The organism is Microcoleus sp. A006_D1 (assembly GCF_036702805.1).
GTDB lineage: Bacteria > Cyanobacteriota > Cyanobacteriia > Cyanobacteriales > Microcoleaceae > Microcoleus.
Genome location: NZ_JAUBVZ010000006.1, coordinates 1 through 114,321, shown reverse-complemented (window position 1 = coordinate 114,321; position 114,321 = coordinate 1). Strand labels below are relative to the sequence as shown.

Genomic DNA, 114,321 nt, shown 5'->3' with positions numbered 1-114,321 from the left:
AGACAAGCGTAACAGAAACCAGCCGGATTCGCTAGCTGAGGTGCAGGAAATTCGCACGCCTTCGTAGTTATTGGGAACGATTTCCCAGTCGGCTGCGGTTGAGACAAATTTTTGCAGTTGCTCAATCACGCGATCGCCCTGAGCTTTGAAATCATCCACATTAATTTTAATCCGAAATTCCGCACTTTCTTCAGGTTCAGGTAAATTCGCAATTAAATCGGGCAAAGATTGATTGGCTAGCTTTGATTTAGCCAACTCAATCAATAATTTACTGACCAAGTAAGCGCCATCATCCAGAAAGTAATTTTCTTTCAAAGCTCCATGTCCAGAGGTTTCAATTGCCAGCCACGATTCCTGTCCGGCTTGATTGAGGCGAATTGACTCATCAATCACATTTTTGTAGCCGCGTTTAAAGCGATGGTGAATCCCTTTCAAATCCTGTTCGATGAATTGCGTTAAGCCGTCCGAGGTGATAGAATCGGTGACGATGGTAGAGCCTGGGTGTTCTTGTAGGACGATCGCCGAAATCAAGGCAATTAAGCGATTGCGATTGAGTTCCTTGCCAAATCCATCGACGGCCGCACTGCGATCGACATCCGTATCAAAAATAATCCCAAAATCAGCTTGATGTGCAATTACCGCTTGACAAATTGACTGCATTGCCTGTTTATCTTCGGGATTTGGCACATGATTGGGGAATGTGCCATCGGGTTCTAAAAACTGACTGCCGGTGGTGTCTGCACCTAAAGGTTTTAAGACTTTATCAACATAAAAACCGCCCGCACCATTCCCCGCATCCACAACAATTTTTAACCCAGTTAGCGGCTGCTCAAAATTATCGGGATGATTGACTGATTCCCGGATTTTTTCGACAAATTGGTTGGCATAAACGGAGATAAAATCATGCTTTGTAATCTTACCGGGCGCTGCGGCTAGCTGAAAGTTATTGCTTTGGGCTAGAGTTAAGATATCGGTAATATCTTTTTTTTGTAATCCACCGTTGGCGGTGAAAAACTTTAAGCCGTTGCGATTAAATGGCAAATGGCTAGCAGTGAGCATAATCGCGCCGTCGCACTCAAAACCGGGGGTAATGGTACTCATAAACATGGCGGGAGTTGAGGCCATTTCAAAGTCGTACACTGTGGCGCCAACTGAGGCGATTCCGTAGGTGACTGCTGGCATTAAGGTGGGCCCTGATAGGCGACTGTCTCGCCCGATCGCAATTGTTAATTTTTCTGCGGGTTTGTTGACTTTTTGCGCCAGCCAACTGACAAAGGATTGACCTAAAATTGTGGCAACTTTGGGGGTGAGGTTGACTTTTTCATTGGGAACCCCTTCGAGGGCGATACCGCGAATGTCTGAGCCATTTTGCAGTTTTGTCCAGTTGAAGTTTTGCATGATTCCTTAGTCGCGTTCAACGCTGTAAATTGCCTGCAAGCGGAACTCACCATGAGCGGGGACTTCCACAATATCTGTGGCCGCATTGGTCGTTTCTACGCAGATTAAGCGCTGATAATCTGTATCTTCGAGGTCTGCCATGTTTGTAGAGATTGTCACCCAGGGATTCCACACTACGACGGATTTACTGCCAGAGGATTTAATGCGAATCCGACGGTTGAGGGCGGCATCTTCTATAACTAATTCGTTGGTAATATCGACATAAATGCGATCGACTTCACCTGCAACCGCCACTGCACCCACTTGAGTTTTTTCGACACCACCATCAACTTTATCAAGATACTGGCTGTTTTCTAAGCCCAAAACCTGCACGCGGTTGATATCGCCGACTAGAAAATAGGTGTGGAAAGCTTGGGTGAGGGGAAATGCTTTGTCACCTAGATTGCGGGTAATTAATTCTACAGTGAGGCTGGTACCGACAGTAATCACGATCGCCAGTTCAAAAGCTTGAGGCCAAATTGCTCTAGTTTCCTCAGTATCCTGGAGCCCTAGAGTGACTTGCGTGGCGCCCTCTGGCGTAGTGGCGGTGCTGACAACATTCCAGAGGCGATTGCGCACAAACCCGTGAGCGGGACGCCCCAGCCCTTCGGGATCTGGGCCAAACCACGGCCAACAAATGGGTACACCGCCCTTGATGGCTTTTCCTTCAGCGTAATAGGCTTTGTCGCTGACAAACATCAAGTCAGCGGTTTCGGTGGCTGGTTGGAAGGAGAGCACTTGACCCGAATACACAGAAATCAAGGCTTTAGCTTGACCGTTGTCGATGTGAACCATCGGGAAACCACCGTTTCCGGTGGCGAAGGTGAGCTGGCCGGGAATGCCGTAGCCTGCGTTTAATTGGTCAATACTCATGCTGTAGGCCTGGTTATTTGCTACCCAATTATCCGATATTATGGTGGCTAGATTTTTTGTATTGTTGAGTTCGACCGGGGATAGTGCCCACATTGCGTTAAACTACTTATGCCGTTCAAATCAGCAACGGCGATTTTTTGACAGCAACAACGCGGAGGCGGCGATAATCAGCAGTCCAACCAGCATCCCGGTAAAGCGTCGGTCGCAAACGCTCTGCAACTGCAACAACTGCGCGCGATTCCCTACGGGATAGCTTCGCCGCGCGTACTTCCGGCGACAAACCCGACAAAAAGTCGCCTGCAAACATCTCAATCCAATTTACCATGCCAGCGCTGCCGCCCTCTAGAAGAGTCGGGCGATCGAACAAAACCGCATAACTCACCTCAAAACCGTGATTTTCCAGCAGCAGAGCATACTCGCCAATACTCGGGAAATACCAAGGATTAAGCGATTCAGGCTCCGATAAACCAATTTCTGACAAAACGCTCAAAAGCGCCCGGACGATCGCCCCCACATTCCCCTTACCGCCAAACTCAGCGACAAAACGCCCTCCCGGCCTCAGCGCTTTTTCCACGCAATCGATCGCAGCATCCGGCTGTTTAACCCAGTGCAAAACAGCATTAGAAAACACAGCATCTAACGGCTCTTCCACTAGAAAATCCCTCGCATCTGCAACCGCAAAACTAATGTGAGGATAATTTGCTTTAGCAGTGGAAACCATAGACAAAGACGAATCAATACCTTGCACAAAAGCACCACTTTGAGCAATCTTTTCAGTTAACTGTCCCGTACCGCAGCCCAAATCTAGAATCCGTTCTCCAGCCTTCGGAGCGAGTAACTCCAAAAGTGATTCGCCGTACTGCCAAACAAAAGCATGATTTTTCTCGTAAAGAGCAGAATTCCAAGAATCTTGTGACATTTTAACTCCCTCAAATTGTAAATCAGCAGGACTAAAACCCAGAAATCTAGTTCTTCCGTACTACTTCTTTTCTTTTCTTTTCTTTTCTCTTCGTGTCCTTAGCGCCTTCGCGGTTCGTTAAAATTAATAAAACTGACGCATGGGTAGCTAGAAACCCGGTTTCTACCTATATTTCTCGTTACCAAACCGATCTCTCGTAGAAACCGGGTTTCTGAGACGAGCGCGGTTCGTTCTTAAATCATTTCCCTGCAAGTAGACCAATCCCATCCCCATCCATACGACAAACCCTAATATTTTCCAAAATCCGCGCTCCCTGCTTTTCATAAAAAGCAATTCCCGGCGCATTCTTAGCATTAACAGTCCATTCAATCCGCCCGCAATTTGTGGACTCAGCAATTTGTGCCAAATGTTTCAACAAAGCTGTACCGACTCCCATACCGCGCATGGGAGCTTGCACAAATAAATCATCAAGCCACAGACAAGGCTGCGTCAACAAACTTGAATATGTAGCATAAAACATAGCAAATCCTACCGCAGTGCCTTCAATTTCTGCCAACAATACCCGCACTAGCGGAGGTTGACTAAATAAAGCTTGCTGCAATTGATCTGCGGTTGCTGCTAACAAAGTTTTCGCTCCATCGAACTCGCTTTTTTGCGCGATAAAAGTCAGAATTGTTTCCAAGTCAGCAAGTTCTGCTTCTCTAATTTTGACATCCAAATTAGCCATTGTTTGATTCTCAATCTCACCTAATAATCACTGTATTAAATGCCATGATTAATGTCCAATATTTTTTTAACTAACAACTTATACTTTTAAAGTATTAATGATTGGGGAGCTATGGAACTGCGACATTTACGTTACTTTATTGCCGTTGCAGAGGAACTGAATTTCACTCGCGCAGCGGAAAGATTGCACATGGCTCAACCTCCACTAAGTCAACAAATTCAGCAGTTGGAGACAGAGTTGGGCTTTCAACTTTTTCGCCGCACGAAGCGGACGGTGCAGCTAACCGCAGCGGGAGAGGTTTTTTTTGAGGAAGCGCGGAAAATTCTGCTACAAGTCGATCGCGCAATTCAACTCGGCAAACAAACAAGCCGCGGCGAACTCGGCCAACTGACTGTAGGCTTTGTGAGCTCGGCCGCGCACAATGTAGTTCCAGCTATTTTGCAGGCGTTTCGCACTCGATGTCCCGCCGTCAAACTCGAACTGCACGAACTCACCACTAACGAACAGTTGCAGCGGTTGCGGTTCGGGCAAATTGATATCGGCTTCGTGCGTCCTCCGATCGAGGAAGATGGCATAAATTCCGAAATCGTTTTCCGAGAACCTCTGATAGTGGCACTGCCAGAAACGCATCCTAAGGCCGATTCACGCGCTGTTGTGGCATTGCGCGAACTTTCTGCCGAACCTTTCATTTTATTTCCGCGTTCCCAGGCTCCGGGACTGTACGATGCGATCGTCAGTCTTTGTTTGCAAGCAGGTTTTAGCCCGATCGCGGGTCAAGAAGCAATTCAAATGCAGACAATTATCAGTTTGGTAGCAGCCTCCATGGGGGTGGCGATCGTTCCCGCATCGATGCAAAATTTCCAGCGCAAGGGCGTTGTTTACAAATCTTTGCCAGAATCAACCTGCATAGTGGCGATCGCCCTAATTTGGCGCAGTGAACCCACCCAGGCGGTGCAGCGGTTTTTGGAAGTCGCCAGACAAAGCGGGCGATTAGAGATTGACTGGTAATTTGACAAAGTTATCAAAACTCAAAGATTTTCTGTGCAACAACACCCGTAGAATAATTAATTGATGCTCAGACTTCGGGCAACCACCGCCGGAAAAGTCGGCGCGATCCGACCCGAACAACTCAAAGTATCCCCAGTCACATTAAGTACAAGAGAGCAAGGGATGGTATTTGCAGCAACAGAAATGGATTCGTCCCAACCGGAATCCGCTTTCGACTTATCTACTTACTTAGTCGAGCAAAAAAAGGCGATCGAGGTAGCTCTCGACAGTGCACTACCGGTCATCTACCCAGAGAAAATTTACGAAGCAATGCGCTACTCGCTGCTAGCGGGGGGCAAGCGCCTGCGTCCGATCCTGTGTCTGGCTAGCTGCGAACTGATTGGCGGCACTGCATCTATGGCAATTCCGACAGCTTGCGCTTTGGAAATGATCCATACAATGTCGCTAATTCACGACGATTTGCCGGCAATGGACAATGACGACTACCGCCGCGGCAAACTGACGAACCACAAAGTCTACGGCGAGGATATTGCTATTTTGGCTGGGGATGGTTTGTTGACGTATGCTTTTGAATTTATCGCTACTCAAACTCAGAACGTACCCCCCCAACAGGTGTTGCAGACGATCGCCCATTTGGCACGCGCATCCGGCGCTGCTGGACTTGTAGGCGGGCAGGTGGTTGACTTGGAATCGGAAGGATTGACAGATGTTTCTCTGGAAACTTTGAATTACATTCACGCTCATAAAACCGGTGCGCTGTTAGAGGCTTGCGTAGTTTGTGGGGGAATTTTGGCTGGGGCGTCTGATGCGGATTTGCAGCGGCTGTCTCGTTTTGCTAAGAATATTGGGCTGGCTTTCCAGATAATTGATGACATTCTGGATATTACTGCTACTCAAGAAGAATTGGGCAAAACTGCTGGCAAAGATGTTCAAGCCGGGAAAGTGACTTATCCTAGTTTGTGGGGAATTGAAGAGTCTCGGCGCCAAGCTTCGCAGCTTGTTGCTGATGCTAAGTCTCAACTAGCAGTGTTTGGGAGCAAAGCTCTACCGCTGCTAGGAATCGCCGATTTTATTACCAGCCGCAGTAACTAGAAATACTAAAGAATATGCAGGAAATTTGCAGCGGCATCTTAAACAATCATGTACTGATAGTTGCTTTGATCGCTTGTCTGTCGGCTCAAATCATTAAATTGCCGATCGAATTAATCAAAAATCGCAAGTTTAATCTGCGGTATTTGGTAACAACGGGGGGAATGCCGAGTTCTCATTCGGCTTTTGTGGGCGCTTTGGCTGCGGGAGTCGGACAAACGATGGGATGGGAAAGTCCGGAGTTTGCGATCGCAGCGATCTTTGCGATTATTGTCATGTACGATGCTGCTGGAGTCCGCCAAGCTGCGGGAAAGCAAGCTCGCATTCTCAACCAAATTATTGACGAGTTTTTTGAGGAAGACCACAACTTTAACGAAGCTCGCCTCAAGGAGTTGCTGGGACACACTCCTTTTCAAGTGATTGTCGGTTTGGGGCTGGGAATTGCTATTTCTTGGCTCGCAGGGCCTGCATATTAGTCATTAGTTAACTGTTAACTTAAGGACTAATGACTAATGACTAATGACTAATGACTAATGACTAATGACCGAATTCTGCTTGCAGCACGTCGTCGTTGTCATCGGCTATGGTGGCGACAATAGTAATCACCCGCGACATTTCGCCGATCGAGATTTCGGCCATTGTCCGAGTCGATACTACCGCAACTTGGTTGTCAACAATCGCAAAATGAGATTCTAAAGTAGACAGCCAATTCATTTCTAGAAGTTTCCGCATTAATTCAGCTTCATTCTTGGCCGGCAACGGCAGCACAAAAGCCCAAACAGTCAAAGTGTCATTTTCGGTTTCGCCCGTGAGCTGCACGAACACTTCGACGCTGCCATACTTAAATTTCCAAAGATGCCCGCCAGCTTCATTTTGACCGACCATCACTTTTTGGTCTACAGCCATGCTGGCGATTACAGTTTCAATTTCTTGTGCATAGCTGACTGCTGTGGCTTTTTCGACCTGCTCGGAGGCGATCGCGCTTTCACTCAAGAGGCTTTCTGTGGAAACTGTTTGTGGGTTCGGCTCGCTATTAGTCATGGTTCTGATTAGACGGACACTGTTCCACTAATCAGTGTACTTCCTACAGGTTGAGATTGTAGATTTAAAATCTGGGATTTGTCCAAAATCTCAACTCTACAATCCCGGGCAAACTCCTCGCTGAGAACCAGTAGAACCAGGGAGGCTCTGCCTCCGGATCTACGTTACCAGGCAGAGCCTGGTAACAAGTAGAATCCCATTACTGGTTCCCAGGCTCTGCCTGGTAACTCATGTCCAGAGGCAGAGCCTCGTTAGTGCTTAAACCTTAGACTTAGCTGGGGCCTGCTTCTTCTCAATAGTTTTCATGCCGTTGAGGAACATCGGCACAAATTTCTCTACAAATGCCTGCGGGTCGCGGTTCCAGGCGCGTTGAGCTACATCGACTCTGGTCATTTGCAGGTCGGGGGCGAGCAGAGTTGCCGGCAAGCGTTCCATCAAATATTGCGGGCGTTCCCACATCGGCATCGTGTTGGCGATGTCTACCAAGCGGGTGACGCGACGCAGTTCTGCCCCCAGCATGATATCCATTCCCGACTCAAATGCTGCTTGTTCGATCGCCACATACTTGCGTTTTGCCTGTTCCACCTTCTGGCGGTGTGCGGGGCTCTTAGCAGCAATTGCGCCCAGCCAGCGATTCCCCCAGCGGACGTGACCAGCTTCTTCGGGAAAAATCTTTTCGATGGTTTCGCGGATTTTGACGTTTTCGTCGGTTTGGGGAGCCTGTTTCAGGGCGTGGATGTGGGCTGAGAAATACTCGCATCCCCGCTTTTCGGTGACGTTAATCGCCGCTAGGGAAGAAATTACAAAATCTTCGCGGTCTTTGGTAGGGTCTTTTTGATCGCTGTCGAGCAATCTTTCAAATTCGTCAATATAGGAAACTCCCGGCGGTGTCCCCACATTTTGACCGATGTCTACCAGCAAGTCGGTGAGCCACATAGCGTGTCGCGCTTCGTCGGAGATATGCCGGGAAAGGTCGCGCACGAGTTCGGGCGGTTCACCGTCAAGCCGTTCGATCAAGTCGGTGAGGTCTTTGCAACTGCGCTGTTCGCTGTAGCGGTAGCGGTTGAGGGTGATCAGGTGGATTTCGCGATCGCGCACTACTTGATCTAAAATTTGGCGTGCTCCCATTGCGTTGCGGAGCTTCCGAGGATAGGCAACTGTCATGGTTTTATGTTGTTTTGTAAAGATAGCTATATAAGTGTAACGTAGTTTTTGGGACAACTAATTACCTCCGAAGGCAGAAAGTTGTTGGGTAACAGGGAGATTAGACTTGAATTGCCTAAATTCTTCATTAATACAGAAACCGCAGATGTCAGGCAGATCAACGCAGATCAACGCAGATAATTTCCAGAGAATTTGGGAATGAGTGTCAGAGGTCTATTAAATTTTATACAAACAATTTTTGTCCTCGCAAATCGCGATCGACTAAAATAGTTTTGAGTTGCCAGTAACGCAACCGCTGTGTTCAGTTCCCAAAGCAATTTTACGCACTCAAAACTTTTCAGGTTCCGTCGAGTCTGAAGCCTCAATACTAGCAGGCTCTTGTTGAAATTTTCGGGCCTCTTCTACTTCCAATCTAGCCAGAGTTGTCGCCACATCGGCTAACTGCAAAGCCAGATTCATCCGACAAACCGGGTTTTTTTCCCTCCAGAGGTCTTTTGCCAAGAAATGTACTCGATAGCGAAACATTTTAATTGAATTTGGCGGAGTAACTTTTACTGTCATAGTCTTTCTTCGGTTGAAGTTTGAATGCGGAGCAGCACTCGTTCTAGCTCCAGGTAAACAAATGTCAGCATGATGACCCGATCTTCATCGGTGATTGTAACATTACAGCTTGCCGATCGGGGTTCGACGCTTTCATGCCTGACAACTACAGTATATTTGCCCTGCTTCAGTTCATCAAAATTCACATCTGCCTCAAATAGATCAACTTTCTCCTCAGCTATTATCCGTCCCTCCCGACTCAGTAAAGTGACAAATGCAATGCCCTCAACTGAAGTCATGGCGACGTTAGTCTGATTGCGAATCATCACAAAAATATCGGACATCGTTTGGTCATTGGTAATTGCTAATTGCTACTTTATACTGAGAGCAGCACTTAACAAACACAGAAGTATGAAAACTGTGCATTATTTCCAGCCTTTGCTAATTTTGACGGCTTTTGCAGCGGTTCTCGGTTTGGGAAAAACTGGGGCGCTAGCTGCTGTCTCGAATACCTCTGAGACTGAGCCTTCTTTGCAGCTTCACGGCGTGCGGGTTGCTCAAAGGGAATATCGCAATTTAAGTAACTCGAAAGGTAAATTAAAAGAAGGCAGTGCCATCTCTGTCGATCCAGATGAAGTTAGGGGCATACCAAAAGCTGACGCGCGGCGGCGTTTCATCCTCAATAAAATATATCGAGTTCAAGAAGGCACTACCGCTGACGATTTGTTTATTGTTGATGAGAAAGCAAATAAATGGGCTGTAGAGGATGTCTCTGAGGCTACAATGGGCCCTACTACTAACAGCGTTGCCCAGATAGTGTCGGGTAACGGGAGAGTCTGGGCGCTGATCCAGAAGTTCTAAACTCGAAAAAAAACGCCGCTTTTAAGGGCGGCGTTCTTATTAATTAAAAATTAAAAATGGGAATTATGCCATTTTTAATTCTTAATTTTCTAACAGTCGTAGTAGAGAGCAAACTCGTAGGGGTGAGGACGCAGCCGCATCGGGTTGACTTCATTGTCAAGTTTGTAGGAAATCCAGGTTTGGATGAAGTCTTCGGTAAATACGCCGGTTTCTGTTAAGAAACTGTGGTCTTTTTCCAAAGCTTCTAAAGCGCCTTCCAAGGAACCGGGAGTCGAAGGAATTTTGCTCAATTCTTCCGGGGAAAGGTCGTAGATATCCACGTCCAAAGGTTCGCCCGGATCGATTTGATTCTTGATGCCGTCTATGCCGGCGCACAGCATGGCTGCAAAGGCTAAATAAGGGTTGGATGTGGCATCGGGACAGCGGAATTCTAACCGCTTGGCTTTGGGGTTGGTTCCTGACAACGGAATTCGCACTGATGCCGATCGATTTCCTTGAGAATAAGCTAAGTTTACAGGTGCTTCAAAGCCCGGAACTAAACGCTTGTAGGAATTGGTCGTCGGGTTGGTGAGTGCCAAAAGTGCCGGGGCGTGCTTGAGAATGCCGCCGATGTAATGCAGTCCCATTTGACTGAAACCAGCATATTGATCGCCTGCGAATAACGGTTGGCCGTCTTTCCAAATCGACTGGTGAACGTGCATCCCGGAACCGTTGTCGTTAAACAGCGGTTTGGGCATGAAGGTGATGGTTTTGCCGTATTTTTTGCCGACGTTTTTGATGACGTATTTGTATGTCATCAAGTAGTCGGCGGCTTGGACTAATGTGGCAAAGCGGAAACCGAGTTCGCATTGACCGCCGGTGGCGACTTCGTGGTGGTGCTTTTCGATTGGTACGCCACACTTGGCCATTGTTAGCAGCATTTCCGTTCTCATGTCTTGAGAGGTATCGGTTGGTGCTACTGGGAAATAACCTTCTTTGTAACGTGGTTTGTAGCCAAGGTTGCCGCCTGGTTCTTCTTTGCCGGAATTCCAGCGACCTTCGATCGAGTCTACGTAATAGTAGCCGGAATTTTGGGTTTGGTCGAAGCGAACGTCGTCAAAAATGAAGAATTCTGCTTCTGGGCCAAAGAATGCTGTATCGCCGAGTCCGGTGGTATTTAAGTAGTCTATGGCTTTTTGGGCGATCGTGCGGGGACAGCGGCTGTATGGTTCGCCGGTGCGGGGCTCTTTGATGCTACAGATGAAGCTGATGGTGGGTTCTGCCATGAACGGATCGATCCACGCGGTGGTAGGATCGATGACCATTGTCATGTCTGATTCGTTGATGGCTTTCCAGCCCCGAATGCTGGAACCGTCGAAGGGTACGCCTTCTGTGAATGCGGTTTCGTCGATTTGGTCGTGGTACAGGGAAAGGTGTTGCCAGATCCCCGGCATATCGATGAATTTTAGGTCAATGATCTGGATCTTATTTTCTTTTATGTAGTTTAAGGCTTCTTGGGGTGTCTGGAACATGACTTACTCCTGATGTTTGTTGTGTCTTGGCGATCCTCTTAGAGGGCTTCGCTAACGGCAGATTTTAGACTGTTTGGGCGATCGTAGGCTGTCAGTAACCACAGCTTTGTAGCAAAATATACAATACTTTGCTAGTGAACCCAGCGCTGTCAGACAGTTCGTGATTGTTGCCTTGTCTATGTTTCGGCTGTTGATACCAGGCAAACTGCTGAACTTTACGGTCGTTTGTCGGGGAGGGACTACCCTCTGTGCAAATCCTATCTCAAATCTTAATCAAAGGCCGATTTGTAGTAGTCTACAATAGGCGGTCTATCTCAGATAGAAAAGTATTGATAAAGATTTTTGGGAGAGAAACTTATGCGCGATGCAGTGACGAGCTTGATTGAAAATTATGATGTTGCTGGTAGGTATTTAGACCGAGATGGTATCGATCGGTTGAGATCTTATTTTGCAACGGGCACGGCACGGGTACAAGCAGCAGCAGCAATTAACAGCAATGCTGCTGCAATTGTCAAGCAAGCTGGTATTCAGCTATTTGCTGAACAGCCGGAACTGATCCGCCCTGGTGGAAATGCTTACACGACTCGCCGTTACGCGGCTTGTCTGCGGGATATGGATTATTACTTGCGCTATGCTACTTACGCTCTGGTGGCTGGAAGTACGGATGTGCTGGACGAGCGCGTGCTGCAAGGTTTGCGGGAAACTTACAATTCTCTGGGCGTTCCCATTGGCCCGACGGTGATGGGGATCAGCATTATGAAGGAGATGGTTAAGGCTCAAGTTGAAGCTGCTGGTTTGTCTGTTGGGTCTTTTTTGGAGCAGCCTTTTGATTACATGATTCGCGAATTGAGCGAACAAGATATTTAAGTCAATCAAGCTGGTTCTTTTAGCAGCAAATAGCATTTGTGGCTTGCACGTAGCAGGCTCTCGATCGCTTTTTATGGCATCACAGCCTCTAAGCGATCTTTTTTATGGCTTAAAAATCGCCAACACATCCCCAGACGAGGCATTTGTCGAGGGGATTTTTGGTTTGGCGGCGATCGATTTGCTCGGTGGTTGTTGCTTCTACTTCGCCGTTGGGGTAAACAATGTGAATCAGCTTACCGCTGACAAAGGCTAAGGGATGTTCTTGACAAATGCCCGGATTTCTGATCGGAAAGTTAGTTGTTTTCATGCTCGATCGCCCTGATGGTATTTGTAGTGATTTTACCTGCATCTACATCATCTGCTAATCGCCAAAATTTTTGTGTGATTCTACGAATGTTAATCTGTGATCAAACTACACACCCAAAGCGATCTCAGTCACATAATAGACGAGCAATTGCCTCAGTCCTTTTAATCAAATTTTCGGACGGGCGGGACGCCCATCCCACAAGAAAAAAAAATTGTGGGCGGGACGCCCATCCCACAAGAAAAAAAAATTGTGGGCGGGACGCCCATCCCACAAGAAAAAAAAATTGTGGGATGGGCGTCCCGCCCGTCCTATGTATTTTTGCAATTAAAGTCTAATGTAAGACCAGTTTCACAAAAAAATCTAACTGTAGCCAAGATTTAAACCCTTATGTCATCAATCATTCTCAATGGAAAATCGAAAATCGAAAATCGAAAATGGCATAAGTGGTAATCTGGTACTGTCCTAAACCCGATCCGTACAGATTAAAAACCTTGGCTAAACAACGAATAGACACTTTATTGGTAGACCTAGATTTGTGCACTTCCCGACAGCAAGCTCAGGCCTTGATTCGGACTGGGAAAGTATCGATCGACCAGCAGGTAATTGACAAACCGGGGACTGAGGTTGACATTGCATCAAACATTCAGATTAAAGAGCGATCGCGCTACGTTTCCAGAGGCGGGCACAAATTAGCCAAAGCTTTAGAAGTTTTTGCGATTCCCGTTGCAGGCAGAATTTGTCTCGACGGCGGCATTTCCACAGGCGGTTTTACCGACTGTCTGCTGCAAGCCGATGCAGCCCTAGTCTACGGCGTAGATGTGGGCTATGGTCAAGCAGATTGGCGCTTACGCAACGATCCGAGGGTAATTTTGAAAGAACGCACCAATTTGCGGTACATGACGGCTACGGAGCTTTATGGGGAGTCTCCGCGAGCAGATTTGGCGGTAGTAGATGTGTCGTTTATTTCCCTGGATAAGGTTTTACCGGCGCTGTGGGAATTGTTGGCACCGCCGCGAGAAGCGGTATTGTTGGTAAAGCCGCAGTTTGAGGTAGGGCGCGAGAGAGTCGGCAAAAAAGGCGTAGTGCGAGACTCAGCAACTCAAGCTGATGCGATTTTTCAAGTGTGGAAGGCAGCTACAGCTTTAGGATGGCAGGAACGGGGCTTAACGTGGTCGCCTTTACTTGGCCCGGCTGGTAATATCGAGTATCTTTTATGGTTGGGGATCGATCGCGAACCGGAACCAGACGAAAGTGCGATCCTCTTCGAGGGCTGCGCTAACGAAGATGGTGTTGTGAAGGAACGGATCTCAGAAGTCGCCAAAGCGGCCGCGCGGGAACTTGTCAATCGATTGTAGATTGTAGATTTTAGATTGACTTCAAAATGTCAAACTAATAAATTTTAAAAGTCAAATTGGGAGTTCCAGATTGATATAAAATTTCAAGTTATTTTGTCAATCAGACTCCTAAACTTTCACTTAGTGAATAATTCCATGCAGTCATTAAAACAAGTCGGTTCGATTTTCCTGTACATCCTAGGTGGCATCGGGTATCTGGCGATTGCAGCTACTATTGTAGGCGTTTCAATTCTGATCAAGTTCGCAGCTCTGCTACTGGCAGACAAAGCATTATATACAATTCTGATTATCGGCGATTTGCTGAGGGGCATCGAAATTATTGAACTGTTAAATATATTAGTATTTGCTTTTATCGGCATGGGATTCGGTGTGGCTACAAAACTTTTGATTCCTCAATACGGTCGCCAAATTAGTGCAGCTTTGTTGATACCTATAGTGCCGTTAGTTTTTATGAGTACGCCAGCCATCAGATACAATTATTGGCTGCAAAAAGTAGGAGAATCGGATCGCTTATCGCCGCAGGAAACTGCAACATTAACTAACTCATTTTTGAATCGAAAGGTAGGAGTGCAGGGTTTTCTAGGTTATTACGTATATACCGGTCAGTTCCCGGTGATTCCGACAAAACAATCTGAGATGAAAGACCTCGATAGCTTTGAAAAAAAAGTTAATTCCAAATTTGTGCAGTTAACAGGTATTGCTCCGACGATTGTTTCTTGGTCGATGCGGGTTTGTTTTTGGCTGATTAGACTATTTTACTTTTGTATAGCGGTAATTGCGACAATCGTTCATTTTAGGGAAGGTGTGAGAATCGCCGGACGGTAAGAATATAAAATAAGACTCGGCGGTTGAAACCAGGACTATACAAACGAAGTCTGCCTCGGCAGACTGAAGATAAGACTCGGCGGTTTCAACCGCCGAGTCTTCTGCAATCTTTAGGACTGAGTAATCAGTTGACCAATTTTTATTAAGACTTGAAGCACTGTATAAAGTTCATTGATTAGAGGAACAGGTGAAAATATTCTTGATAAGTCATATTGAGGTGGATTCTGAAAGTCTAGCTTGACGAATACAATTTCACTGCCATTTGTCATCGCAGCAAAACTCGGTCTATCCTGACGGGGATTGGCTGTCATGTAGAAGAGTGTTTGGGGAAGTGCAGACATTACTGAAATCGTGGTGCGCTTTGACTCTAAGAGTGTCACCCAAAACTGATTTTGCATCACTAAAACATCAATCCGTCCTTTGAGAGTTTCTATTTCTTCATCCTCCTCATCTAAAACAATTCTTACAGATTTTTCAGCAGTCATTTTAAAAGGTGGATCGTAAAAACCCGCTCGTTCCAATAGAGGCGAACCCATGATTAGGGTGACGGTTCCTTCTGTAAGACTTCCATCATTTAGATGATAAAGATATCGGCGCCGAATCAAATTGAGAGCGACTTTATCTGCTTCTGTAATTTCGGGTAAATCTTCATGCCATTCGGGGAAAAATCCCTCGGATTCAGTTCGAGTAATATTGAATCGAGATTCAACATCTGCTAAAGTTGCAATAATTTCAGTAATGGCTGTTGTTTGTGTCATATTTTGAATTCTTGCTGCAAGCGATCGATAATTGTATTACGCTCTATGGTGGCGAGAATCTCTTGAATGACGGTATTTTGTCCCAGGGGGCCCCAAGTGCAGCCTTTTTCTAAATAAACTTGGGCGGCGCGACCGACAGCGTAGGTTCCGTAAGCTGCTAAACTAGCTTGAGTGACAGCAACTCCGGCAAAAGTTGAAAAGCCGATTTGGGGAGCCACAGCCGCCGCACTTTTGCCGAATCCCAAGAGAAAACTGCTACCCAATTCTCCCAAAAGTACGCCACCAGCACTGGAGAAAATAGTTTGCCAAAGTTTCCCGGCTTCGTAACCAGTCATCGGTAAACCGTAAAGTCTGGATAAGGAGCGAATTAAGGCTAAATCGGCGACTGTTGCTCCCATTACATCGAGGAAAGCAACGGGATTTAAGCCCACCGCCAAAGCTTTATATTTTGCAAATTGCCAAATTAAATCGTCGGCTTCTGTTTGTCGCAATTTGAGAACTTGACGGGCAATATTTGCTTCGGCATCTCTAGCTTCTACTAAAGCATTGAGTGCGAGGAGCGATCGCCCTTCTCTGTTAAGAATTGTCAAAATCTTGTGTTTTAGTTGGTCTATCTGCGCGGGCGGCGACTCCCATTCGTGAGTGACACTTCCATCTGACCATTCTACGCGCACTTGCACTGGTGCGGGTTCGGCGGCTACCATGACGATTTCTAGGGATTTGGCAGTTTTAGCGGGTGATTTTGGTGTAGATTGGTCGGATGAGTTGTTTTGGCGATCGCCCAAATCTTCGCTATCTGTTGCATCTGCTAACTGTTCGGAATTTCCCAGGGCTTGCAAACTTTGATAAATAGCTTTTCTGTCTAATTCTGGATACAGGTCAATTTTATTAAAAACTAAAATCAGCGGTTTTTGAGCTGCTTGCAATTCGCACAAAGCTTGATATTCAGTGCGCGTGATATCCCCAGCAACCACAAACAGAATTAAGTCAGATTGGCGAGTTACTTGTTTCGCCATGTCGCCGCGCACTTCGCCGCCAACTTCATCAATTCCGGGAGTATCAATTAATTCTACTTGGATTTTTTCTGTACCTTCGGCGGTGGGAATAGAAGGAATTGTCCAGCGCACGGAACGCGGCCACTTAGTGACGCCGTTGAGGGGGCCTGTTTGCAGGACTTTTTGACCTAACAGCGCGTTTAATACGGCTGATTTGCCGCGGCTGACCATGCCGAAAGCCGCAATCCGAATCACATTGCGATCGAGTTTTTCTGAGGTGGAAGTTAAGATATCTAATTGATATTGCAGCGCCGCTTCTAATTCTGTGTTGTTCGAGTTTTTTGTGCCTTGGCGCAGGTGGGAATAGCGCGCGAGGGCTTCGCGCAAACTGGCGCGGGCTAGGGACAAGCGATTTTCTTGGAGGGAATTGTCAGCCATTGGCGATCGGCTTTTTTAAGCAATGTAATTGAGCGTCGAATTCTAACATTCTATTTCTTATTTTAATACAAATTTTCCGAAATTTATAGTTTTTAGTTTGTATTTGACAAAAAAATATTGAACAGGCAAGATGCCTGTTCCACAATAAACAAAAAATATTGAACAGGCAAGATGCCTGTTCCACAATAAACAAAAAATTCTTGTGGAACAGGCATCTTGCCTGTTGCGGGTATCTTGCCTGTTGCTTTATTTTAACTTAATTAACCCCCGAATTAACAGCCTGCGGCCCGGATGTTTGAGGCGAAAGGCGACTCGCGACTTCGTTGACGAAAGATTGCAAGAAGGAAACTTGCTGATTTTGCATAAATACTGCTTGCAAAGTTTTCGTCAATTGGTCGATATTGAAAATGCCTTGGGCAGAATTTTCTATTTCTTGACTTTGGAAATGTTCAATCAAACTCAGTCCCGCTATTCTGGTAAAATAGGCTGCACTAATTCCCTGCACCGCGCCTCCGGCTGCATAGGTGACGGCATTGCTTTTCAGCAGTCCAGTAATAGTTTGAGTAGACAGTTCTACTAATCCCAGTTTGAACATTTGGCTTGCCAAAGTTGCCGCTACTGTCTTAGCTTGGTCTAAGGAAAATTTTTGCTGGTAGATAGCACCGAGGTCGATTACGAGTTGGGTGCTGATGGCGGTTGTTGCTAGCAAGTCTAAGGCGGGAACTGGGTTAGCAAACACGGCGGCAGCGGCGATGTACTGATATTGTTCGATAATGGGAATCGATCGATCGCGCCTGACGCCATTTAATAAAGTTTTTGCCTCTAATTTTATACTTGCAGCCTCACGCACAGCACTTGCCCAGACCAACTGTTGCCGTTCTTGAGTTAAAATTTGAGTGAATCTTGCTGTCAGCGGTTCGAGTTGAGAAACTTGATTTTCGATGCGTTCTTGAACAGTGCCGTCGGCTTGGTGCTGGCGTACTTTAATCGAATTCGGGGAAGCTGCGATCGCAATTATATCTTCTGCCCCCAATATTCCCTGCATTCTTTGGTGCAACTGCTGCAAAACTTGCGACTGCTGCGCTGGTAAATATTGGTCTAGTTTGTTCCAGACTAGCAGTACGCGCTGAAGAGCGGACGCTAGCTGAGATAATGTTTTAAATTCGGAATCAGTGATATCGCCCGCTGTGACAAACAGCACTAAATCACCGCCGATTTTAGCATCGGCATTTGTATTGCTAAACAGCGGTGCTGTTTCTGAGAAAATCAGCTTTGACGGCTGTTGAGATGCCCAATTAGAATTTAAAACTTGAATTAAGGCAGTTTTACCGACAGCTTTGCCGCCAGTTACGGTAATCCGCAAGTCTTGTCTGTCTAATTCGGCTCTGAGCCGATCGAGCTTTGCTGTTAGATGAGCCGGATCTGCGGAGTTTTGAGCTTCCAAGGCCAGCAAATTAATTGCTGCTTCCGAAGTCGCGATCGCTTTTTCGGCTGCTTCCCTGTTGGCCAGGGGTTGCGGGAGTGCGAGTTCGAGTGTGGGGGATTGTTGGCGCCACCACCAATACCCCGCACCGGCAGCCGCCAAGCCGATGAGTGCCGTTTCGCTCATTTCTGAGCCCGAATGCTGTAGAGTTTCCAACAGCCACAGCGCTGCTGAAAGCCCTATTCCGCCTATCAAAATCGGTCGCCGCGAGTTAAGTGTCATTTTTCCCTTCCTGTGGGTATTGTCGCCAAGCTTAACCTTACCCGGCTTGGTCTCTCTCCCTATATTCCATCGTACCTCTGCGACATCACAACTGGCAGGAGGGCGATCCGAACTTTTTTCGATTCACGCTCGGGATAGCTACGCTTCACGGGATTTGCGGCCCGCTGTACAACTTTTTGCACTTCTACCAACGGGAATTAGAGGACTGAAGTCCTTACTACAAAAGCAGAGGTTTTTCCATTAATCGAAAATAAAAAAATACTTGGTTTTTTCTAGGTTAATAATGCTTGAAATTGCGCTTCAAAAATATCAATTATTGGTTTGGGAATTGCTCGCGGTCGCATGGTGGCAACTTCAACCCACACCCAAAGTGCCTCGGCTTTTAACAATATTTCGTCACTTCCAGCTAAGCGAATTTCGTAGCGTCGGACAGCGCGCGGGCCGCGCAGTTGTTCGATCCAAGTTGATATTTCCAGCCGATCGCCCGCGGCGGCCGATCGCAAATAATCAATTTCTATCCGCCGCATTACAAACACGCCGCCTAATTCTCGGTAGCGGTCGAGTGTAAATCCCAAGTGTTCTAAATGTTCGATCGCAGCGTGTTCTAAATAATGCTGGTAAACGGCATTATTGACGTGACCGAGAGCATCCATTTCGTAATGGCGCACTCTGAGTTGTGTAGTAAATGGTGGCAATTTCTAAGTTTGGTAATTGTGACTGTATTTGGCAGTTATCAGTGCCAGCGCCTGAGGGCAGTTACTGGCTCGGAACTGATTTCAAGTTACCCTAAATAGTTGAAACACCACTTCTACCTGTAGATTGATTTTACTTAGGATTGAGGCGTTTAGAAACTTGGTTAACTATACCGCTGACAATTGCACCGCCCATGAGAATGCCGAGGGCGGGATTAAATACGGGTTGCCACAGACTGTACCACAAATCGAAACCGAGATTCACGCCAGTCGATCGACCCGCTACGGCGATCGCAAACCACGCAAAACTGGCAAAGACGAAAAATACATCAGCTACTAGAATAAAGTTGAGCAAGTTGAGAAATTTATCTTTCATGGTTGAGCGTTCCTTGTGAGTGCATATGTGTCAACTTTTGGCAAGCGGTTGGTAGTGGGGCGGATTGATAGCGGCAACTGGCGATCGAATCAAGATAAAATATCATTCAATTGTTGTCGCACACTTGTGGTCAAAATATGGTTCGCTATACACTTCCTCAAAGCCCCGAAATTATTTTAACTGTCAAAGGGAAAGATTCAGCGAAAGCCCGCGAAGAAGCGATGGATAAGCTGATGCTGCTGATGGATGAAGGCAAGCTACCTACAGAGCTCGCAGAAGGATTCGGGCCCAAGCAGTTTGTTGAAGTTAAGGAAATCGAAGATGCCGCCTCGGAAGGCGAGGACGCGATTACTGAAGCCGTGCAGATTTTGAGCAATTTGGCAAGTCTGAAATTGAAAGTAATGGAATCTCGGGAAGAAGCACTAAAAATCCGGGAGGCGATCGACATTTTGTTTACAGATGAGCCTGTGACTGCTGAAGAAATTGGTCGTCTCAAAGACGGTTTCAAGGTACTCAAAAACTTCGCTCAAGCTAACGTCCGCTATCGAGAAGCTAGGGGTAAAGCCGAAGAAGCGCGGGCAATTCTCGACGAAGCTTTACAATCTGTCGAACCGGAAAACAAGGTGCAGAAGTCGGCGAAATAATAGCAGGTTCGGTTTAGAAATAAACCCTACGGTTCGCCCAACCTCTAACACATTTCATTTGTTGTATCGCAGCTTCATGCGTCATTGCGAGGAACGAAGCAATCGCAATCATCTGCGATTGCTTCGTTCCTCGCAATGACATATAATAATTTTGCTTCCAGACGTAATATTAACTTAGTCCATCTCATTAAAATCAGGATAAAAATTATGAGCGAACAACAAACAGGAATTCTCAGAAACACAATGACAGGCAGCTTGCTGCTGGCAAAAAACTTAGGTTTTGAACCAAAAACTGTGATTGATGTCGGCGCGGCATTGGGAACTTTCAACCTTTACGAAACATTCCCCAATGCGCGGCATTTGCTAATTGAACCCATCGCCGAAAATGAACCTTACCTCGCCAAAATTTGCCGCAAACTTAAAAGTGCAGAATACATTATTGCTGCGGCCTCCAAAGAATCGGGAGTTTGCACTCTCAGCGTCAGTCCCGGGATGTTGCATTCTTCGATTTCGGAAAATCCTATTACTGACAGCAGCAATCCTGATTTGAGAAATATCCCAGCAATTACGCTGGATAAAATATGCAGGGAAAGAAACTTGCCAGGGCCGTATTTAATCAAAGTTGACGTAGACGGAAAAGAATTAGATGTTTTAGCCGGAGCAACTGAGATTTTGCAGCAGACTGAATATGTAATTGTAGAAGTTACTTTGTTCGGTCAGATGTATGAGGTAATGAGTTTTATGAAGTCCCAAGGATTCGCAGCTTACGATATTGTTGATTTAGCATATCGCCCGGTTGATTCAGCTTTGTGGCAAGTTGATATGGCTTTTGTGAAAGAATCAGGTCAATTTAGAATAGATAGCAGTTACGCGACAGGAGAGCAGGATATCGCAGCACTTAACTCGCATCTCAAAGCTTATAGGGAAAATTTAATAGCACATATTGACACTCATTTTAGCGACCCTGTAGATCCCAAAGCGCAGGTCAGTCAAGCTGTTTTGGGCGATGGATATGTAATTATTTAGGGATATTTTAAAACCGGATTTAACGCCAAATCCGGCTTAAATATCCCTTGATTTTTGAGTCGGTGAATGACTGAATAATCCGATAGGTGACAACTGGATTATCTCGAATTACTTGGCTCAATCTGTCGCTTTTTCTACTGCTTTCGGTGCAGTTGTCACTGCTTCCTCCAGGTTAGTTTTTACAGATTTTATAAATTTTTTGGTACTGGGGGCAATCGGTTGATCGAGGTTCAGCTTTTCTCGAATATTGTCAACTGCATCCCTCGCCTCCTTCTCTATCTCGCTTGTGGGCTGCCGATCTGGAAGGGGAATTTCGTAAGACTTAGTTTCAGGGGTAGCTGTAGCGAGCGCTTGCATTTTGTTGCCCGACAATTCTAATTCTGAGCTAAACAGGAGCGCTGTACATACAGCAAAGATTATTCCTACTCGCAGGCAAATTGTAACTAAGCGCAATTTGAACTTTTTCATTGAAAAACTCTGTTTGTTTTGTGACTGTAATACAGAATAATTGCTGTTGTTTGTTGGCAAATCTATCTAAAGATAGGACTTTGTGTCAAATTATTGTGTTAGCATCGTTCCCAAATTAACCTCAACAAAAAAGTTTTTGGCGCAGCGCCAACAGGCAACCGAGCGCAACTACGAACTTAAAAAAGCCACGTTTACTACTTCCCCAGCAATTTCTCCTACTTGCACTTTCAGTCCTTCGCCGCCCGCTTTTGTGCGGATGTAAGCCAGACCAAAAAAGCCGGATTCTGTTTCGGTAAAACTGGTGAGTTTTCCGACTTTTTCTTCTCCGATTGTGATGACTGTTCCGGGTTCAACGGCGCCACTTAACTGCACTCCCCAAAGTTGCTGTTTGACTCCTTGGTAGGTGTTCAACCGGGCAATTGTTTCTTGGCCTATGTAGCAGCCTTTGTCGTAGGAAATGGTGTTTAACAGGCGCGCTTCTAGGGGGTTGTAATCGTCTGTGAGTTCAAAATCGGGGGCGGGGCGGCCTTGTTCTATTCGCAGTTGTTCCCAAATACGATCGCCCATCGGTACGGCCCCAGCCTTGACTAACTCATTCCACAGGCGGGCTGCATCGCTGGCTGGTGCAATTAATGTATATCCGGGAGTTGCTAAACCGCTACCAACAGCAACTCGAACTTCCATACCTGCAAAATTTATCAATTTATGAGTAGCGTAGGGTTGATTTTCGAGTTCGCTAACTCCGAGTTTTTCTAGTAGTTGAGTGCTGTCCGGGCCGAGGAGACTGAAAGCAACAGTTGTATCGGTTAAATCTGTTAATTCTACGCGATCCATTGGGAAAATGTAGCGATCGAGCAATTCGAGCAATTGGCGGCGGCGGTTGGCTGAAACTAGCAGTATGACAGCATCTTCTGTAGCATAAGCGGTGGCGAGGTCGATCGTCCGGGCGGTAGATGTGACAAAAACGGTGTCGCAACCTTGACCGGGTTTGAGTATGTTAAAGTTATTGGTACTTTGATTGTGCAAGAACCGCAGGCGATCGCTATCCGAGATTTGAATGCGTCCCCAGTGAGTGCGATCGCACAAAGCCGCACCTTGTTTCGTTGCTGCGATCGCTGCTGCGTCGTTACCAAAACTGATAGGGACTGTTTCTGTGGTTGTTAACTCTGCAAAATTTGCGCCGGCTGCGGCTTGAATGTCGTGCAATTCTTGAATCAGCATAGGATTTTAGATTTAAGATCTTAGCGTGTACTGAACCATTTATGCTTAGTTTGAGTTGGCGATCGCACTCACAGGCCCAGAAACCGGGTTTTTCACAGAATCTTCGGACTGTAACCAAGTATTGTCGTGAAAAAACCCGGTTTCTGACCACCCATCACAACTGTCAACTGTCAACTGTCAACTGTCAACTGACTCAAATTAGCAAATACTTCTTGTATTAATTGACTTGCTTTAGAATCAAGGCGATTCCAATCTACATCGCCAGTGTCCTCGTCTATCAAAAAAGTGTCAATTACGACTTCCTGGCTTTGCATTTGAGTGTGGGCGGGCTGGTAGTTGACAAAGCAAACTCGATAGCAAAGTTCCCAAATATCGACCGCTCTTTGTTCGCCTTGATGCTCTAAAATTAGTTGATAGCCTGGAATGGGAACCTGCACTTCTTGATAAGTGCCCGTCCAGACTGATTCCTCTAATTGTTTGCGAATGTTGTCGATCACTCGGATCATGGCCGGCTGCATAAGCAGTTCAGCTTGTTTCCAGGCGATCGGGCTAGTTATCTTAGGCTTCATATACAAGGTTCTAAAAAGGAAAATCAATAAATTAATTTTCCAGCATTGGGTGCCTACTTGTGAGACATCCGCCGCAAAATGTTAAATTTAGCCGATCGCACATCTTGCACCGTTGCCAATAAGTTTTTTTAGAACAGGCAAGATGCCTGTTCCACTAGACATTAAATTTCTGCTTGTGGAACAGGCATCTTGCCTGTTCCCAAGCAAAGGCAGATAGCGAATGGTTTAAAACTTCAAGTCCTTGCAAACAAGATTTAAATTGGGTATGGGCGATGTAGGATTTGAACCTACGGCATCCTGCGTGTAAAGCAGGCGCTCTACCACTGAGCTAATCGCCCAATTGCGCTTACAGGGATTTATCATATCACAGTATCCCAGAAAGATCAACTAAAAAAATCATAAAATTTCAATGCCCTCTGGCCGCACGCACGATCGAATAACCCTATGGAGTTTGCCCTTGGTGGCAGGCGTCACGTTTGGCCATACTCAAAGCAGCAACCTGACTTTGCTGGTTTCCGGCAGCTTCTTAGTCGGCGGGCTGATGTTTGGCCCGGATTTAGATATCTACTCCTGCCAGTATCAGCGCTGGGGATGGTTCAAATTTATTTGGCTCCCCTACCAAAAAAGCCTGCGCCATCGCTCTGTCTGGTCTCACGGCCCTCTGATTGGCACTGCTTTGCGTATCTTGTACCTTGCTACCTGGATCGCGGTTGTGGGAGTGTTGGGATTGACGATCGCCGAAAAAATTGGCAACTTAGCCGGGAATTGGCAGGAAGCGGTTTTGGGTTGCGGTCGATCGATCTTGGCACACTATATCGAATTTATAGCCATCTACATCGGCCTTGAATTGGGCGCGATGAGCCACTATCTGAGCGATTGGGGCGGGTCGGCTTACAAACAGTTCAAAAAGAAAGGATTCAGCGGGTTGCGCCCTCCTAAGACAATTAAGAGGCGCAAAATCAAAGCTCCCCGCCGCACGTCTAGCAAATCTAATAGGTAGGTCATTGCGAAAAAACAATAGTATTTTGTAGGGGCGGGTTTAGCTAAGAATCTATGATACCAGCCAGTTTTTGAAGGCAAAACCCGCCCTCCCCATCTACTGTTTATTTGTACCCACCTACTTAGGTAAATTCCGATGTCTAATTCCCACAGTCGATCGCTCGTAGCACTCGAAAATCTGATAGAAGTTGTAGCTAAATTGCGATCGCCCGACGGCGGATGTCCTTGGGATTTAGCCCAAACTCCCCAAACTCTAATTCCTTACATCATCGAAGAAGCCTATGAAACCGCCGACGCGATTCGCAAAGGAGATAAAGATGCGATCGTCGAAGAATTGGGCGACTTACTTTTACAGGTAATTTTGCAAGCTCAAATTGCCAGCGAATCCCATCAGTTTACCTTGGCAGAAATCGCTGCGGGCCTTACAGAAAAACTGATTCGGCGGCATCCCCACGTCTTCGGGGATGTGGAAGTCAACAGCGTCGATGAAGTCAGGGAAAACTGGGGAAAAATCAAAGCAGCAGAAAAAGGCATAACTGCGGAAAAGCCAGCAACTTTAGCATCAAAAATGAGCCGTTACGCCAGCACTTTGCCGCCAATCGCCGCAGCAGTGAAAATCTCTCAAAAAGCTGCGGAAGTTAATTTTGATTGGGACAGTGTAGATGGCGTTTGGGATAAGTTTCATGAGGAAATGGCAGAATTTGAACACGCTCTCAAACATGAGGACAAGGCGGCGCAGGAGTCGGAATTGGGGGATATTATGTTTGTGTTGGTTCAATTAGCTCGCTGGTACGATTTAGATGCGTCGGCTGCTTTGCAGGGAACGAACGATCGCTTTGTACAGCGGTTTGCTAAAGTTGAGGCTGCGTGCGATCAACCTTTGTCGGATTATCCGCCCGAAGAGTTAGATGCTTTGTGGCAAAAAGCTAAGGCTTTACTGGCTCAGCAAAAGGGCGCGCCGTAATTTAGTCGTAAAGCTTCGCGTCGTTGTACGGCGGATGTTCGCAGGCGATGTATAGAGCGTTTGTCGGTTCTAGGGCTTGATGTGTTATGGGATCGATCGGCTTTAGCACAAAGCACAATAGAGATAATGAGCGCCAGTCTAGATTATCCAACTTCCCGCGTTCATAACGGTTGACTGTGGCGGCGCTGATACCGACATCTTTGGGTACGGGTTGATTCATAGCCATAAACAGCGCTTCTTCATAACCCTTGGTTTTAAACTCTGTTTCGCTAACAGACCAACCTGTTGTCTGTCTTGCAGCCTTTAATATCTTGCCCAAACGCATCCGCCCCGTCTCAGTGAAGCGAACGGGACGCAATTCTTGCAGATTGTCTACCACAGCTTTGTTATAAAGTCCTGACATTTTTTCTACCTAGCTTAACCCTCAAACTATCACAGCATCAACGATTGAGGGTTGCTCGTGCAACATCTGAGCTTAAATTTAAGTTTAAATTAAATGCACTTGCACTTGTGCAATGAGACTGTTATACAATAATATGTAATTGAGTCTAAACAGAACTTGCATCTCAAGCCCTGAGTATACAGCCATGACAGCACTATTTCGCCGCATCCAACCCTCGAAAAAGCTCCGCATCAATGTTCGATCGATCGCCCAATTCCTGAAAATCCGCCAAAATCTGATTAAGCGCGTGGAGTGCTGGGCTGGCGTAGTGTTTGTGCACCATCACAAAGGCGGACAATTTCTCAGCTACCGCAGGCTGGAAGAATGGCAAAATGCGGTCGCCTACCAAATTCAAACTTGCCCCACCCTGAGAGAACTCTCGCAGCTCAAAACATCAATTCAGCGCGACACCCGCAAATTCAAAAAACAATATCTCCCAAAAACCCTTGACTTTTTAATTCAAATGTGCATTGAAAGACAAGACATTCTCGAAATCTGGGAAAGCTCAAACTGCATTGCTTCCTAGCAGAAACTCAGCAGATTTCCTAACTTTAACAACCGCGCCCGACAGTGAGGACGCTGTTAATTGCTGAAACCCTTGCGTTCGATGCTTTCTTCCTTCTGTCAACTGTCAACTGCCAACTACCAACTGCCAACTGCCAACTACCAACTGTCAACTGTCAATTGTCAACAGAAGCGAAACATTTACGAGCAATTGCGAGACAAAATCGCCCCAAAACTGCCCGCGAATGCTCCGCCACATCCACAAAAGCGATCGCCTCTTCAATTAAGACATTGCTTGAGCGATATAATCAAAATAAGGAGCAGCTTCCTTAGCGTCATCCTGATTGAGCAAAGCCAAAGAAGCTTCCTTCAAACAGCGGATAGCTTCGGCCATGCCAGGAACAGGAACGCCAAGAGAATTGTACATTTCCCGAACGCCAATCAAACCGATGCTTTCGATCGGCTCCTTGTCACCGGCCAAGATACCGTAGGTAATCAGGCGCAAGTACCAGCCGTAGTCGCGCAGGCACAAAGCCCGTTCGCGCTGGCCGTAAGCATTGCCGCCAGGGGAGATAAAATCAGGTCGTTTTTTCCAGAGTTTTTTACTAGCTTGTTCAACAATTTTTTTCTCACTGTCAGACAGCGCAGTAGCAATACGCACCCGCTGTTCTCCCGTCTTAAAAAAATCCTTGATGCTTTGGAGTTCGCCGGTACTGGGATAACGAAGTTCGTCATCGGCTTGGAGAATAAATTGGCTAACTACGCTCATTGTTATTCAAATTTGAGGATATTTGAGGAAAAGATTCATTGACATTCCCATCTCTTAAAGATGAGATTCCTGGTTCGGCGACTTACCTTGCTGCTAACATTAATCAATCTTAGAAGTAGAGAGTAAATCTCCGCAAGCGTTATGCTTAGTGACTAAGCCTGTTTCCTTGTGTCCCAAGGTACTCTGGAGAAAATTCAAAAACTGCGATTGAGAGTTTGAATGTCGGCAGACATTGAGACTATTTGACGAGTTTTGGCTGCTTCGCCCCAATAGCATATCGCACAGGCTCGATCGAGTACAATCTCCCCGGTTGAAGCTTGGCTGTAGCAGCAAGACGTTCAGCGGCAGGAAGACAGCCTGCACTTGAGCTTAAGTGCGATCTACTTATCTCTCGAAAGAGAGAGCGATATTGCACTACCATATTAAATCCTACCACGACTACTTGTGACCAAATCTAAATTCCCCACCCCAAACTCGACGAAATTGGCAAACCCTTGCCAGCAAGGTCAACTGATTGAGCTAGAGATTACCGACTTGACAGACACCGGCGACGGAGTTGGTCGTTTTGAGCAGGTTGTAGTGTTTGTGTCCGATACCGTTCCGGGCGATCGCATCCTGGCCCGCCTCGTGCAAGTCAAACCAGGCTATGCTACAGGCAAGCTGGACACACTTCTTTCAGCATCAGAACACCGCATCCGAGCCAACTGCATTGTCGCCGACAAGTGCGGCGGCTGTCAGTGGCAGCACGTAGATTATGAATATCAGCTTACAGCCAAGCAAAATCAGATCGTTCAAGCCTTAGAACGGATTGGCGGATTTAGCGATGTGCAAATCGATGAAATCTTAACGGGAAAAATCGAAGGATTTCCCCAATTTTTGGGATACCGCAACAAAGCGACTTATCCCGTAGCAATTTCTGCCACAGGTCAAGTCCAAGCCGGTTACTATCAAAAAAGCACCCACAAATTAGTCAATCTGAATCAATGTCCGGTGCAAGATCCGCGCCTCAATCCTTTGTTAAAAGAAATCAAAGAAGACATCCACTGGAGAGATTGGCCAGTCTACGACGAAAAGAAACATACAGGAGAATTGCGTCACTTGTCCTTGCGAATCGGACGGCGCACTGGCGAGATGCTGCTAACTTTAATAGTCCGCACTGGAGACTTGCTGGGAATTGAAGAACAAGCTGCTGAGTGGCTGAAACACTATCCTCAACTTGTCGGTGTTTGTTTGAATGTGAATTCAGCTCAAACTAATGTAATTTTTGGTGCGGAAACTCGCTGCATTGCTGGGCAGTCTTATCTGCGAGAAAGGTTTGCGGGTTTAAATTTTCAGTTAAGGGCAGATACTTTTTTCCAGGTAAATACAGAGGCCGCTGAAGCTTTGTTGGAGGTGATTGTCGGGGAGTTAAATTTGCAGGGAAGCGAGATTTTGGTTGACGCTTACTGCGGCATTGGGACTTTTACTTTGCCGCTGGCAAAGCAAGTTAAAATAGCGATCGGTTTAGAAGTGCAACCTGTGGCGATCGAGCAAGCTAAGCTAAATGCTGAATTAAATGATTTGAGAAATGTCGATTTTCAGGTGGGAACTGTAGAGGAGTTGCTGCCTACTTTGGGATTGATACCGGATATTGTGTTGCTAGATCCGCCGAGGAAAGGGTGCGATCGCGCGGTGCTGGAAGCTATCAAGGAAATCAAGCCAAATCGGATTGTTTATGTTAGCTGCAAGCCTGCGACATTGGCTCGCGACCTGAAGATTTTGTGCGAAAATGGGGATTATAAGTTGGCGCGGGTGCAGCCGGCGGATTTCTTTCCTCAGACTTCTCATGTTGAGTGTGTGGCGTTTTTGGTGAAGCTAGATGCTTGATGATTCGGCGATTGAAATCGCTGTCGCGAGTCAAAGGAAGTCCGCGCAACGCGAGACTAAACCTTGACTTTCTGTGGGTGCGCAGCTTACTGCGGCGATCGCTTTTTGCGCATAAAAGGGCGATCGGCTTGTTTAATTCTTTTCATTGTGGTTGAGTGTTATAATAATCTTGATGCTAAGCTCCTGTAGAGATAGATCCAAAAAGCCATGACATCAGCTTTAATTTATCCTCATATCGAGAAAGTAGCGGGTCAACCCGCACGGTTGCAGCGGATACCGCGCGTGCGGGTTGCTCAGATTGTGATGGATTATCTAGCTTACGGTTGGTCTGTGGAGGAAATATGCCGCCAGCATCCTTATTTGATGCAGTCGGAGGCTCATGCAGCGATGGCTTATTACTTCGACTTTCAAGCAGAAATCGATCGGGAAATTCGGATGGAATGGGAGCAGGTACAACAGGAAAAATCTCTGCTTTCGCCTTCACCATTTTTCGTGAGAATGCGAGCTAAGGGGTTGTTATAAGTGGCAATTTATCTGTACATGGACGTTCACATTCCGCAAGCAATTACCGAACAATTGCGCCGTCGCGGTGTGGATGTTTTGAGTGCAATCGAAGATGGTGCGACAGAATTGCCGGATGACGAACTTTTGGAACGTGCCACTGTGCTAGGGAGAGTATTGTTTACTCAAGATATCGGTTTTAGGGCAATGGCTCACGATTGGCAGCGCCAGAAAAAACTGTTTGCTGGTTTGATATTTGGACATCAGCTAGGCGGTACGATCGGACAATTTGTTAAGGATTTGGAACTCATTGCTTTAGCTTCGGAATCTGATGAATGGATGAATACTGTTGAGTATATTCCTTTTTAGGGTGCCCTTCAGTTAGATTAGTTTGTATAGGCGCTCTCCGATCGTTCGGGTTAAATAGAATTAATTATTTCGCAGTCCAGTTTCTTGTAAAAGTTGGCTTGCCCAAACCAGATTTTGTTCTGACACAGACGGTATTGGATCTCGATCGTAATCAATTCGATAATCGTAGCCCGCGCGATCGTAAACTACCGCTCCCCTTCATTCAACTCACTTAAAACTTTTGCCACTGCTGATGCTTGCTCTGGATACAGCCGCGCTAAATATCCACACATTTGATAGGCAGTATCTAAGTAGTATGCACAGGGAATTAATAACCGTTTAAAATTCACTCTATCACCTGTTTCAGCGAACAATAAGGCTATGTCACGTAAGTGCGTGTTACGGTCGTTTAGCATCGCCTCTAATGTTCTTATAGCCTCCTCACCTTTTCCTGCAATTGCTTGTATTTGAGCAATGCTCTTGAGCGCTTCCAAGCGTTTTTGTGCATCCTCAATTTTTTCTTTAGCTGCAAGGGCAATATCAAGAGTTGTAACTTGTTGTCCTTTTTTGAACTGCTCGCAGGCAATTGCCAAAAATATGCTTATTTTCTGCTCTCCATCTTCAATATCTTTGCTAATTTTAATAGCAGTGAAAAATTCGCCTACTTCTGCATATCCTATGGCTATTATAGAGAAATCTTTATCACGTTCCAGTTGTTCTTTTGTTTTTGCAGCTTCAAGAAGGTCGGCAAACGTGGCTAAGGCTGCTTCGGTTTCTCCTATAGTTAATCGTGCCACTGCTATAATAGTCAAAAGCTGAACCTTGTTTGCCAAAATTAGAGAGATAGAATCTGCATTTTTATAGTATTCATCAGCTTTATTCAGAACTATCTTGTATTTCTCTATTTGCTGTGGCTTTGCCTCTATATGCAACTGTACTATACTTCTGAGTGCATTAACGTGAGAGTATGGCATACGGATTGTTTCCAAAGTTCTAAGAGCAACGTCAAACTCTCCTAACCTTGCCTGTGCTTCTGCTACGAATCCAAAAGTTTTCGAGCGTTGGTATTCTTGGTTATCACTAATCTGTTGTGCAATTTGATAAGCGCGATCGCAGATAATTTTTGCTTCTTGTATTTTTTGTGCTTCAATTAGTATTTGTACTAATATTCCTGCTAGTACGTTTGCTGTTTCCATCGGATTCTCCATACTTTGTGCGATTTCGCAGGCAATACTAGCGGTAGTCACTCCTACTTCTTTTTGAGCATTTTTTACCTGTACTTCTGCTACCCTTGCTAGGGCTAATAACCTGATAAAGGAGATTGAAGCTTCAAGGGGTTTTTCAATTTTAAGGACATTAGCAAAAGTAGCTCGTGCTGCTTCTGTTTGTCCAGTTTGTACCTGTATTTCTCCTATTAATCCTAGAGTTTTCGCTCGCATTAATTGAATATCTATTTCTGTAGCTATCTCTAAAGCGGTAGTAAAGTCTTCTGCTTTTGCGTATGCCTCTGCTATTCTCATTAAGGCATCTGGTCTGTCTGAACAGTCAATTTTTTTAGCCGTTTCACGGGCATCGGCAAACTCTCTTGCTTCAGCTTGTTCTATTACAACTTTTTGTAAAAAATCAGTTTGTTTCTCTTCATTCGCAATACCATTTGCTCTTGATAAATGTTTGGCAGAAATGGCTTTAACCTTGGCTTTCTTCCCTATGTATAACCCCCCTTTAGCTATACCTATACTTATAAAAAAATTTTCAATTCCTGGTCGATCGTTAATTTTTTGTAGAGTAGCGCTCGCTTCTTCAACCATTCCTACCTCTGCCTGAACATTTGCTAGATAAACAAACGCATTTACTTGATGCAATGGGTTGTCTATCTTATTATCTGCTGTTTCAAGAGCTTCAGTCAAAGTGACTTTTGCTGATGCCCTGTCGCCAACTTCTATTTGGGCTTTTGCTATCTCCTCTATCAATCTTTTCCAGTTTAAGGTTGAAACAAGTGTGTTTACAATCTCAAGAGCGTTAGTAAAGGTAGCAGAATATTCTATATCTCCTTTCTGCGCCTGCGCTTTTGCTATATTTATTAGATGTAATACTTGCGTTGACTCCGGTCTAATACTCTCCACAGTTTTCAGGGCAGCAATAAAGTTACCAGAATTCCTAAGATGCGCGCACAAAATACAGCGGTAGCGATCATCTAAAAGCTTTTGCTCTAAAGAAGTACAGATATTCTCACTCACTTCAAAAACATGGGCGAGTAGGTAAGTAGCATACTGGCTGTGCCAATTTATATCTGGATAAGTTGATAAACGAGGTAATTCCTGCTGCTGCAATTGCTTCAGTGTTTCCTCTGCTTCCTCAAATCTGCCTGTATCTTTCAACTCCCACGCCAGCAATAAATACCACAATATACGCCGCTCAATTTCATATAAATCTGTCAGTCTCCAAGCCCGTTGTAAACTACCCGATCGCAGTGCATCCAGTGGTGAATCTTGCTCAGTTGTCTGCGCCAGCCGCCGTGCGTGTACCAGCATAAACTCTGCCATTCCAGTCACATTATCTGTTTCAGCAGCACCCAGCAATGCTGTCTGCACAGTCTTCAGGGATAAATTAGGCTCATCAGGTAAGTGTTTTTGTTGAGTAGCGGCAAAGGTTTTATTACGTGCTAACTCATACAACTCATCCCACTTCTTTGTCTGGCTTAAATGTTCTGCATAATGCCGCAACGCATAATGGCTCTGATATTCCTCCCACTGGGCGCAATATTGAATCAGTTCCTTCTGAGATTTTTTGGTATTCGCTTTGATTTCAGGCAGGATGGCAAATTGTTCGGCTAACGTCGAATGAGCAAAGGAGTATACGAGACAGTCCTCTAACTGACGAATTTTGAACCATCGACTCACCCGCCACGGCAGTTCACCTGGACTTTCTTCCATGAGTTCTACTAAATCGTATGAAGATAGCTCTCCTTTGGCAATAGTCAGAAAATAGAATATTTTTCGCAGAGATTGGCGTTCTCGCCAATCTTCTAATCGATCTAAAGCTTGGTACTGCTGACGAATGTACTCAGGAAAACCTTTGGGTGTTGCTTCAAGTGTTTTGCGGATTGCACTTTCCTCACCCTGTTGTGCTACTTCTACCAACTCATCGATCAAGTATTTGAGGAAAAGTGGTATTCCTTCAGTGCGATTCCACACCTGCTCCACAAAATTTTCGTCCTGTGCCAGACTTACTAACTCACACTTACCCCTTTCTCGTAACCAGTCTGCGATCGCTTCTTTTGTCAAGTGATTGAGGCAGATCGGTTTCTCATTATTTGTCCAATCGGACAAGTAATTTGGCTCTTCCTCTTCAAACTTTCTCGCTGAGGCAATGACAAATACATTCGGTGGCAAAGGAGTAGAAAAAGGTGGCGAAAAAAGATGTTCGGCTTCATCTAAGCCATCTATGATAATCACTAAAGGTTTGCTTTTCCAGGCTTTAACAATATCATAAAGATCCTGCCGCAACTGATTTTCATCAGAGGGCAACGCTTTAGTCGCTTCGCAGTAATTGTAAATTTGTTCGAGCAAATTACGATAGGCATTAGCGACAGAACAGGTAATTTCATCGCGCTGGCGGAAGAAGTGACAGGCAATAAAATAATCGTTTCCCTGCCGTGATTTTACCCAGTTTGCTAGCAGTGCTGTTTTACCCAATCCAGCAGGAGCGGTAATCGTCAGATATCTTTTATCAGTTTGGGCAAGAAACTTATCTAATTCTGACAGGACATCCTCGCGCCCGACAAATAGCTGGGTGTATTCCTCGACGAGTGCCGAGGTGCGATCGCTCACTTCCGAGCCTCTACAAGATTGCGTATCAGTCTCAATAGGCTTTCTGCGATCGGACTGTGGTAAATCTTCCTTAATGTCTTTCCAATTCAGTCCTAAGACTTCGCAGTAAGCCTTAAATGCTTTTGTGTTTATAGCACGTTTTCTATATAAAAAGCTATTCCAAGTTCCAGAGGAAATTCCCTTTGCTGTTAATTCTCCACATTGGATGTCCGATTCAATTTTTGTATAAGTCGTAACTTGATAAACAGAAAATATTTTATCGAGAGATTCTTTTGTAAAAAGCTGTGAGCTTTTTAGTTTTTGGCGATCTAATGGTTTCTCGCCCGTCCAGTTTTTTTCATGAAGGTATGGCAGCACGAGCAAGAGACTCGCTGCTGGAATAGCTGCACTAAGCGCCCCTGTAATCAATCCCTTGTCTCTTAAGGCTGTGTGAATTTCTGTTTTTCCTTTTTCAGAAGCTTTGAGTGTCGGAGCCATACACATAATTTATAAGATGTCAAGATCAATTTTAGATCATCTGATCTCCGATCTAAATGCGATCGTGCGAAACTTTTGCTAACTCACGATTATGGATGTGTGAGAAGCACGTTGGCCAACGAACTTCTCCTTTGTTCACAAAACCACAGAGGAGAAATCAAATGAAACCTTGCGAAATTACTGGCTACATCAAGCGGATTGAACAGCTATCACGTAGCTTGTCAGGTATCCCAGAAGAGCATTGGTGCGTCCTTTCCGAATCAAGTCACCTGCTCATTCATGTACAATCAGTGCTAAAAATGCCTGTAGGTGAAACCGACTTGCTGGACGGGAGTGTGGGACGGTGTTGGTCTGAATACCGCAAAAACCAGCCTTGGGCCACCCATGATGCGGGAAAATGCACGTACAAATTCCCGGATGGGCGCTACTGCAACCCCAAAACTTATCACTTTGACGAGCTCGGAAAATATCGCAAATGGGAAAAGGATATCTATATCCAGACCATCATGCCACATTACTTAAAGCGGAAGTACGGCAAGATGGAAGATTAGACTGCCACATGATGGGCGGGCAAGGTTGTTTTAGTTAAATACGATCGCCCTTATTTTCCGAAAGTGCGATCGCTCTTCCCTAATTTACGGCACGTTTGAGAATTTGACTGACAACTCCGTATTTATCGCCAACCAATCCATCGAGTTCGTGCTCAATATCTTCCAACCAGCCAAGTTTACTTGTCCACTTACCATTAGGTAATTGTCTTGCTGCATGAGTTGGGATACAGCTAGAGTCAATATATAGTGCTATTTTTTCATATCCAGCTTCTAATGTGTCGCCATTACAAATTTCATATCCCAGCGTTTTATAAGCCAGAATATATGCTTCTAGCGTCTCCTCTTGTGGCACGCCTTCTGGCAAATAAAATTGCTCTCCCGGTATGGGTTGCCACCATCGATCATCTTCGCCAGCAGCCCAAGCAAAACAGTTATATTCCTCTGACTTTAGGCTGTTAACTTGATAATCAGTGTGAGACAAATTCGGCCATTTAATTTCAAGTTCAGGTCTTCTATACATTCTCTTCAATCGCGTAGCCTTGATTTTTACCCCACTCTATCCAAGCTGATGCCATTTGTTTGACTCTTCCTTTTTGTTCTGCTTTGATGGGATTTGTACCTGTAATTGCACTCAATGCTGCGAACCAGTAAAGGGGATTTGTTTTCAGTTCTGATAGCAGTAGCGGTATAATTGGATTTCCCATATTAATAATTTCCTGATATGCAGGATGCTGAGACATTCGGTTTGTCGAAGACATTCCAGCAACTTCACTTTGCCACTGCTCGGCAAGGTGATAAAATTTGTTAACTACCACAGAGTTTAATTCAGCATTTTTATTTAGGATATCTGTGGCAGTATGTGGAGAGGAAAATTCTCGTTTTGCAAGCACGTTTTCCAAACCCATTAAGACTAACTCTTCTATTGATACATTCAGATTGGCAGCGACTTTTTGTAGTTTCAGCAGGCGCTCATCTGAAATGGCGATCGTGATGGTGTTCATCTCGCTTACAAACTAGGATGATTTCTTAAGTGTAGCAAATAAATTATAGTTGCTATAAGAATCAAATTTTGAGCGATAACTTCGTAAAGTGCAACCAATAAAGTCTCGATCCAAACTAGATCCAGTACGTGCTGAATCGGGACTCGTGGAGGCGTAAAGTATAGAAGTTGCGGAACCGGCACACCGATCGCCCGATCGCCCCCCAGCAATTTGTTACCCTAAAAGTAGAATCGAACCTCCCTCAACTGCATCCCATGAACAACGCCTCTCCCCTGATTCAAACCGTCACACCAGAACGCTGGGCCGGGTTTAGCATGGACTTTATCGGGGCGGGTTACACAGGTTTGTTGGTCAAAAACGGCCGCGCCGTGCGTACCCTGAAATCCGGGCGGCATTTCAGCTTCGCCCTTCCCCTGCTGGAACAGTGTCAAATTGTCCTCGTAGATACCAAACTTCGCAACTTGGACGTGCAGTCCCACGGAGATTTTTTGTCTAAGGATCGATTTTTAATTGATGCGACTCTGACGGTTATTTATCAAGTTATAGATCCGAAACGGGTAGCTTTGGAATTGTCTGATCCGATCGCAGCTTTAGCAAGTGCAGTTAAAGATTGTATGGGAATGGCGATCGGGCAATTTTCCTTACAACAGCTTATCACCCAAGGCCGGCTGCTGCTGCGCCAAAATTTGCTCGATCGCGTCCAAGACTTTTATACACTCGGTTTTAACTTAGAAGACGTGCGAATTGGCGATGTCAGCTTCCCCGAAACCAACGGAGTTATTCGCCAAGTTGAAGGAATGAGTGCCCGACAGGAAGCAGAAAATTCGGCAGCCCTGCAAATGAGAATTGCCGAAGCAGGCCGCCCGATCGCGCCTCAAGCCCCCATCCAGCAGTTAAACTTAATTTCAGGTCATTCTCCGGCGAGTCTTCCAGCTTCCGAAACAGCAGCATCATTCGATCGCGATTTGCAACAACTGACAGAACAACTCGCCCAAAATAGTCTCCCACCTGCGAGAAATTCACCTTCACTTGCACCGACGGTACTCGCCAGCAGTGATCGCAAAACAACCGCATTTTTAATCTACAAGTTTTCTGGACAGGCGATCGGTATAACGGCAAATCCTTTTACAATTGGACGGGAACCCACCAACAGTTTAGTGTTACAAGATCCGCAAAGTTCGCGCTACCACGCCCAAATCCGCCGGGCCACTGACGAAGTTGGCAAACAGCGATATCAACTTGTCGATAGCGGCAGTTCCAACGGTACTTTTGTCGGAGGCCAGAGACTGGCGGCTAACGAGCCTTTTTGGTTGGCGAATGGTTGTGAAATTGCGATCGGCGACCAAAAATGGGTGTTTCAAGACGGGTGAAAAGTATCCTTTTTTCGATTGAACCTAACGCTCTGTCCAAATTCGGACTACGGGTATTTTATGAGACTATTTTTTTGCTTGTGTACTTAGGTTTAGTGTAGGGCGATCGGTGGAAACAATCGCTTTTAAAATTGGAGACCGACACCCGCATCAAGATAGCTCAAAACCTGAAACCTTTAAGTATCAAGGATTTGAGCAAGAAAAGCACATGAGTGATGTTACTTTTAACTGACTTTCGATCGTAAAAATGTCAGTAATTAGGGCCATCAACCGTATCATGAATCTTGCAAAATTTAGGTGTAAATTTATACTAAAAAACTGTTCCTTACAGAACAGTTTTGTTTTTTCAAATACGGCAGTTCCTAACCAAAGATACCTAGAATTTTGACAACTTTTTTAGTTTGATACCCGCTCAATTAGCGGGACTTAAACAAAAACTGAAATAAAAAAGGCTTCAAACCCAGACAGACAAAGAGTTTCATCTCTAATTTGCCTGAAGCGAGTATTCACTCATGTTTCAGGAATTTTGCGGTCATAGACCTCGCGAGCCTTGTCCCGAAAGGTTTTCAGCCACTTTTGGGGCAAGAAAATGTTTAAGTCCCGTTAGCTACAATAAAATTAAGTCGCCTGTCAAATTATTTAGGCGAGCGAAACCTCAATTATTGTAAACATTCTTTAAAATTACCATCACCAGCCGTGAGGTCAGATAATATGTAGGCGGACATAAAAATTTTATTAAAATATGAACCACAGCCGCAAAATTTACGAAGATCCCAAACTATTATTACTGCTAGGTATACTAGGAGCGATAATTTTTTATTTATCTTGGGATACAGTTACTGCAAGCAAACTCTTTGACCGCTACGACATAGACCAATACTTTATGCGCAGCCGCTGGGCGATAGGTGAAGGAGTTTTATTCAAAGAAGTGTGGTCAGATTACTTGCTCCTGCCTAATTTGTTATTTGGATTGTTTCGTTTCTTGTCAGAAAACTTACATCCTTTATCTACAAGCTTCCAAAGTTTTTCCTGGTTGTGGGTGACAGTATCGTGGTTTCTTTATCTGTGGGCTACTTATATAATAGCTACCAAAGTTGCGACTCAATCGCTGTGGATTTGGTTGGCTCCAGCCCCGATATTTTTTACTCTCGTCAGATACGATATTTATTTAGTAATTGCTACTCTTTTTGCACTGCTTGCAGTGCGAAATGAAAAATATATAGAGGGAGCGCTGTGGTTGGGGCTAATGGTTGCCCTCAAAGGTTATGCCCTGTTTGCAGTTCCTGCGTACTGCGTATTTGTGTTTTACAGAAAAGGACTGCTGACGGCTATTAAAGTTGCCGTACTGTGTGTAGGGCCCTTCATTCTCGGCAACCTGATAGTGCTAGGATATGCTGGAATGGAAGGTCTGAGAATGCCTTACGCTGCCCAAGGAGATAGACCGAACATTGGCGACAGTACCTATGATGCGGTATTCTTTTTGCTGTCACCTTTATCCTTAGCAGTATCACCGGTAAGTGAAGTACCTTTAGTTCCAACTAAAATAGCCCAATTCCTGCAAATTTCTATTGCCTTCCTCGCTGCTGGCCTCAAACCCAAGACATTTGACGAGTTGATTGATGCCTTTCTGATCGCCATTTTAGGATTTATCTCATTTTCCAAATTTTACTCTCCCCAATTTTGCCTTTGGGTTGCGCCTATTGCGTGTTTTTCGGGTTCGCGCAACATTAGGTTGCTGGCAGTGGCTTTTAACTGGGTTTCTTTCATTTGGTATCCTGTAGTTCAATTCTTTGCTGGTTCTCGAATTGTACAGTCAAAGATATTGTATTTAGGTGGGGTATCAATTGCTCTAAAACCTTTATCACTAATCCTGTACAAAGTTACTGTGGTCGTCATGTCATCTGTGCGAGTGGCAATGATATGGGTAAGTTTTTGGCAGCTAAAAAATCGCCATTATTCTGTAAAAAGTAGGGAAACTTAATTGGTTGCCCAAAAAATACGATAGTTGGGCAATTTACTTGTGAATAATCTGAGGAAAATTAGCCAGATGTTTTAGATGAATAAATTGTCAAAAAATTAAGCGATAATTGCTAGATTATCGAAGAGATTAAGGCGTTATGCGAGCAAGGATTCAAGTGGCTGCGCGATCGAGATTTTGAGGAGGCGATCGCCCTGTTCGACCAAGTGCTGCAACTCGCTCCCAACTACACCCACGCTGGGAACTGTCGTGGTTTGGCTTTCGGACACCTGAAGCAGTCCCCAGATTCCATCGAAAGCTGCGATCGCGCGATCATCGCCATCAACCCCAACCACGCCTCATCCTGGGTAAACCGCGGCAATATCCTGGCTAAATTGGGCAGACAAAAAGAGTGTTTGGAGGTCACAGAAACAGCTGTAGAAATCAATTCCAAATTTAGCCAAGCTGGGAACAAGCGCGCCCTAGCAATGCGGCGTTTGGGACGAGTGAAACAGGCGATCGCATCTGATGAAAAATCCCTGGTTTGCGACTCCAAAAACTACGAATCTTGGGATAATCGGGGCGACGCTTTGGCTAAAATGGGCAAATACAAAGAAGCTCACAAAAGCATCGATATATCCCTGGAAGTAAAGCCAGACTACGCCAACGGCATTTACAACAAAGGCTATTGCTATGCCTGCGAAGGTAAAACAACTTTAGGAGTAGATTGGATTGCCGGGGCGATCGAACTCAACCGAACCAAATAGCTCAGCCTAGCTCAAACCCACCCAGAGTTAAAGCCTTTGCACAAAAACCAGCGCTGGCAAAAGTTGGTAGGAAAAACCTTTTGAGTTCCAGTATTAAATCACCGCATATCGCCCGTACCCAATTCCAAATATCCCGGAGTAGAATTCTCTTCCCAACCCTAGGGGGGATATCTCGACAAGCGTTTCGAGCGAGAATTTGTAAAGATTGAAAATATAACGAGAGGACAACCCCATGAACTTTTCTATACAATCTGTTTACAACTGGTACCGCGAAACGCTCCGCAACCCCAAGTACCGCTGGTGGATTATTCTAGGAACCCTGGCATATCTGGTAAGCCCGATCGACATTGCGCCGGATTTTCTGCCCGTAGTCGGACAAATTGACGATGTGGCGATCGCAGTATTGCTGATTTCCGAAGTGTCCCAAATGGCGATCGACCATTTTAAATCCCGTCAAACAGAGAAAGATTCAGCATCCGAAGCAACCAACACCTATTCAGAAGGTACAGCCCGCACCGTAGATGTAGAAGCCTCTTCTGTGCAATAGTTGCCAAAAATAACTCAATACCGTGCAGCTTGTTGAGAATGAGTGGGAGCAGAAGACGATCGGCTCCCTTTTCCATTGATACTGCTAAACTCATGCGTGGGCGATCGACCCCATAAATTTTAACAAATACTTGCCTCCAAGCTTCCACAGCGCGTCTGTTCAGACTGCCGAGTAGGGTTGGGGGCTTTGGAATGCGGAAAAACCAGGTTCGCAGTCAGGACTTCAGTCCTTCTTCCGGTTCGTAGTCAGGACTTGAGTCCTTCTTCCGGTTCGTAGTCAGGACTTGAGTCCTCATAATTTTAGGCAATAAAGACTGAGGACTAAAGTCCTGACTACAAACAATCGAACATGATATGATTTTCACCTTGAGGAATAGGTGTTAACAGCAAATTTTTATTTATGCAGTTTAGCGACATAGTAGAGAAACTTAACTTAGCCAACAGCCACAGCCTCAAAGCCTCCAGCGCTGACGATCGAGAAATTACAGGCCCCGCCCCAGTCGATGAAGCCGAATCAGGTACGATCAGTTACATAGAAGGAGCTAAATTTGCCACTCATGCAGCCACTACAAACGCTTCAGCCTTAATTTTACCCTTAGACGAAGGGCTTCAAGCTCAATGCAGCGATCGCCACATTGCTTGGATAGCCGCAGCCGATCCGCGATTGCTATTTGCTCAAACCATCGCCCTTTTCTACCAACCCTTTCGCCCAGCATCCGAAATTCATCCCTCCGCCACCGTTCATCCTTCAGCAGAAATCGGTGAAAATGTCAGTATCGGCCCCCACGCGGTGATTCAAGCAAAAGTCAAAATCGGCAATAACGTTTGCATTCATCCAAATGTCGTAATTTACCCAGATGCAGTAATTGGCGAAAATACAGTTTTACACGCTAACTGTGTGATTCACGAACGTGCTCGCATCGGGGCAAATTGCGTCATTCACAGCGGTGCGGCGATCGGTTCCGAAGGTTTTGGGTTCGTGCCGACAGCCTCAGGATGGGTGAAAATGGAGCAGTCTGGCTGCACGGTATTGGAAGAGGGCGTTGAGGTGGGCTGCAACAGTACGATCGACAGGCCAGCCGTCGGAGAAACCCGCATCGGGCAGAATACAAAAATCGATAATTTAGTACACGTAGGTCACGGCTGTCAAGTAGGAAAAAATTGCGCTTTTGCCGCCCACGTCGGCTTAGCGGGCGGCGTACAAATTGGCAACAATGTAATTTTGGCGGGTCAAGTAGGCATTGCCAATCAAGCTAAAATCGGAGATGGGGCGATCGCCACAGCCAAAGCCGGAATTCACAGCGATGTGGCCGCAGGTGCGATCGTGACTGGAGTTCCAGCAATTCCCCACAAACTATTTCTCAAAGCCGCTGCTGTTTACAATCGCTTACCCGAAATGTACCAGTCCCTGAGACAAATTCAGCGCCGGATCGATCGCTTTTGAAGGAAGTTCGGCAACGGATTTAACGGATTTAACGGATTAACGGATTAACGGATTAACGGATTTAACGGATGTTCACAGCAGAGGTTCCAGGGAAGTTGGGCAACGATCGCGCGATCGGGATTTAACGGATGTTGAGGGAAGATGGAAGAAGTCCGGGGAAGCGGCTAGAAAGCGCCAGCCAGAAGGCAGAATTATCAATAGTTTTATGTTTTTATAGTTGGGATAAAATTTTTTCGATCAAATGTATAATTTCAAGTATATCATTTTGATAATGCTACAAATCGGCACCCCAGCCTATTTCCAAATCGCAGGTATTCCCAGATAACTTATCAAGATAATGATTGAAACTGCCACAGATGCACTTACAGGAAAAGCCCTGCTTCAAAAACTCAAAGAACTCGCTCACTTGCCCCGGCGAGAAACCGCCAAGCAATGCGGCTACTACTCCACCACAAAACAAGATCGCACCCGCGTTAATCTGACAGGTTTTTACAACGCTGTGCTGGCCGCCAAGGGGATACCCTTAAGTTCAGAAGACAAAAAAGACGGGCGGGGTAGAGAAGCGGCTTATCAGGTAAGCGTCCACAAAAACGGTCAAATTGTGATCGGTACAAGTTACACTGAATCGATGGGGTTAACACCCGGAGATCGGTTTGAAATCAAGTTAGGCTACAAGCACATTCACCTGATTCAGCTAGAGGGCGATCGCAGTCGGGATCAGAATAAGAGCTTCGTAGAGGAAGATGAAGCAGGTAATTCCGACGAATAATCCTTTAACAGCCCAAAAGTGAAGATCAATTAAAAATCGATCTCAAATTCGGTTAATTGTGCATATTGCACCGCTCCCACTGCGGTATAATTCCGCTGTAACCGGATTTGACATTATTAATAAATATTCGATCGCCAAACCAAACATATTCGGCAAAAATCGGGTTTAACAGCGTCAGCCCTATTACCCATAAATCGCCACACTCTCTTTTAGTTGTGAGACAATCGCTTAAATGTGGAACAGCCTAAATAACCTGCGACTGCTGTCGCCCTCAATACCGGCAATTGTCAAAGTAATTGTTTTTTTCTCAACTTGGGTTTGTTTGTGGCTACCCATAGCAACTATAGTGGCGATCGCCCTAAAATGGCATCCGCCCCAACCTTTAGGCAACAAAAAACTGCCTTTACTCGCTTCCCTCTACTTAATTGTGCCCTTAATTTTGTGGGCGACAAACTGGATCGAAAGCGCATCTTTTGCCGACTGGGGTTGGGATTGGCAACCCGCAAATTTGATATCCTCGCTGCTAGGATTAACCTTAGCCGCAGTCAGCTTAGCCATTTTGTTCGGCGTGCAATTAACTGCTGGTTGGATCGAACTGCAAAGCAGCAAAATTCAAACCGAAACAGGCGAAACAATCATTAATCCTTGGGCTTCCATCCTGAAACCTTCCACTCTAATGACTCTGTTATTAGCAGCGTGGATTAGCGGCACAGAAGAGTTAATCTTTCGCGGTTGTTTGCAAAATCTACTCCAGCAAGATTACTCAATATTAACCGCCGGTGCGATCGCCAGTTTGATTTTTGCGATCGCCCACCTCATGTGGGCAGCCAAAGAAACTCTACCGCAACTACCGGGATTGTGGCTGATGGGCATGGTTTTAACCTTAGCCCGCATCGCCGACAATGGCAGTTTAGGATTGGCGATCGGACTCCATGCCGGGTGGATTTGGGGTATAACTATCGTAGATACAGAAAGCCTAATTAATCCCACAGGCCGCATACCCGAATGGATTACAGGAATAGCAGCAAAACCCCTAGCAGGTGCAGCCGGAATCCTGTTATTGCTAGCAACAGCAACCGTACTTTTATTAATTTAAAATTAAACAATACCGGGCGGTTTCAACCGCCATCTGCATCTGCGTTCATCTGCGTTAATCAGCCTTAATCTGCGGTTAAAAGTCTAAAATTAATTCAAATGTCGATCGATCGTCACAATCGAAACTGGATTCAGCGCATCAAAACGAGTCAAACTGCCCCCAGACAAAGAACGCGATAACTGCACCTGCACAATGCGGTAACTCCAGTGCGGTTCCCGGCGCACCCGATCGCCAATCCAGCTCAAAACAGTAGCAATATCCTCAAAAACATCCAAAGCCAGCACGATCGACCCTCCAGCGAGCAGCCGCAGGGCGCAAACACCCAAAATTTTAGTCAACCCTCCACCGCTACCGCCGATAAAAATCCGGTGCGGCGGACGCAAGCGGTGCAAAATTTCCGGGGCGGTTCCGTGAATCGAAAACACATTTTGCAACTCAAAACGGCGACAATTGAGTTCGATCGCAGAAGTACCAGAAACCGTTTGTTCGATCGCGTATACCTCAGACTGCGGGAATAAACGCGCAATCTCGATCGACACAGAACCATTACCAGCACCCACATCCCAGACAACTTGTTCTGGTTGCAGAGCCAATTGTGCCAGCACCAACACCCGCACTTCCCGTTCCACCGTCAAACCAGGCCTGTCGCCGCAACCAATAAAAGCTGCATCTGGAATGCCCAACAAAGGCAACTTTCCCAAATCCAAAGCTTCTGTCCCCGGCGGGGACAATCGCAGCATCACCACCACGCTCAGCGGTGAAAAAGACTCTCCCAGCAAAGCTGACAGAGACCTGCAACCCACGCGCTCTTCGGCAGATCCCAAATTTTCGCAAACCCAAAACTCGTAGCGCGTGGGCAAATCTAGAGCTTTCACCAAACTTGCTATAGTCGCCGGAGTGCGAGTTTCGTCCGCGAGTACCGCAATCTTCTCAACACCGAGCTTGAGTTTCGCCGTCAGTTCCTCAAAAAAACGTCCCTCGGAGCCTACAATATGCGCATCCTGCCAAGGGATGTGCAGGCGGCTAAAGGCCAACTGCACGGAGCTGACATGGGGGTGAAATGTCAATTTATCGGGCGGGATTTGGGCAATTAGCAGCTTTCCCCAGCCGTGGAACAGCGGGTCGCCGGCTACTAAAATGACGATCGACCCTCGCCCCCTTTCCACCGTCCCCGCATCCGGCTCTAACTCAGGTTGAGTCGCCAACCACCGCCGAATTTCCAGAATTGCTTCTGTCAAATTTGCCACCGCCCAGCGCTCTCCGCTGTGCTGCGGAAAATAGCTCAAATGCCGATCGCTCCCGATGAGCAGAGCGGCCATTTCTACAACCTGCCGCGCTGAGGATCTCAGCCCAGCAGCTCCATCTAAACCAATACCAACAACGTGTACAGTCACTTTTTCATCAAAAAGTAAAAAACCAGAATTACTGATTTTTCCTGGTTTCTCATAAATTTTTTGCTTGATTTTGTTACCAAGCCAGAATAATTAAAGCATTTAATCGGCAATATCCTGACTCTTGAAACAGAGGAAAGGGGAAGAGTGGGAGAGGGAAGAGTGGGAGAGTGGGAGAGTGGGAAAATATGCTCTCTTGCTTCTTCCGTCTTCCGTCTTCCGTCTTCCGTCTTCCTTCTTCCTGAAATCCGTTACATCCGTTACATCCGTTACAAAATCCGTTGCTAATACATCCGTTACATCCGTTACAGAATCCGCTGCCGAACTTCCTTCGTTGTCAAAACTCAAAAACAGGCCAATCCGGTTGTCGCACGTAGCTGGTCATGTCCTCAAACTTCCGCAGTTCGGCTCGCTGCACGCACAGTTCCTGGGGCGTGTCGAGCCATTGGTCGTTTAACTCAGACATCAGGCCGCACAAATGAGCGCGGTCTAGATTCGGCCCGGTGTCCCCAAAATAAGCCAGAGTAATGTGTGCCGTAAAATGATATTGCTGTTCAATTCCCAAAGCCATTAAATCGGGATTTTGATAAATCGATCGGCGAAACTCCAGAATTTGCTTGTAAGAGTTTTCGTCCGTCGGCGCCAAACACACACCCACAGCTCTAGTCATCACCATCAACCCCAGCACAGTCCAGCGTATGGGAGGGCCGCCCGCTAGGGGTTTGCAGGCGGCAAAACGCTCTTTCATGCGATCGCGGAGTTGCCCCTCAAATTCGGGATTTTTATCAGAGGCATCTCGGAAAGCGCTGCTCCAAATCACATCAGCCACGGTTAAATGGAAGCTATCAGGAGGCAGTGCCACGAGCGCACCGTCCGCGATTTCCTGCAATAGCCGTTGTTGGACTGAGTGTAAATTACTATAAAGTGCAGTATTTTCTGCATCTTCCCCCGCAGGTGGCGTAATCACCGAATAACCTGGAAAAGGTACAGGAGTTCTCTGACCGGCTTCGTCGGGCTTAAATTTTGGAGATTCCTGAATGTGTTCCACCTGGGACTTGTAGGAGTCCAGCAGCGTCATTCGCGCTACCCGATTTACGTAAGCTTGATAAGTATCATCCAATCTTGATTTCCTCGCGGTGAAATACTCCCACACCAAATTTTATATTATGGTGCGGGCTTCCAACAGCCCAATTCAGGATATCTTGGACTGGCGGAGCATCTCAATCTGATTTTTTTGGCTACTGAGCGTTTTTCATGCAAATTTATCTGTTTTGGGGGGAAGACGACTTTGCGATCGCGCAAGCAGTCACAAGTTTGCGCCAAACAGTCCTCGACCCCAACTGGGCTAGTTTTAACTATGACAAGATTATTGCCGATCGAGCTGACGCTGTGGTCGAAGGACTCGATCGAGCCTTAACGCCCCCCTTCGGTGCCGGCAGCCGTTTTGTCTGGCTGGCAAATACAACTGTCACCCAGCAGTGCTCTGCGGAACTGTTGGCCGAACTTGAACGGACGCTGCCGGTGATTCCCCCTACCACGGTGTTGCTGCTGACATCCGTCAAAAAACCCGACAGTCGGCTCAAATCTACTAAGTTACTCGCCAAGTCCGCCGAATTTCGAGAATTTTCACCGATTCCGCCTTGGAATGACAAGGAATTAGCCCAGCGGGTGCGCCAAGTCGCCGCCGAAATGAATGTCAAATTGACCGCCACGGCGATCGAACTTTTGGCCGCATCCATCGGCAGCGATACCCGTCAGCTATACAGCGAATTGGAAAAATTGCTGCTGTTTGCCGGCAACCGCAGCCAACCTCTCAACCCGGAAGAAGTCGCCGCACTGGTGCACTGTCACGCCCAGAATACCTTCCAGCTAGCCGATGCGATTCGCGAGGGCAATACCTCCTCGGCTTTGGAGTTATTGGCGGGCTTAACGGCACGCAGCGAGCCTGGTTTGAGGATTGTCGCTGGCTTGACTGGTAAGTTTCGGATTTGGCTGTGGGTCAAGGCGATGATCCAAGCGGGCGATCGCGATGATAAAATTGCTCAAGCTCTCGACCTCGGAAATCCGAAACGAGTATACTATTTTCGCCAAGAAGTCAAGAACGCCAGCTTAGAAAAACTGCAAAAAAGTTTGCCCTTGCTACTAGAGTTAGAAGCTTCTTTAAAGCGGGGCAGAGAAGAAGTTTTAACCCTGCAAACCAAAGTTATAGAACTTTCTAGCTTGTTTCGCTGACCAGAGACACCACAGCAGCAGTGAGCCGTCACTGTGAATTTTTACAACAAATTGCGATCGGATATATCCTTGATGTCCGATCGCGCCCAAAAAGCTCAATAGCTACAATAAATACTTTCAGAATGCCACAGTAGAAGTTAATCTGTTGACATACTCCCCACCCTAAAGGCATGGAATTCTGGATTAAAACAGCTTTCTTCAAGCACAGCTTGTCTGATCTTGCCGACCATCGTCGGTAGATGCCCCAACCTATTTGAGATTTTTTGGACTATAAAGTTGAGACCGGATTTTTACATCTCGGGAATCAACAATATATGATTCTATCATGAAAGCCGTCCTATAAGGACGGGGCTTGAGACCCAGTTTTTCGGTAAATAAATATTGTCCGCCGCCGAACGCCGATCGATTAATATTATTTGCCGGCTCTCCACCCCCCCCCCAAAAAAAAAGAGCGCTACCCATGACACAACAGAACCTGCGGGAACTTCTGAAGCAGGGCGATCCAAAAGCGATCGCATCTAGCATCAACCGTACACTCAAACCCCAAGGCATCAACGCCGACGTGACGCGGGACAACGGCTGCCTCCACATAATTCTGGAGTCAGACAAAGTACCGAGTCAAATGGCATTGGTCGATTTCATCCGCAGCGGGATGACGAAGTTGGGAGTCGAATCAATTCACACAGTCAAGGTTTACGGGCGTCGCACAGGTGACGGCTCGGCTGCGTGGGAAGATGAAGTCGATCTGATGCCCGCCGAGCCAGTGCTTTACGCCTCGGATACTGGAATGCCTGACGACTCTGTAGGTTTAGATGATGTCGAGCCCGAAGGCGGAGACTATTATCAAGAGGGAGAATTCGATCGAGATGACGAAGACGAAGACGAAGACGAAGACGAAGATATCGCCCCGCCTCCGAAAAAACAATTCCCTAAATGGGCAATACCTGTGGGTATCTTAGTGCCTCTCGGGGCGATCGCAGCGCTTTACTTGACTGGAAATTTCCCCTTCGGCGGCGGCTCAAACCCAGAACCCATTGCCCCCGTAACCTCTTCCCCCTCCCCCAAAGCCTCCAACGGCGCGTCTAAACCCGCCGCATCTGCATCTCCCGGCGCATCTGGGGGGGCCCCACAGGCAGCATCTCCTGCACCAAAAGCCGCGAGCACTGCTGCTGTACCCGCCAGCCCATCCCCGACATCTGGGGCGCCCAAAGCTGCACCAACATCTCCAGCACCCAAAGCTGCACCCGCATCTCCTGCGCCCAAGGCAGCTTCTCCTGCACCCAAAGCCGCTGCCCCCAAGCCAGACTCTTGGCGGGAAGCCGTTAACAACGCTCAGAAGGCAGCAATTTTAGCCCAGACGGCTCAGTCTCAAAATGAGTGGATTGCAGTAGCAAGCGAGTGGCAGAAAGCGGTTCAGCTTTTGAGAGCAGTGCCGTCAACTAGCCCGAACCATCAAAAGGCTCAGCAAAAAGTGGCAGAGTATCAGGCCAATCTGATTGTTGCCAACCGCAGGGCGGCGGCAGCGCCTTAAGAGTTTTGAGTTGAATACTCGATGTGCTAAAAAGTCAAAAGTAATCAAGTAAAAAGTAAAAAATCTTGTTTTTACTGAAAGCTTTCTTACTTTTGACTTTTTTTCAATTCTACTAAAAAATCCGCGCTTCATCGGAATTATAAATTGGAACTCTAGCCGAGTCTCAAAAAGATTCGCAGACGAATTTTGACAGGGAAAGCTGGCTCCTACAGGATTTCATCGTACATCCAGAAACCGGAGAATTGCTAGATGACTTTTATGACTTAAATTGGTGAATTTTATGAACTCAATTAATGACTTTATGAATAGACTTAAACACCGGCCTATTGAATAATGTTAGGTAAGATATCTCGCCCGCAGCCACGGCGCGACCCAACTTATGATACCAAAGCTAGATTGATAACTTATTAAATATTCCCTCAACCAATACCAGAAAGCTTTATGAATCGCCCAAATACTAAATTAATTCTCAGCATTAGCGCCACTCTCACACTCTTGTTTATCGGTGCTTTTGGCGTTAACACAGACGACAGCGCTAACACTTCCAAGACTCAGCAGAACTTTCAAGGATTGACAGTTAAACTTCTAGTTGGCAGCGCTTTGGGAGACTTTTGCCAACAAGCAGCCCAAAAATTCAATCAACAGCAACCCAAACTCGATAGCGGCACTGCTTACCAAATGAGCTGCTCGGAAAAAGGCAGCGGAGATGTAGTATAGCAGTTGACCTGGGACAGTGGACAGTTGACAGTTGCATAACCCGAATCAAATCATTGATGCAGTACGGGTATCGCCTCTATTCATGAAGTTATTTATGTCCTCACCGATGTGGCGGTTGCTATATCAAGCTCAGTTGATTTACAAAATGAATCAACTATTCCCAGGGCAAAAATATATTACCGGGTGGAAACAGTGGAATAGCACTCAAGGAAAAAATGAATCAACTATTCCCAGGGCAAAAATATATTACCGGGTGGAAACAGTGGAATAGCACTCAAGGAAAACCCGATCAAATTTATTACTTAAATCCGACGATTGAAACTGTTTCAACTGCTGCAATTGTCCGCCGTGGTGTGGATGGAGGGAAAGCACAAGCTGCGCGAAAATTTCTGGATTTTCTGGCTCAAAAACAGCAGCAAGAAATATTTGTCAAGTATGGATTTAGACCAATTATTAATAGCTGGGATTGAAAGTCTGTAGCATCCAGTCCTTGCAGTGAAAACATTCCTGGAGCAGAAGTAAGTCCCGCAGGACGATCGCGAGCAAGTCCCGATTCACAAATACTAGAGGAAGTCAAGCGCTTGTGGGTGAGGGCAAATTAGTATTGGGGCGGGGAAAGTCAACCGGGCGCACGGGAGGGGCTGTGCCGTTGGTCTTGGCTGTGGCAGAGTCTGCCTGGTAAACTTGGATACGATCGCGCCCCAGTCCTTTGGCTTGGTACAGCGCTCGATCGGCTGCGGCAATCAAAATCGAGGCGGCAGATTCCGCTGTAGGAACCATACTCGCTACGCCCAGACTCACAGTGACGTACTGGCTCACCTGAGAACCTGCGTGAGGAAGCTGCAAAGCTGCGATTTTGATCTGTATGTGTTCTGCTACCAGCACGGCGCATTGGATCGCGGTATTCGGCAAAATCACGGCAAATTCTTCGCCTCCGTAGCGAGCTACTAAATCGGCGGGGCGATCGACAGAAGAGCCGATCGCCCCGGCGACTTGCCGCAAACATTCGTCTCCGCCCGGATGTCCGTAGGTATCGTTATAACTTTTAAAAGAATCAATATCGCACAGAATTAGGGACATAGGCGTTTGTTCCCGCGTTTGTCTGCGCCACTCCATTTCTAAATACTGATCGAAGCGGCGGCGGTTTGCTAGCTGCGTGAGTTCGTCTAAAGTTGCCAACCGCTCTAACTTGAGGTTGGCTGCTTGCAACTGCTGGTAGAGTTCTGCTTGCTTGATGGCGATCGCCAACTGGGCGGCCAGATTCGACAGCAACTCGACTTCCAACTGCATCCACTGTCGGGGACTGCACTGGTGAGCCATCAACAGCCCCCACAACTCCTCCCCTTGCACTAAAGGCACTACTAAATAAGCTTTCACCTCAAATTGTGCGAGCAAGTCAATTTGATATTGCGGCAAATCGGCGGCCGAGACATCGGCGATCGGTCGGATCGCCCGATGTTGGTACGCTTCGATATAGAACTCGTCAAAACAAAAATTTTCCAGGGTTTCTCCCAGCATCGGCCGGCAGTTGGGTGCTACAGATTCCACTGTCACCGCCCCCGTCGCTGGTGCGGCGCAGAGACTGCCCGTACAGGGGTTGAAGCGGACGATCATCACTCGATCGGCCTGAAGAAACTGGCGTACTTCGTTGACAGTCGTGTTGAGCACTTCGCCCAAATCCAAAGACTGGCGGATGTGCTGAGTAATCGTCGCCATCAGCAGTTCCCGTTCGTTTTGCTGCCGCAGTGCCTCTTCTGCCCGCTTGTACTCGGTAATATCTTGGGCTGTGCCGAAAATTTGTTTGGGATCTCCTGAGGCTGTGCGGGCGAACACTTGATCGCGGCAGCGGAACCAGCGCCATTCGCCCGATCGGTGTTTGAGCCGGTAGTCCAACTCCAAAATATACCCATCTTCGGCCGAGGGAAATTTTTGGAAGTGTGCGGACACCCTTTCCAAATCTTCTGGATACACCAAACTGGAAAACAAAGCCGTTTCCATCTGTAAAATTTCTTCGGGAGTGTAGCCGAGCAAATTAAAAGCCTGACCGTTGACGTAGACGTTGCGCCGTTGGGTCAAGTCGTAGATGTAGAGCAAATAAGGCGCCGCGTCTGCAATCTGCTGGATGAAATGTTGGCTTTCGCGCAATTCTTCCTCCACCCGCTGGCGCACTTGCACTTCTTCCAAAGCTTGATCTCGCATTGTGCGGTAAGCTTGGATGCGGTGGGTGAGGTCGGTCACGTCTTGTATCACCAACAAAGCGTAAAACGATTGGTAGTTTGATGCCAGATAGCCGTAGGGCGAAATTGAAGCGCGAAAGTTTGAGGGGCTGCCAGCACCAACAGCTTCTCCTTGTCCCGCCATACCTTCTGGTTCCAACTCCATAGTCGATCGAACCAAGTCGGCAATATCCAGTTCTGCAACGCCCGGTGAGAGTGCAGGGACAGCCGTCACAGTAGTTTGCTGAATGCGCTGCTGGCCGTCTTGCCAAGTTGCCGGAATCAAGTGCTTGTGAATTTGAGAAGAAAAAATTGTTGGCGGGCCTCCTGCAAAGATTTGCTGGAAACGATTTGCGTACTTGAGCTGGCTCAGGTGAGGAAAATGAGTTGTGATTTTGGTTCCCAACATTTGGTCGCGGGGAATTTTCGTCCAGTCTTCGAGACAGGCATTCCAAAACAGCACCACAAAATCATCTCGCAACAGGCAGGCGCCGACTGGTACACTGTCGAGAATTCCAAACTTTTCCTCAATAGTTTTGCTCTCCTCGATCATAGACCCCCGGCAAGTTGATTGATCGCAGCCAACAAGGCGTCAAAGGAACTGACATTGAAAATGAGGATGATATCTCCTTCAATGTGAAGCTTTTCAATAATGAAACGGGTTTGGGCTAATAAAACCACTGTATCAGCAGCCAAACCGCCAGATGTCAGCAAAGTAGCGATCGTCCCTTCCGTGTAATTGGGAATTGAGTAGTTCAGTCGCTGCTGAAGTACGTTGCTGATTGCGCCCATGACCCCATTGATTACAATATTTCCCACTTCACTCAGCGTACCAATTTTGACTGAATCCAGGTCGTGAGTTCCAACTTCTTCCCCAGTGAGCATGGTTACGAGGGTGGCTGCGCTGTTCGTGGGAAATACTAGCTGGGCAATGCCTCCAAAGGAACCGGTGAATTTGAGCTGGACGGCGGCGATTTGTTCGCCGTTGAGGTGCTGCTCTAATTCTTCTTGCACGTCGGCGGGAGACAGGATTTGGAGGTAGGGGATTTGCAAGCGAATGGGAGATTCGATCATGTCGTTCAAAATCCCTGCTGCTTGACCGATCCCGATGTTGACGAGTTCCTGCAAAGCATCGAGCTGTCGAGCGGTCAATTTCATGGGGCGCTCTCCTCGCTGGCACTGAGAGCTTTATTGATCCACCCGATCAGTTCGTCTGAGTTGGGCATTTTGTGTATGACTGCCAGGGCTCCGAGTTCCATGCACTCGGATTTGGTGGTGGATTGAATGTCTGCGGTAATTACGATGACTGGAATTTTATATCCTCGATCGCGCATAGCTTGCAAGACTTCCCGACCTTCCATTTCCGGCATCAGCAGATCTAAGAGCATACAGTTTGGGGTTTTAGTGGTCAGCAGTTCTAGAGCTTCCGGGCCGCTCGATGCTTCCCAAGTCTCGTATCCTTCTGCTCGCAGGATTTTGCAGATTACCCTGCGAGTCAACCACGAATCTTCGACAACGAGAATTGATGTCACTATGTTCTCCTCCTTCAATTGTTTAGGACCAACCGGCGTTGCAGGTACTGCTTCGATCTTGACAGTAGTTTAAACTGCTGGGACGGTATGCGCGAGAGTTCCAACGGAATTCCTGTTCTTAAAAACTAACGCATTAAGGTGTTCGATAGTTTACTATCTTGGCCTATGAGAAGAAAAAACCCAGTTTCGGAATGAAACCAGGTTTGCGGGAACTGCAAGTGATCGTAACACCGGCGCTCAATTATAGATTACCAAACGCTTCCTCAGGGACTCTACTCGCTGTTTGGCTGTGGCATTGTCTGGATCGCAGACGAGAGCTTGTTCGTATATTTCCAAGGCTTGAGCGGTTAATTTCTTGCGCTCGTAGGCATGACCCAGATTGTTGAGAGATGTAACGTATTCGGGCTGCAACTTCAGGGCTTCTTTGTACTGGCGGATCGCGATGTCGTACTGTTCTTGGCCGAAGTGTGCAAAACCGAGGGCGTTGTAAAGAACAGCTAGATCTTCTTCGCCTTCTAAGTCTTTGGTTTTCAGGGCTTTTTGAAATAGTACGATCGCCTGGGAGTAAAGTTTCTTGTCTACGTAGATACTTCCCAATTCGTAGTATTCCTCTACAGTTCCTTTTTCTGTAGTCAGCTTATTTTCTAAGCGTTCCAGAGACATTTCCAGCTTCCGAGTTGTGAGAATCTGGCGCACAATAAACCAGGAACTGCTGCCTAGTATAATCAGCAGAACTGATATGTAAATAATCAGCAATTTAGTATCCATGTTTTTTTAAATTAGGTAGGTCTGTGGAAGGTTTTATTTATTTTAATACACTAGCAATCGTTGAGATTTGCCTCTGCCACTGTATAAAAAACACCGAAATGGCGAGCGACTAGCCCGATCGCGATTTCTGAAAAAGCAAGAACCCAGAAGTAAGAACAAAGAAGGAAATTAGTCTCACTCTCCTAAATTTATCAGGAGTTTTCCTTCTCTGGCAGATAGCTAAATCTTTCTTACTTCTGCTTTCTTCCTTATCAAGACCGATCGAGCTTTCACGCTCCGGCTCGATTAGCCATTTCCACGACTTTACCGAATGTTGCCGGGTCAATGATTGCCATTTGTGCCAGCATTTTGCGGTTGATTTCGATGTTGGCTTTTTTCATGTTGCCGATCAGTCTGCTGTAGCTCGTGCCGTGTTGGCGCGATGCGGCATTGATCCGAGCAATCCACAGGCGGCGGAAATCGCGTTTCCGTTTTTTGCGATCGCGATAACCGTTACGCAGGGCTTGCATCACCCGTTGGTTAGCTGTGCGGAACTGTTTGGACTGTGCGCCTCGGAAACCCTTAGCTAATTTGAGAATTTTTTTGCGGCGCGCTCTGGCGACATTACCGCGTTTTACCCGTGTCATCGTTGATTACCGTTAAACTTTACAAGTATGGAAGCATTAACCGCACGTTACCGTCGTTGGTTTCGTCAATGACGACCAATTTAGACAAGCGGCTTTTGCGAGCTGAACTTTTGTGAGATAGCAAGTGGCTTTTGTAAGCTTTGCGGCGCACAATTTTACCGGTGCCGGTCGCTCTAAAGCGCTTTGCGGCTGCTTTGCGAGTTTTGAGTTTTGGCATGGACTGGTGTTATTTGGACACAAGCTTCAACGGTATCACGTTTGTGCTACTTTGTGCAAGGGAGATTTGCGGCTTGGGATTTGGGGAGTTGGGGAGAGGCGCAGTTGGGCAGAGAATTTGACGATTTTTTGTATTTAACGGGGCTTGAGATTACTTAACGCGACGCTGCTCTCGGTACAAGCGGAGTGCGTGAGATCCGGCAGGAGTTGCCTGCAATTCTCTAATTACTGATGCCATCTCGATCGGCAATTCCTCAATCTTAGCCACGAAAACCGGGTGTTCCGCAGGCTGCAAAACGGCAGCAGCTAGCGCGGCAAAAGTCAAGTCAGCCGCCGATAATTTATCGCCCGCTAAATACGGGCGATCGTCTGCTAACCTTTGATTCACTGTCTCGAAAACTTGCCGAATCCCTTGCAGCGAAATGGCGGCTGACTCTGCTGTAATATTGTAGACTTGTCGCACTTTGGCGCTAATAAACGGAAAAGCTATTTCAAATCCAACTTGCTCAAACAGGGGCGTCCCCTTGCACCAAGCTTTTCGCATTGTTTTGCGATCGCTCAATCGATAAAAATATACCCAATTACGAATATCTACCCCCAATCTCGCATCAAATAACTCTTCCATTTCTTCGACTTCTCGGTGCAATTCTGGTTCTTCTGGATATAAGCGAAAACCTGATGAATTTATTGTATCGAGATAATGCAAAATATCTGTTGAATCGGTAAAATTGCCAGATTTAGTAACTAAAACAGGAACGCTGCTGCCTCCGTATTTGCGGGTAGCCGAGCTGTGAAAAGCTGGTACGTGTTTTTCTTCAATGTACGGAATTTTTAGCAAGTCTAGCGCCCAGCGAACTTTTTCGCAGTAGTGGCTAATCGGAATAGTGATGAGGCGGAGTCGATCGGAATTGGCAACTGTTGGGCGATTCATGGGGTTATCTGCATATTTTGACATGAATTTGTCCTTAATTTTCGTGATGGTGAATTTGGCTGTCGCATTTTTGAGACCGAACGGTCTGTTTTTCTACAAAAAAAATTGCTCTGATGCTAAAGTTGATTGTCGATATAGTCGTGCAAGTGAGCAATCGCTCTTTTGATGTGAATCGCATCTCCGTAAAGTTTGCTCATCATTATCGCCCCCTCCAACGTTGAAATCACAATAGTTGCGATTGCATCAGCTTCGACATTTTCTCGCACCTCACCTTTAGCGATTCCTTTGTCAACAATTTTGCAAATTAAAGTGCGCCAACCATCCATTGCTATTTGCGCCCGCTGGCGTAAAGCTGGATGAGCGTCATCGCTTTCAACTGCTGTGTTTAACAGGGGACAGCCGCCCGGGATTGGAGGATTTTCGGCAAAGTTGCTAAATACAAATATCATAGCTTTTAGCCGATCGACCGCATTCTTTTTTCCTTTCAAAGCCCCGATATATTGTTGGCGCATACATTCGGCGGCAAAGTCAAAGGCTTGCAAGGCTAGCTCATCTTTGCTGTGGAAGTGGTTGTAAATTCCTCCTTTTTGCAAGCCTGTAACGCGCATGATGTCAGACATAGAAGAACCGGAGTAGCCGTACTGATTGAACAGTGCTGCGGCTTCCCTGAGAATTTTTTCTCTGGTTTCTTGAGCTTTTGACATTTTGAGCGATACCAAGAGACCTATCGGTCTTTTTTGAAGAATAGCAGAGTTAACGATGAATTGCAAGGGGCGATCGCAAATTCATAAAACTTATATTATGCCCTGTTAATGACCCAGAGTCAAATTGGTTTGATCGTTCGGACTTTAGTCCGCATCCATCAAAGGACTAAACTCCTCATTACAAACGAATATAGTCGTTCTCTGCGGCCATGATATTACACCACAAGTGGAAATTTTTACGTTTAATATCAAAAAAAATAGGCTAGCCATATTTCACAGCGCCTATCTCAATCAATTTTATGATGGTTCACCGCAACGCCGTCTTACCTCAGCTTTTGACCTGGTATTTTACCAGGTGGGCACCGTTGGCTCGGACTTAAAGTTTCTGGGTACAAGCCCAGTTTACTGCTGTCCAAACATCTTGATTCCCGAGAGTTAAGAGTTATAGATCAAAAAAACATTATTGGCAGTCACCAACGTCGCAGTAGAACCTTTATTTAATATACAGCAACTAACTAGATTTTGGCAAGCTTTGAGCAATTTAACTTGCATACCAGATGGATTCTACGGTTTGAGCGATCGCACTAGCGGACTTTCCCCCAATTCCCCCCAATTCCCCGTCCAACACAACAGTAACGTGACCGAGTTTGCGGCCGGGACGCGATTCTTTCTTACCATACCAATGTACAAAAGCGCCGCTGATTTGTGCCAGTTCTTTTCGTTTCTCTAAATAATCGGACTCAGCCGACTCGTAGCCGAGCAAATTTACCATCACAGCACCTGCACATTTCAGATCGCAATTGCCTAAAGGCAGTTGACAAACTGCGCGCAAATGCTGTTCAAATTGTGAAGTTTCGCAAGCATCGATTGTAAAATGTCCCGAGTTGTGAGTGCGGGGTGCAATTTCATTGACTAACAGCTTATTGTCGCTGGTTAAAAATAATTCAATGCCGAATATGCCGACAGCTTCTAAGCTATTGAGGAGAGTATGGGCGATCGCACAAGCTGCCGTTTTCACATCTAAACTAATATCCGCAGGTGCGATCGCCAAGCGGCAAACCTGATGAAGCTGTTGAGTTTCCACGATCGGGTAAATCGCAATGGAGCCAGTTGCCGATCGAGCTGCAATCACAGCCAACTCGCGATCGAACGGCACCAACTCTTCCACCAGCAAAGACTGGCCTGCTAGCTTAGCACTAATTGACTCAAAACTCTCGCGATCCTTGACAATAAAAGTACCTTGGCCGTCATAACCGTGGCGGCGAACTTTGACCACAAACGGAAAGTCGATCGGCAAATCCGCGCTGCAATCCCATGCCCAAAACCTCGGAGTAGGCAAACCCAAACCTTTTAAATAACAGCGCTGCACGTACTTATCCAACAACGGAGAAAGCGACGACAAACTCGGCTGAAATAACACACCTTGCTGTTCTAATGTCCGCAAACCATCCAAATCCACAAACTCATTTTCAAAAGTAATAACATCACAGCCATCCGCCAAATGAGCCGTAGCCAAAACATCATCAACAGCCGCCAAAACAGCACCAGCAGCAACAGAAACAGCCGGGTCAGTAGCATTAGGAGTTTGCACTACCAATTCAATACCCAGCGCGCTAGCAGCATCCCCCATCATCGAAGCTAGCTGGCCGCCACCGACAACGCCCACCCGCTTAAATTTTGCAGACGAACTCGCAGCGGTTTGATTTGATTTCATGTGAGTAAAATTCATGGTGTCAACTTTCCTATTTTATCGCGATTTGTACCCGGATGAATTAGATTAATTGAACAGTTAAAAGCCAGAAAAGAGTTTTAATTGCATGATTTTTTCGAGGCAGAACCTAAAAAAAATGGGCGGCGAAAGTCTTTAATTATTGCACGAACCCAGCAGTAGGGAAACAGCGGTTGAGCCGCAGCCCTCCAGAAAAGTGCCACATCTAGCAATTCCGTAGCGCCAAGCATGGCATAATTGACAGCACTGCAAAAAGCAGATAGACAGGTGCAAACACTGAAAATCAGACCTTCAGGGAACAAAAGTTATAGGTGAGGATGCTGTGAAAGTTTTGGTTGTGGGGAACGGAGGTCGCGAACACGCGATCGCAAAAAAACTGCTAGAATCTACGCGGATTAAACAAGTATTCTGCGTACCGGGCAACGGCGGCACAGCTACCACCAAAGGCTGTCAAAATCTGTCGCTCAACATCGACGACTTCCAAGGCATCGAACGCTTTGTGATGGTCAACAACATCGGATTAGTGATAGTCGGCCCCGAACTGCCCCTATCGCTAGGCATCGTTGACTACTTCCAACAGAAAAAACTGATGATTTTTGGCCCCACCAAAGCCGGCGCCCAAATTGAATCCAGCAAATCCTGGGCCAAAGAATTGATGCTCTCTTCAGGCATCCCAACACCCAAAGCTGCCGTATTCACAGGCGCAGAAGCAGCTAAAGCCTACGTTGTGGAGCAAGGAATCCCCATCGTCATTAAAGCAGACGGACTCGCCTCAGGCAAAGGAGTCACCGTTGCCACCACCGTCAAAATGGCTCACAGCGCCATCAATACCATTTTCCGAGGCGAATTCGGTACTGACAACATCCGAGTCGTCGTTGAAGAATATGTAACGGGTCAAGAAGTCTCCATTCTCGCCCTCACCGACGGTATCACAGTAGAACCGCTGCTGCCGGCCCAAGACCATAAAGCGATCGGTGAAGGCGACCAGGGAGCCAACACGGGCGGTATGGGAGCCTACGCCCCAGCGCCAATTGTCACCCCAGAACTCATGGAAAGAATTCAAGCGGAAATTCTCGAACCTACCCTCGCAGCGCTGCAAAAACGTAACATCGACTATCGGGGCGTCCTCTACGCAGGTTTAATGATTACGCCGGAAGGAGAACCCAAAGTCTTAGAATTCAACTGTCGCTTTGGAGATCCCGAAACTCAAGCGGTTTTGTCCCTCTTGGAAACTCCCCTAGAAGATTTGGTGCTCGCTTGCTGTCAGCAGCGTCTCGGTGAATATTCCAACATTCGCTGGAAGTCGGGGGCTTCTGTTTGCGTAGTTTTGGCTTCTGGGGGCTATCCTGGAAGTTACCAAAAAGGCAAAGTTATTACAGGTATCGAGGAAGCTGAAGCCAAAGGGGCAGAAGTGTTTCACGCCGGCACCCAGTTGAAGCAGCAGCAGTTGGTGAGCGACGGCGGCCGGGTTTTGGGCGTCACTGCGACGGGAGAAACTTTGGAACAGGCTATTTCCAAAGCTTACGCAGCAGTTGATTGCATCCAATTTGAAGGGGTTTACTGCCGCCGCGACATCGGCCGTCGAGCTTTGGGCGATAAAAATTAGGAATTGCGCGCTCGGCCGCCATCCGAAAGCCAAGCAATCTCAGTGTAGAAATGTAACAATGAAGTTTGGTATCAGATGCGGTGGCGGTAGCTTCCAAGTCGCAGCAGAAAATTCGATCGACCACAAACTCAATTAAGTAAATCCACTTAATTAAACGTAAAATACGGATCGCTAAAAAGATTGCTGTGTATATCTTCTTTACTTTTACCTCCTTGCCCGATCGCTAATGACCAATGACCAATGACCAATGACGGAAAGCGAGCGGGGACGCTCGCACTACCAATGCCCAATGCCCAATGCCCCATGCCCCATGCCCCAATGCCCAATGACTTAATCTTGCTTTTAATATTGAACTGGTGAACTGGTGAAATGCTGGCCATACTAAACAAAATCGGAGAAATTATTGCCCGCTGGTGGTCGGATTTTACCCTCCAGACTCGCCTGATGGCCGGTGCTACCCTCGTAGTTTCGTTAATTATGAGCGGCCTAACATTCTGGGCCGTGAATACTATCCAGCAAGACGCCCGACTTAACGATACTCGCTACGGCCGCGACCTCGGCCTGTTGTTGGCGGCAAATGTGGCGCCGCTGATTGCGAAAAACGATCGCTCTGAAGTCGCCCGTTTTTCCCGCCAATTTTACAGCAGCACCACCAGCGTCCGCTATATGCTGTACGCCGACGATGCAGGGGATATTTTTCTGGGGATACCTTTCTCTGAATCCGAGGTGCGAACTTCCCTAACACTGCGCCGCCAAATTAAACTCCCGGATAATTTTATCGCCGACATTGAGGCGAGAAATTTGACTTCTTTGCCTTTGGTGCGGCAGCATTTGACGCCAGATGGAGAAGTTACTGACGTATTTGTGCCACTAATTCACGAAGACAAATATTTGGGGGTGCTGGCGATCGGCATTAACCCAAATCCCGCAGCAGTGATCTCTTCAAATCTGACTAGGGATGTCACTTTAGCAGTATTTGTCACCATTTGGGTGATGGTTATTTTGGGCGCTGTATTTAATGCCCTGACAATTACTTACCCCATTAAACAATTAGTCTTTGGGGTCAAAAATATCGCAGGCGGAAATTTCAAGCAGCGAGTTGACCTGCCTTTAGGGGGAGAATTGGGCGAGTTGATTGGCAGTTTTAACGAGATGGCCCAGAAACTCGAAAGTTATGAAGAACAAAATATTGAAGAGTTGACAGCCGAAAAAGCGAAGTTAGAAACTTTGGTTTCAACTATTGCTGACGGAGCTCTGTTGCTGGACGCAAATTTGCAGGTGATGTTAGTCAACCCCACAGGCCAACGGATTTTTGGCTGGGAAGGTAAAAATGCGATAGGAGTCAACCTCCTACAGATTTTACCTGCGGAAGTGCAGCGGGATTTAGCAAGACCGCTGCAAGAAATAGCAGCAGGCGATCGCGAAGGCGGCGAATTTCGCATTTCTCTGAGCGAACCAGTCAACCGCACAATTCGGATTCTGCTAACCACAGTAATTCTCCACAAAGCCCCAGGCGCCGAACCGCTGTGCAAAAGCTGCATCCGCGATGAGGAAAATACCTGCACCGAGTCACAGCGCCCGATCGCGATCGAGTGTACTTTCTACGAGCAAACCTCGAAGCATCAAGGTTCTGGACAGTACCGCGAAAGTCTCAAAGGCATTGCCATGACAGTGCAAGACATCACTCGCGAAGTAGAACTAAATGAGGCTAAAAGCAATTTTATCAGCAATGTTTCTCACGAATTAAGAACACCTTTATTTAATATCAAATCTTTTATTGAAACTCTCTACGAATACGGAGAAGACCTTCAAGAAAGCGAGCGCCGGGAATTCCTAGAAATTGCCAATCGAGAAACCGATCGTCTCACCCGTTTAGTCAACGACGTGTTAGACTTATCGCGCCTGGAATCCTGCCGAGTTTATCAATTAGACGCAGTTGACCTGCCGCAAGCAGTAGAACAAACCCTGCGGACTTATCAGTTAAATGCCAAGGATAAAGGCATCCAATTAGAGCAAGACGTTGACCCATATTTGCCGCCCGCTTTGGGTCATTACGACTTACTGCTGCAAGTATTCGGGAATTTAGTAGGAAACGCCTTAAAATTCACTGAGTACGGCGGCAAGGTGGCAATTCGAGCGTATTTGCTAGAGTCGCAGGCGCCCGCCCGCAAAGAAGGCGTTTCCGGGAACCACAACTTGTCACCGAATTCCAGCCATTTTCCGGTAGTGCGGATCGAAATTTCTGATACTGGGATTGGCATAGATCTCGAAGACCAACAAGCAATTTTCGATCGCTTTTTCCGGGTAGAAAACCGAGTACACACTCTGGAAGGAACGGGATTAGGTCTCTCTATTGTCAGAAACATTATTGACAAGCACCACACTAAAATTAATTTAGTTAGCGAAGTTAATGTTGGTACCACTTTCTGGTTTGACTTACCAGTTTATCAGCCCAAACAAGCACTAGAGATGGAAAATGCTTGGCCGCTAGAAGCACAGGTGGAAAGTGAAACAATTTCGAGTCATGTTAACTAAACAGAACTTACCCACAGCCTTCCACATCTAGCCTATTGTAGGGGCAATCTCCCGTGGTTGCTCCTATTCATAGGATCGTTGCCTAAGTTCTGGTAAATTAACCAAATTCAAATTTTCACAGGTTTTGCCGTTAGCGAAGCCCTCGCAGAGGATCGCACTGTAAGATCCCAAGCTTATTCAGCTATCCTTGGAGTTCAGACCCGCAGTCAAGGCGATCGCACTCAAATCTCCCGATCGCTCTGCCTGAAAAAATACTGAAATCATCAGTGTTGATTATCCTTAGCTGTCGTATCTAAGCTCAATCTTACCGATAAAACTACATACCAACACCAATAAGTACCAATCGCCAATAATCCCCCCTCAGTCAAATTAGTCATTAGCATAAATGTTAATAGATACAAAGGCAAAGCTGACTCGGGAAAACTTTCTTTAATCAGATACTTTATACCTCTAAATATATTATTTAAAAGTGAGAAAAAAAACAACAACAATCCGCCCCAACCCAGTTCGCAAAGTATATCAATAAAACCATTGTGGGAGTGTGGTGGTACAAAACCGGATTTAACATCTATAATTCCGTAAGCTGGGTCTTCTAAGCCCCGCCAAGATTGCCAAAATCCTGACATTCCATAACCAAATATAGGATTCTGATGATTAATCCTATCAATAATTAAAGGCCAAAAGTTTGTCCGACCCGTTAAAGTCATATCTTTTTTCAAACCATCCACAACAATAGCCTCTAAATTATTTAACACCAGAATACCAATACATATACTGCCCACCAAAAACAAGAGAAAGCAGAGAAAAGCCCATTTTACAGGTAATTTTTTCAAGAGGGACAAATAAACCCAAAAACTGATTAATATCACCGTCAGAATTCTACTAGCACCGCTACAACCTTTTTGCAATCCTATTAAAGCTATGAGAGTTATAAATAATGAAAAATATCTATATTTCTTTTCCTTAACCGCATATAAAATCCATAAAGAAGCAGTGTTAGCCATTTGAAAAGAAAAAGGATTTTTATGGCTCAAAATTCCCGTCCAACAGCCGTCCGGAGATGGATTTGTTTTCACGACTCCCCACAAAGCCAATAAACAACTAAGCCATCTCAACAACCCATAAATTTCTACCCAACTATATTGTTTTCCTACATAGATAGAAACCAGCGTGATTCCCCAGAGAGTCAAAACAGCCCGAAAACTATGTTCGGGAGTTTGTGACCACAAGGGAGATAAAGTCATCATCAACAAAAACAAACAAAAAAAACAGTCTCCTACAATCCATTTTATAGCTACATTAACTAAATTTCTGGTAGTTTTACTTAACCGAGGAATTAAAATCAACATCATGCCGGAATAAATGGCAAGTTGACCGATAATAGTTGGCGCTGTAGTTTCTAAGTTCATGAAAATGCTAGGATGGAGTTTCTGAAAAATCGTGGGTGTGACTCCAGAGCTACTCGTGATAGTAAAAAAAAGTATGCCTACAAAAATTTTTTCTAATCTGGCAGCAAATTTTTGATGGCGGGCGACTAAAATATAAACAGTCACAAAGGCGATCGCCACGACACACAAAAGCATAAAAGCAAACATCGGAACCCTTAAAATCTCTTTCATCGCTTTACCTCCAACCTCAAATTTGTTACTACCTATGAAATGATTAACCTTTTCTGCTTTACACTGGCTACAGCCAAAGCTTGTGTTGCGTTTCCTACCCTCAAACCAACCGCGCTCAGCCCCACTTCTGCACAACAAGCATTAAAACAGACTAGGATCTAGCTCACTCAGTCGAGTTCCCCCCAATAAGCATTAATACTGACTGCGATCTTGGTGGTGGAGATAAGATTAGAATTATTGAGATCTACGATCTCTCACAGCGTAGTGGGGAGTATCAAGTTTCCGCTGGGGGACTATCAACCTGAGGCAATATTTGCCAAATAAGATAAGTAGATCTGCTGCAAAATAAGTAGGTAAACGCCAATAAATCTTACGGATTGTAACAAAATGTGTATTGCTCTCACCACCGAAAGCGAATTACTGAGTTACCCTCGCAAGGAATATATATATATATTCCCACTCATCTACTTACATTGCTAGTCAAAAGCAAGTGAAACGTTAGCAACCGCTTTCTATGATGAAAGCAATCGCTTTAATTCTGACAACTTTACATTCTGTTACTTAGGCAAGGCTTATTTACGCCTACCGACTTACCTCTCAAGATACTATACTACAAGAAGGAATATCATCTCGATCCCGACATCGACCGCGATCGACCCAAGATAAGTTTATGTTCTAGCTACTTCTAGCTTTGCAGAGAGCGAATATGCCAGTGAGTGTTATCGGAAAAATCAATAATCCGGGGGGTTCAAATTACTTCCTAATACTACTTAAATCCAGCAATTATCAGTGTTCGTGGTTTCAAACCAAGTCGCGCTATATGATAAAGTTGTTGAAGCGATCGGGCAGACTTCTAATGGCACTAGCTCCCGCTTCCCAGTACCAGTTAATTTGAATCAAGGAATCGCTCGATGCTCAAAGCAACCCAGTTATTCAAGTTAATGATATATTTATCGGGGCAGGATCGAGGAATCCTGTCGGGACAGACAAGATTAACACTGCTCTGACAGTAGTGAATAATCGGATTGGTGGAATTATCGTTCATCCCAAATTCCGATAGCAATTCAAACTTTCAAAAAATAGGAAATTAAATCACACTTGTCTTATGGATAAAAAATACTTTCCTTTCCAAAAAAATGAGATAAATGGTCACTATGTGTCTGGATCTTCCGCTAATTACTTAGCTAGTTCCCCAGAAGAGGATGACCAAGTTCTTGATGTGAATTGGGTACTGGCTGTACTCAAACGTCGCGCTCTGGTGATGGTCGCAGTAACTGCAACCCTGGCTGCTATGACTGGTAGTTTAATTCTCTTGAATGCCAAAAAAACTATTTCTGAGTACGAAGGAAGATTTACTGTTTTAGTAGAACCCGTTACCTCTGACGATCAACTACTAAAGCTCTTTGTCCAAGCTCAAAATAATAGTTTAGGTCTCCTTGAATTGAGCAAAATTAAATCGTCTGCTCAAGATAATTACTCGGTGGACTATCAAAGTTTAACGCGGCTTTTGAAAAGCCCGGAAGTGCTAGCACCATTGTTTAACAGATTGCGAACAAAATATCCAAAGTTAGATTATAATCAACTTTATAACCAATTGAATATTCAGCGTATTAGTTTCGTACAAGATGGTAAGGAGGCGGGGACTAAACTATTGGAAATTAGTTATCGCGATCGAGACTCTATCCGTATCAAAGATGTACTGGAAGAAACCTTAAAGTATTACATTGAATATATGCGCCAAGAACGCTTGGCCGTTAACAATCAAGGTATGGAATTTATCAACAAACAAATCCCAGAACTTCAGGAAAAAGTTGATAAATTGCAAAATGAATTACAAATATTAAGAACCAAATATAATTTTAATCAACCAGAAGTTGGCAGTCGCCTTTTATCAGATCAGATAAATAACTTGGCGAATCTTCTCGTAGAAGTAGAATCACAAGTAGCACAAAATAGGCGGCTGTATGAAACGTACAATCAACGCTCAACAATGGGTGATAATCGTTGGATTGTTGAAATCAGTCCTAAGTCTTATGAAAGTTTAATGGGAAAAGTAAATGACATAGAGTCGCAAGTTGCTTTAAGCTCTACTCAATTTTATGAAGATAGCCTTCCCATTAAATCTTTGCGGAAAAAGCAGCAAAGTCTGCGCGATTTAATGCAAAGAGAAGCTAAATCTGTTTTGTTTCAGATGAAAGCACAAATACAACAGTTGGAATCTCGCCAGCGGGTGCTAACTAACAACCAAAAATCACTGAAAGACAAACTAATTCAAATGCCGCAGGCTCAACGTCGCTATGACGAGATACAATTAGAACTAGACATAGCTAAAGAAAATCTTAAACTGTTCCTAGGTAAACAAAAAACTTTACAGCTAGACAGCGGTCAAATTAATAACTCTTGGAAAGTTATAGCTAAACCAGAGTTAGTTAGAGACGACAATGGTGCTCCCAATGTAGTCAAACCAAAACCAACCAAGCGCCATTTAGCTATAGCGATCGTTATTAGCAGTTTACTCGGAATTGCGATCGGTTTCCTAGTAGAAGTTTTAAATACTGTTTTCCATACTCCTGAAGAAATTAGATCGGCAACTAAATGCCCGCTGTTGGGAGTAATACCGATCGCCAAAGCCATCAAAATTAAATCTCGAAGAAGGGAAATTGTTCCTGCTAAATTCACTAGCGTCAGTTCAACGACTAACAGTGGTAGTTTAAGACGAATAATAGTGTCAAATGACAAAGATTTTCCTTTAGTAGAAGCCTTTCACTATTTATACACAAATATTCAGTTATTAAGTGCTGACCAACCGATAAGTTCTTTAACCATTACTTCGACGGTTAAAGGTGAGGGTAAATCCACTGTAGCAGTTTATTTAGCCAAAACTGCTTCTGCTGTGGGGAAACGAGTATTATTAGTGGATGCTAATATGCGTTCTCCGCAAATACACACATACTTTAACCTATCAAATATTAGAGGTTTAAGTAATACTTTGACTTCTGATTTAAGTTTAAATGAGGCTATTCAGCAAGTGCCCGACGATGACAATCTTTTTGTGCTGACTGCGGGTTCTATCCCCCCCGATCCAATTAAATTACTTTCTTCCCGAAAGATGCACTATTTAATGGAACAATTCCTAACTTTATTTGATTTAGTGATTTACGATACGCCACCTTTGATTGGTTTAGCTGACGGTCATTTGCTAGCTTCTCAAACTAATGGTACAGTGCTGATAGTAAAAATAGAAACAACCAATCGGGGCATGGTAAGCAAAGCCTTAGATCAACTAAACATAGCCGATTTTAAAGTATTTGGAGTAGTAGCTAATGGGGTTAAAGGACGATAAAATGGAGTTAGATAGCCGCGGCCAGAAATAATATTATTTTCGAGGTGAGATTTTCCCGAGAAAATAGACTTCTTGCATAAATCTTTTATTGATAAGCCAACCGCAGATGCAAGGCAGATAAACACAGATAAACGCAGATAATTTCCTGAATAGTTTCCGACTTTTGCAAGAAGTCTAATGACTTAGGAACAAAAATTTAATAATTTAAACCACGACTACAGTCCTCTCTCCTATAATCTGGGAAGTAAAAGGAGGCAGAGCCTCCGGATCTGCGTTACCAGGCTCTTCCTGGTAACAAGTGGAATTATTTTTTGAGAATGGTATAAGAAATCGATGTAAAGTGCCAGATAAGTAAAGGAATCTAATTTAACTTAAAACGATCGGGCTGTGAGAACCCCGACTGCTGAAAGAAGTTGGGGTTCTAATTATATCAAGACTTAAGCAAGAGTCTTTCTAGCGCGTTCCGATCGCTCTTCTGCGGTATCCATGACATCCGCCATTTTATCCACCATTTCCCCTGGATAATTTTCCAGTACCCGAGTAGAAAGCGAAATTCGGCCCCGACTTTCATCGAGGTCAACTACCACGGCTTTCAGGGGTTGGCCAGGGGCAAAAACTTGTCCAAGGTTCTCAATATATTTTTGGCTGACTTGCTTGATGTGCAGCAAACCGCTAACTCCTTCCAAGTCCACAAACACGCCAAAAGGCTTAATGCTGCTGACTTTTCCTTCCACCAACTGACCGATTTGCAACTGAGTGAAGGCATTCGATTGAGTAGCCATCCGCTGGGAAAGTACGAGTTTTTCTCGTTCGCGATCGACCTCCAAGAAATTCACGGTCAAAGATTGACCGATTAGCGATTCCATGTTATCGCGTTCGGCTAAGTGCGATCGGGGAATAAAACCGCGCATTCCCTGAACATCCACCGTCACGCCGCCCTTATTCGCCCCAGAAACCCGCACCTGAAGCGCTTTACCAGTTTCCTGCAATTCAACTAAATCTTCCCAAGCTTGCTGAATTTGTAACTGTTTGAGAGACAGAGTAACTTGGCCGTCTGCATCTTGTTCGCGGATAATTAAAAATTCCTGTTCCTCGTCTAGCGGAACCACTTCCGACAAATCCGTTACCGTTCTCAAAGCAGCCTCTTCGATCGGCAAAAAAGCCGAAGACTTGCCGCCGATATCAACATACGCGCCATTTGAGTCATACTCGAACACTTTGCCGCGCACTACTTGTCCCTTCTGGAACTCGTAATTGTGCTGTTCGAGGGCTTTAGCAAAATCGTCCATTGAAAAGGATGGTTTTGCGCTTTGAGAACCTGTAGATTTGGAATTCATGTCAGTTTATTTGTCAGTTGTCAGTAATTTAGTAGTCAGTTGACAGTTGTCAGTTGTCAGTTGTCAGTTGACAGTTGTCAGTTGTCAGTTGTCAGTTGTCATCTGTTGAAGGAAGAAGGAAGATGTTCCGCCACTCTCCCCCTCTACCATCTTCCACTCTCTAAGCTGGTTGAAGTTCCTGTTGAAATAGCTGCTTCACCTGCACCCACGAGTCGGCTGCTGCGGTAGCGTCGTAACTGCCGCGATGGTCGCAGAAGAATCCATGATCGGCATTGTAACGGAAAATTCGGTGAGGAATTCTGTGTTTTTGCAATTCGGCAGCGATTTGGTCAACTTGATCTGAGGGAATGCTGGAGTCTTGAGTGCCGAAAAAGGCGTAGAGAGTGCCTTTAATGTCGGCTGTGCGGGCGATCGTCGGAGTTGGGCCCCCGGGGCTGTTCGTAGCGATACCGGCGCCGTAGAACGAAGCTGTAGCCTTGATTTCGGGCAAAGTAGCGGCGAGGTAGGCGACGTGTCCGCCAAAGCAGAAACCGATGCAGCCAAAACCTTGCTGTTGGACAGATGGTAAGGTTTTGAGGTAATCGATGGCGGCTTGGATGTCGCTCAGGAGTTGGGATGCGGTAGTTTGTTCTTTGTATTCTTTACCGATTTTGATGGATTCGGGTGTGTAGCCGGTTTCAAAGCCGGGGGCTTGGCGCTGATAAATGGCTGGGGCGATCGCCACATATCCTTCCTTTGCTATCCTGTCAGTAACCTCGCGGATGTGCGAGTTGACGCCAAAGATTTCTTGAATCACGATAACTGCGGGAAATTGCCCTGCTGCGGAGGGTTGGGCTAGGTAAGCGGCGATTTGCAAATCTCCGTTGGGAATTGTGACGTTAGCTGTGCGAATTTCTGAGTTAGTCATAGTGAGTTTTCAGGTAGATGTCGCTCTATAGATTTTAACTTGAACGATCGCATTTTTAGGCGATTTGCAAATAGGGTTTTTACGAACTGCGAAGGCGCGTTAGCGAAGAGGCGCAAAGGTGGAGAAGGGAAAGTTAGTGCATTATTGAACATTGAGATATTCGCGGATGTTTTTGAGAATTTTTCTTTGCTTTTTTGAACGGTTGTAACTGCGGGCTAGCAGCCGATCGCCCGATGCCATTACAACAAAAATATCATAATGTGTGTAACCTTCATCGGCTGATTCTCCTTCTGTCAAGATAATAGAAGAATGGCTGCGGAAAATTAATTGCGCTTTGGTTTATTTGAGGATCTTCATATTATGGAGGATACAAACTTAAGAGCGATAGACCGAACATGATATTATCAAGTTAAATAGGTATCAGCTTGACAATAGATTGCATTTACAACTCATCGATCGTCACCAATCCGCCTTCTGTAAACTGAATAACAAGTTCTTGATCATCTAGCAAAGCAGTTCCAATCAAAGGTCGTCTTCCTGTCGCAATTACAAGGACTTCTCGCTCTTCACCATCCCAAAGGACAATCGCCTCGTAAAGTGATAACAACACTTCACTGTTATCTGCCAAATTTGCGGGAATGTCGTGTCTGAAGGTTAACCCCATCAATGAAACTGCTTCTAGAGGAAGGCACAATTCCCCTGTGAAGCCTGTATCTATGACAAACTCAATAGGGATACTTGAGCCATTCGGCAACAAGAATGTCAGCGCGACAGTTGCATGTCTATCCGTCACAATCCCAGAAATCACTTGTAGACTAGCTCCACGACACCACCAAATGATACAGCAACGTTATAGCCAATGCGAATACCAAAGAGTCTGGCGTTTGGATGCTTCTTACTGAGGTTACGTGATGCTTGCAATCCAGTTTTATCGACTTCATAGTCACCTGTCTCAATGTCAATGATGACCATATTGCCAATGTTATCTTCCACTTCCACCTGCTGGCGGATGACGCTTTCGTAAAGTTGCCTTGCACGTCGCGCAACTTCTTCACGGCTTAAAAGAATCGCCTGCATACTTTGACTCCCAATCGCTACGCTACTTTTTTGGACTTCTCTATTATACTTTACGAATCAATAGGATGGCAATGCTCACCTAGTCATTTCAAAATACACAACGAAATTAGTAAGTTTCATGGTTTTGATTTTAAATCAGATATCCCTAAGCAACTTTCGTTGCAGAAAGAATGATATTAACGAAGCACAAGAGGTTTATATTATCTGCTCCACTGTGTTGTGAGACTGCATTTCAATCGACGGGGGCTCTGACCATGTTTCTTCCCAACCACGATTGATTTCAATACAACTCTCTGCATCTTATATCGGAAGATGAGAGTTTATAATTTTGGTTGCATTTGTGATAGTGGTGACGCGATTTGCAGATTTATCTGGAAAAGTTGATACAGTTACAATCCTGGCATAATAGTCTCGAAATCTTTTTCTGTAGCACAGTAGTAGTCCCTGTACAGGGATAGTTTTTATCTGCTGCCAACTCCAACTTCCCCAGTTAATAGTGATCAGGTGACGTTTATTTATATTTTGTGCTTCGGGGACAATTTGCGTCCAAATCAGTCCTACATAATCTCTAGGATCTATGTATTGAACTTGCACACCTACAATCCTCTGTGTATCTCCTAATGATGGTTGATCTGCGATTTCCTTCCAACATAAATCTAAAGCCTTGCAACAAGCTTCAAAGGTAGACGTTTTAATAGAAACACCTTTCAGAAACCGCTTCCAAGTAGTTATAGAAATGCCATTTATAACCAAACACGAAATTTCTGCTTCTAAAATTTCGATTTTCCAATCCAAGTAATCATCCCAATTCCTGCTTGAATTTACATCCAAATGCTTAGAAGCTAGAATCAGCCACCTGGGATCAGTTGCGATCCAACCTCTAGTTTTGATTGCACATTTAATTTGTTTCATTCCACACTCAGAAGCTTTGGAGCTACGCATAATCTATTGATTTAAGTTTGTCAAGTATCATTTTTGCAGAACACCCTGTTTAAAAGTGACCCTAGATGCAACTACCGCTAGATAGTTAAGGTATTCATGTAAAGAAGCAGTATGCTTTTTTCTCACACAGTTACCTTATTGACAAGGAGCAATTGGTCATGAGTAATCCAGGATGGGAAGACGATCTTTTCGGTGGTCGCGATAAAGTGTACATTGACAAAAATAGGAATGAAGTTCATTTGTCTCAGGACTCAGATGCCCGTGCAAAAAATGATGCTATCGGAAAAGGAGAGTATCCACATTACACGGGCAATTGGGAAGGCGATAGCTCCTGGCACTATTCTCAAGATAGCAAAACGCACGACTCCATCAACTCTTACGGTGAAGACGAAGATTCGGACTCTGAACCTAATGGAGAGAACACCACCGCTCCCTTGTTCTAGATATTAGTGTTATACCAGAAAAGGTGGGTTATGCCCGCCTTTTTTAATTGGCTCTCCGGTACTTATGATGATAAACTCCGGTACTTATGATGATACAAGACTCCGAACAGTTTTTTGGGCAGCGAGTGAAACCCGCATTCTACCGTTTATATTTCACCTGCTGTGGAAGCTGGAACCCTCATTCTACCGTTGGTAATTGCAAACTGTTCGGAACATTGATGATAAACAAAGCTAATATATTCGAGAAAACGCCTATTGGGTAAGAATTTCTAGTTACCAATCGCCGACGATCCTACCAAATGGAGCAGCTCAAGACTTGTAATGTTCCAGAGGCGATATCTAGCGGTATATATAAGCATTAATTATCACCATAGCTACGGGAGAGCCATCCAACGCAGCCTTCAATTCATTGATAGATGGATTGTATTTTCGGGAAATCTCTGCTTTAAAACAGGCATCACCGGACAAGGTTTTTGCTCTTGCAAATTCTCGGGTTTGTTCCAAGTAAAAGGCCCTTTTTTCTCCGCCGCCATCCACAGCAAACTTTTTGCTCGCGTCATCGCCACGTAGAGCAATCGAAATTCTTCTGCTGTTTTCAAGTAACCTGCTTGTTCCCAGGCTTCGCCGAGATTTGGTAAAGGATATTTTTCGTGCAAACTCGCTCGAATTTGGGCTCTCGCTACCTCGGCTAATGTGAAATCTCCTAAAAATCTGGCTTGTGGTAAAACTCGCAAATTTCCGGGGATGGTTTGGTCGTGCAGAAATGGCAGAAATACGCAATCCCAATCTAAGCCTTTGGCTTTGTGCATGGTAATAATTGTGAGTTGACCTTTGCTGGTGTAGCGTTCTTCTATTTTGTCGTCTGCATCCACAGGTTCAAATCTTTCGGAAGTAACAATTTCGCTCAAGACTTCCAAAATTTTCTGCATGGAATTGTTGCCGGCTGTTTGGATTGCTACCCGTTCTGCTAATTTGTCGGCGGTGGCTAATTCTGTTTGGTCGTATTGCAGCGCTAAGGCTAAGAATGAGATGATTTGATAGGGCGGGAGTTCTAAGCGTGCTTGCAGCAAACCGCAGCAAAAATAGCGACATTTGAGAACTGGATCTGACTGTTTCGGGTCGAGCGGGCCTGGGTACAGGAATTGTTCGGGGCTGGTGGCAAAGGCATTGTAGTCTTGTTTGGGGATGAGTTGCCGATCGCTCAAAATCTTTAATGCTGCTTTGAGGTAGTCTGGTGAGTGCGGGCGATCGAGAAATTGCAGCAGTGTTAATATTTCCCAAGGTACTTGAGAATGTCTGTCCCGCTCTCCCACATCCTCAATTTTAATCCCATATTTACGCAAATCACAGCTCAATCCGTGTTTTTGCGGATTTTCTAGGACTTCTTTGATAAATTTGCCTTGTTTGTTTTCCCGCACTAAAACCGCCATGGATTTCAGATTTTCTAAGGCCAATTTGGCGCGATTTTCCTCATCGCCAGATTCGAGATTTTTCTCATGGCTTCCCCATACAAAATCCGCCGGCAAAAATTCCTCCACTAACTCAATTACCCGCTTCCCAATTAACTCGACTGTATGGTAAACATCGCGGGGACTGTGCAACTCTAAGCCAATCCCAATCGGGGCGGGATTTGCATCATGCTGCGGGTCGTCGCTGGGTACTGGCTTAATAGTTTGGTCGCGAAAAGGCTGTTCTGTTCCCGCCAATTCCGAGCGATTTACCCATTGCAACATAAAGTTAGCTGCATCGATAATTACCTGGGTGCTGCGGCCTGCACCGTCCATTGTCGCTAAGTTTTTCTTAACTTCGCAGTCGTCACAAAATTGGTTAAAATAAATCGGGTCTGCGGGAGTGAAAGTAGAATTAATTGCTTGATTTGGGTCGCCAACTCTGATAAAATTTTCAAGTGAGTTAGGACTGTCGGTTTCGCTAGCTAATATTTTCAAAAGCTTAGTCTGCAAAGGTGTCGAGTCTTGGGCTTCGTCCTCGAAAACCGCAAATACTTGCTTTTGCTCGATCGCCCTGGCTCCCGGATCGTCCAACACCCGCAAAGCTGCTAAAATCATTTCGTCATAATCGATCAATTCCCGGCTCCTCAACAAAGCCTGATATTTTTGATATAAACCGCCAGCTACGGCTAAAATCTCATAACCGTCAGCCGAATCAAGAGCGCTCATTTCTAACAACTGTTCGGGAAACAAACCCGAAGATTTCGCCTCGTGAATCACAGTTTTAGCTAACTGCGGCAAAATCTCCGTCCGCAAAACCGATTGTCGCCGCAACCTCTCCGTTTCTTCTCCGTCGAATTGCTGTCCTTCTAACAAAACTTGATATCTGCGGGGATTTTCGGCAATCCAAAGCTCTACACAAGTGCGAATTAAGCGGTGATTTTGAGTCGGAGTTACTAAAGTAGAATTTTCTAAATTTAAACCCGACAAATCGGGATGACGCATCGCAATATTTAACGCCAAACCGTGCAAAGTGTGCACGGCAAAACCGCCTTGATATAAAGACAATTCGGCCAATCTTTGGCGAATTTTAGCTTTAATATTAGCAGCAGCCGATCGCGTAAATGTCACCACAATTAACTGACGGCGGTTATAAAGTCGGTGGCGGGCGATCGCAATTGCCGCCGCAGCAGCCATTCCCGTAGACTTCCCGGCCCCTGGAACCGCCGAAACCGCAAGGGGGCCGCCTTGCCAATCCGCCATCTCGTGCTGGCCCTTACGCAAGCTGTCGCGAATTTTCAGACAAGCTTGTTCTCGCAAAACGGCGGCAATCTCTGAGTTTGAAAGTGCACAGGCCGCATCCGGGCGATCGATCTCGGTGGTCGATCGGCTAAAATCAGAATCAAATTCATCAGTCATTACTACATCCGCGTTTATCTGCGTTGATCTGCGGTTAAAAATCTAAAAATCTTCAACCTCTACCGTTTCCATTTTTGTATCGGCTAAACTAACATCATCTATCTGAGCTTAAATTAAAACCAGCATAAAATCCAATACCCAAACCTTTTTACAGGAAAAACCCCCAATGAAAACTCACATCAAAACCAATTCCCCGCCGCACAAGCCAAACCCAAACCCAGCCAACAACAGCACAACTCGCTTTGCAGTTGTAGCATTCTTAACTTTATCCTCCGCCATTGCTTTGCCAAGCTGCGGCGCAGCTTCACCCCGCAGCAGTGAAAACCAAGTTGCCGCATCGGCTCCACAATCGGCACCCGCAGCAGAGCGAGCAGGCACAGCATCAAAAAATGCTGATGTATCAAAAAAACCAGCCGCAGACACTCCAGCAACTGCTCCCCAACTGATTAAAAAAGCCGCAATGAGTGTAGTTGTCAAATCAATTGACACCAGCACTAAATCTGTTACCGATATTGTCAAAAAACAGCAAGGCGATATCTTGGGTTTCCAAAACCAAAAGCCACCTGATTCTAGTATCCGCCAAACAGCAACCGTCGATATTCGTGTCCCTCAAGAAAAGTTAGAAACTACTTTAGATGCTTTAGCAAAACTCGGAAGTGTACAGAACCGAGGGCTTAACGCTGAGGATGTTACCACTCAATTAGTTGATAATGATGCTAGGTTGAAAAACCTCCGCAAATCGGAAGAAATGGTGTTAAAAATTATGGAGCGCTCTGGTTCTGTCGGCGATGTGCTCAAGGCTTCTCAAGAGTTAAGCAATATTCGGGAGTCCATCGAACGGATTGACGCCCAGTTAAAAAGTTTGCGAAATCAAGTAGCCTATTCCACTATTAACTTAACTTTAGAAGCAGCAGTATCGGCTCAGCAAGATCCCGAACCTTCTCTCGGTTTGCGGATGCAGGAAACTTGGGGAAAAGCGACTCATTCTGTGGGCGAATTGACGCTTGGTTTGTTTGCTTTGGGTATTTGGATGTTGGCTTACAGTCCTTATTTCCTGGTAATTGGGGCGGGAATTTACGGTTTTAATCGATTTAAGAAACAGCATTCTGTTCCGAAAATTCAAGAACCGAAACCGCCTGCTGCAAATTAGTCAACTGTCAACTGTCAACTGACTAATCGTCTATTTGCCATCCATCTTTGGTATAATCTTCATCGACAATCTTCTTGGGCCGCATCACCAGCACAACCCGCCCTAAAATCGAAAGCTCGGGGGATGTTTCAAACCAGTTCAATTCTAAATTTCCCCCGTTATCGGCGAGGAAATAACTGTCAGCATCCCACTGTCTTTGGGCGCGATCGGCAATAATCAAAACTTCTTCAACTTTACCTTGCAGCGGTACCGGCAGTCGATCGCTCATTTCCAAAACCGCCACCGGATCTTCAGCGTTCAAAATTACCTGCCATCCGGGAATCGCCACCCAAGCTCCAGCTCCCGAAAATTTTACCATTCGGAACGGCCCGATTTCCTCCGGCAAAGGCACTGCCAGCAAATCTGACGTAGAAAGCGGCAATTTGCCCACCACCGGGACAATCCGCGGCAATTGTTCCTCAGAATCGAGCCTGTAGACGGGCAAGCGGGGCGCTTCCCGCCTCGCAACTACGGTAAAATCGACGAGCAACTGCTCGATTTGCGCCCTAGCGCTTTGGCTACTAGCTAATTTTAGGCCGCGAGCAATTAAGCGCGATCGCTCTTGCAAATCGCTTTTCTGTCTCGCCAACTGCCAGCACTGGTAAGCTACAGCATCCCCTGGAGTGTCTGTGAACCCCTGCGGCAGGCTTCCGAAGTGCGAAAACTCTTTGATCGCTTTGGCAACTTGGCGAGCATCGTCAACATCCAAATTGTGGGCTAGCATCAAAGCAGCCGCTCCGGCCCGCTCTACTTGTGAAAGAATCCGAAACTCGTATAAAATATCACTTCCTTTGCGGAGAAAGTGCGATCGAACTTCCTCCGAAGCGCCAGCGTTGACCATGCTGGTGTAAACTTGGGCTGCAACGCCGACCTGATTTTGCTGAATTGGCTCAAAACCAGTTTGTTCAAAAATCTGCTGAGAGTTGCAGCCCGCTTGCAGCAGCGCCGTACAAGCCTGTCCCCACTCTACCCAAGTGCCTTCCTTGCGGCGGAGCGATCGAATTAACTTTTCGACATCCACAGCATTAGTGGAGGGTGCAGATGCAGAAGCGGAGGAATCTTGAGGTGTATCAGTCATAATTGAATCAAAAATCAGCGTTAAGTTATGTTTGATTGGATACCAGTAAAGCTCGTGTCGCGGCAGAGCGATAGATTGATAGTAAGGGAGTTATGAGACTATTGTTACAGGATAGTTGCTCGCCTAAATTTACAGAGGGGAGTTTATCGTATTGTTATGGATAATGCCATTCCAGAGCTCGATCAAATTAAACGCCAGCTCATGACACTACACCGACCGAAAAAACCCAAAATGCTGGTAGTAGACGACGAACCAGACAATCTGGATTTACTCTACCGCACTTTCCGACGAGATTTTAACGTGCTCAAAGCTGAGAGCGGGATTCGCGCCTTGGAAGTCCTTGGCATCGAGGGCGAGGTCGCCGTCATCATTTCCGACCAGCGAATGCCAGAAATGAAGGGAACGGAGTTTCTCAGCAAGACCGTGCCACAGTTTCCGAATACGGTCAGAATTATTTTGACTGGTTTTACGGACATTGAAGACTTGGTGGATGCGATCAACTCTGGACAGGTTTACAAGTATATCACCAAGCCTTGGGACCCGAACGAATTGAAAATGGTGGTGCAAAAGGCGGCCGAGACCTATGAAGTTCTCAAGCAGCGGACTGAGGAATTGCACCGGGCTCAAAATCAAATACAACTGTTAGCAACAATCATGCAAACGGCTGTGGATTATCCGAGTTTGGAAGCAAGTTTAGAGCCAATTGCTACTGCTGTTAGCGATAATTTTTTGGCGGACGCTTGCATTTTGCAACTGGTGGAAGGAACTGTTTTGATGCCAGCCCAAGGCAGTCACACCAGCGGCCAAAATGTGGAAAATTGGCTGGCTGATGACCCTCTGGTGCGAGAGGCAATCTCCTCTCAAACTATGCAGGGTGCTGTGAATATTGCCGGCGACACAGCCCTAGCGACTCTGCCACACTATCAAAAATCTGGCATTCAAGCTCACCTGAGCGTGCCGGTGATTCACAAAGGTCGATCGATCGCCCTGATGTCCATCCAGTGGAAACAACCTTGTTCCCTGCGCCCCGACGAACTCACAACAGTTCACCTCGCCGCTCAACAAGTGGCTTTGGTACTGACAAGTTTTCAGGGCCAGTAGTCAGTAGTCAGTAGTCAGTAGTCAGTAGTCAGTAGTCAGTAGTCATTAGTCATTAGTCATTAGTTATCAGTCATGAGTTATCAGTCGGATCTATGTCTTGAGTTTAAAATTATCGCAAACCAATGATTCAAGACAAAAGATCGCCACTCGCTAACAAATAAAAAAGCATTAATGACTGGCGACAGCATGACATGAATGGACGGATTAATGATTTTTTCCTGCTGAACAATCACCAATGACTAATGACCAATGACTAATGACCAATTACCAATTACCAATTACCAATTACCAATTACCAATGAGTAATAATGCAGAACAAATTAAAACTATATTTAATCGAATTGCACCAGTTTACAACCAAATGAACGACTGGTTGAGCTTTGGGCAGCACCGGATTTGGAAACAAATGGCAGTGAAATGGAGCGGTGCGGGCCCCGGAAATACTTGTTTAGACTTGTGCTGTGGCAGCGGGGATCTAGCTTTGCTGCTGGCAAAACAAGCAGGCCCTACCGGCTGCGTATTTGGAGTAGATTTTTCCGCCGCACAATTGGCCGTTGCGGGCAGGCGCGATCGACCTTTTCTCACCCCTGCAAGCCCCATTTCCTGGGTAGAAGCTGACGCCCTAGACTTGCCTTTTGCTGACAATTACTTCGACTGCGCCACCATGGGTTACGGCCTCCGCAACGTAACGGACATCCCCCGCAGTCTTCACCAATTGCACCGCGTACTCAAACCGGGTGCTAAAGCCGCTATTCTCGACCTCCACCGCCCCAGCAATTCCCTGATGCGGAGCTTTCAGCAGTTTTATCTGGACACCCTCGTAGTGCCCGTTGCTCAGCAATTTGGGATGACTCAAGAATATGCCTACATTAATCCTAGTTTAGAAAAATTCCCGATCGGCCAGCAGCAAGTTGCGATCGCCCGCGAAGCCGGATTTGCCACCGCCATCCACTATCCCATTGCGGGAGCTATGATGGGAGTATTGGTACTTGCTAAAGCAATTGACAATTAAAAATGCTTGCAGAAGACGCTCGCGGTTGAAACCGCGTCTATAAAAACAAAACCCGCCTCCGCGGGTTGAAGACGGGGCCGTTAAAATTACGTTATTCTCTTTACACCGCGGAGGCGGACATCGTTTGTATAGATGCGGTTTCAACCGTACGTCTTATCTGAACCGTATTGATTTTTAATCCCTTATGAATCCGTCTGACATTTGGCTGTTGCTGGCCCCACCTGTAGTGGGAGGAATTATTGGCTATTTCACCAACGATATAGCTATCAAAATGTTGTTCCGCCCCTATCGAGCCATTTACATCAAAGGGCGGCAGTTACCTTTCACTCCCGGCTTGATCCCCCGCAACCAAGAACGCTTGGCCAAGCGAATTTCCGACACAATTATGGGTTCGCTGCTGACGCCGCAAGAACTGCAAAACTTAGCGCGGCGCCTGCTGCAAACTGAGCGGATGCAGTCGGTAATTCTCTGGCTGTTGCAGTTGGCGCTGGATCAGGTAAAAGCAGACTCCGAGCAAAAAACCGCTAAAATTCTCGCTAACATTCTGCGAGATTTGCTGGGGGAATCTGTGCCGCGAATTCTCAAAGTTTTGGCGCGCCGAGAAGATTTTTTAGAAGCTCAACTCAACCAAATTTTTGACCAAGTTTTGCTGGAGATTCAGCTAACAGAAGCTCAGGCTGGTCAGTTGGCTGATTGGCTGTTGCAGGTAGTAATACCGCCGGAAGTGCTGCGACAGGCTTTGATTGACTTTTTGACCGATCGCAATATTTCGATTATCGATGAAGGGTTTCGAGAAAAAACCAGCGGCACTTATTGGGTAGTAGCAAATTTGTTTGGTTTGCGTAACACTTTAACTCGACTGCGGACTTTTTGTCTAGATGACAGACAAGTGACAAATCAACGGTTAGCAGAGTTAACTGTTTCTTTGGGAATTCGCGGGCGACTTCAGGAATGGCTGCAAAATTTGTCGATGCAAAATTTACCAGTTTCGACGGTGAGACAGTTGCGAAAAACTATGCGCGACAGCGTTCGCAACTACGTTCAAGAGCGGGGTACGGAGGTACTTGAGGGGTTGAGCAAATCTATTGACTGGGAAAATATTTCGCGGTTACTTCTGAATCGATTGCAAACTTCAGCGGTAATGAACGCTTCCCTAGAAATTGTCAGCAAAGAACTGGCTTTGGTTTTAGATCGCTATCTGGAGCGGGATTTAGAAAGTATTGTAGCTCAGGCTATCCCGATTTTGAATATCGATCAGGTAATTGTCGATCGAGTAAAAGGTACTTCTCCCGAAGATTTAGAGTTAGCAATTCAAGGAATCGTCAAAAGCGAGTTGCAGGGAATTGTAAATTTAGGAGGCGTTTTGGGCATTTTTGTCGGCTGTTTGCAGACAGTTGTGCTTTTGCTTCAGCGTTGATTTATTGCGGCAGTTGTGAGATATTTGTTGTAGGCACAGAAGACCGGGCGGTTGAAACCGCACCTATACAAACTCTCACCCGCCTCCGCGGGTTGAAGACTGAGCGATTACAATTAGGTTATTTTATTCATTCCCTCCGTTGCTCGGAATTCGTTTGACTCTTCCGCGGTTTCAACCGTACGTCCGATCTAATTTACTTATTTCTTAAATCTATGCCAGCCCCAAATTCGGACGATCGCCCCTACATCCCCAAAAACCCGCGCAACCTCAGCCGCCAACAATACGAGCGTTTAACCGCAGAAATCGCCGCTCCCTACCGGCCTTTGCGACAGTTTGTCTACGTAGCTTGTGGCGCTTCCGGTTTCATCGGTGGCGTGGTTTTCCTCGCTAAAATTGCCTCGGGCCGGGAAATTGGCTCTGCTTTGCCAAATTTTGCCCTGCAAGTCGGAGTCGTGGCTCTGATGGTGTTTCTGTTTCGCCTTGAGCAGCGCGCCGAAGCCCGATCGCCCAAGTCAAAGTAACAAAAATTTACAAATCGATACAAAATGATATTTGAGGCAAAGAAAAGTTATAAATATCAAGAAATTATTACGAAACCCTGTCCAAGCGATCGATCCCTGTCATTATCAGAAAGAATTGGTTTAAAGCCGGAGCCCCGATCGGGAGAAATTAAAATCAGACTATTCATTACTCCAATCCTCGGACTTCTTTTGTCTAGTGCTGTCAACTGTCGAGCGGTCAACTGTCAACTGAATGAAAAAGACCCTAAATATACAAAACAAATTTAAGCCCAGCGCCAGCCTTCACTGATAGAAGAGTCGGTGTTGGGCATTTTGCTAGGAGCGGGAGATTGGGAAATGTGCCAAAGTCGAAGTAGAAAAAGATGTTGGGAGATTTTACGATGAGCCAGTCATTTTTCAAAGGGCGGTGGACGTTATTTGTAGCAGCAGGTGCGGGAATTGTATTTTACAGCAGTGCTGCGGCGGCGGCCGAAAAGGTAGTGCTCAAATACAGTGCGATTCGGGTGACTTTACAAGTCAGCGAATTAGAAATTTTTGCAGAAACAGGGAAAATGTCGCCCGGGTTAGAAATGCTGCTGGGAAAGGCAAAAAAAGACCCGGAAGTGGTTCGCAGCAGTCTGACGAGACCGCTGAAAGTCAGTCAAAGGTTTTTGGATGAAACGCTCAACAGTAGTGTTGGGAAAATAATTCTCGATGAAGTGGGTCAGGTAATTCGGACTCCTTCTGGGAAAGCAAATCGAGAAGCTTTGCGCGAGGCCTTGGTGCTATCTGCAACTAATGATAACGAGATTACGCTGCTGGAAACGATGAAGAATTATCCGGCTGCTGAGATTGACGTTGAGGGCGATCGCTTAGTTGAAGCTTACGGTAAACTTGTAGCTTTGTCAGAACAATTGGGCGGCGTTTCAGAACGGCTGCAAGATATTCTTAACAAGATTCGCCTGCCGAGACTGTAGCGGAGTTTGTCAAGGTGGGTTGTTTTGGGCGATCGATCCGGTGAATGTTTCTGAACCTGCATAAATTACAGCAGAGTCACATTTGATTTGTGCAAAATTTGCCTGATTTTAACTTGGCTGTCAAAGAAGTCTAGGGATAAATATTCAATGGTTGACAAAAAAATAAATAAAATATCCGTATTTTTACTTAAAAAAGTATTTTGAGAATAACAATGTGGACAAGAGCTTCTGTATCCTCCATAAACTGAAATACGATCGGGTGGACATTGCAGATTATGTGTCTTAAGATAGAGAAACGCTGTCAGAGTCAGGCGATTGTAGAAAAACGGCCAGTCTGTTGTAAGCTCGCACTATAACAGATGCCATTATGCAACATATTTCCAAAACTCTTGACTAAAAAAAGTTGAAAAAAAGGGTGAGAGACTGTATTAATTAACAGCACCTCAAATCCCAATAAAATCGTACCGATCAGGGTAGTACACTTTCACTCGCTCGACTCTATTTACTGAGTAACACAAGCAACATGAGCAACAATCCTATTCGTTCAAAAGACCGTTTCTTGGTTTTCGGCGCTCCGGCGATCGAAGATGCTGAAATTCAAGAAGTGGTGGCAACCATGAAAACAGGTTGGTTGGGTACAGGCCCGAAAGTCATGACTTTTGAAAATGACTTCAAAGCTTACAAGGATTCCCAGTACGCGATTGCAGTCAATTCCTGTACGGCAGCACTGCACTTGAGCATCCTCGCTGCTTCGTTAAAACCCGGGGATGAAGTCATTACTACTCCGATGACTTTTTGCGCTACAGTTAATGCGATCGTCCACGCCGGAGCAACACCCGTACTGGCAGATGTAGATCCGGTGACAATGAATATTGACCCGGCTCAAGTCGAAGCTAAAATAACTTCCAGAACTAAAGCAATTTTACCGGTTCACTTCGCCGGTCGTCCCTGCGATATGGATGCGTTGTGTGAGATTGCTAGCCGTCACAATTTGAAGTTGATTGAAGACTGCGCTCACGCGATCGAAACCGAGTACAAGGGAAAGAAAGCAGGCACTTTTGGCGACTTCGGATGCTTCAGCTTTTATGTCACCAAAAATATCACCACGGGCGAAGGAGGCATGATTCTGGCTCGCGCTCAAGAAGACGCTGACAGGCTGAAAATTTTAGCGCTGCACGGTATGAGCAAAGATGCTTGGAAGCGCTTCGGCGACTCGGGTTACAAGCACTACCAAGTGGTGGAAGTCGGTTTTAAATACAATATGATGGATCTGCAAGCTGCGATCGGCATTCATCAAATGAAACGAGTCGCCCCTTATTGGCACCGCCGGGAGCAAATTTGGCAGCGCTACAACGAAGCATTTGCGGATCTGCCGATTACTTTGCCCGCGAGCCCCGAACCGGATACAATTCACGCTTATCACCTCTACACAATTCTGGTAGATGAAGCTAAAGCAGGAATCAGCCGCGACGAGTTTCTCAACGCTATGAATGCTGAAAATATCGGTGTCGGCGTACATTACATGAGTATGCCGGAACATCCTGTCTATCAAGAAATGTTTGGATGGCAGCCGGAAGACTATCCGAATGCTAGTTACATCGGACTGCACACAATTAGTTTGCCAATTTCGGCAAAATTAACTGATGCAGATGTTGAAGATGTAATTGCTGCTGTTAAAAAGTGTTTGGCGATCGGCAAAGCTAAAAGTCCTGTTTTAGCAACCGCAGGCTAAAGTTTTCCAGTAAACCCCAATTAAGATAACCCCTAACTGCTTCCCTTAGCGAATCAGTTAGGGGTTATCTTAATCAATCTCAAATCGCCTGTGCAATGTGATTGTGTTAAGCCGAGTTGAAAAACTTCCCAGGTATTTTGTGCCTGCGATCGCAAATGTTGACCTAATTATGGGTGAATACGGTTCACTTAAGTTTGTATCACCTGGAGATCCCCCTAAATCCCCCTTAAAAAGGGGGACTTTAATACAGCTCTTGTCCCCCCCTTTTTAAGGGGTGTGCCAGGGAGATCGGGCTTAAGTGAACTGTATTGAATTATGGGTGGATTTTCGATTGTAGTATTCAGAAGCCAGCCGTTGTTCAAACAACCACTGTTTGCTGTCAGGGGAATCATCCAGCCAGCGATCGATCAATTGGGCCCATTTGACAGGGAGGCGCAACTGATGCCAGGTGAAGTGAGAAGCCACAGAAATATTGTGGTAAAGCGCTGAATCCGAAATTAGTTTTTCCATACATTCCGCTAAAGCCAGAGAGTTCCCCGCCTCAAAAATCATGGAATTAACGCCATGCTTCAAGTGAGTTTTAAACATCGGGTGATCCGAAGCTACTATCGGGGTTCTAGTGCGTAAAGCGTGCTGAATTGTCAGGGGAAAGCCTTCGGGATATTCGTGCCTGCTAGTAACTAACACAACATCGGATTCTCTCATTAAAGGTTCTAGAGTCTGAGTTGGCACCATTCCCAGAAATTCTACAGAATCTTTAATTTGCAACTCTTTTACTCGCTGGGCAAACAACTCTTCTTCGCCTTTACCTGCCATTTTTAAATGAACTGATATATTCCGCTCTCTTAACTTTGCTACCGCTTCTAAGATATCGCCAACTCCCTTGCTTTGTACTAACAAACCAGCGTAAAATAGGTTCAAGGTTTTGACGCCCGCAGGGATTTCTTTCGGCGCAAGAGAACCTGGGTCGCTCTCTAAAAGGAAGTCCCAAGGAATTATTTTATCGGGTTTTACTCCAATTTCTTTGAACAATAAAGAGGAAGTAATGCCGTAAGTTCCCACCCATTCTATTTGCTTATTATTCAACAACTTAGCTAGGAAATAGTTGTGGAATTTATTGCGCCAAGTAGTTGTGCCAATAGATTCGGCAAATACAGCGATGGTTCTAATTTTGTTTTTTATAGCCCACTTAAAAACGTCTGGAATAGTCGTCCGCATGACTAAATGAGTCGGATTTTGCTCGGCAATTAATTCGATCAATCTCTTGGTATCAAATTTGTGACTAAATCCACAATTGATCGCCCGCACGCCGTTTTCTAGCACCCGGTTCTCAAATTTTGGTGTCATGCAGCAAATAACGGTTACTAACTCCGCTCGTTTTGCCATCTCGGTAACGGCATCAACAGAATATTTCTGAGCGTAGTAGTTTTCACTTCCCCCTCCAGCCAAGCGCTGAAAGGTTTCTGCGTAATCGCCCCCATACTGAACTATGACTAAGCGCATTTTCCTAAACTCTGGTTGTATAGTATTTGATCAGACTTACGGTGCAAAAGATTTGTAATCAGGTTGATTTGGACAGTTTGATGTACCGCCACGACCACACTGTCAATTTTATTTTGCTTCAGTCCTATTATAAAGAGTTTCGGAAATAGACACGTGAATACAGAGCGGCCGCAGTCGCTTTGTATGGGGGGTTTGGGGCTAATTTTATCTCTCTTTTTCTGAGTGTGTGTTGCAGGTAGGATGCGGGAATTAACCCCGACTTCATAAGTAGAAATACTGTCCCCTACAATTTGATGGCCGAAGTTGCGATCGGCACTCACTTTCGGCACTCAGTTAGCATATTGGAGGGGATGCCAGCAGAATTAGCCTGTAAAATTTACAAATCGTGACAATATTTCGTTTGAGGGCGCTCAGTAAGCCAAAGTTTCTAAAGTTTCGCGCAGATAGGAGCGAACCTGCTGATCGATGGTGACATTTTGCTGCTGGCTCTCAAAATTGAGTTCTAGTTGCCAGCGTTGAAATCCTGAACTTGCGCCGATCGCGGATTTGAGACTGCCCCAGATTTCCGAATCTTCGCACAGCTCGATCGGCTCTGCGGCTTGAGGTTGTTGTGCGATCGGTGAATAATTCGCCATATTGTGATACCTCTGTTTTAATCCCCTGTAAGGATTGAAAGCTTACCTTGACTCTCTCTATTATAGATTCTTCTCTCCAAATAGCCAATATAAAATATCCACAACTTGCGATTAAAAATTAAATATTAATAGTATTAATAATCTCAATCTGAGCCGGGGCCTTACCTATTTTTTTTACAGCATACATCTGTCGAAATTAAAGTAGCTGAAACTACAATTTTGTCCATTTTCATTTTTTATTTCACTTTTCGATCGACTATTCGGGTAGGGATGTAGCGCCGTTGGTGTCAGCAGGTTCTGGGTTGACAATACTAGCGGCTGACAAATTCCCTATGCTTTCTGCTGGCCCAATTGACTCTGCGGGTGCAGTCTCTGCGGCAGTTATCTCGCCCGCAAAAGCTGGCAAAAGTCGATCGACTTGCCAACGGGCGATCGTAAAATCCTGCCGAATTTTTTCTAAAACATGAGGCTTTGTCGCTGCAAATTCTGATTCCGGAGTCAGCAAAACCGCCATAACACCAGCAGACACCTGCAAAAACAAATTGCTAGCTAAAAAAGCAGAAGCCGCCAACAATAATCCAGCCCAGCGCCAGGAAGGAGGAAACGGAGCCACCCCAGCAGCGAGGGGAGCAAATCGATATAGCTGCCACAAAATTACTGCCAACAAAACAGCGATAAAAAAAGCGATAACTTGATTTAAATTAGTTTTAAACCGACTCAGAATCTGCTGCTGTGAAGAAGTTAAATTCTGTGGTTTCACCGCCACAACTAAAATACTAAAAATGTAAAAAGGGCGGAACCACTGCATCCACAGCACAGGAGCAATACCTGCTACACCCACTAAAAACACTTCTAACCAGACAGGGAGCATGGGAGAACCCACTGCGAGTCCCAGCAAGCACAGTCCCAAGAAAATCGGCAGTGTAGCCGCCCCAGACAGGTGAATCCACAAAAAAGGCTCAGACCAAAAAGAACGCATATCGATTGGATATTTAAGATTTGAGATTTTGGATTGAGGATTTAAAAAGTGAAACTTTAAAATTCAAGGCAGGTGATTAGCCTGCCTTGAATCCAAAATCCTCAATCCCAAATCCCAAATTATGCCGAGAGAGTCCGGCGCTTAGTCACCATGCGGTAGGCTTCAATAATATCGCCATCCGCCCAGTCGCTAAACCCGCTCAAGGAAATACCGCATTCAAAGCCAGTATTGACTTCCTTGGCATCTTCCTTCATCCGTTTGAGGGAGTCGAGGACACCTTCGTAAACGACATTGTTGCCGCGGCGCACCCGAACCTTACAGTTACGGACGACCTTGCCTGAGAGTACGTAACATCCAGCCACAGCCCCGCGACCGATCGCAAAGACAGCGCGGACTTCCACTTGACCCAGAGGTTCTTCCACCAGTTCGGGTTCCAGCAGGCCTTCCATTGCCCCTTGAATGTCATCCAAGAGGTTGTAGATGATGCTGTATTCCCGCACGTCTACGCCAGCTTGATCAGCCGCTTGGCGAGCGCCGGTGGCGAGATTGGTATTGAACCCGATAATCACACCATTACTGGCGGCGGCGAGGTCAATATCCGTTTCAGTGATTTCTCCTGGAGCAGATAGCAGTAGTCGGAGTTGAACTTCTTTTTGAGGAAGTTGAGTCAGAGCGCCGACAATTGCTTCGAGGGAGCCTTGGACATCTGCCTTCAAGATCAAGTTGAGTTCCTTAAGAACGCCTTCCTTAGCTTGTTGAGAGAAGCCGCTGAGGCTGATCCGGCCGCCTTGCAGCAGACGGGAATCTCGTTGGGATGTAGCTCTTCCGCTGGCGATCGCCGCTGCTTCTTTTTCGTTTCCGAAGACATCGAACTCATCTCCGGCGCGAGGCACTTCCCGTAAGCCCAGCACTTCCACCGCGAAGGATGGAGTTGCTTGCTCTACGTGATCGCCCCGGTCATCGATCATTGCCCGCACCCTGCCCAGAGCAGAGCCTGCGACCACAATATCGCCCACTCGCAGAGTACCGTTCTGCACCAACAGAGTTGCCACAGGGCCTCTTGCCTTGTCGAGGTGAGCTTCAATCACCGTACCCTTAGCAGGTCGGTTCGGGTTAGCGTTGAGGTCTTCCATTTCCGCGACTGTCAGAATCATTTCCAACAGCGTATCCAGGTTTTCGCCTCGAATAGCGCTGACTGGAACCATCGTGACATCACCGCCCCAGTCATCTGCGACCAAGCCGTACTCAGTCAGCTCTTGCTTGACCCGTTCCGGCTGAGCGCCCTCCTTGTCAACTTTATTGATAGCCACGACAATTGGCACTTTCGCCGCTTTCGCGTGGCTGATAGCTTCAATTGTCTGAGGTCGCACGCCGTCGTCCGCCGCCACCACCAAGATGGCGATGTCCGTAACCCGCGTTCCCCGAGCCCGCATCGCTGTAAAGGCTTCGTGTCCAGGCGTATCCAAAAATACCACCTGTTGGCTCTTGCCTTCGTGTACCACATCTACGTGGTAAGCGCCGATGTGCTGGGTAATCCCCCCAGCTTCTCCCTGAGCCACCTTTGTTTTGCGGATCGAGTCGAGCAAAGTAGTTTTGCCGTGATCCACGTGGCCCATAATCGTTACCACTGGCGGACGGCGCTGGAGGTATTCCATATCGGTGGCGTCCAGCATCTCGATCAGTTTTTCCGCTGGGGCTACTTTTTCTGGAGTTTCTACCTCTACACCCATTTCTTCGGCTACCATTCTCACCGCTGAAATGTCCAGGGTTTCGGTAATGTTGACCGCAATACCTTTAGAGAACAGGCGCTTAATAATTTCGGTTTCGGGAACAGCCAAAGTAACTGCTAGTTCTTGAACGGTCATCGGTCTGCTCAGCAGCAGTTTTTCTGGACGTTCTACCTTAGCTTCCGCTGTTTTGCCCCGATTGCCGCGTCCGCCTGAAGAACCAGAAGAACTTTTATCGTGAGAAGGGCCCGGTCTCTTATTTTTGCCGCTGCTTCCAGGTGCGCCCGGAGTTGGTGTTGACTTGGGTGCTGCTTGTGTCTTCGCTTTAGCTGGGCGAGCTAAGGATAGGCTGACCGTGACTGGTGCTGGCATATCCAAGCCGTTTTCTAAGTCATCATCATCCTCATCTATCGGCTTGAGGCGATTACGTTGTTTGAGTTTGGCAGCCTTAGCAGCCTTAGCAGCATCTGAGTTTTCTTCGTCGTCTTCTTCCCAAATGACCGAAGTCTTTTTGGCAGGACGAGGGAGGGAGGGCCTTTCGAGGAGAAGAATCCCGGAGTCCGGCGTATTATCTTCTTCATTGTCATCAGTGTCATCCCCTGCGGCTCCGGTGTCGCCACCGCGGCTACGCAGCCCGGTGGCTGACGTTGCGGGGGCAAGGCTCCGGCGTGGGCCGCCGCCTGGTTGGGGTCGATCGGCAAGTGCAGTTTTGACTGGCCCACCAGCGCCTTCCCGGCGCGGTCTTTGGGCGTCGGTACCTCCTGGTGCGGGTCTGCTGGGGCGGCTCGGTCTGGCCGGTGCTTCCAGAGTTTCTGTTTGTTCTGATAGCTCTTGCTCAGTTTTGGCAAGTTTGAGTACCGGCTTGTTTCCCAGACTTTGTGGGGTGCGCGTCGCCGACTCCGACGCCCCTCTGACTGGCGGCGACGTGAGTTTTGCCCCAGGCGGCGCTGGAGGGGCGACTGGCTGGCGCTCTCTGCGTTCGGGAGCCTTTTCCGACGGCGGTTGAAGTGCTGCTGGTGCTGCTGGTGCTGCTGGTGCCGGGCCCTGGGCAGTTGTTTCCGGGGCGATCGCACCTACAGTTTCCGTCAATGTTTCCAACACTGTTTCCGACACTGTTTCCGACACTGTTTCCGGGGCACCCGCCGAGACAGCGACATTTGGCTTCGACAGTACAGGTCGATTGATATTTGGTTTAGTTGGAGGCTGGAGTTGCCCGGCGGCGGGTGATTTGGGAGGAGTTGCCACGGTGGCCCCAGGCTGGGTTTTTTGCTCCTCATTGCCCGCAGGCTGGGATGAAGCACCAGCCGGCCGTACTTTTGGACTGCGTATTTCTAAAATTTGCTGCTTTTTTTGTTGGTCGTTAGGGTGAGGGCCAGATTCTCTAGATGGCGCTGCTGCTCTTTCGGGAGGAGCTGGCTTGCCGGGGGAAGAGTGGCTGCTGGCTACGTATTTTTCCGCCGTTTTGCGAATGCGTTCTGCTTCTGATTCTGTAATTGTGCTGCTGTGGCTCTTGACTGAAATATTGAGCCGCTCGCAAACTGCCAAGATGTCTTTATTATCCAAATTTAGTTCCCGTGATAATTCGTAAATTCTTACTTTGCCGTTGTTCATCCACTCTGCCCTCTTTTGTGCCAACCAGTTTTTACATTTTGATTTTTTGTTCTAATGACGACATCATTCGCTGTGATTGATTCAGTGTCAGGAATCGGGGTTTTGGTACTCGCTCAGCAATTTTATCTAAAAGATGCAACTCGCTGAAGTCTGCGGTTGGAGAATTCTCAAGTTTTTTTGGGAACGCGGGAACTGGCGAAGTCTGAATTTTGGCCACTGCCACAAATCAAGCTTCAAAGTTTGCCTTTCCATCTTGAGGATACCTCTGCTAGTACCCTACCCTTATCTAATCTGACACAAATCTTTCCAGACTGGTGGGCAGATCGGATTGGGGTTTGAGAGCTGGCGCTACCGATAATTACTGGTAAGGCTGCCCGCGAGGGTTTATACAGTCGAGGCCGAACTCTTGTCGTTTTGGCGCCCGATCGATCCTGAGTCAGATGTACGGTCAGATGTGGCTAAACGCTGCCAAAGTGTTTGGTACAGTTCGTCAGACACTGGCGCTTTGAGCGATCGCCCAAGTCGATTTTTTTTCTGAGCTGCTTTCAGGCATTCGCTCGCCGGACAAAGGTAAGCGGAACGACCGAGGCCGCGATCTAATTGTACCTGATGAGAAGGATAGAGCCTGACTACTCGCCAAAAAGCTTCCTTAGGAGCTATTTTTCGACAACTTGCACAGCACCGGTAGTTCGGTTTCATCGGAGTCAGAGTAGGAGAGTGAGAGAGTAGGAGAGTGGGAAACAAGTTCTCCTTGTCTCCCTGGAAAATAAGAGTGAATGTCGCAGTTTTTAGACTGGGGCTGCGGTTTCATCCGTGGCTACGGCCTCCTCTTCCTCATATTCTGCGGTTTCCTCGTCGCCGTCGAAGCCGGATGCTTCGTCATCGTCGTAGTAGTCGCCTGCTAGTTCTTCGAGCCTGGTTGCTTCTGCTGCCAATTTGGTGTCTTCGGCATCGCGATCGTACTTAGCAATATCTTTGATATCGATTTTCCAACCGGTCAGGCGGGCTGCGAGGCGGACGTTCTGACCTTCTTTGCCGATGGCAAGACTCAGTTGGTCTTCAGCGACCAAAATATGAGCGCGCCTGCCTTCTGGGGCAACCAAACGCACTTCATCTACTCTAGCAGGACTCAGAGCGTTAGCAATATAGGTTGCGGGGTCTGGAGACCAGCGGATCACGTCTATTTTTTCGCCCCGCAATTCGTTGACGACTACCTGAATCCGCGATCCCCGCGCTCCGATGCAGGCTCCTACGGGGTCTACGTCGCGATCGAGGGTATCTACAGCTATTTTAGTCCGGGGGCCGACGTGCCGCGACGGAGGATTTGCCTCCCTGGCTACGGCGACAATCCTCACCACCCCGTCTTCAATTTCTGGTACTTCGTTAGCAAACAAGTAAACCACTAAACCTGCGTCGGCTCTAGAAACAAGTAACTGCGGCCCTCTAGTAGAACCTTCGCCTACTTTTTTGAGATAAACCTTGAATGTAGCGTTAGCCCGGTAATTATCGTTGGGCAACTGTTCGCGTTTGGGGAGTTCGGCATCTACTTCCGGCTGACCGAAGCTGCTGGTGACTGCCAAAATTACCGACTGCCTCTCAAACCTGAGAACTCTTGCTTGAAGAACGGTTTCTTCTAAATCTTTGAACTCTTCTTGAATCATTTTGCGCTGTTGGTCGCGCAGTTTTTGAGCGAGAACTTGTTTGGTCTGGATGGCAGCCATGCGACCAAATTCTTTTTGATTTGGTGTGACATCTACGAGCACGATGCTCCCAGGCTGAGCTTCCGTAGCTACTTCTTGCACTTCGGAAAGTGATATTTCGTGATCGGGATTGGTGACTTCTTCGACAATAGTTTTGTTTGCTAAAACGCGGAAACCTTCTTGTTCTGCGTCGAGTTCTACATCAAAGTTGTCGAAGTATTCTTCGCTGAAGTGGTCGAGTTTTTGGGTGCGGCGGTAGCGTTCGTATCCTTTGAGCAGGGCTTCTCGCAAGGCTGCTTGGACGGCGTGTTTGGGTAAATTTCGCTCTTTGCTAATGCCTTCGACCATTTCTTTTAGTCCGGGCAGGGGAACCATTGACATATAAAACACTCCTTGTTTGCGTTGACAATACGTAACGGGTAATCGGTAATCAGTAATTTGTGATTTTCGAGAAAAAGTGATGGCTGATGATTGATGAGTTACAAAGATAGGATTAAGGAAGCTGGGTGCTGTAACAATTTATTTGTTATTCCAATTTAACCCGCTGCTCTAGATTTGATTGTTAAAAATTAACTCGCAGCGAAGCATTCTCAGCTTACTGCGAGGCAATCTCAAAACTCAAATCGGGCGGGCTCTTTTGGCACCGCCCCTACAACTCAAAACTCAAAATTTCCCTCTGCTACTCCTTTCCTTCGTCTAGTTCAACTTTGGCAATTTGAGCGCGGGGAATTTTAACCTGTCGCCCTTTTTGATTGAGATAAACAGTTGTTTCATCCCGGCTCACCAGTAGTCCTTTCCACTCTTTGATTCGCGAGTCTGGTTCGGTGGCTTTGACTGTGACGGGGAAACCTTTAAAGGTAATGAATTCTCGATCGCTACTGAGCAACCGGGATATGCCGGGACTGGAAATCTCTAGCACGTAGGCGTCGGGGATGATTTCGGATGCGTCTAACTCGGCTTCCAGGGCTGTGCTCATCCGCTGACAGTCGGCTAAACCGGTGTCTTGCAGGACGTTGCGGATGTCTACCCGCAAGACGGGAGGATTTTGGTTGGTGTGAAACACTGCTCCCACTACTTCCAATCCCAGTGTTTCCGCAACGGGGGTAGCTAAGTCAATGATTTGTGGGATTAGGGGATGAGTCATATCGAATACTTAAGTTAAAACTCCTGAACTCGGACACGGGTAAGAAAAAATCAGGTGTTGAGATGGCTTTGCTTTTACCCCGCCCAAAAAAAACGGAGATAAGCCCCCCGACTCCTATCGGGGAGAGCCAAAAATTTTAGACTTTTTAGAGTAAAGTTGCTGCTCCCAGATTCATCTGTGGAGTAAATCTCAAATCTAAAATCGTTCGACGCTGGCGCGGCTCGAAGCTCGCGATCGCCGAACGTCTCACGCCGAAGTCTAAAATCTCAAATCGACTGACCTGATTTTTGACCGCAAGATGTGAGGGTTTATACCCTCAAATTGATGGCCCGAATGAAGAAAAAGATGTCAGATTTTCAAGCCCGAGGATGAGCTTGTGGGGTTTAAATTCTGGCTTCTACTTTCTGCGATCGCCCCGACGGATGACTTGATTGAGTCGCCCGCGGCTTTTTGTCTTCAACTTGCAGGTGTGATGCCCGGCCGTTTGGCTGGGACTAATGCAACAAAAAAAGTGGGCTTGACCCACTCCTAGATGAAACAGTTTCTTCCAAGAAGTTTGAGGACTCTCTCCGATCGCAGTTGACCTCAGTTCTCAGTTTAGCTCGATCGCCCGCCCGGTGACAAACCGATCGCGCCGTTTGTATCGGAGGACAGGGGGAAAGTGGGACAGGGGGAGAGTTGACAGGTGATAACTGATCCTAGTTGTACAAAACCTACACCTGTCAGCCTTCCCCCTCCCCTTCTGGGGACTCGGATACCCGAAATAACGGAGTTATTGGCTAAAATAGGGTTAGCAATAATTTTGGTCAGCGCTGGGCGCGAATCATTCATAGGGGCAATTTGATGCAAGAACAGTTGATGGAAGCGATCGCACCTTATCGCGATCGAGTAGATTATCTAGAAGTTCGCCTCGAACAAAGCGAGTCAACAGCGATTAGTTTTCGCGGCCCTCAGTTAGACGCAGTTAACCGCAGCTTCAGTCTCGCCGGCGGCATCCGCGCCTGTCACAAAGGCGGGTGGAGTTTTGTAACTTTTAACGGTTTAGCTGAGTTAAAAGCTCGCATTGAAGAAGCTGTCGTGCAGTCTCGTTTGGTTGGCAGCGAAAAGACTGTACTAGCAGATGTCACTCCGATTCAAGATTATGTAGCGGTGGAATTTGGCCACGATCCGCGATCGATTACTCTAGCATCCAAGCGCAAGTTGCTCGAATCTTACAACCAGTTGCTGTTAGATTACGACCCGCGAATTCAGACCACAATGGCGGGTTATAGCGATCGATTCGGGATTACTTATTTTGTGAATTCTCAAGGCACTTGCATTGCTCAAGAGCGTTTGGACGTGACGGGGCGCTTCGGGGCGATCGCCCGCGGTGAAGGTGGTGTCGTCCGGCAAGGGTTTGAGTCGATTCATTCGCGATCGGATTACGATGTCTTGACAAATATTGAAGATCGTGTTAAGAGTGCGGCCGTTCGAGCTGTGGGCCAACTAGAGGCAAAATCGGTGAAAGGCGGCCAGTATCCGGTGATTTTAGACCCTTATTTGTCGGGGGTATTTATTCACGAAGCTTTCGGTCATTTGTCGGAAGCTGACGGCATTTACGAAAACCCGAAAATGCAGGAATTGCTGACTTTGGGCAAGCCTGTGGCGATCGAACAATTGAACGTAATTGACGATGCAACATTGCCGGGATTGCCAGGAACTCTCAAGTATGACGACGAAGGTGTGCCCGCTCAGTGCAAGCATTTAATTAAAAATGGAGTTTTAGCAGCGAGGATGCACAATCGCGAGACTGCGGGCAAAATGGGCGAAGCTCCGACGGGAAATGCGCGGGCCCTGAGCGCTACTTTTATGCCGTTGGTGCGGATGACTAATACGGCGATCGAATCTGGCGCACATTCTTTTGATGAAATGGTGGGCGACATTGAGGAAGGAGTGTATGCAGTGCGGATGTTGGGAGGACAAACCAACGGCGAAATGTTTACCTTTGCGGCGGCTGAAGGCTTCATGATTCGCGACGGCAAATTGGCCGAACCGGTGAGTGATGTCACTTTAAGCGGCAATGTATTTCAGACTTTAAAGGATATTGAGTCGATCGGCAACGACTCAGTTTATGCCTACGGCGGTTGCGGGAAGGGCGGCCAAGGCGGCTTGCCAGTCAGCGTCGGCGGCCCCCATTTACGCATTAAAAATGTTGTAGTCGGAGGAAGATAAGACCATTTTCGATTTCAGATTTTAGATTTTAGATTGGGGATGACTCAATAAGACGTAAGGTGCGCATTCCGCACCCAAAAGCTCAATAAAAAACCCGGCTTCTTCAAGAAACCGGGTTTTTTCTACCAACTAAGAGAGGATTTGAAAATCACAAGGTAGCGGTTGCGGGAATTCTGCATTTCTCGCGCAACCCTCTAAACCAAACTACGGGCAGATCTTAATTGCAGCTTCTTAAAGCTGTTTCATTTCGTCTTCAAGCACCCGAACCAAATCTTGGTTGCCGCTGGCTCTGGCTACTTCGATGCGGTGCGTCAGTTGCTTTTGAATATTAGCACGGTGGGTGTCAGCGATTTTTTTGACGTTTTGGCGATTTGTGTTCATGGTGGACATTCCTTATATTTAATTTGGTGTATCGGCTACTTATTCAATATAGCGCGAAATTTCAAAAAGTATCGAAATTTACAAAAAATTTACATTGATTGACCGATCGACCAAAATACTGTATAATCTTGGCCATAAGTCAATAGCGATATCTTGACAATTCCCATAATCTAAATAGTGCAATCTGTAGGGACACGGCATTGCCGTGTCCTGCCCAGACGGGATTGCCGTTTCCCTAGCCTGGATATGCCGTTTCCCCACCCGGAGACGGCATTGTTATTTGGATAGCTGGAGAGGGCGTTGTTGTTTCCCTACCCGGATATGCAGCTTTGAACAAATGGTGTTACCAGAAAGAATTGGTTGAAAGCCTCCACCCTTAAAGGCGAGAAATTAAAACAAGACTATTGATTACTCGAATCCTCTTCTTTCCAGGTAGAGGTCGCCCTCAAGCAGTCAACTGTCAACTGTCAACTGTCAACTGTCAACTGTCAAATTTGTGCGATCGTCCCCAAAGCCTCTACCAACTGCTGAAGGTGTGCGAGCTCGTGAGTTGCCATCAGCGAAATCCGAATTCGGCTGACGCTGACAGTCGGAGGCCGAATCGCCACAGCAAAAATACCCATCTCCTTGAGTTGGCTGCTCACTGTTAAAGCTGTGGCTGCATCTTTTAACGGCAAACTAAAAATTGGGGAGAGGGAATTGCTAATTGGTAATTGCTGATTGGTAATCGCGGCATATTTGAAAGTTTCGATATTTTGCTGCAACCGAACTCGGCGCTCTGGTTCTTGCTGGACAATTCTCACAGCTTCTAAAGCCGCCGCCGTGTCAGCAGGCGTCAATGCTGTAGTATAAATCCAAGTCGCAGCTCGATTGCGGAGAAAATCAATTAAAGCAGCAGAGCCCGCAACGTAGCCGCCCAAACTTCCTAAAGCTTTGCTAAGTGTGCCAACTTGAATTAGTGGCAATCCCGTACACCCGAAATGTTCGGCGCAACCTGCACCGCCAGCACCAAAAACTCCCGTAGCGTGAGCTTCATCTACTAATATCATGCAGTTAAATTGCTCGCCCAAAGCTAACAAATTGGGCAGCGGGCACAAGTCCCCGTCCATGCTAAAGACGCTATCGGTAATAATTAAACACTTGCGGTATTTGGCGCGATTTTGCTCTAGCTTGGCTTTTAAATCCTCAAGATTGCAGTGATTGTACTCTAGCGCGGTTGCACCGCTGAGCGCGGCTCCGTTTTTGAGGCTCGAATGGTTGTACTTGTCAGATAATATCAAATCGCGCTTGCCGACAACGGATGCGATCGCCCCTAAATTTGCTAAATATCCCGAACTGAATACTAAAGCGTCTTCGGTTTGTTTTAAATTAGCTATAGCTTGTTCTAGCTGTCGGTGCAAATCGCGATGTCCGCCCACCAACCTCGAACCCGTCGCACCGGTACCAAATTCCTTAGTTGCAGCTATCGCCGCTTGCATCAGTCTGTCATCGCCGGCAAGTCCCAGATAATCGTTGCTGGCAAAGTTAATCAGCCGCCGCCCTGCTAATTTTACTACAGGCCCGGGACAACTTTCGATCGATTGTGGCGATCGATACCAATCTGCCCGGCGAACAGTGTCCAGGGCCTTCTCTATCCAAGCGTAAGGGTCTGCGTTCATATTGTTTAGCGATCGACTAATACGTTATATTGTCTTATAACTCAGTCCCTCCCAATCACCGAAGCATATGCCACTCACTAAAAAATACAGATTAGTCACCCGCAGCGATTTTGACGGTCTTGTCTGTGCAGTTTTGCTCAAAGAACTCGATATGATCGACGAGATTAAATTCGTGCATCCTAAAGATATGCAGGATGGAAAAATCGAAATAACAAATAACGATATTAGCACCAATTTACCCTATGTCGAAGGAGTTCATCTCGCTTTCGATCACCATTTCAGCGAAACTCTCAGACACGACAAAATCAAAATCAACCACATCATCGACCCCTATGCAGCTTCAGCAGCTAGGGTGCTGTACAAATATTATGGCGGCCAAGCAAAGTTTCCTGAAATTTCCGAGGCAATGATGGCGGCAGTTGACAAATCCGATTCCGCTAAATTTGCTAAAGAAGAGATTTTACATCCCGAAGAATGGGTGCTGTTAAACTTTTTAATGGACGCTAGAACTGGGTTGGGCAGATTTAAAGAATTTACGGTTTCCAACTATCAGTTAATGATGCAGTTGATCGATTACTGCAAAAATCATACTATCGATCAAATCTTGGAGCTTCCCGATGTAAAAGAAAGAGTAGACCTCTACTTCGACCAAGCAGAAAAATTTAAAGAGCAAATACAGCGCTGCGCCAAAGTTTATGATAATTTAGTAGTTTTGGATTTGCGAAACGAAGATGTGATTTATGCGGGGAATCGCTTTATGATTTACGCTTTGTTCCCCGAGTGCAATATATCGATTCATGCACTTTGGGGACTGAAACAACAAAATACTGTTTTCGCAGTTGGTAAGTCAATCTTTAACAAAACTTCTCAAACTAATATTGGGGAGTTAATGTTAAGATATGGTGGTGGCGGGCACCAGAATGCCGGAACTTGTCAGATTGAGAATGATAAAGCTAGTAAAATTTTGAATGAGTTAATTGCCCAGATTGAGCATAATGCTTAAATTGGCTAGGTCTTTGTTCCACATCCCAGGACGCACACTCTGTATTTGTAGGGTGCGCACTGCGCACCTTACCGGGAGCAAAATAGTTAAATTGGCTGGATTTTTTCCCAGTCAGAACTTAACTCTGTGATTATGTGATTTTTCAGGACTGAAGTCCTTACTACAAACCGGTGTTTTTTAGGACTGAAGTCCGAACTGTCGAATTGGAGTTTACTCGTCAAGGTTTTGAGCTTGTGGGTTTTGGGCGTTGAGATTTTCTGCTGCACTATTGCCTTTGACTGGCGGTAAATGGTCTACCAAACCCATATCAAAAGCGACATCCGGCAAATCGGCGGCGTTATATTTTCCTGGTTCAAACAATCGCCCCGGAGTAAAACAAGGCTGCTTCAATCTTACCACTTCGGTAGGTGAAAACATTCCTCTAAACATTTTGCGTTCGAGTCCCATAATTGCCGCTCCTAAAACAACTCTCGCATTAATTTTAGCAATTTTTTAGCGGCAGCTTCCCAATTAAATAAATCTGCCGTCTCTCTAGCTTTTTGAGCAACCTGAAAGCGCATTGGGTCTTCAACAATTTTCCGCAACTGCTGGCGAACAGACTGAACATTTGGTTCTGCCCAATGTGGAGAATTTCGGATTTTTAGATACTGAGTATCGTAACATTCTCCGACGGGAATTAGATCGTAAGCAATGGGATAGCAGTTAGCAGTATTGGCGTACTCCGTCGGGCCGCCGTACATAGTCATAGCGACGGGTAAACCCGCAGCAAAGGCATCCAAAATTTTGATCGCAAAACCTTCGCCTCGAAACGGAGCTAAAAAAGCATCTGCTGATAAGTATAAATCAGCTAATTCTGCTTTAGTACAAAATTTAGGTCTTACTTGAACTTTTGACTTTAACTTGCCGAATTGTTTTTCGATATTTACGAGATGTTCTACTATGACATCAGGATTTTTGCCGCCATCTTTGATGATTAACTCTACGTTGGGGTCATCTTTAAACTCTTGATAAAATGCTTGAATGGCGAGATCCGTGCCAAATCTATATAAATCAAAAGAATTGGTCATGTGCAGAATATATTTTACATTTTTTTGGGTTTTGTGCGGTCTGGGAGAATAGAGTTGCGAGATTAAAGGATTGAAACCTAGAGGTATTACTGAGACTTTTTGGTTGGGACAGCCAGCTTGGATTAAAACGTTTTTAGAATATTCGCTTACGGCTAGAATGTGGGATGAATTGTTGACAGCATCGTAAATCCAGTAATCATAATCATCATCATTTTTGGCGAATTCGTAATTGATAGCAAAAAATTCTAAGTTGAGGTGTCCTTTGAGTTCTTTGAGAAAATAAGGTTTCCAGTAATGAGACCATTTGATCTGAAATAAATCTGATGGGGCGGTGTTCATCCACTTCGCTAGCAGGTGGTTTTCCTCGGGTGTGGAATTGCGGGTGACGTGAGAGGCGATTGTTGATGGTTCGACAGATATAGGAATTCCCATTTTGTCTAATGTTGTCGCCAGGGATAGGGTGATGTCGGCGAAGGAGTTAAAGTGTTGAAATCCGACGTTAAAGTGAACCATTTTTATGGGAATGGGGAATGGGGAATGGGGAATTGGTTATTGGTTATTGGTTATTGGTTATTGGTTATTGGTTATTGGTTATTGGTTATTGGAGGTAGAGCCTTCGGGTATGTACTACCAGGCAGAGCCTGGGAACAAGACTACAACAAATAACAAATAACAAATAACAAATAACAACTAACAACTAACAAATAACAACTAACAAATAACAATTAACTAATGATTAATTGGCCGATCGCACTAATATGACTGTACAGTCGCAACCGCGCGCCACAGCTTCCGGGATGTTCCCCTGAATCACTTGTTTTAGGAGTCCTTCGCGGCTCGCTCCTAGGACGATCGCATCACACTGATCATTCTGAGCTAAATCAATTAAAGCATCAGAAACCGACTTAGCGCAAACCGCAGTCGCTACTACCGAACAGCTAACCCTGCGCTTGATAAAATCCGCAGCTTGCTTTAATTCTACGCGATCGGGTTCTGTAACAGAAGGCTGGTGAACCTGACACAATTTAATCTCCGGTACAGCACTCGCAGCCACCAAAGCAGGTAGCAGCCGCAAAGCCGCAGCTTGCTTGTAACTGCCGCGAATTGGCACCAACCAGCGCTGCAAACCCATCAGCGTGTGCAGTCCCAATTCTGGTGCTGGAATGTCGGAATTCGGCGGGGAAAGTTCAGTGTCGGGAGTCGCTGATGAACTTGATGCCGCAAATTGGGAATTTTCTGCGCCGTCACATCCGGGCGCATTTAACTGCCATTCTGTAGACGCATATTCCCGGACACTGCTATCCGCTACAAACTGATTTTTCTGGCGTGTTGCTAATAGTTTTTCGCTCCACTTCACCAAAACTACCTCGCAGCCGGCTTGCCGAATTACGGTATCGACCACATCCCCAAAAATGCGTCCGGTTGTGGAAATTTCGCCTTGCCAGCCCATCAAAATTAAATCGATGTGTCGCTCCTTAATAGTCTCCAAAATCGCATGGGGCACGTCGTGAGAAACCCGGATTTGAGTGTGTACTGGCAAGTTCCAATTGCGGACAATGCGCTCGGCTTGTTGCAGCAGGCGGCGGCTTTTTGTGGTTCGCACTGCGCTTTCTGAGGGGGAACTGTTGCGCGGTACTAAGATGATTTGCAGGCATTCTAATTCGTAATTGCGATCGCGCGCAATGGCGGCCGCCAACCGCAGCAAGGCGGGTGCTGTTTGCGGGTTGGAAAGCGGCACTAATAATCTGCCGTTTCCGACTTGCGGAGCCCTGGTTTGATAGACTACATAGGAGGGTTCTGGATGCGGGCCTTGGGTGGTTTGTCCGCTGAGGCGATCGGATTCAACTCGGATAATGTCGCTACGGGTAATAATTCCGACTAAATGCCGTCCTTCTACGACGGGTAAGCGGCTGATATTGTAGTGATTGAGTCTGTATAGTACCTCGCTTAAGGTATCCTTGGCTTTAACTGCGATCGGCTGTGCAGTCATAAATTCTTTGAGCAGTATCTTGCCGGATAGACTTTGCTCGCTGGCTTTTGCTAAATCGGTTTGACTAATAATTCCGACTAATTTGCCATCGTCTACTACCGGAAAACCACGATGGCTCGATCGCGAAAAAGCCTGGATCACTTCATCGAAAGTCAGCAGACTCGAAAGAGTTTCAACTCGGCGCTGCATGACGTTAGCTGCGATCAAGTCGCTGAGGGTATCAGTTGCAGGTTTTGCCTTTGTCAGTTGAATGCCGTTAAACTCCAAAAGGCGATCGTATAGCGAACCACTATCTACCTTTTCTGCAACCAAATAAGCAACAACAGAACAGATCATCAATGGTAGCACTAATTTGAAATCCGCCGTAATTTCAAACACAATGACTACCGCCGTAATCGGCGCCCTCGAAACCGCGCAAAAAAACGCTCCCATGCCCGCCAAAGCATAGGTTGTAGGCAAACCGACACCCAGGGAATTTGCTTGCAAAATACCCACGATGTGACCGAGTGCAGAACCCATAACCAGAGAAGGACCAAATAATCCTCCCGGAGCTCCAGAAGCCGCAGAAATAATTGTCAGAAAAAAGTGAGCTACAAAAGCAATTAAACTCGTTGTACCGTTGGCTTCCCCAGTCAGCAGAAACTCCCGCAAACCCGTATTGTTGCGGAAACTTTCTGGCAGAAAAGCTATTACCGAACCGCAGATTATACCAGCTAGAGCAATTCGCAGGGGCAATGGTAATTTGAGCGTGCGCCTGTTAAATTGCAAGCTCGCAATAATCCCTTTGCTAAACAAAGCTCCCAGCAATCCCGCTAAAATTCCTAACAGTATATAAAACGGGATTTCCTGAGCTTCAAAACTGGTTGGGTACTCGCGAAGGTTCAAATTTAAAGTATCGCCGCCCAAAAGTTGCGACACAACTGCACCGATAAATGAAGCAATAATTGCCGTCCCTAAAGTCAATCCCGAAACGTCGTGCAGGAGTTCTTCAATTACAAACAAAACTCCGGCAATGGGAGCATTGAAACCAGCCGCTAATCCCGCCGCCGCGCCGCAAGCAATCAATTGCCGGCGGTAGTCTGGGGAAGTAGGCATCAAGTGACCAATCCAGCCTGCTAAAGATGCTCCAATTTGTACAGTTGGGCCTTGTCTTCCTAGAGTTAAACCGGAACCAACTGCTAAAATAGTGGTGATAAGTTTGGCGACGGCTACTCGCAAATTCAAGGAAAGATTGACGCCACCGAGGGCAGCTTTGACGTGAGGAATGCCGCTCCCAGCAGTTTCGGGAGCCCAACGTTCAACCAAGAAACCTGTCAGCAATCCGCCGCATAAACCGACGCTGGGGAGTAAGATCCAAGCTGGAATTACTGTCGAGGTAGCAACTCGCCAACTGCCGAGCCATCCGACTCCTGATTTGAGTAAAACGCCAGCGAGTCCGGCAACCAAGCCGATCAGACAAGCTTCAAATATAGCGAGGCGTTTTGGTCGTAAAAATAGTTGAGATTTGATGACCCTGGAAGGTTCCCTAAAATGTTTAGGGATAGTTATGTACGGCATAAATAGTGTTTATTGCCTGCGAATTGTCTGCTCGGCTCGACTTTAGCAAGAAATGGCTCGATACTTACCTGAAATCTGCTGTAATTCCGATGCTAGCGGATTTGATATCAATCTGCGGTTATTTAGGCGATCGCCTCCACCAACGTTTTCAAATCCGGCACTTCTAAATCGGGCTGGGCACTGGCCGGCAGTGTCGCCCCAAATCCTGCTTTTCCCTGCCGCCGATTTACCCAAACTGTGGAGATTCCCATTGATGCCGCCGGTACAATATCGTGATACAGGCTTTGAGCAACGTGCAGAAGTTTTTCGGGTGCTATTCCCATTCTGTCGATCGCCATTTCAAAGTTGCGAGTTGACGGTTTGTACGATCGCACTTGTTCCGCAGTAATCACCCAATCGAATTCGACTTGTAAGTGTTTCGCCGTCCCCGCAAACAAATCGTCATCTATATTGGAAATTACTGCTAATTTATATTTTTGCTTGAGTGCTGCCAAAGCTGCGACTGTATCGGGAAATGGCTGCCAATTTTTGACAGAATCAGCCAAACTGTTTAATTCTGTTTCTGTCGGTTCAAAATTAAATCTTTGACCCAACTTTTCCACTACTTCTTGCAATATTTGCCGATATTTGATATAATTACTTTGGTCTTTTTCCAGTTCCGATTCAAACTCAGCAAACATTTCTAAAGTTCCGTCATCGCTCAAATCTATCTCGTGACTTGACAGCAATTGTTTCAAGACTGGCAAGATGCCGTTTTCCCAATCTATGAGAGTGCCGTAGCAGTCAAAACTCACAACTTCAAACTGATTAAAATCTAACATCTGTCATTGCTCCTATTTTATCGAAAATCATGTACTCCGAGGCAGAGAAACCAATACGGTTCAGTTAAAGCCGATCCCCCCTAGCCCCCCTTAAAAAGGGGGGGACAAGAAGTTACTCAAAGTCCCCCTTTTTAAGGGGGATTTAGGGGGATCTCTGGGGAATAAACAACCTTATCTGAACCGTATTGGCAGAGAAACCGGGTTTTTACAGGGATTAAAGGTGATCGACCAGTCTTTCGCAAAAAAACCCGGTTTCTGACCACCTATGCGTAACTCCTGTTTATCCTATTCTACGGTTGATATTCAGCAAAGATTTCAATTTTTCCGATAATATTGCGATTAAATTCTGCCAACTCTTCAGCCGGAATCCAATACTCTTGGTGAATCGAACTGCCGACAGTTTGCATGGGATATTTTTTTAAGAATTCAGCCAAAACTCGAAACCGAGTTACATAGCCAAAATATCCCGATGCTGCATCTTTGGTATTCCAATCTCGCGCAATTTGTATGGCGTATGCTTTGTGGAGTACGGGATAGAAAATAGGTTGAAAAGATAGCCGCGGCGGAAATGCCAGGAAATCGCTTTCTTTAATCAGTTCCATTTCTTTTTTGCCGACAGCTCGGAACAGCGTTACTGTCTCTCGCTCTGATACAGTGATATTTTTAAACCAACCTTTCCAACCGTCCCAATTGTGAACTATTTTAGCTAATTCAGAATAACCGAAGGCGCGGGGATGAGAACCGTCATTTTGGGTAAGTTCTTTTAGCCAAATTTCTGATATTTGCAGCGGGGTGCAAATATCCAAATAAGGCACGTTTGACTCGCTGCAAACTAGGGAAAACTGTTCGGATAAATTAGCTATTCTGATTGTGCGATCGACATCAATAACTGGCGGTGGGCCTACCATTAAAACAGGCGCTATTGCTTTGGCAGAGTTCAGAATATCGCGCAAGTTTTCAAGGGATTTTTCAATGGCGACGCGAGTTTTTCCGTTTTCTAGGTAAGTGTCGTTGACGCCAAAGGAAAATACTATTCTGCCGTCGCAGTAGTGAGGTAAACGGCTAGAAATTTCGTTAAACCACCGAGTTTCTATATCGGTACTGGTTTCTCCCCGCACTCCTAAATTATAGTAGGTAATATCTGGTGTTTGTCCGCTGGCGGCCACGCAAATTCGTCCTGTCCAACCAAGATATTTTGGATCGCCGGTACCGTTTACGAAAGAATCGCCGATAAAACAAATACGCATATTATATGGGGGAATTGGGAATTGGGAATTGGGAATTGGGCATCGGGCATCGGGCATCGGGCATGGGGCATCGGGGCATTTGTTATATCAATTCCGGTTGCACCGTCAGGTGATTGTTGACTGTTGACTCGGTGTCGGAAAACTTAGTTATGATTTACTGTTAACTGTAGTCCTACAACAAGTAACCACTAACTACTAACTACTCACTATTTGCCAATTACCAATGCCCGATGCCCATGCCCTGTTTGGCCGATGAATTTAGTTTTTGCCCGTGACTGACAATCCCTCTACAATTACAGATGGTGTGTGGCAAGAACCGTTCCACTCGGAGTCTCCTCCTAATTCTACTAATTGTTTGAGGACGCTGTAGACGTTGCCGGCTACCATTGTGTCTTTGATTCTGCCGACTATTTGACCTTTTTTGACTCGGTAGCCGAGATCGACGTTAATTGAGAAATCGCCGGAAATTCCGGCACTGCCGCCGAGCATTTGATCGACTACAATTCCGTCGTCTAATTGAGCGATTAAATCGATTAACGAAAGCGAACCTGGTTTAATTAAAACATTGAACAAACTCGGCGTGGGATAGCTGCCCAAACCGGGGCGAAATCCGTTGCCGGTGGTGCCGCTTCCCAAGGCTCTACCGGTGGTGCGATCGGTATAAAATAGCTGCAACACTCCACTGTTGATAAAGACGATCGCCCGAGTGGGAGTACCTTCGTCATCAAAAGGACAGCTATAAGGCCCGATATCCGGCTGTTGCGAGAGAGTGACAAGGGGCGATGTCACTTGTTGGCCCAGTCGATCGCTCCAAGGCGAAGCGCCTTCGAGTACCTGTTTGCCATTTAAAGCCGCACAAACAGTCCCCCACAGCAAATCGGCGGCTTTGGCTGTAAATAGCACCGGCACGCGCCCCGTGGCGGGGGCTACATTCTCTTTCGCCCATTCCAATCGCTGCAAAACCCGCTTGGCGCTGGTGTTTAAATCGAGGGTGCCGCGTTCGGTTTCGCCTTCCCAAATGTTGAGGAAATCTTCGCCCCGCACTAATTCTGCCGACAAGTAACCGCTGAGGGTGGTGTCGGTGTGGCTAGAATCCAAGCCTCTGGTATTCAGCAAGCGGGTGCTTTCGATTTCGCAGTCGAGTTCGGCGGTGCAGAGGCTTTCGGGATAGGCTTCGCGGACGATCGCGATCGCCTCTTTTCCCCAGTTTACTAGCTGTTGGGCCGGCACTGACACTCCGCGATCGGGATAAACAACTTTCTCACCGGTGCCGAGTTCGATGGTTTCCGGTTCGTTGAGTTGCGAAAGCGCGATCGCCCGATCGACCAAAATCTGCGGTTCCACGGGCCCGTAAGCCACCGCCAAACCCGGCCGCCCGTCCCGCCACAGCCGTAGAGCAATGCCTTCTGCTTGGGCGGTTTCTAGCTGTTTGAGGCGGTTTGCTTCAAAAAAGACCGGCCGCGAGAGCGATTGCGATTCCAATACCTCAGCAGCTTCGGCACCTGCTTTGGTGGCTAATTCTAGCAGTTGTTCTGCTGATTGGTGATTGGTCATTATTGTCGGTGGTTAGTAATGGGCGATCGGTTATTGGTTATTGGTTACTGGTTATTAGTTACTGGTTATTGGTTATTGGTTATTGGTTATTGGTTACTGGTTATTGGTTATTGGTTATTGGTTATTGGTTATTAGAAGTCACAACTAACAACTAACAACTAACAACTAACAACTAACAACTAACAAACAACTAACAACTAACAACTAACAACTAACAACTAACAACTAAATAGTTAGTTCGTGCAGCAGCCAAAATCCTGCGAAAGATTCCGATTCGGGATTTGACTGAATTGCTAAGAAATGTACTTGTTTTGCTTGCTTTTTCGCAGCCTCAAATGATGCGGCTTCTTTCTCAGTTGCTGCGTCTCTGAGATTAGCTACAATCCAGCGATCGTTAGCTCCCGTATCTAATACCAGCCTCGGGGGCGGGCCGCTCTCAAATTTGATAAAAGCCAACTCTAAAGCCGACATCCAACCAGCCAAAGCCGTTGCTCTCGACGAGTAGATCATAAGTCCTGGAATTTGCGTTTCCGGGCCCAGGCCTGTCATCGGCAGCCCGAAAGCTTCGCCAAATCCGATATCCCACTCGGACATTTCGTCAAAAGCGGCGATCGGCAAACTCACAAACGACCATTTTTCGCCGATTAAAGCGTCCGGCAGCGCTACGGGCGTTTCGGGTACAAATTGAACGCTCGGGTTCACAACCGGTTGATAGCCCTCTTCGGAGGGATAAACGTCTTGCATCCGTTCTTCCAGCCACAGGCTGAGGGCGAGGGTGCGACGGCTGGAGGCGACGGGAATATCCAACTCCTCGCAGGCTTTGGTAATCATGTTCGCCATTTGGCGGCGGAAAAAGCGGATTTTTTCAGGTGGTTTCGGTGCAGAGGCGATCGCATCTTTAATTGCGCCAGCCAGCCACAGGGAATTCACGGTTGTACTCGGGCAGAATTGCGAGTAGCGAAACAGAGATTCTGCCTTGTCGCCAACCTTCAGCGGGCTTTCGCAAATCAACACTTCCCATGTTTTTTTCCCACGCTCGTCTATGATTGGACGGCTGTAAAAGTCGAGTTCCCAAATAGTAGCCATGCCGCGCTGTTAAAAATTAATCCTTTCTCATGTTACCGGACAGCGGTCAGGTTTCTGATTTTGAGAATTTAAGGCTGATTTTCACTCGCGGGCGATCGCACTTTCCCAAAGATTGCCACTTTCCCTTGCAGCTTCCCGTGTAATTTTCGGCAGCAGCGCACAACCGGACACATTAGCAATTCCTCACAGAACAATGCCGCAGCAATCTCAACCCGCGATGTTTGTTAAACTTGTGGAAGCCGGGGACAACCAACAGTATAGCTTGATTCCATGAGACAAATCATTCTCGAAAAGATTATTTCTACCTTACAACCTTTAGATTTTGTTCTCGCTTTGTGGCAAGGAGGTTCAGCAGCCCACGGATACACCGACGAGTGGTCAGACCTCGATGTTGCGGTTGTGGTTGAAGATAACTGCGTGGAAGAAACATTTGAGATTGTGGAAAAAGCCCTCGCCGAAATTTCCGAAATCGAACTCAAATATCGAGTTCCAGAACCCGCTTGGCACGGTCAGTCGCAGTGCTTCTGGCGGCTCAAAGAAACCCCGCCGTTCTTGCTAATTGATTTTGCCGTTTTCCGGCGCAGCAGCCGCAACGATTTTCTGGAAATCGAGAGACACGGACAAGTCCCGATCGCCTTTGACAAAGCTAATTTAATTGTACCTGCTCATTTGGATACAAACAAGCATTTTTCCCAAATGCTAGCCTGATTCAACGAAATTAAAATTCGTTTTGATTTGCTGCAACCTCTGGTAAAAAAAGAGATTTATCGCGGGAATTTAGTAGATGCGATCGGCAACTATCACAATTGGACGCTTCTACCCTTAGTCGAACTGTTGGGCACGATCTACCGTCCCCACAGATACGACTTTAAACTCAAATATTTTAGCCGAGATTTTCCGGTCGAAATAGTCGATCGCGTCGCACCGCTTTTCTGCATCGCAAATCTTGAAGATTTGGCAGCAAAACAACAAACAGCCGAGGCTTTTTTTGCCGAAACTTTACCGCTTGCAGCAGCTAAATTTGACGTAAATACTAATTATGAAAAGTAGGGACACGGCAATGCCGTGTCCGGCGCGGGGATTGCGGACACGGCATTGCCGTTTCCCTACGGGGATTATGGACACAGCAATGCCGTTTTTTTACGAAGAGCTGCTATTTTTAATAATTAGTATAAGATTGCAGACTGGAGCAAGACCTTATTGAATTGGTATAAAAATGCCCTACCAGTACCGAAATAGGCTCAAGATTTCGTCCCAAAAGCGATTAATATAGTAGCAGCAACCTTAAAGATTAACATCCCGTGACAAAACTCAGCGTCAACATCAACCGAATCGCCCTCCTCAGAAACTCTCGAAACATCGGCATCCCCAGCGTTACCGAAGCCGCAAAAACAGTAATTGCCGCCGGAGCCCACGGCATTACAGTCCATCCCCGCCCCGACGAAAGGCACATCAAAGCTGCCGATGTTTACGACTTAGCCAAAATGCTCACCGTCGAGTTCAACATCGAAGGAAATCCGTTTCAGCCACCATTTATGGATGTAGTTTGCGACGTAAAACCTGCCCAGTGTACCTTAGTCCCGGACGCTCCCGACGTGCTAACATCCGATAGCGGTTGGAATATTCCCGAAAATCGCGATCGCCTGTTGCCAATTATTGAAAAATTAAAAGACAACGGCATCAGAGTCAGCCTGTTTATGGACGCAGATGCTGCTCTCATGCCCCTAGCAAAAGAAGTTGGAGCCGATCGCGTAGAACTGTACACGGAACCCTACGCAACTGCTTTTCGCGAAGGCAATGTAGAATCTGTTTTTCAACAATATGTCTTAGCAGCTCAAGCGGCTCAATCAGTAGGTTTAGGAGTGAATGCCGGACACGATCTAAATTTGCAAAACTTAGCTAAGTTTTGCTCGATTCCTGATATACTAGAAGTATCGATCGGTCACGCTTTAATTGCAGAAGCACTAGAAATGGGCTTGTCCAACACAGTACAAGCTTACCTAAAAATTCTCTCAGGTTCGTAGTACAAATAAACCTCATCTGGCAGGGCTGGTTTTGCACAAAAATTATCAATAAACCCGCCCCTTGTATCTACAAACCCTACCAGCCTCAAATCTTAGACTGCCCGATTCTTGGCAAAGTTATAGGGGAAGGTGCTATCAAGCTGTGCACCCTACAAGCCGATCGCCCTCGCACCAGGTAACAGTAGAGGTCGTCACCCCCTGCTGGCGAAGGGTATTTTGCTGGTAGCAAGGCCGATCCAGGAACCCAGACACCGCGTTTTTTGGGTGCGGGCATTTTTTCAGCAATATCCTTGGAAAAAGCTTTAATTTTCCTTAACCAAATAACTCAAATTCTCGATGATATTATGTGTAGGGAGTATCATTGAAATGTCCCGAGAAATTGAGGCTACTACTTAGCTCCCGCACTGGCAATCTGCTACCAGCAGTTTTTGTGCAAGTACGGAATATTTACGTGTATCCTCCATGCTGCTGTAGCCGATCGCGATCGCCAGATTTAATCCGGTGGAAACAGGCAAACACAAGTAACCATATACAACTCATTACCCCTCCCGAGTGCGACATGAAAAAACTAATTTTACTGACTGGAATGCTACTCATGATGGCGGCAAAATCAGTATTTGCCAGCCCTGTAGCCCCAAAAATTGCACCGAGCGAGCGGATGGCTGCCTCGGAAATTACAGAAACCTTTAACAAACCCGCTACTTCTGCCCCAGTTGCCAACCTAGAACCGATCGAACCAACGCCAGCTACCTCTGCCCCAGTTGCCAAGCTCGAACCCATTGAGCGAATGTCAACCTCGCAAATTCGAGCCACCATCAACCAACCCACCACCTATATTTTTGAAGGCGTCAAAGGGCGAGAACTCACTCTCTCCCTGTGGGCGGGACAACTGACAGCCGAACTTTACAGTCCCAATGGTCAGAATATGGGAGTTATTGAAAAAACTGACAATCAGTGGATCGGCCAGTTGCCAGAGTCCGGCATCTACCGCGTGCGAGTCACCCCGAAAGGTGAGACTAGCAGCTTCGTACTCGAACGCGACTTTAACGCCAAGTGGACTTACAGGCCCGATCGCACAATTCCCATCGCCTTTGGGGAAAACGAAGCCACAGTCAGGCTCAAAATGTCCGGCTACCAAATCCAGCCCCTGACAGTTCAAGGAAAACAGGGACAGACAATCAAGGTGACTGCTAGCAACAAAACTCTCGATGTGGCGATCGAATCTCCGTCGGGACAACTCCTGGATCAAGGCGAAGGTCAAACTTTTGCTCAACTCCCGGAGTCTGGAACCTACAAGGTGCTGGTAGTTGCCAACAGGCCGATCAAATCCTCCATCAGAGTTGCTGTGCGATAAGCGATCTCAAATCTAGCTTTAATACCCCTTTGATTCTTTAGTCCTTATACGGGACGCCAGCCAAGTATAGTAGCGATGGCAATCGCACCAGGACGATCCAGGGGTTTTAACGCGGATTTTGCCTAACGCAGAACTCGATCGAAAAAAGGGAAGTTCAAAAACTCCCATTTCGAGCGGTAGATCACTTTAACCCATATTGCACAGTTGAGGATGCCGAATGTGGGTTTTAATATCAACCTTGGATCAGCGCTGCAAAACGTTCTTGTTTCCAAATGCAGCTCAAATCCGAGTCAGCTAAAGCAAGCTCTCGGTATAAAATCGGCATAAACTCCACAGCCCGCTGCAAATTGTCAAGGGCAAAATCAGCAAAGCCCAGCAGTGCATAACAGCAAGCTTTGTTATAAAAAGCGTTAGCAAAATCAGGATTGATTTCTAAGGTCGTTTCGTAGCAAGCAATAGCCTCCGAATAGCTGCCTTGTCGCGCCAATTCCACACCCCGATTGTACCAAATCAAATAATCCTCAACCAGGCACTCATGTGTAGGAGTGAACTTGGTATTTCTCTGATTTAAACCGACTAATTTCCCCAAAGCCACCCGCCGTTCCCCGATCGCTTCGGCTCGGCCCGGTTTCAGAGCGAGCGATCGGCTAAAACTAGCTACTGCTTGTTTGTAAAGTCCCATGGAATTCGCAGCTAGACCGCGATTGTACCAAGCCTGGGCGTCGTCTGGGTTAAACTCGATCGCGCGATCGAAACTGTTGAGTGCCTGATAGTAAAGTTTTAGTTTTAACAGAGCATTGCCTCGGTTGTACCACGCCCAAGCAGCCTCCGGGTGCAAACTTAAAGAGCGATCGAAACTCAAAACCGCCTTATAGTAAAGCCCCATATCGATCAGCGTTAGTCCCCGGTTGTGCCAAATACTCGCCGAGCATGGGTTGAACTCCAGAGCCCGGTCAAAACTGTTGAGAGCATCCAACCAGCGGCCCAACTTTCCTAAAGCAATAGCCCGGTTGTGCCAGCCAAAGCTCGCATTCGGCTCCACCGCCAAGGCCTCATCAAAACTTGAAAGCGCCTCTAAGTGCCGTTCTAAGTTCCCCAAAGCCATACCTCTCCCGAACCAAGCCTTATAATGATCCGATTGCAAATTCACAGCTCGGTTAAAGTTCGCCAGAGCATTATCGTGATCCTTAGCTTCGAGGTGGCGCGAACCCAAATGGTAATACCAAGCCGCTTCCAGGTTTTGAATTAAGTTCATAATATCTCGCATCTATCTTAGGGATGATTCTACACGAACAATGCCCGGAGTTAAACTGTAATTTCACTAAAATTCCGAAAATTTTGATACAGGGCGATCGCCCGTACAAACTGCCAGCAACAACCTCAACAATTGACGCTGAAACCAACTATTTTCCTCTGATGAAATGCTCTTTCACCTAACCGCACCGATCGCTGGTTGGAGCTGCTGCTAATAGGAGGGTTCTGGGCGAGTCATGCAACTATTACCGCATCCAAAATCAAATTTGCAGTTACACCAAGAGTGTTGCGGCGCCGCTCGTCCAACTGCAAATTCCATAGTGCGATCGGCTCCAACTTGTGATTGCTTTCTTCAAGCAACCACAACCGCTGTTTGAGCGCGATCGCTCAACAGCAACCTGCCAGCAGCATCAATACTAAAATCCTTTCCCAGTAAAAAACCTTTGCCCATCAACCGCTTGCAAACAACCAGCGCCGTAATTCGACGAATCTCTTCCATCACGTCAGCAGGAATCAAATAACTCAAACTCCAGATCACCGACTCGGAGTCATACCAAATCAAGCGCTCAATACTCACAATCATCAAAGCAGCTACACTGTCAACAGACAGCCGCTCTCTGAGAGCGGCAATCAAATCTTTACCAATTAAGCTATTGCGAGTCATCATCGCCCTAGCCATCTTCCCAATTTCTTGTTCGAGTTCTAAATGATTCATGCTTAGCACTGGCTATGATATTTTTAAAGCACTACTCAGAGTAAAAACAGTCGCCCCTACCAGGCTCTGCCCGACGGCGTAGCTAACGCAGGCTCTACTGCAACTCTATTACCAAAGTATACCTAAAGAAAGATTAAAAATGTATCTAAAGGCAGATACCAAAATTATTATTTTTTGTTATTAATATATGAACAAATTCCCGCAAGAGTTTTTACTAGCAGCAAATTGAGTATTTGTACTCGCTCAGACCGTGAGGCAAGTTATAGCCTTTCTCAGAAAGATGAGGTACGCGAACGGCATAGGGCATAGGCCTCCGTGGGCATAGGGCATAGGCCTCCGTGGGCATAGGGCTATCCTCACCACGCTTGAGAACCGCTATAAGAGAAGAATTGGTAAATTCGCTACATAATAAGGAAGTAGTTACTTCGGAGAAAAAACAGCAATGGCTGCACAAGGGCCAGATATCGATATTGCCCCCTATATCGACCACGCCCTGATCGATCCGGGTGCCACAACAGAGCAAGTAGAAAACTGCTGCCAACAAGCAGAAAGATTTGGGTTTGCCACAGTTTGCGTGTATCCCGCCTACGTCCGACAAGCGGTAAGTCTTCTGCACGGCAAAAAACCCAAAGTCTCAACTGTCATCGCTTTTCCCATCGGAGCAACGACATCAACAGTAAAACTCTACGAAGCCCTAGAAGCCGCAGACAATGGAGCCGTGGAGTTAGATGTCTGCGTTAACTTAGGATTATTGAAAGCCGGAAAAATGGACGAATTTCACCGAGAAATAGCCGAAATTTGCGAAGAAACCGGACTCACCATCAAGGCGATTATCGAAAGCTCGATGCTTTCCGATCCCGAAAAACAATTAGCGGCTGAGCTTTGCATGGAGGCGGGCGCGGCTTACATCAAAACTAACACCGGCTTTTTCGGCGCGGCGACTGTTGAAGACGTGCGGTTGCTCAAGGAAATTACTAAGGGAAGGGTTGGTATTAAAGCCGCCGGAGGAATTCGCACTCATGAACAAGCTATAGATTTGATCGTCGCTGGTGCAACTCGTTTGGGGACTTCTCGCGGCCCGGAATTAATCCGCCAGCGAGATAATTTAGATAAGAGTCATTAGTCAGTTGACAGTTGGCAGTTGGCAGTTGGCAGTTGGCAGTTGGCAGTTGGCAGTTGGCAGTTGGCAGTTGGCAGTTGGCAGTTGG

General features: G+C 46.4%; 111 protein-coding genes, 1 tRNA gene, 1 other RNA gene and 1 pseudogene (1 of these 114 only partly in view). 46 read left to right on the top strand and 68 right to left on the bottom strand.

Annotated features, from left to right (window positions below; all coding sequences use genetic code 11):
- From QUB68_RS12910 to QUB68_RS12895, 4 genes are all read right to left on the bottom strand, one after another.
- Window positions 1-1,398, bottom strand: the 5' portion of a protein-coding gene (locus QUB68_RS12910) for a phosphomannomutase/phosphoglucomutase (protein WP_332992863.1). 129 nt of this gene lie to the left of the window's left edge; the window shows 1,398 of its 1,527 coding nt (coding positions 1-1,398); its start codon is at window positions 1,396-1,398; its stop codon lies off the left edge, out of view.
- A gap of 6 nt (window positions 1,399-1,404) precedes the next feature.
- Window positions 1,405-2,310, bottom strand: a complete 906-nt coding sequence (locus QUB68_RS12905; protein WP_332992861.1) for a D-hexose-6-phosphate mutarotase — start codon at window positions 2,308-2,310, stop codon at window positions 1,405-1,407.
- A gap of 115 nt (window positions 2,311-2,425) precedes the next feature.
- Window positions 2,426-3,271, bottom strand: coding sequence for a class I SAM-dependent methyltransferase (locus tag QUB68_RS12900; RefSeq protein ID WP_332993387.1), 846 nt, complete (start codon window positions 3,269-3,271; stop codon window positions 2,426-2,428).
- A gap of 196 nt (window positions 3,272-3,467) precedes the next feature.
- Entirely contained in the window at window positions 3,468-3,956 is a 489-nt protein-coding gene (locus QUB68_RS12895) for a GNAT family N-acetyltransferase (RefSeq protein ID WP_332992859.1), read from the bottom strand.
- 111 nt (window positions 3,957-4,067) lie between these two features.
- Between QUB68_RS12895 and QUB68_RS12890 the strand changes: the two genes are divergently transcribed.
- The 3 genes from QUB68_RS12890 to QUB68_RS12880 all read left to right on the top strand — a co-directional run bounded on the left by QUB68_RS12890 (window position 4,068) and on the right by QUB68_RS12880 (window position 6,529).
- Window positions 4,068-4,964: a LysR family transcriptional regulator gene (locus QUB68_RS12890; RefSeq protein ID WP_332992857.1), complete on the top strand. Its 897-nt coding sequence runs from the start codon at window positions 4,068-4,070 to the stop codon at window positions 4,962-4,964.
- Window positions 4,965-5,126: 162 nt separating this feature from the next.
- Window positions 5,127-6,056, top strand: coding sequence for a geranylgeranyl diphosphate synthase CrtE (crtE, locus tag QUB68_RS12885; protein ID WP_332993385.1), 930 nt, complete (start codon window positions 5,127-5,129; stop codon window positions 6,054-6,056).
- 14 nt (window positions 6,057-6,070) lie between these two features.
- Window positions 6,071-6,529, top strand: coding sequence for a divergent PAP2 family protein (locus QUB68_RS12880; protein ID WP_332992855.1), 459 nt, complete (start codon window positions 6,071-6,073; stop codon window positions 6,527-6,529).
- Between the two features lie 61 nt (window positions 6,530-6,590).
- On the opposite strand, the gene QUB68_RS12875 is transcribed toward QUB68_RS12880, so the two are convergent.
- From QUB68_RS12875 to QUB68_RS12860, 4 genes are all read right to left on the bottom strand, one after another.
- Window positions 6,591-7,094 carry a YbjN domain-containing protein gene (locus QUB68_RS12875; protein WP_332992853.1) on the bottom strand — a complete coding sequence of 168 codons (504 nt, stop codon included), beginning with the start codon at window positions 7,092-7,094 and terminating at the stop codon, window positions 6,591-6,593.
- A gap of 258 nt (window positions 7,095-7,352) precedes the next feature.
- The gene (locus QUB68_RS12870; protein ID WP_332992851.1) at window positions 7,353-8,258 is read right to left on the bottom strand and encodes a ferritin-like domain-containing protein; all 906 of its coding nucleotides are present in this window, start codon (window positions 8,256-8,258) and stop codon (window positions 7,353-7,355) included.
- A gap of 327 nt (window positions 8,259-8,585) precedes the next feature.
- Window positions 8,586-8,819 carry a hypothetical protein gene (locus QUB68_RS12865; protein ID WP_332992849.1) on the bottom strand — a complete coding sequence of 78 codons (234 nt, stop codon included), beginning with the start codon at window positions 8,817-8,819 and terminating at the stop codon, window positions 8,586-8,588.
- The gene (locus QUB68_RS12860) at window positions 8,816-9,142 is read right to left on the bottom strand and encodes a hypothetical protein (protein WP_332992847.1); all 327 of its coding nucleotides are present in this window, start codon (window positions 9,140-9,142) and stop codon (window positions 8,816-8,818) included. The genes QUB68_RS12865 and QUB68_RS12860 overlap by 4 nt, the downstream gene beginning before the upstream one ends.
- Before the next feature lie 67 nt (window positions 9,143-9,209).
- Between QUB68_RS12860 and QUB68_RS12855 the strand changes: the two genes are divergently transcribed.
- Window positions 9,210-9,659 (top strand): hypothetical protein, encoded by a 450-nt coding sequence (locus QUB68_RS12855; RefSeq protein WP_332992845.1) that lies wholly within the window; start codon window positions 9,210-9,212, stop codon window positions 9,657-9,659.
- An 89-nt stretch (window positions 9,660-9,748) separates the two neighbouring features.
- Here QUB68_RS12855 and glnA read toward each other — a convergent pair whose 3' ends face one another.
- Window positions 9,749-11,170 carry a type I glutamate--ammonia ligase gene (gene glnA, locus QUB68_RS12850; RefSeq protein ID WP_332992843.1) on the bottom strand — a complete coding sequence of 474 codons (1,422 nt, stop codon included), beginning with the start codon at window positions 11,168-11,170 and terminating at the stop codon, window positions 9,749-9,751.
- A 357-nt stretch (window positions 11,171-11,527) separates the two neighbouring features.
- Here glnA and apcB point away from each other — a divergent pair, with 357 nt between their 5' ends.
- The gene (apcB, locus tag QUB68_RS12845) at window positions 11,528-12,037 is read left to right on the top strand and encodes an allophycocyanin subunit beta (RefSeq protein WP_332992841.1); all 510 of its coding nucleotides are present in this window, start codon (window positions 11,528-11,530) and stop codon (window positions 12,035-12,037) included.
- A gap of 109 nt (window positions 12,038-12,146) precedes the next feature.
- Here the strand turns inward: apcB and QUB68_RS12840 are convergent, their stop codons facing one another.
- Window positions 12,147-12,386, bottom strand: a complete 240-nt coding sequence (locus tag QUB68_RS12840; RefSeq protein WP_332992839.1) for a hypothetical protein — start codon at window positions 12,384-12,386, stop codon at window positions 12,147-12,149.
- 449 nt (window positions 12,387-12,835) lie between these two features.
- On the opposite strand from QUB68_RS12840, the gene QUB68_RS12835 reads away from it, so the two are divergent.
- A complete protein-coding gene (locus QUB68_RS12835) occupies window positions 12,836-13,699 on the top strand; it encodes a TlyA family RNA methyltransferase (RefSeq protein WP_332992837.1) in 864 nt (287 codons plus the stop codon).
- Between the two features lie 135 nt (window positions 13,700-13,834).
- Window positions 13,835-14,524 carry a hypothetical protein gene (locus tag QUB68_RS12830; protein ID WP_332992835.1) on the top strand — a complete coding sequence of 230 codons (690 nt, stop codon included), beginning with the start codon at window positions 13,835-13,837 and terminating at the stop codon, window positions 14,522-14,524.
- 110 nt (window positions 14,525-14,634) lie between these two features.
- Here QUB68_RS12830 and QUB68_RS12825 read toward each other — a convergent pair whose 3' ends face one another.
- From QUB68_RS12825 to QUB68_RS12805, 5 genes are all read right to left on the bottom strand, one after another.
- Entirely contained in the window at window positions 14,635-15,282 is a 648-nt protein-coding gene (locus tag QUB68_RS12825; RefSeq protein ID WP_332992833.1) for a type I restriction endonuclease subunit R, read from the bottom strand.
- Window positions 15,279-16,715, bottom strand: coding sequence for a GTP-binding protein (locus tag QUB68_RS12820; protein WP_332992831.1), 1,437 nt, complete (start codon window positions 16,713-16,715; stop codon window positions 15,279-15,281). Before QUB68_RS12820 ends, QUB68_RS12825 begins: the two co-directional genes overlap by 4 nt.
- A 256-nt stretch (window positions 16,716-16,971) precedes the next feature.
- A complete protein-coding gene (locus tag QUB68_RS12815; RefSeq protein ID WP_332992829.1) occupies window positions 16,972-18,420 on the bottom strand; it encodes a YcjF family protein in 1,449 nt (482 codons plus the stop codon).
- A gap of 272 nt (window positions 18,421-18,692) precedes the next feature.
- Window positions 18,693-19,115 carry an acyl-CoA thioesterase gene (locus QUB68_RS12810; RefSeq protein ID WP_332992827.1) on the bottom strand — a complete coding sequence of 141 codons (423 nt, stop codon included), beginning with the start codon at window positions 19,113-19,115 and terminating at the stop codon, window positions 18,693-18,695.
- Between the two features lie 130 nt (window positions 19,116-19,245).
- A complete protein-coding gene (locus QUB68_RS12805; protein ID WP_332992825.1) occupies window positions 19,246-19,488 on the bottom strand; it encodes a hypothetical protein in 243 nt (80 codons plus the stop codon).
- A gap of 137 nt (window positions 19,489-19,625) precedes the next feature.
- On the opposite strand from QUB68_RS12805, the gene QUB68_RS12800 reads away from it, so the two are divergent.
- Together QUB68_RS12800 and QUB68_RS12795 are read left to right on the top strand one after the other, a co-directional pair.
- A complete protein-coding gene (locus QUB68_RS12800; protein WP_332992823.1) occupies window positions 19,626-20,132 on the top strand; it encodes a hypothetical protein in 507 nt (168 codons plus the stop codon).
- Between the two features lie 207 nt (window positions 20,133-20,339).
- Window positions 20,340-21,158: an FkbM family methyltransferase gene (locus QUB68_RS12795; RefSeq protein ID WP_332992821.1), complete on the top strand. Its 819-nt coding sequence runs from the start codon at window positions 20,340-20,342 to the stop codon at window positions 21,156-21,158.
- Window positions 21,159-21,275: 117 nt separating this feature from the next.
- On the opposite strand, the gene QUB68_RS12790 is transcribed toward QUB68_RS12795, so the two are convergent.
- From QUB68_RS12790 to QUB68_RS12775, 4 genes are all read right to left on the bottom strand, one after another.
- Window positions 21,276-21,626: a hypothetical protein gene (locus QUB68_RS12790; protein ID WP_332992819.1), complete on the bottom strand. Its 351-nt coding sequence runs from the start codon at window positions 21,624-21,626 to the stop codon at window positions 21,276-21,278.
- Window positions 21,627-21,794: 168 nt separating this feature from the next.
- The gene (ygfZ, locus tag QUB68_RS12785; RefSeq protein ID WP_332993382.1) at window positions 21,795-22,844 is read right to left on the bottom strand and encodes a CAF17-like 4Fe-4S cluster assembly/insertion protein YgfZ; all 1,050 of its coding nucleotides are present in this window, start codon (window positions 22,842-22,844) and stop codon (window positions 21,795-21,797) included.
- Between the two features lie 173 nt (window positions 22,845-23,017).
- Complete coding sequence (locus QUB68_RS12780; RefSeq protein WP_332992817.1) at window positions 23,018-23,416, bottom strand: hypothetical protein; 399 nt, start codon at window positions 23,414-23,416, stop codon at window positions 23,018-23,020.
- A gap of 266 nt (window positions 23,417-23,682) precedes the next feature.
- A tRNA-Val gene (locus tag QUB68_RS12775) sits at window positions 23,683-23,754 on the bottom strand.
- Between the two features lie 71 nt (window positions 23,755-23,825).
- Between QUB68_RS12775 and QUB68_RS12770 the strand changes: the two genes are divergently transcribed.
- Together QUB68_RS12770 and mazG are read left to right on the top strand one after the other, a co-directional pair.
- Complete coding sequence (locus QUB68_RS12770; RefSeq protein ID WP_332992814.1) at window positions 23,826-24,416, top strand: metal-binding protein; 591 nt, start codon at window positions 23,826-23,828, stop codon at window positions 24,414-24,416.
- Window positions 24,417-24,551: 135 nt separating this feature from the next.
- Window positions 24,552-25,379, top strand: a complete 828-nt coding sequence (mazG, locus tag QUB68_RS12765) for a nucleoside triphosphate pyrophosphohydrolase (protein WP_332992812.1) — start codon at window positions 24,552-24,554, stop codon at window positions 25,377-25,379.
- Between the two features lies 1 nt (window position 25,380).
- Here the strand turns inward: mazG and QUB68_RS12760 are convergent, their stop codons facing one another.
- A complete protein-coding gene (locus QUB68_RS12760; RefSeq protein WP_332992810.1) occupies window positions 25,381-25,782 on the bottom strand; it encodes a helix-turn-helix transcriptional regulator in 402 nt (133 codons plus the stop codon).
- A 184-nt stretch (window positions 25,783-25,966) separates the two neighbouring features.
- On the opposite strand from QUB68_RS12760, the gene QUB68_RS12755 reads away from it, so the two are divergent.
- A complete protein-coding gene (locus QUB68_RS12755; RefSeq protein ID WP_332992808.1) occupies window positions 25,967-26,347 on the top strand; it encodes a hypothetical protein in 381 nt (126 codons plus the stop codon).
- 261 nt (window positions 26,348-26,608) lie between these two features.
- Here QUB68_RS12755 and QUB68_RS12750 read toward each other — a convergent pair whose 3' ends face one another.
- Complete coding sequence (locus QUB68_RS12750; RefSeq protein ID WP_332992806.1) at window positions 26,609-27,094, bottom strand: allophycocyanin subunit alpha-B; 486 nt, start codon at window positions 27,092-27,094, stop codon at window positions 26,609-26,611.
- A 444-nt stretch (window positions 27,095-27,538) separates the two neighbouring features.
- Here QUB68_RS12750 and rlmD point away from each other — a divergent pair, with 444 nt between their 5' ends.
- From rlmD to QUB68_RS12735, 3 genes are all read left to right on the top strand, one after another.
- Window positions 27,539-28,960 (top strand): 23S rRNA (uracil(1939)-C(5))-methyltransferase RlmD, encoded by a 1,422-nt coding sequence (gene rlmD, locus QUB68_RS12745; RefSeq protein WP_332992804.1) that lies wholly within the window; start codon window positions 27,539-27,541, stop codon window positions 28,958-28,960.
- Window positions 28,961-29,167: 207 nt separating this feature from the next.
- The gene (locus tag QUB68_RS12740; protein WP_265239962.1) at window positions 29,168-29,482 is read left to right on the top strand and encodes a DUF433 domain-containing protein; all 315 of its coding nucleotides are present in this window, start codon (window positions 29,168-29,170) and stop codon (window positions 29,480-29,482) included.
- A complete protein-coding gene (locus tag QUB68_RS12735) occupies window positions 29,483-29,830 on the top strand; it encodes a DUF5615 family PIN-like protein (protein WP_332992802.1) in 348 nt (115 codons plus the stop codon).
- Window positions 29,831-29,890: 60 nt separating this feature from the next.
- Here the strand turns inward: QUB68_RS12735 and QUB68_RS12730 are convergent.
- A pseudogene (locus QUB68_RS12730) lies at window positions 29,891-30,004 on the bottom strand (DUF4058 family protein); the annotation flags it as partial.
- Window positions 30,005-30,015: 11 nt separating this feature from the next.
- The gene (locus QUB68_RS12725; protein ID WP_332992800.1) at window positions 30,016-34,116 is read right to left on the bottom strand and encodes an ATP-binding protein; all 4,101 of its coding nucleotides are present in this window, start codon (window positions 34,114-34,116) and stop codon (window positions 30,016-30,018) included.
- 299 nt (window positions 34,117-34,415) lie between these two features.
- Here QUB68_RS12725 and QUB68_RS12720 point away from each other — a divergent pair, with 299 nt between their 5' ends.
- Window positions 34,416-34,667 carry a hypothetical protein gene (locus QUB68_RS12720; RefSeq protein WP_332992798.1) on the top strand — a complete coding sequence of 84 codons (252 nt, stop codon included), beginning with the start codon at window positions 34,416-34,418 and terminating at the stop codon, window positions 34,665-34,667.
- 79 nt (window positions 34,668-34,746) lie between these two features.
- Here QUB68_RS12720 and QUB68_RS12715 read toward each other — a convergent pair whose 3' ends face one another.
- Window positions 34,747-35,187, bottom strand: a complete 441-nt coding sequence (locus tag QUB68_RS12715; RefSeq protein WP_332992796.1) for a DUF7689 domain-containing protein — start codon at window positions 35,185-35,187, stop codon at window positions 34,747-34,749.
- Complete coding sequence (locus QUB68_RS12710; RefSeq protein WP_332992794.1) at window positions 35,180-35,668, bottom strand: hypothetical protein; 489 nt, start codon at window positions 35,666-35,668, stop codon at window positions 35,180-35,182. The genes QUB68_RS12715 and QUB68_RS12710 overlap by 8 nt, the downstream gene beginning before the upstream one ends.
- 167 nt (window positions 35,669-35,835) lie before the next feature.
- On the opposite strand from QUB68_RS12710, the gene QUB68_RS12705 reads away from it, so the two are divergent.
- The 7 genes from QUB68_RS12705 to QUB68_RS12675 all read left to right on the top strand — a co-directional run bounded on the left by QUB68_RS12705 (window position 35,836) and on the right by QUB68_RS12675 (window position 43,617).
- Entirely contained in the window at window positions 35,836-37,038 is a 1,203-nt protein-coding gene (locus tag QUB68_RS12705; protein ID WP_332992792.1) for an SPFH domain-containing protein, read from the top strand.
- A gap of 742 nt (window positions 37,039-37,780) precedes the next feature.
- Window positions 37,781-39,019, top strand: coding sequence for a hypothetical protein (locus QUB68_RS12700; protein ID WP_332992791.1), 1,239 nt, complete (start codon window positions 37,781-37,783; stop codon window positions 39,017-39,019).
- Between the two features lie 113 nt (window positions 39,020-39,132).
- Window positions 39,133-39,762 carry a tetratricopeptide repeat protein gene (locus QUB68_RS12695; RefSeq protein ID WP_442923082.1) on the top strand — a complete coding sequence of 210 codons (630 nt, stop codon included), beginning with the start codon at window positions 39,133-39,135 and terminating at the stop codon, window positions 39,760-39,762.
- A gap of 232 nt (window positions 39,763-39,994) precedes the next feature.
- Window positions 39,995-40,309, top strand: coding sequence for a YkvA family protein (locus tag QUB68_RS12690; protein WP_332992787.1), 315 nt, complete (start codon window positions 39,995-39,997; stop codon window positions 40,307-40,309).
- 399 nt (window positions 40,310-40,708) lie between these two features.
- Entirely contained in the window at window positions 40,709-41,752 is a 1,044-nt protein-coding gene (gene lpxD / locus QUB68_RS12685) for a UDP-3-O-(3-hydroxymyristoyl)glucosamine N-acyltransferase (protein ID WP_332992785.1), read from the top strand.
- Window positions 41,753-42,089: 337 nt separating this feature from the next.
- Window positions 42,090-42,521, top strand: a complete 432-nt coding sequence (locus tag QUB68_RS12680) for an AbrB family transcriptional regulator (RefSeq protein WP_332992784.1) — start codon at window positions 42,090-42,092, stop codon at window positions 42,519-42,521.
- A 232-nt stretch (window positions 42,522-42,753) separates the two neighbouring features.
- Window positions 42,754-43,617 carry a CPBP family intramembrane glutamic endopeptidase gene (locus tag QUB68_RS12675; RefSeq protein ID WP_332992782.1) on the top strand — a complete coding sequence of 288 codons (864 nt, stop codon included), beginning with the start codon at window positions 42,754-42,756 and terminating at the stop codon, window positions 43,615-43,617.
- Between the two features lie 89 nt (window positions 43,618-43,706).
- Here the strand turns inward: QUB68_RS12675 and cbiE are convergent, their stop codons facing one another.
- The 3 genes from cbiE to QUB68_RS12660 all read right to left on the bottom strand — a co-directional run bounded on the left by cbiE (window position 43,707) and on the right by QUB68_RS12660 (window position 46,086).
- A complete protein-coding gene (gene cbiE / locus QUB68_RS12670; RefSeq protein WP_332992780.1) occupies window positions 43,707-45,011 on the bottom strand; it encodes a precorrin-6y C5,15-methyltransferase (decarboxylating) subunit CbiE in 1,305 nt (434 codons plus the stop codon).
- A gap of 99 nt (window positions 45,012-45,110) precedes the next feature.
- Window positions 45,111-45,356, bottom strand: a complete 246-nt coding sequence (locus QUB68_RS12665) for a hypothetical protein (RefSeq protein ID WP_332992778.1) — start codon at window positions 45,354-45,356, stop codon at window positions 45,111-45,113.
- Window positions 45,346-46,086, bottom strand: coding sequence for a DUF1868 domain-containing protein (locus QUB68_RS12660; protein WP_332993380.1), 741 nt, complete (start codon window positions 46,084-46,086; stop codon window positions 45,346-45,348). Before QUB68_RS12660 ends, QUB68_RS12665 begins: the two co-directional genes overlap by 11 nt.
- 176 nt (window positions 46,087-46,262) lie before the next feature.
- Between QUB68_RS12660 and holA the strand changes: the two genes are divergently transcribed.
- The 4 genes from holA (at window position 46,263) to QUB68_RS12640 (ending at window position 49,958) form a co-directional block, all read left to right on the top strand.
- Window positions 46,263-47,240, top strand: a complete 978-nt coding sequence (gene holA / locus QUB68_RS12655) for a DNA polymerase III subunit delta (RefSeq protein WP_332992776.1) — start codon at window positions 46,263-46,265, stop codon at window positions 47,238-47,240.
- 460 nt (window positions 47,241-47,700) lie between these two features.
- Window positions 47,701-48,771 carry a hypothetical protein gene (locus tag QUB68_RS12650; RefSeq protein WP_332992774.1) on the top strand — a complete coding sequence of 357 codons (1,071 nt, stop codon included), beginning with the start codon at window positions 47,701-47,703 and terminating at the stop codon, window positions 48,769-48,771.
- 441 nt (window positions 48,772-49,212) lie between these two features.
- Window positions 49,213-49,488, top strand: a complete 276-nt coding sequence (locus QUB68_RS12645; protein WP_332992772.1) for a hypothetical protein — start codon at window positions 49,213-49,215, stop codon at window positions 49,486-49,488.
- A gap of 215 nt (window positions 49,489-49,703) precedes the next feature.
- Window positions 49,704-49,958 carry a substrate-binding domain-containing protein gene (locus QUB68_RS12640; RefSeq protein WP_332992770.1) on the top strand — a complete coding sequence of 85 codons (255 nt, stop codon included), beginning with the start codon at window positions 49,704-49,706 and terminating at the stop codon, window positions 49,956-49,958.
- A 103-nt stretch (window positions 49,959-50,061) separates the two neighbouring features.
- Here QUB68_RS12640 and QUB68_RS12635 read toward each other — a convergent pair whose 3' ends face one another.
- From QUB68_RS12635 to QUB68_RS12590, 10 genes are all read right to left on the bottom strand, one after another.
- On the bottom strand, window positions 50,062-52,257 hold the full coding sequence (locus QUB68_RS12635; RefSeq protein WP_332992769.1) for a sensor domain-containing diguanylate cyclase: 2,196 nt from the start codon (window positions 52,255-52,257) through the stop codon (window positions 50,062-50,064).
- Window positions 52,254-52,862, bottom strand: coding sequence for a chemotaxis protein CheC (locus tag QUB68_RS12630; RefSeq protein ID WP_332992768.1), 609 nt, complete (start codon window positions 52,860-52,862; stop codon window positions 52,254-52,256). The genes QUB68_RS12635 and QUB68_RS12630 overlap by 4 nt, the downstream gene beginning before the upstream one ends.
- Window positions 52,859-53,236, bottom strand: coding sequence for a response regulator (locus QUB68_RS12625; protein ID WP_332992766.1), 378 nt, complete (start codon window positions 53,234-53,236; stop codon window positions 52,859-52,861). Before QUB68_RS12625 ends, QUB68_RS12630 begins: the two co-directional genes overlap by 4 nt.
- A 237-nt stretch (window positions 53,237-53,473) precedes the next feature.
- Entirely contained in the window at window positions 53,474-54,004 is a 531-nt protein-coding gene (locus QUB68_RS12620; protein ID WP_332992764.1) for a tetratricopeptide repeat protein, read from the bottom strand.
- A 269-nt stretch (window positions 54,005-54,273) separates the two neighbouring features.
- Complete coding sequence (rplT, locus tag QUB68_RS12615; protein ID WP_006634165.1) at window positions 54,274-54,630, bottom strand: 50S ribosomal protein L20; 357 nt, start codon at window positions 54,628-54,630, stop codon at window positions 54,274-54,276.
- 19 nt (window positions 54,631-54,649) lie between these two features.
- A complete protein-coding gene (gene rpmI / locus QUB68_RS12610) occupies window positions 54,650-54,847 on the bottom strand; it encodes a 50S ribosomal protein L35 (protein WP_332992762.1) in 198 nt (65 codons plus the stop codon).
- Between the two features lie 150 nt (window positions 54,848-54,997).
- Complete coding sequence (locus tag QUB68_RS12605) at window positions 54,998-55,801, bottom strand: glutathione S-transferase family protein (protein WP_332992760.1); 804 nt, start codon at window positions 55,799-55,801, stop codon at window positions 54,998-55,000.
- A gap of 92 nt (window positions 55,802-55,893) precedes the next feature.
- On the bottom strand, window positions 55,894-56,481 hold the full coding sequence (locus QUB68_RS12600; RefSeq protein ID WP_332992758.1) for a TetR/AcrR family transcriptional regulator: 588 nt from the start codon (window positions 56,479-56,481) through the stop codon (window positions 55,894-55,896).
- A 303-nt stretch (window positions 56,482-56,784) separates the two neighbouring features.
- Window positions 56,785-56,972, bottom strand: a non-coding RNA gene (gene ssrS, locus QUB68_RS12595) — 6S RNA.
- 50 nt (window positions 56,973-57,022) lie between these two features.
- Window positions 57,023-58,210 (bottom strand): 5-(carboxyamino)imidazole ribonucleotide synthase, encoded by a 1,188-nt coding sequence (locus tag QUB68_RS12590; protein ID WP_442923077.1) that lies wholly within the window; start codon window positions 58,208-58,210, stop codon window positions 57,023-57,025.
- 322 nt (window positions 58,211-58,532) lie between these two features.
- Here QUB68_RS12590 and purD point away from each other — a divergent pair, with 322 nt between their 5' ends.
- A complete protein-coding gene (gene purD / locus QUB68_RS12585; RefSeq protein WP_332992756.1) occupies window positions 58,533-59,816 on the top strand; it encodes a phosphoribosylamine--glycine ligase in 1,284 nt (427 codons plus the stop codon).
- A 369-nt stretch (window positions 59,817-60,185) separates the two neighbouring features.
- Complete coding sequence (locus QUB68_RS12580; protein ID WP_332992754.1) at window positions 60,186-62,351, top strand: ATP-binding protein; 2,166 nt, start codon at window positions 60,186-60,188, stop codon at window positions 62,349-62,351.
- A 263-nt stretch (window positions 62,352-62,614) separates the two neighbouring features.
- Here the strand turns inward: QUB68_RS12580 and QUB68_RS12575 are convergent, their stop codons facing one another.
- Window positions 62,615-63,970 (bottom strand): O-antigen ligase family protein, encoded by a 1,356-nt coding sequence (locus QUB68_RS12575; RefSeq protein WP_332992753.1) that lies wholly within the window; start codon window positions 63,968-63,970, stop codon window positions 62,615-62,617.
- 1,105 nt (window positions 63,971-65,075) lie between these two features.
- Here QUB68_RS12575 and QUB68_RS12570 point away from each other — a divergent pair.
- A complete protein-coding gene (locus QUB68_RS12570) occupies window positions 65,076-67,313 on the top strand; it encodes a GumC family protein (protein ID WP_332992750.1) in 2,238 nt (745 codons plus the stop codon).
- 437 nt (window positions 67,314-67,750) lie between these two features.
- Here the strand turns inward: QUB68_RS12570 and QUB68_RS12565 are convergent, their stop codons facing one another.
- From QUB68_RS12565 to QUB68_RS12540, 6 genes are all read right to left on the bottom strand, one after another.
- Window positions 67,751-68,650: a S1 RNA-binding domain-containing protein gene (locus QUB68_RS12565; RefSeq protein ID WP_332992749.1), complete on the bottom strand. Its 900-nt coding sequence runs from the start codon at window positions 68,648-68,650 to the stop codon at window positions 67,751-67,753.
- A 160-nt stretch (window positions 68,651-68,810) separates the two neighbouring features.
- Entirely contained in the window at window positions 68,811-69,557 is a 747-nt protein-coding gene (locus QUB68_RS12560; RefSeq protein WP_332992748.1) for a dienelactone hydrolase family protein, read from the bottom strand.
- Between the two features lie 141 nt (window positions 69,558-69,698).
- Window positions 69,699-69,854 carry a hypothetical protein gene (locus QUB68_RS12555; protein ID WP_332992747.1) on the bottom strand — a complete coding sequence of 52 codons (156 nt, stop codon included), beginning with the start codon at window positions 69,852-69,854 and terminating at the stop codon, window positions 69,699-69,701.
- A gap of 145 nt (window positions 69,855-69,999) precedes the next feature.
- Window positions 70,000-70,350: a clan AA aspartic protease gene (locus QUB68_RS12550; RefSeq protein ID WP_332992745.1), complete on the bottom strand. Its 351-nt coding sequence runs from the start codon at window positions 70,348-70,350 to the stop codon at window positions 70,000-70,002.
- Window positions 70,351-70,361: 11 nt separating this feature from the next.
- A complete protein-coding gene (locus QUB68_RS12545) occupies window positions 70,362-70,634 on the bottom strand; it encodes a hypothetical protein (protein ID WP_332992744.1) in 273 nt (90 codons plus the stop codon).
- A 300-nt stretch (window positions 70,635-70,934) separates the two neighbouring features.
- A complete protein-coding gene (locus QUB68_RS12540; protein ID WP_332992742.1) occupies window positions 70,935-71,546 on the bottom strand; it encodes a hypothetical protein in 612 nt (203 codons plus the stop codon).
- A gap of 188 nt (window positions 71,547-71,734) precedes the next feature.
- Between QUB68_RS12540 and QUB68_RS12535 the strand changes: the two genes are divergently transcribed.
- A complete protein-coding gene (locus QUB68_RS12535) occupies window positions 71,735-72,019 on the top strand; it encodes a hypothetical protein (RefSeq protein WP_332992740.1) in 285 nt (94 codons plus the stop codon).
- 401 nt (window positions 72,020-72,420) lie between these two features.
- Here the strand turns inward: QUB68_RS12535 and QUB68_RS12530 are convergent, their stop codons facing one another.
- Complete coding sequence (locus QUB68_RS12530; protein ID WP_332992738.1) at window positions 72,421-74,886, bottom strand: ATP-dependent helicase; 2,466 nt, start codon at window positions 74,884-74,886, stop codon at window positions 72,421-72,423.
- A gap of 166 nt (window positions 74,887-75,052) precedes the next feature.
- Here QUB68_RS12530 and QUB68_RS12525 point away from each other — a divergent pair, with 166 nt between their 5' ends.
- A complete protein-coding gene (locus tag QUB68_RS12525) occupies window positions 75,053-76,036 on the top strand; it encodes a DUF4349 domain-containing protein (protein ID WP_332992736.1) in 984 nt (327 codons plus the stop codon).
- A gap of 22 nt (window positions 76,037-76,058) precedes the next feature.
- Here the strand turns inward: QUB68_RS12525 and QUB68_RS12520 are convergent, their stop codons facing one another.
- Window positions 76,059-77,153: a RuBisCO accumulation factor 1 gene (locus tag QUB68_RS12520; protein WP_332992734.1), complete on the bottom strand. Its 1,095-nt coding sequence runs from the start codon at window positions 77,151-77,153 to the stop codon at window positions 76,059-76,061.
- Window positions 77,154-77,309: 156 nt separating this feature from the next.
- On the opposite strand from QUB68_RS12520, the gene QUB68_RS12515 reads away from it, so the two are divergent.
- From QUB68_RS12515 to QUB68_RS12490, 6 genes are all read left to right on the top strand, one after another.
- The gene (locus tag QUB68_RS12515) at window positions 77,310-78,254 is read left to right on the top strand and encodes a response regulator (RefSeq protein WP_332992732.1); all 945 of its coding nucleotides are present in this window, start codon (window positions 77,310-77,312) and stop codon (window positions 78,252-78,254) included.
- Between the two features lie 298 nt (window positions 78,255-78,552).
- Complete coding sequence (gene ubiE, locus QUB68_RS12510; protein WP_332992731.1) at window positions 78,553-79,266, top strand: bifunctional demethylmenaquinone methyltransferase/2-methoxy-6-polyprenyl-1,4-benzoquinol methylase UbiE; 714 nt, start codon at window positions 78,553-78,555, stop codon at window positions 79,264-79,266.
- Between the two features lie 184 nt (window positions 79,267-79,450).
- A complete protein-coding gene (locus QUB68_RS12505) occupies window positions 79,451-80,683 on the top strand; it encodes a DUF445 domain-containing protein (RefSeq protein WP_332992729.1) in 1,233 nt (410 codons plus the stop codon).
- Window positions 80,684-80,895: 212 nt separating this feature from the next.
- Complete coding sequence (locus tag QUB68_RS12500; protein WP_332992728.1) at window positions 80,896-81,204, top strand: DUF3493 domain-containing protein; 309 nt, start codon at window positions 80,896-80,898, stop codon at window positions 81,202-81,204.
- Window positions 81,205-81,584: 380 nt separating this feature from the next.
- Window positions 81,585-82,160, top strand: coding sequence for an alpha/beta hydrolase (locus QUB68_RS12495; RefSeq protein WP_332992727.1), 576 nt, complete (start codon window positions 81,585-81,587; stop codon window positions 82,158-82,160).
- A gap of 523 nt (window positions 82,161-82,683) precedes the next feature.
- Window positions 82,684-83,892 carry a DegT/DnrJ/EryC1/StrS family aminotransferase gene (locus QUB68_RS12490; protein WP_332992725.1) on the top strand — a complete coding sequence of 403 codons (1,209 nt, stop codon included), beginning with the start codon at window positions 82,684-82,686 and terminating at the stop codon, window positions 83,890-83,892.
- A 294-nt stretch (window positions 83,893-84,186) separates the two neighbouring features.
- Here QUB68_RS12490 and QUB68_RS12485 read toward each other — a convergent pair whose 3' ends face one another.
- The 8 genes from QUB68_RS12485 to QUB68_RS12450 all read right to left on the bottom strand — a co-directional run bounded on the left by QUB68_RS12485 (window position 84,187) and on the right by QUB68_RS12450 (window position 94,022).
- Complete coding sequence (locus QUB68_RS12485) at window positions 84,187-85,395, bottom strand: glycosyltransferase family 4 protein (RefSeq protein WP_332992723.1); 1,209 nt, start codon at window positions 85,393-85,395, stop codon at window positions 84,187-84,189.
- Window positions 85,396-85,805: 410 nt separating this feature from the next.
- Window positions 85,806-86,030 carry a hypothetical protein gene (locus QUB68_RS12480; protein WP_332992721.1) on the bottom strand — a complete coding sequence of 75 codons (225 nt, stop codon included), beginning with the start codon at window positions 86,028-86,030 and terminating at the stop codon, window positions 85,806-85,808.
- A 256-nt stretch (window positions 86,031-86,286) separates the two neighbouring features.
- Entirely contained in the window at window positions 86,287-87,009 is a 723-nt protein-coding gene (locus QUB68_RS12475) for a low-complexity tail membrane protein (RefSeq protein ID WP_332992720.1), read from the bottom strand.
- Window positions 87,010-87,128: 119 nt separating this feature from the next.
- Window positions 87,129-90,347, bottom strand: coding sequence for a translation initiation factor IF-2 (gene infB, locus QUB68_RS12470; RefSeq protein ID WP_332992718.1), 3,219 nt, complete (start codon window positions 90,345-90,347; stop codon window positions 87,129-87,131).
- Between the two features lie 384 nt (window positions 90,348-90,731).
- Complete coding sequence (locus QUB68_RS12465; RefSeq protein ID WP_332992716.1) at window positions 90,732-91,046, bottom strand: YlxR family protein; 315 nt, start codon at window positions 91,044-91,046, stop codon at window positions 90,732-90,734.
- 89 nt (window positions 91,047-91,135) lie between these two features.
- Window positions 91,136-92,428, bottom strand: a complete 1,293-nt coding sequence (gene nusA, locus QUB68_RS12460; protein ID WP_332992714.1) for a transcription termination factor NusA — start codon at window positions 92,426-92,428, stop codon at window positions 91,136-91,138.
- 298 nt (window positions 92,429-92,726) lie between these two features.
- The gene (gene rimP, locus QUB68_RS12455) at window positions 92,727-93,191 is read right to left on the bottom strand and encodes a ribosome maturation factor RimP (protein WP_332992713.1); all 465 of its coding nucleotides are present in this window, start codon (window positions 93,189-93,191) and stop codon (window positions 92,727-92,729) included.
- Between the two features lie 597 nt (window positions 93,192-93,788).
- Window positions 93,789-94,022 (bottom strand): hypothetical protein, encoded by a 234-nt coding sequence (locus QUB68_RS12450; RefSeq protein WP_332992711.1) that lies wholly within the window; start codon window positions 94,020-94,022, stop codon window positions 93,789-93,791.
- 12 nt (window positions 94,023-94,034) lie between these two features.
- Here QUB68_RS12450 and QUB68_RS12445 point away from each other — a divergent pair, with 12 nt between their 5' ends.
- Window positions 94,035-95,402 (top strand): TldD/PmbA family protein, encoded by a 1,368-nt coding sequence (locus QUB68_RS12445; RefSeq protein WP_332992709.1) that lies wholly within the window; start codon window positions 94,035-94,037, stop codon window positions 95,400-95,402.
- Window positions 95,403-95,633: 231 nt separating this feature from the next.
- Here QUB68_RS12445 and pirA read toward each other — a convergent pair whose 3' ends face one another.
- Both pirA and bioF read right to left on the bottom strand, forming a co-directional pair.
- Window positions 95,634-95,783, bottom strand: a complete 150-nt coding sequence (pirA, locus tag QUB68_RS12440) for an arginine synthesis PII-interacting regulator PirA (RefSeq protein WP_332992707.1) — start codon at window positions 95,781-95,783, stop codon at window positions 95,634-95,636.
- Between the two features lie 488 nt (window positions 95,784-96,271).
- Window positions 96,272-97,441, bottom strand: a complete 1,170-nt coding sequence (gene bioF / locus QUB68_RS12435; RefSeq protein ID WP_332992704.1) for an 8-amino-7-oxononanoate synthase — start codon at window positions 97,439-97,441, stop codon at window positions 96,272-96,274.
- Between the two features lie 67 nt (window positions 97,442-97,508).
- Here bioF and QUB68_RS12430 point away from each other — a divergent pair, with 67 nt between their 5' ends.
- Complete coding sequence (locus QUB68_RS12430; RefSeq protein WP_332992702.1) at window positions 97,509-98,444, top strand: exopolyphosphatase; 936 nt, start codon at window positions 97,509-97,511, stop codon at window positions 98,442-98,444.
- Window positions 98,445-98,654: 210 nt separating this feature from the next.
- Here the strand turns inward: QUB68_RS12430 and QUB68_RS12425 are convergent, their stop codons facing one another.
- The 7 genes from QUB68_RS12425 to QUB68_RS12395 form a co-directional block, all read right to left on the bottom strand.
- The gene (locus QUB68_RS12425) at window positions 98,655-98,891 is read right to left on the bottom strand and encodes a hypothetical protein (protein ID WP_332992700.1); all 237 of its coding nucleotides are present in this window, start codon (window positions 98,889-98,891) and stop codon (window positions 98,655-98,657) included.
- Window positions 98,892-98,902: 11 nt separating this feature from the next.
- Window positions 98,903-100,024, bottom strand: coding sequence for a glycosyltransferase family 4 protein (locus QUB68_RS12420; RefSeq protein WP_332992698.1), 1,122 nt, complete (start codon window positions 100,022-100,024; stop codon window positions 98,903-98,905).
- 223 nt (window positions 100,025-100,247) lie between these two features.
- Entirely contained in the window at window positions 100,248-103,058 is a 2,811-nt protein-coding gene (locus tag QUB68_RS12415) for a chloride channel protein (RefSeq protein ID WP_332992696.1), read from the bottom strand.
- A gap of 122 nt (window positions 103,059-103,180) precedes the next feature.
- Window positions 103,181-103,879 carry a haloacid dehalogenase type II gene (locus QUB68_RS12410; protein WP_332992693.1) on the bottom strand — a complete coding sequence of 233 codons (699 nt, stop codon included), beginning with the start codon at window positions 103,877-103,879 and terminating at the stop codon, window positions 103,181-103,183.
- A gap of 290 nt (window positions 103,880-104,169) precedes the next feature.
- Window positions 104,170-105,126, bottom strand: coding sequence for a GDSL-type esterase/lipase family protein (locus QUB68_RS12405; RefSeq protein ID WP_332992691.1), 957 nt, complete (start codon window positions 105,124-105,126; stop codon window positions 104,170-104,172).
- A 258-nt stretch (window positions 105,127-105,384) separates the two neighbouring features.
- On the bottom strand, window positions 105,385-106,680 hold the full coding sequence (locus QUB68_RS12400; protein ID WP_332992690.1) for a TldD/PmbA family protein: 1,296 nt from the start codon (window positions 106,678-106,680) through the stop codon (window positions 105,385-105,387).
- A 225-nt stretch (window positions 106,681-106,905) separates the two neighbouring features.
- Window positions 106,906-107,766: a Tab2/Atab2 family RNA-binding protein gene (locus tag QUB68_RS12395; protein ID WP_332992688.1), complete on the bottom strand. Its 861-nt coding sequence runs from the start codon at window positions 107,764-107,766 to the stop codon at window positions 106,906-106,908.
- Between the two features lie 270 nt (window positions 107,767-108,036).
- On the opposite strand from QUB68_RS12395, the gene QUB68_RS12390 reads away from it, so the two are divergent.
- The 4 genes from QUB68_RS12390 to QUB68_RS12375 all read left to right on the top strand — a co-directional run bounded on the left by QUB68_RS12390 (window position 108,037) and on the right by QUB68_RS12375 (window position 110,096).
- Window positions 108,037-108,474: a nucleotidyltransferase domain-containing protein gene (locus QUB68_RS12390; RefSeq protein WP_332992686.1), complete on the top strand. Its 438-nt coding sequence runs from the start codon at window positions 108,037-108,039 to the stop codon at window positions 108,472-108,474.
- 27 nt (window positions 108,475-108,501) lie between these two features.
- Complete coding sequence (locus tag QUB68_RS12385; RefSeq protein WP_332992684.1) at window positions 108,502-108,816, top strand: hypothetical protein; 315 nt, start codon at window positions 108,502-108,504, stop codon at window positions 108,814-108,816.
- Window positions 108,817-109,067: 251 nt separating this feature from the next.
- Complete coding sequence (locus tag QUB68_RS12380) at window positions 109,068-109,790, top strand: pyridoxine 5'-phosphate synthase (RefSeq protein WP_332992682.1); 723 nt, start codon at window positions 109,068-109,070, stop codon at window positions 109,788-109,790.
- A gap of 129 nt (window positions 109,791-109,919) precedes the next feature.
- Complete coding sequence (locus tag QUB68_RS12375; RefSeq protein WP_332992680.1) at window positions 109,920-110,096, top strand: hypothetical protein; 177 nt, start codon at window positions 109,920-109,922, stop codon at window positions 110,094-110,096.
- An 86-nt stretch (window positions 110,097-110,182) separates the two neighbouring features.
- On the opposite strand, the gene QUB68_RS12370 is transcribed toward QUB68_RS12375, so the two are convergent.
- Window positions 110,183-110,305, bottom strand: a complete 123-nt coding sequence (locus QUB68_RS12370) for a hypothetical protein (protein WP_332992678.1) — start codon at window positions 110,303-110,305, stop codon at window positions 110,183-110,185.
- A gap of 44 nt (window positions 110,306-110,349) precedes the next feature.
- Between QUB68_RS12370 and QUB68_RS12365 the strand changes: the two genes are divergently transcribed.
- The gene (locus QUB68_RS12365) at window positions 110,350-111,144 is read left to right on the top strand and encodes a hypothetical protein (RefSeq protein ID WP_332992676.1); all 795 of its coding nucleotides are present in this window, start codon (window positions 110,350-110,352) and stop codon (window positions 111,142-111,144) included.
- A gap of 232 nt (window positions 111,145-111,376) precedes the next feature.
- Here QUB68_RS12365 and QUB68_RS12360 read toward each other — a convergent pair whose 3' ends face one another.
- The 3 genes from QUB68_RS12360 to QUB68_RS12350 form a co-directional block, all read right to left on the bottom strand.
- Window positions 111,377-112,399 carry a tetratricopeptide repeat protein gene (locus QUB68_RS12360; RefSeq protein ID WP_332992674.1) on the bottom strand — a complete coding sequence of 341 codons (1,023 nt, stop codon included), beginning with the start codon at window positions 112,397-112,399 and terminating at the stop codon, window positions 111,377-111,379.
- 233 nt (window positions 112,400-112,632) lie between these two features.
- A complete protein-coding gene (locus tag QUB68_RS12355) occupies window positions 112,633-112,758 on the bottom strand; it encodes a hypothetical protein (protein WP_332992672.1) in 126 nt (41 codons plus the stop codon).
- Complete coding sequence (locus QUB68_RS12350) at window positions 112,751-113,113, bottom strand: hypothetical protein (RefSeq protein WP_332992670.1); 363 nt, start codon at window positions 113,111-113,113, stop codon at window positions 112,751-112,753. Before QUB68_RS12350 ends, QUB68_RS12355 begins: the two co-directional genes overlap by 8 nt.
- 442 nt (window positions 113,114-113,555) lie before the next feature.
- On the opposite strand from QUB68_RS12350, the gene deoC reads away from it, so the two are divergent.
- Window positions 113,556-114,236 (top strand): deoxyribose-phosphate aldolase, encoded by a 681-nt coding sequence (gene deoC, locus QUB68_RS12345; protein WP_332992669.1) that lies wholly within the window; start codon window positions 113,556-113,558, stop codon window positions 114,234-114,236.
- Window positions 114,237-114,321: the final 85 nt, after the last annotated feature.

Excerpts from the sequence above, each read along its gene's own strand:
- QUB68_RS12405 (WP_332992691.1), bottom strand. The coding sequence starts at position 105,126 with ATGCGTATTTGTTTTATCGGCGATTCTTTCGTAAACGGTACCGGCGAT.
- QUB68_RS12890 (WP_332992857.1), top strand. The coding sequence starts at position 4,068 with ATGGAACTGCGACATTTACGTTACTTTATTGCCGTTGCAGAGGAACTG.
- QUB68_RS12795 (WP_332992821.1), top strand. The coding sequence starts at position 20,340 with ATGAGCGAACAACAAACAGGAATTCTCAGAAACACAATGACAGGCAGC.
- QUB68_RS12465 (WP_332992716.1), bottom strand. The coding sequence starts at position 91,046 with ATGAAACCGAACTACCGGTGCTGTGCAAGTTGTCGAAAAATAGCTCCT.
- QUB68_RS12505 (WP_332992729.1), top strand. The coding sequence starts at position 79,451 with ATGAATCCGTCTGACATTTGGCTGTTGCTGGCCCCACCTGTAGTGGGA.
- QUB68_RS12740 (WP_265239962.1), top strand. The coding sequence starts at position 29,168 with ATGACATCAGCTTTAATTTATCCTCATATCGAGAAAGTAGCGGGTCAA.
- QUB68_RS12530 (WP_332992738.1), bottom strand. The coding sequence starts at position 74,886 with ATGACTGATGAATTTGATTCTGATTTTAGCCGATCGACCACCGAGATC.
- QUB68_RS12390 (WP_332992686.1), top strand. The coding sequence starts at position 108,037 with ATGAGACAAATCATTCTCGAAAAGATTATTTCTACCTTACAACCTTTA.
- lpxD (WP_332992785.1), top strand. The coding sequence starts at position 40,709 with ATGCAGTTTAGCGACATAGTAGAGAAACTTAACTTAGCCAACAGCCAC.
- QUB68_RS12425 (WP_332992700.1), bottom strand. The coding sequence starts at position 98,891 with ATGGGACTCGAACGCAAAATGTTTAGAGGAATGTTTTCACCTACCGAA.
- QUB68_RS12490 (WP_332992725.1), top strand. The coding sequence starts at position 82,684 with ATGAGCAACAATCCTATTCGTTCAAAAGACCGTTTCTTGGTTTTCGGC.
- QUB68_RS12750 (WP_332992806.1), bottom strand. The coding sequence starts at position 27,094 with ATGAGCGTAGTTAGCCAATTTATTCTCCAAGCCGATGACGAACTTCGT.
- QUB68_RS12800 (WP_332992823.1), top strand. The coding sequence starts at position 19,626 with ATGGTTCGCTATACACTTCCTCAAAGCCCCGAAATTATTTTAACTGTC.
- holA (WP_332992776.1), top strand. The coding sequence starts at position 46,263 with ATGCAAATTTATCTGTTTTGGGGGGAAGACGACTTTGCGATCGCGCAA.
- QUB68_RS12570 (WP_332992750.1), top strand. The coding sequence starts at position 65,076 with ATGGATAAAAAATACTTTCCTTTCCAAAAAAATGAGATAAATGGTCAC.
- QUB68_RS12360 (WP_332992674.1), bottom strand. The coding sequence starts at position 112,399 with ATGAACTTAATTCAAAACCTGGAAGCGGCTTGGTATTACCATTTGGGT.
- QUB68_RS12600 (WP_332992758.1), bottom strand. The coding sequence starts at position 56,481 with ATGTCAAAAGCTCAAGAAACCAGAGAAAAAATTCTCAGGGAAGCCGCA.
- QUB68_RS12515 (WP_332992732.1), top strand. The coding sequence starts at position 77,310 with ATGGATAATGCCATTCCAGAGCTCGATCAAATTAAACGCCAGCTCATG.
- QUB68_RS12855 (WP_332992845.1), top strand. The coding sequence starts at position 9,210 with ATGAAAACTGTGCATTATTTCCAGCCTTTGCTAATTTTGACGGCTTTT.
- QUB68_RS12545 (WP_332992744.1), bottom strand. The coding sequence starts at position 70,634 with ATGCAGGCGATTCTTTTAAGCCGTGAAGAAGTTGCGCGACGTGCAAGG.
- QUB68_RS12895 (WP_332992859.1), bottom strand. The coding sequence starts at position 3,956 with ATGGCTAATTTGGATGTCAAAATTAGAGAAGCAGAACTTGCTGACTTG.
- QUB68_RS12525 (WP_332992736.1), top strand. The coding sequence starts at position 75,053 with ATGAAAACTCACATCAAAACCAATTCCCCGCCGCACAAGCCAAACCCA.
- QUB68_RS12715 (WP_332992796.1), bottom strand. The coding sequence starts at position 35,187 with ATGTATAGAAGACCTGAACTTGAAATTAAATGGCCGAATTTGTCTCAC.
- QUB68_RS12840 (WP_332992839.1), bottom strand. The coding sequence starts at position 12,386 with ATGCAGGTAAAATCACTACAAATACCATCAGGGCGATCGAGCATGAAA.
- QUB68_RS12755 (WP_332992808.1), top strand. The coding sequence starts at position 25,967 with ATGACAGCACTATTTCGCCGCATCCAACCCTCGAAAAAGCTCCGCATC.
- QUB68_RS12500 (WP_332992728.1), top strand. The coding sequence starts at position 80,896 with ATGCCAGCCCCAAATTCGGACGATCGCCCCTACATCCCCAAAAACCCG.
- QUB68_RS12590 (WP_442923077.1), bottom strand. The coding sequence starts at position 58,210 with ATGAATTTTACTCACATGAAATCAAATCAAACCGCTGCGAGTTCGTCT.
- QUB68_RS12675 (WP_332992782.1), top strand. The coding sequence starts at position 42,754 with ATGTGGAACAGCCTAAATAACCTGCGACTGCTGTCGCCCTCAATACCG.
- QUB68_RS12865 (WP_332992849.1), bottom strand. The coding sequence starts at position 8,819 with ATGACAGTAAAAGTTACTCCGCCAAATTCAATTAAAATGTTTCGCTAT.
- QUB68_RS12400 (WP_332992690.1), bottom strand. The coding sequence starts at position 106,680 with ATGACCAATCACCAATCAGCAGAACAACTGCTAGAATTAGCCACCAAA.
- QUB68_RS12565 (WP_332992749.1), bottom strand. The coding sequence starts at position 68,650 with ATGAATTCCAAATCTACAGGTTCTCAAAGCGCAAAACCATCCTTTTCA.
- QUB68_RS12640 (WP_332992770.1), top strand. The coding sequence starts at position 49,704 with ATGAATCAACTATTCCCAGGGCAAAAATATATTACCGGGTGGAAACAG.
- QUB68_RS12870 (WP_332992851.1), bottom strand. The coding sequence starts at position 8,258 with ATGACAGTTGCCTATCCTCGGAAGCTCCGCAACGCAATGGGAGCACGC.
- QUB68_RS12450 (WP_332992711.1), bottom strand. The coding sequence starts at position 94,022 with ATGAATGATTCGCGCCCAGCGCTGACCAAAATTATTGCTAACCCTATT.
- QUB68_RS12650 (WP_332992774.1), top strand. The coding sequence starts at position 47,701 with ATGACACAACAGAACCTGCGGGAACTTCTGAAGCAGGGCGATCCAAAA.
- QUB68_RS12540 (WP_332992742.1), bottom strand. The coding sequence starts at position 71,546 with ATGAAACAAATTAAATGTGCAATCAAAACTAGAGGTTGGATCGCAACT.
- QUB68_RS12575 (WP_332992753.1), bottom strand. The coding sequence starts at position 63,970 with ATGAAAGAGATTTTAAGGGTTCCGATGTTTGCTTTTATGCTTTTGTGT.
- QUB68_RS12815 (WP_332992829.1), bottom strand. The coding sequence starts at position 18,420 with ATGACACTTAACTCGCGGCGACCGATTTTGATAGGCGGAATAGGGCTT.
- QUB68_RS12485 (WP_332992723.1), bottom strand. The coding sequence starts at position 85,395 with ATGCGCTTAGTCATAGTTCAGTATGGGGGCGATTACGCAGAAACCTTT.
- QUB68_RS12560 (WP_332992748.1), bottom strand. The coding sequence starts at position 69,557 with ATGACTAACTCAGAAATTCGCACAGCTAACGTCACAATTCCCAACGGA.
- QUB68_RS12760 (WP_332992810.1), bottom strand. The coding sequence starts at position 25,782 with ATGTCAGGACTTTATAACAAAGCTGTGGTAGACAATCTGCAAGAATTG.
- QUB68_RS12350 (WP_332992670.1), bottom strand. The coding sequence starts at position 113,113 with ATGAATCATTTAGAACTCGAACAAGAAATTGGGAAGATGGCTAGGGCG.
- QUB68_RS12495 (WP_332992727.1), top strand. The coding sequence starts at position 81,585 with ATGAGCCAGTCATTTTTCAAAGGGCGGTGGACGTTATTTGTAGCAGCA.
- rpmI (WP_332992762.1), bottom strand. The coding sequence starts at position 54,847 with ATGCCAAAACTCAAAACTCGCAAAGCAGCCGCAAAGCGCTTTAGAGCG.
- QUB68_RS12805 (WP_332992825.1), bottom strand. The coding sequence starts at position 19,488 with ATGAAAGATAAATTTCTCAACTTGCTCAACTTTATTCTAGTAGCTGAT.
- QUB68_RS12790 (WP_332992819.1), bottom strand. The coding sequence starts at position 21,626 with ATGAAAAAGTTCAAATTGCGCTTAGTTACAATTTGCCTGCGAGTAGGA.
- QUB68_RS12620 (WP_332992764.1), bottom strand. The coding sequence starts at position 54,004 with ATGGATACTAAATTGCTGATTATTTACATATCAGTTCTGCTGATTATA.
- QUB68_RS12825 (WP_332992833.1), bottom strand. The coding sequence starts at position 15,282 with ATGACACAAACAACAGCCATTACTGAAATTATTGCAACTTTAGCAGAT.
- apcB (WP_332992841.1), top strand. The coding sequence starts at position 11,528 with ATGCGCGATGCAGTGACGAGCTTGATTGAAAATTATGATGTTGCTGGT.
- QUB68_RS12875 (WP_332992853.1), bottom strand. The coding sequence starts at position 7,094 with ATGACTAATAGCGAGCCGAACCCACAAACAGTTTCCACAGAAAGCCTC.
- nusA (WP_332992714.1), bottom strand. The coding sequence starts at position 92,428 with ATGTCAATGGTTCCCCTGCCCGGACTAAAAGAAATGGTCGAAGGCATT.
- QUB68_RS12630 (WP_332992768.1), bottom strand. The coding sequence starts at position 52,862 with ATGAAATTGACCGCTCGACAGCTCGATGCTTTGCAGGAACTCGTCAAC.
- mazG (WP_332992812.1), top strand. The coding sequence starts at position 24,552 with ATGTCTAATTCCCACAGTCGATCGCTCGTAGCACTCGAAAATCTGATA.
- QUB68_RS12415 (WP_332992696.1), bottom strand. The coding sequence starts at position 103,058 with ATGCCGTACATAACTATCCCTAAACATTTTAGGGAACCTTCCAGGGTC.
- QUB68_RS12635 (WP_332992769.1), bottom strand. The coding sequence starts at position 52,257 with ATGATCGAGGAGAGCAAAACTATTGAGGAAAAGTTTGGAATTCTCGAC.
- QUB68_RS12475 (WP_332992720.1), bottom strand. The coding sequence starts at position 87,009 with ATGCGTTCTTTTTGGTCTGAGCCTTTTTTGTGGATTCACCTGTCTGGG.
- QUB68_RS12700 (WP_332992791.1), top strand. The coding sequence starts at position 37,781 with ATGAACCACAGCCGCAAAATTTACGAAGATCCCAAACTATTATTACTG.
- QUB68_RS12535 (WP_332992740.1), top strand. The coding sequence starts at position 71,735 with ATGAGTAATCCAGGATGGGAAGACGATCTTTTCGGTGGTCGCGATAAA.
- QUB68_RS12480 (WP_332992721.1), bottom strand. The coding sequence starts at position 86,030 with ATGGCGAATTATTCACCGATCGCACAACAACCTCAAGCCGCAGAGCCG.
- QUB68_RS12580 (WP_332992754.1), top strand. The coding sequence starts at position 60,186 with ATGCTGGCCATACTAAACAAAATCGGAGAAATTATTGCCCGCTGGTGG.
- crtE (WP_332993385.1), top strand. The coding sequence starts at position 5,127 with ATGGTATTTGCAGCAACAGAAATGGATTCGTCCCAACCGGAATCCGCT.
- QUB68_RS12820 (WP_332992831.1), bottom strand. The coding sequence starts at position 16,715 with ATGGCTGACAATTCCCTCCAAGAAAATCGCTTGTCCCTAGCCCGCGCC.
- ubiE (WP_332992731.1), top strand. The coding sequence starts at position 78,553 with ATGAGTAATAATGCAGAACAAATTAAAACTATATTTAATCGAATTGCA.
- QUB68_RS12365 (WP_332992676.1), top strand. The coding sequence starts at position 110,350 with ATGAAAAAACTAATTTTACTGACTGGAATGCTACTCATGATGGCGGCA.
- deoC (WP_332992669.1), top strand. The coding sequence starts at position 113,556 with ATGGCTGCACAAGGGCCAGATATCGATATTGCCCCCTATATCGACCAC.
- glnA (WP_332992843.1), bottom strand. The coding sequence starts at position 11,170 with ATGTTCCAGACACCCCAAGAAGCCTTAAACTACATAAAAGAAAATAAG.
- QUB68_RS12720 (WP_332992798.1), top strand. The coding sequence starts at position 34,416 with ATGCCTGTAGGTGAAACCGACTTGCTGGACGGGAGTGTGGGACGGTGT.
- QUB68_RS12645 (WP_332992772.1), top strand. The coding sequence starts at position 49,213 with ATGAATCGCCCAAATACTAAATTAATTCTCAGCATTAGCGCCACTCTC.
- QUB68_RS12770 (WP_332992814.1), top strand. The coding sequence starts at position 23,826 with ATGCCCTCTGGCCGCACGCACGATCGAATAACCCTATGGAGTTTGCCC.
- rplT (WP_006634165.1), bottom strand. The coding sequence starts at position 54,630 with ATGACACGGGTAAAACGCGGTAATGTCGCCAGAGCGCGCCGCAAAAAA.
- QUB68_RS12445 (WP_332992709.1), top strand. The coding sequence starts at position 94,035 with ATGCAAGAACAGTTGATGGAAGCGATCGCACCTTATCGCGATCGAGTA.
- QUB68_RS12710 (WP_332992794.1), bottom strand. The coding sequence starts at position 35,668 with ATGAACACCATCACGATCGCCATTTCAGATGAGCGCCTGCTGAAACTA.
- QUB68_RS12725 (WP_332992800.1), bottom strand. The coding sequence starts at position 34,116 with ATGGCTCCGACACTCAAAGCTTCTGAAAAAGGAAAAACAGAAATTCAC.
- QUB68_RS12520 (WP_332992734.1), bottom strand. The coding sequence starts at position 77,153 with ATGACTGATACACCTCAAGATTCCTCCGCTTCTGCATCTGCACCCTCC.
- QUB68_RS12860 (WP_332992847.1), bottom strand. The coding sequence starts at position 9,142 with ATGTCCGATATTTTTGTGATGATTCGCAATCAGACTAACGTCGCCATG.
- QUB68_RS12880 (WP_332992855.1), top strand. The coding sequence starts at position 6,071 with ATGCAGGAAATTTGCAGCGGCATCTTAAACAATCATGTACTGATAGTT.
- QUB68_RS12420 (WP_332992698.1), bottom strand. The coding sequence starts at position 100,024 with ATGGTTCACTTTAACGTCGGATTTCAACACTTTAACTCCTTCGCCGAC.
- QUB68_RS12605 (WP_332992760.1), bottom strand. The coding sequence starts at position 55,801 with ATGTCAAAATATGCAGATAACCCCATGAATCGCCCAACAGTTGCCAAT.
- QUB68_RS12830 (WP_332992835.1), top strand. The coding sequence starts at position 13,835 with ATGCAGTCATTAAAACAAGTCGGTTCGATTTTCCTGTACATCCTAGGT.
- bioF (WP_332992704.1), bottom strand. The coding sequence starts at position 97,441 with ATGAACGCAGACCCTTACGCTTGGATAGAGAAGGCCCTGGACACTGTT.
- QUB68_RS12905 (WP_332992861.1), bottom strand. The coding sequence starts at position 2,310 with ATGAGTATTGACCAATTAAACGCAGGCTACGGCATTCCCGGCCAGCTC.
- QUB68_RS12660 (WP_332993380.1), bottom strand. The coding sequence starts at position 46,086 with ATGACGCTGCTGGACTCCTACAAGTCCCAGGTGGAACACATTCAGGAA.
- QUB68_RS12680 (WP_332992784.1), top strand. The coding sequence starts at position 42,090 with ATGATTGAAACTGCCACAGATGCACTTACAGGAAAAGCCCTGCTTCAA.
- QUB68_RS12410 (WP_332992693.1), bottom strand. The coding sequence starts at position 103,879 with ATGTTAGATTTTAATCAGTTTGAAGTTGTGAGTTTTGACTGCTACGGC.
- infB (WP_332992718.1), bottom strand. The coding sequence starts at position 90,347 with ATGAACAACGGCAAAGTAAGAATTTACGAATTATCACGGGAACTAAAT.
- pirA (WP_332992707.1), bottom strand. The coding sequence starts at position 95,783 with ATGAACACAAATCGCCAAAACGTCAAAAAAATCGCTGACACCCACCGT.
- QUB68_RS12780 (WP_332992817.1), bottom strand. The coding sequence starts at position 23,416 with ATGAAGCCTAAGATAACTAGCCCGATCGCCTGGAAACAAGCTGAACTG.
- QUB68_RS12430 (WP_332992702.1), top strand. The coding sequence starts at position 97,509 with ATGCCACTCACTAAAAAATACAGATTAGTCACCCGCAGCGATTTTGAC.
- QUB68_RS12690 (WP_332992787.1), top strand. The coding sequence starts at position 39,995 with ATGAACTTTTCTATACAATCTGTTTACAACTGGTACCGCGAAACGCTC.
- rimP (WP_332992713.1), bottom strand. The coding sequence starts at position 93,191 with ATGACTCATCCCCTAATCCCACAAATCATTGACTTAGCTACCCCCGTT.
- QUB68_RS12395 (WP_332992688.1), bottom strand. The coding sequence starts at position 107,766 with ATGGCTACTATTTGGGAACTCGACTTTTACAGCCGTCCAATCATAGAC.